Below are 115,343 nucleotides of genomic sequence, written 5' to 3'. Positions count from 1 at the left end.
CCGGCGTCGGCCCGAGGGCGCGCAGGAACGCGAGCTTCGCCTCGAGCCAGGCGGTCGCCGCGGGGACGTCTCCGAGGTCCGGGACGCCGCCCAGGAGCGTGCTGTCTGTCGAGCCCATCTCACTGCTCCCGGCCGGCGCTGCTGCAGAGGATCTCCACGCACGCCCGGACGCTCGCGCCGAGCGACGCGAGATCGTACCCGCCCTCGAGCACGAGGCCAACGCGGCCTCCCGCGGTCGGCGCGGCGATGCTGCAGACCGTCGCGCACAGCGCCGCGAACCCTTCCGTGGTCACCCGCTGCGCTGCCATGGGATCGTCCACGTGCGCGTCGAAGCCCGCCGAGACCAGCACCAGATCGGGGCGGAACCACGCCGCGAGCGGCGCGAGCTCGCGCTCGAAGGCGCGCTTCGTCTCGTCGTCGCCGGCGCCGGGCGGCAAGGGGACGTTCCGCGTGTACCCGGCGCCGGGGCCCGCGCCGACCTCGTCGCTGCCGCCCGAGTCGGGGTAGAGCCGGTCCTGGTGGACCGAGAACAAGAGCACGTCGTCGCGCCGCTCGAAGATCGCCTGTGTCCCGTTCCCGTGGTGCACGTCCCAGTCGACGATGAGCACCCGGCCGGCGCCGCAGGCGAGCGCGTGCGCGGCGGCGATGGCGACGTTGTTGAAGACGCAATACCCCATGCCGCGGCTGGGCGTCGCGTGGTGCCCGGGCGGGCGCACGAGCGCGAAGCCGTTCTTCACCCGCCCTTCCAGGAGCGCCTCGACCAGCGCGACGCACGCCCCGGCGGCCAGCAGCGCCGCCTCCACGGATCCCTCGGACAGGCGCGTCTCCTCGTCGATCGCTCCGGCCCTCCCCCGCTGCCCGAGCACCTCGTCGACGTACGCCGCCGAGTGCACGCGGCGGAGCTGCGCCGGGGAAGCCTCGCGGACCGCGCGCTGCAGGACCGCGCCGGCCGGGAGCGGATCGAGGGCGCGGAGGACGCTCGCGAGACGGGAGGGGCTCTCGGGGTGCTCGGGGCCCGGATCGTGCGCGAGGAGCCGAGGATCCGTGAGCAACAGGGTGGACATGGGGTATCCCGGAGAGGCCAGCGGCGAGCTCTCCAGCTCGGCAGCCCGAGCCCGATGCCGTGTGCCAGCACGGAGGGAGATCGAGCCCGGGCGTCAGCGCCCTCACTCTCCCACGGAACGCGCGGACCTTCCAGGAATGGACGTCGACCATGATGAAGCTCAAACGGCGCGGCGGGTCCGCGCAAGTGATCGGGGTCGCCGGTCTCGGCGTGGCCGCCGCGAGCGCGTTGCTCGCCGCGTGCGCGCCGCTGCCCGCGCCGCGCGCTTTCGCTGGGAGCCTCGATGTGCCGCTGCCGCCCACGAGCGGCCGCATCGCCGTCATCGCCGATCTGCAGCGCACCTCGACCCTGGAGTTCTGGCGCGAGTCGAACGATCCCGAGCGCGCGGCGCTGGTGCGGGCGCTCGCCGCCGCTCGCCCGGACGCCGTGTTCGTGGTCGGCGACCTCGTGTTCGACGGCGGCTCGGCGCGGCACTGGGCCGATCTCGACGCCCTGCTGGCGCCGGTGCGCGACGCCGGGATCCCGGCGTTCGCGGCGCTCGGCAACCACGAAACCTGGGGCTGCCGCGGCGGTGAGCGCCATTTCTTCGCGCGCTTCCCGCACCTCGGCGGGCGCCGCTGGTACGAGGTCGCCTATGGCCCTATCCGCGTCGTGGTCCTCGACAGCAACATCGACGAGCTCACCCCCGCGGCGTGGGACGCCCAGATCCGCTGGTACGAGGGCGCGCTCCGCCGCATCGACGCCGATCCTTCAGCGCGCGCGGCGCTGGTGCTCGCGCACCACCCGCCCTACACGAACAGCACGGTGACGGGCGACGAGCCCCACGTGCAGCGCCACATCGTCCCGCCCCTCCTCCGCTCCCGGAAGGCGCTGGCGCTGATCAGCGGCCACGTGCACAACCACGAGCGCTTCCGGCGCGGCGGAAAGCTCTTCATCGTGGCCGGCGGCGGCGGCGGCCCCCGGGCCGCGCTCGCCCAGGGCGCGGCCCGCCGCCACCCCGACGACCTCGCCCGCGGCCCGGCGCTCCGCCCATTCCATTTCCTGCTGATCGCGCCCGCCCCCGAGGGCCTCGCCGTCGAGGTCCGCGGGCTCCCCAAGGGCGGCAGCGAGGCCGCCCCCCTCGACCGCTTCGTGATTCCCTGGCCGGCGCCCTGAGGAGCGGCGGCCCCCGCGCGTGAGCTGACGTGGCCAGTCGAGGCGGTCGACCGGCTCCGCCGGACCCCGCGCGTCGCGGCCCTGGTCGGCGCCGCGAGGGCCTCGTTCGCGCGCCTGCGGCCGCTGATCACGGCGGGCTCTCAGCTCCAGTGCGCGGTCAGCTCGAGGTGCTCGTCGTGGTCGCCGCCCCCGGCGATGACGCGCTGGCGCACGTGGCTGGCGCCGCCGATCTCGAGGAGCTGCTCACAGGATCCGATGACCTCGGTCCACATGTTCTCGTCGAAGCCGGAGCAGCCGATCCAGCGAGCGCGGGTGAAGCCGCGGCGGGACTGGAGGACCTGGACGCGGCCGACAGAGTAGTAGTTGGCGAAGACGCGCTGGCCGAGGGAGAAGAGGGCGGAGGGGGAGATGAGGGCCGCGATGACCTTGTAGATGCCGCTCATGTCGTCGCGGGTGCACTGGCGGCCAATCTGGTGGATGAGGTCTTTGCCTTCACCGCTGGTGCGCCGGATGGCCTGGAACAGGTCCTTGTACCAGGCGATCGGGTACCAGCCGGTGGAGACGATGCTGCCGTAGCGGAGGCCGTGGCGCAGCGGCTCGCACATCTCGTCCAGGCTGAGCTTCTGGACGGGCTCTCCGCGCAGCTTGCCAAAGCTCACGTACGCGGAGCGGAACGCCACTCCCTTGACCCTGGGTTCGTCGGTCATCCAGTCGCGCCAGCGCCCTCGGCGACGAGGGTACCGCGCGCGTCGCGAGCAGGCCAGAGCGGAGCCGCCGCCCCACGTGGGGCCAGGGCCCTGGGCGGGCAGCGACGCGCCTCCGGCAGGGCGCTCTCACCGCAGGACCGCCGGGCGGCGCGGCAGGCGGGGCGCTCGATCCGGACGATCGGCCGTGGCTCGGGGATGTAGGTCGTGCGGAGCCATCGTGTCCGGCACGCCAGCGGGGTTCCGCCATGTCGAGGCCCCCGTGGTCGCGCTCGCCGCGGCCCCACGCCGGCGCCCCGGCGGTCCGAGGAGACGGGCGGCATCGAAGACCGCGCGTCCAGCCCGATAGGCCGCGTTCTCCGATTCAATCAAAGCATAATAGAGCAGGGTGACAGGCTGGATCTATCGGGCTCGACGTCACGGGAATTGCCAGCAGCGCCAGGGTCGCATATGAATGGTAAATGCTATTTACCATGAACACCCGGATCCCTTTCCTCGCGACCACCGGCGCGCTGCTCCTCGCGCTGGCGGCGTGCGGCGACGACGACTCGAACTCGAGCTCGACGAGCACCACCTCCACCTCCAGCACCACGACGAGCAGCGCGGGCGGCGGTGACGGCGGCGCGGGCGGCGGTGACGGCGGCGCGGGCGGCGGTGACGGCGGCGCGGGCGGCAGTGACGGCGGCGCGGGTGGCGGTGACGGCGGCGCGGGCGGCGGTGACGGCGGCGCGGGCGGCGGTGACGGCGGCGCGGGCGGCGCTGGCGGCGCGCCCGCGGAAGCCGCGGCGTGGGCGGACGTGGAGCCCATCCTCACGGCGCGCTGCGGGCCCTGCCACACCACGAGCCCGACGCCCGCCGGCGATTTCGAGGTCGACTACGCGTCCTCGCAGCTCGACGCGGAGCACGCGGCGTGCGCGAGAGCGGGGCTCTCGAAGGGCGCGTGCGCCCTCATGCGCGTCCTCGAGGGCTCCATGCCGGCCGTGGCGCAGGGCCAGGCCAGGTGCACCGGCGACCCGGCGCGGGACGCCGGCAACGCCAAGTGCCTGACCGCCGAAGAGCAGGCGACGCTCACCAGCTGGGTCGAGGGCGGCGAGGCCGATTGACCAGCCAGGCGCGGCCCCCGGCTCGACCTGCGCGCGCCGCAGCAGCCGATCACCAGCCCGCTGCTGCTGAGGCAGCAGCGGGGCTCCCCGCCGCTCGTCCCCGCTGACCCCCCCCTGGCCCGATTGGTGCTTGGGCCCGCCGCGGCGGACCCACGATGAGCACCCCTGCAACGCAGTCTCCTCCCCTCGCCTCCGGCACCGACGACCTCGCCGACGTGCTGGTGATCGGCGGCGGCCCCGCCGGCGCGTGGGCCGCGCTCGGCGCCACGGCGAGCTCCGGCGCCGGCGCTCTCCCCCGCGCGGGGCGAAGGCCGCTGGAGAGCACGACCGCCATCTCATGAGGGCGCGCACGGCGCCCAGGACATCTCGGTGGAACCCAAGACCTCTCTGCAGCGCGCCCCTGGCGCTCCGTCGCTCCCGGACACGCCGTTCCGCTTCATCGTCCACTTCATCGCTCATTACCGCCCGTGGTATCTGGCGATGTTCGTGTTCGAGTCGGCGCACGCCACCTTCGGGATCATGATCCCGTACGCCGTCGGTGAGGTCATCAAGGGGGTGACGCGCGAGTCGAGCGCCGGCCGCGCCGCGCTGACGGGCGAGCTCCGCGGCGCGCTGACGCTGTTCGTCGCGCTCATCGCGGGCGAGTTCCTGTTCAGCCGCATCGCCGGCCTCTGCCAGATCCTCGTCGGGCCGTGGCAGCGCCAGAACGTGACCCGCAATCTCTACGCGTACCTCCAGCACCACTCCCATCGTTACCTCAGCAACAACTTCGCCGGGGCGCTCGCCCACCGGATCAGCGAGACGTCGATGGGCGTCTCGCAGACGCTGTGGGCGATCCTGTTCGACTTCTGGCCCATCGCCATCGTCTTCTCTGTCTCGATCGGCCTGCTCTACCGCGCTCACCCGGAGCTCGCGGCGTTCGTCTCGGCCTGGGCCGTCCTGTTCGTCGGCATCTCCTACTGGCTCGCGACCCGCTGTCAGCCGCACGCGGTGCGCGCCGCCTCCGCGCGGAGCGAGACGACGGGCAAGCTCGTCGACTCGGTCTCGAACCTCACGAGCGCGCGGCTCTTCGCCCGGTTCGGCTTCGAGCGCGAGTACCTGGACGAGCAGCTCGTGCGGGAGCTCCGCGCCGTGCGCAGGTCGAACTGGTACTCCGAGCGCGTCCGCTGGTTCCAGTTCGCGTCGGCCGCGCTCCTCAAGGTCGGGACGCTCTACCAGGCGCTCACGCTCTGGCAGCGCGGCGCCATCGGCGTCGCCGAGTTCGTCATGGCCACGAGCCTTTCGCTCCTCATCATCAACGAGGCGCGCAACCTCAGCCGTCGCTTCCTCGAGTTCTTCGAGTTCGTCGGCAACGTCGCGAACGGCGTGAACACCATCATCCGCTCCCACGAGCTCGTCGACCGGCCCGCCGCCGTCGCGCCGCGCCTCGAGCGCGGCCAGATCGAGCTCCGGAGCGTGTCCTTCGGCTACACGCCCGATCAGCCGATCTTCGAGCGGCTCGACCTGACGATCCCGCGCGGCCAGCGGGTCGGGCTGGTGGGGTTCTCGGGCTCGGGCAAGTCCACCTTCGTCAGCCTCATCCTCCGGCTCTATGACATCAACGCCGGTCAGATCCTGATCGACGGCGTGGACATCCGCGACATGACGCAGGACGCGCTGCACGCGCAGCTCAGCCTGATCCCTCAGGATCCCAGCCTGTTCCACCGGACGCTCCTCGAGAACATCCGCTATGGCCGCCTGGACGCGACCGACGAGGAGGTCGTCGAGGCCGCGCGCAAGGCGCACGCGCACGAGTTCATCGCGCAGATGAAGGACGGGTATCGCTCCATGGTCGGCGAGCGCGGGGTCAAGCTCTCTGGCGGCCAGCGCCAGCGCATCGCCATCGCGCGGGTCATCCTGAAGGACGCGCCGGTCCTGATCCTCGACGAGGCGACCTCGAGCCTCGACTCGATCACCGAGAAGGCGATCCAGGACACGCTGGACGGGGTGATGAAGGGCAAGACGGTGCTCGTCGTGGCCCACCGCCTGTCGACGGTCGTCCACCTCGACCGCATCCTCGTGTTCGACAAGGGCCGGATCATCGAGGACGGCACCCACGCCGAGCTGCTCGCCCGGGGCGGAGCGTACCAGCGGCTCTGGAGCAAGCAGTCCGACGGCTTCCTGGCGGACGGCGCCGCCGCGGAGCCGCCGGTCGAAGCGCCGCCGGTCCGCGTCCTCGAGGCGCCGCGGCTGCAGCCGGTGGCCGACGGCGCCGACGGGCGCGCGCTGGCCACGCCGCTGAAGGCCTGGGAGGCGCCGCTCGCCTGAGCGGCGTCGGCTCGAGCAGCCCGGGAGCAGCGGGCGCCTCGGACGTCGCCGCGCGCCGCACCCGGGCTCGACGCTACCGCCGCCGCGCGGAGGTGTGATAGGTGGGTCGCAGCGGCGAGATAGAGAAGGGGGTCCGATGAAAATGGGGAGCTGGCCAGGGCCTGCGCTCGGCACGCCGGCGCTGATTGTCTCGATGTGCGTCGCCGCGTCCTGCCATGACGGGCTCACGGAAAGGAATGTAGCGGCGCCTCGGCCGCAGGCCTCGTCCTCGTCCTCATCGCTCGAGGAAGTGACGTCAATGGCCGTCGCCCGCGCGACGGGCGCCGTCCCGGCGGCGAGCCCGCCGCGGGCCGGCGTTTCGCCGATCTCCTCGGGCAAGGACGGATTCCTCACGGTCGCCGTCGAGGGGTACACCGCGTGGGAGCGGAAGTTCAATCCGCTGCTGGCGCCAGCCCGCTCTCGCTGGCCCACGGTGGCAGGCGTCTACGAGCCGCTGATCGTCTTCAACACGATGACGGGAGAGTACGTCCCGTGGCTCGCGACCGGTTACGCGTGGAGCGCCGGGAACAGCACGCTCGCGTTCACCCTGCGCTCCGGGGTGACCTGGTCCGACGGCCGGCCCTTCACCGCGCGGGACGTGGCGTTCACGTTCGAGCTGCTCAGGAAGCACCCTGCGCTCGATGCGCACGAGGTCTGGAAGTTCGTCGCCTCCGTTCGTGCGCCGAACGAGGGCACGGTAGAATTCGCGCTCCAGCGCCCCTTCGTCCCCGGGCTCGCCGGCATCGGCCACCAGCCGATCGTACCGGAGCACATCTGGAAGGACGTCGCTGATCCGGTGAGCTTCAACAACGAGGATCCGGTGGCGACAGGCCCCTTCACCGAGGTGCGGGTCTTCAACGACAAGCTGTACGAGCTCGGCCGGAATCCGAGGTACTGGCAGCCGGGCAAGCCGGCGATCAAGGGCCTTCGATTCCCGGCCTACCCGGACACGAGCACGGCGGCGAGCGCGATCATCAGGGGAGAGGTGGACTGGGCCGACAGGTTCCTCGCGGACGTCGAGAGGGCGTTCGTGGACAGGGACCCGCAGCATCACCGCTACTGGTCTCCGCCCGTCATGGGCGCGGTGATGCTCTACCCGAACGCCACGAGGAAGCCCCTCGACGACGTGCGCGTGCGCAAGGCGATGAGCATGGCGCTCGACCGCGACCGGATCGTGGAGGAGGCGATGCTCGGCTACACCCGCCCCGCGGACGCCACGGGGCTGAGCGACCTGCACGCTCGATGGCGCAGCCCGCAGGCCGTCGCGGCCGGCGACTGGGCGAAGCTCGACGTGGCGAAGGCCAGCGCGCTGCTCGACCAGGCGGGCTATGCGGTCGGGAAGGACGGGTTCCGGGCGAAGGACGGGGTTCCGCTTCGCTTCCGCCTCAACCTCATCGACGGGTGGGACGACTGGGCGCGCGCCGGCGAGCTGATCGCGCAGCAGCTGAGGCGGGTGGGCATCGAGGCGACGCTCAAGCGCATGTCGTTCTGGTATTTCGTCGACGCGCTCCAGCAAGGCACGTTCGATCTGGCGCTGGGCTGGGCAGACGCGAGCCCTGATATCTACTACACATACGCTGCGCTCATGGGCTCCGGGAGCGTCAAGCCCGTCGGCGCGCTGGCGCGCGAGAACTGGCATCGCCACGGCAGCAAGGCGGCCGACAGGCTCCTCGGCGCGCTCGCGTCGACCTCGGATCCGGCCCAGCGGAGGCGCATCGCGAACGACCTTCAGATGCTCTTCGTTCAGACGGCGCCGGTGATCCCGCTCTTCCTCAACCCGGCGTGGGGCGCGTGCAACACCCGCCGCTTCATCGGTTTTCCTGGACCGGAGAACCCTTACGCCCAGCTGTCGCCCAGCAACGGACCGGATTACCTGCTCGTGCTCACCGAGCTCAAGCCGAGGCCGGCTCCCTAGACCTCTCCCGCGGCGGCGGGACACACAGGGGCGGAGCGCGCCGGCGCGGGAGCGCCGCGCTCACCGGAAGGTCCACGGGAGCGGCTGGCCCATGCGGGTGCGGAAGGCTTCTTCCCAGCGGACGACCCGCGGCGTGAGCCACGCCGCGCCCGAGGCCAGCGCGACGCCGGCCACCACGTCCACCGCGTAGTGCCAGCGGAGGAGCATGGTGGAGATGATGATGTTCATGGAGAAGAACGCGGCCACCACGGCCAGCCAGAAGAGGCGGCGGTCGGTGCGCGCGCGGTGGAAGGTGTACAGCGCGAACCAGAGCGGCGCCGCCGTGTGCAGGGAGGGAAAGACGTCCTTCATCGCGCCGCCGGCCTGCACGACGCTGCTCACGGCGCCCCAGAAGAAGCCGCCGTCGAGCGGCCCCTCGTAGAGGTGGCGCAGCGCCTGGATCGGACCGTAGGCGGGGACCGCCATGTAGCCGAGCTGGCCAAGGCAGTAGACGAGCGAGGTGCCGACCGCGTACTCGGTCGTCCCGCGGCCGGGGCGAGCCACCCAGACCGCCAGCACCATCGACATGAAGCAGATGAGGAAGTAGCTGAAGTAGAAGAACGAGAACCACTCCACGATCGGGCGCGTGTTGAACCGCTCCATCCAGAGCGCCGGCTCCACCTTGAAGAGGAGGAGATCGAGGTGCAGGAGCTCCGCGTCGAGGCTGTCGCTGCGCACCGTCGGCAGCATGGTCCGCAGCGACAGGTAGTTGAGGAGGAAGGCCCCGACGAGCGAGAGCCGGTAAACCACGCTCCGGAGCAGGGGAGCCACGAAGGTCGCGCGGCGCACGAACACGCACAGGGACATCAGGGCGGCGATGCCGACCAGATTGCGCTGCACGCACTCGGCTCGCACCTCGCTCGCCGGCGCGAAGGCCAGCGCGATCGTGGTCGCCACGAGGTAGCCGATGAGGATCACGTCCTGCAGGGCGAACACGCCGACCAGGCCGCGCAGCGCGTCCCTCCAGAGCGCTCCGGCGCGCTCGACGTCGACCACGCCGCGGGAGCCGGCCACCTTACCGCAGTCCGTTGTAAGCCTCTCGTGCATGTGGGGTTGTTCCAGGGATGGCGTGGTGCGCGCGTGGGCGGCTCGAGCCTGGCCGCTCTGTACCACGTGTGGCCTCGCCGTGACACGGCCGCCGTCACGCCGTCACCGTCTCAGCAACCCGGAGGCCACGGGGTCGTCGACTTTTTGACGGGCTGCTCCGCCATGCTCGACCGCAGCAGGCGCCGCCCCGCGACCGAGATCGGGCGAGATCGACCTCCGCCGAGACGCCTCGTCCGGGCCATGCGTCGCCATGCGCGCGAGGCCAAGCGCGCGCAATCTCGCTTCGCGCGCCTGCGAACGTGGCGACGCAGCGGCGCAGGCGCTACGCGTCCCCCTCGCCTCTGGATCGCGCCCGCCGGGCATCGTGGCGACCGGACCGACGAGCTGCTGGATGCGCAGAATCTGCGCGCTCAGCGCCGTCGCAATTTCTGCGTGCTCGCTGTACCCACCGCGGGCGCCTGCGGCTGGAGGGGCGGAGACCGCGAACAGCACGTCGTCAAGCGCGATGACACAGGAGCTGGGGTATTCGCGCTCGATAGCATCGCTGCGCGGACGCGGCGCGGCGGTGCGGTGGTGCGGAACGGAGCGCGTGGGCGAGCGGGACATCGCGCGACGAAGTCGCCTCGCCGCCGACGTCGTCCCTTGACGGCGCGCGCCGGAGTCGCCGAGGCCCCTGCCACGGCGCTCCCCTCCGAACCGGTCGCCAGCACGGCCCTGCCGCGGCGCTGGCGGCCCCTGAGGAAGCCGCTCGAGCTCGGCAGTGGGGCAGCCCGGTCGCTCCGCGTGCCGGCGCCCCCCTGCGGCGCGCCGTCGGCCTGAGCCCGACCGAAGGGGCGCTGCCCACCGCCGGGCACGCGCCGGGCGCCCGGCCAGCCGCCCTCGCTGAACCACATCACCCCATGCGGCCCCAGAGCACGCGACCTCGCCGGCTGCGGGGCCCTCTTGACCTGCCTCTCGGCGCCCGAGCCAAGGCCACCGGCGCGCGCTGCGCAGCTGACGCTGGACAGCGACAAACGATCATCATGGTTCAGCCCGTCAAGGGCCTTGACACAACTTCGCGCAGCGAGCGCCTGCAAAGCCCCGTCAGCGACGTTGCGACGGCTGAAGGTCAGACGAAAGAGCGTTGATGTCCCGGGCTCGACCGCATCCGCTCGCCGCGGATCACGGCCCCTCCCGCGAGCGGACGGGGCGCGATGGCCCGTGCGCTCACGCGTGGTGGGGCAGTCTGCCGCGCGCAGCGGATCCTTGGCTGGAAAATCAGTATCAGCCAGGCTGAACAGCGCAGAGCGGCGGATCCTCAGCCAGGCTGAGCAGCGCAGGGCGGATCCATCGCGCGCTCCTGTTCGCCGGGGCACGCCACGCGCGCGGCGCGGCGCGCGCGGCGCGGCGCGCGCGGCGCGGCGTGGATCGACCGCCGCGCGCCGCGTCCTGGACGCTCGGAAGCACCGCCGAGAGCCACGGATCTCGCGCCGGATCCCCGCTCGTGAAGGCCGGTGTCCATGATCTCTTCACCATGGCATCCACGTTGCAGTCTCCGTCGATGCCGACATCGTTCAACGAAGAGCCACGTGGCGCTGCACCTGGGCTGACCCGTGCGTATGTTGAGCGATGCGCCCAGACACCACCAAGGAGACATCTCATGGCACAGCAACAAAACCAGAGCAGCAGTCGTGGGTTCGCGGCGATGGACGAGAAGCAGCAGCGCGCGATTGCGAGCATGGGCGGGAAGGCCGCGCATCAGAAGGGCACGGCCCACGAGTTCAGCTCCGAGGAGGCCCGCGCGGCGGGCCGCAAGGGCGGCGCGACCGTGAGCCAGAACCGCGAGCACATGGCCGCAATTGGCCGCAAGGGCGGCGCGGCCGTGAGCCAGAACCGCAGCCACATGGCCCAGATCGGCCGCAAGGGCGGCGAGGCCCGTGGCGACGGCTCGAACGGCGCGCAGGGCAACAGCGGCCGCGAGGAGGAGCACACGGAGCACGCCAGCAGCCACGAGCAGCACGCCAGCGCTGGCCAGCAGAGCCACTGATCCCGGTGCAGCGCTGCTGTAAGCGTCCCCCGCCCGGGGGACCGTGAAGCATGGGAGAGCCACGGGGCTGCCGCGATCGGCGCCCCGCGGCGCCGTGCGCCGAGCGCAGCAGATGCGCCGGAGCGACCGCGAGGACGCGCACCGCAAGCCGGAGCGCCGGCCCTCTCGCCCTCCGGCCTGTTGTGCCCGGCCAGCCCCTCGCGCCTCGCGCGAGCGCCCTCTCCGGGGGGCTCGCGCGAGGACGAGGAGGACGGCCAGGGACGCGAGGAACGCCACGGAGGACCAGCTCTCTGGTCCCCCTGGCCTTCCTGGCGTCCTCGGCGCTTTGTCGTTCGGGGATCGCCGGGCCAGGCGCGGCCGAGCGCCGCGCCGGCTACCGCGTCACGGCGAGAGGGTCACGACGAAGACGTCGCCGTTGTCGTAATCGCGCGCGGGCGCGGTGTGCTCGAGCGGGGGGAGGCCACCGCCGAGCTCGATCCGCTCGCCGAAGAAGAGGCCCGCGGCGACGGTGTTGCCGCTGGCGGTGACCGCCTGGGCCGTGACGAACGAGTAGAACTGATCCCGGTAGACGTCGGACCAGAGCTCCTCGGAGAAGTCCGGGCTGAGCTTCGCGACGAACGCGTCGCCCGACGCCGGCGCCCCGACCGCGATGGGCGCCCCGCCGAGCGCCAGCGACCTGGTGAAGTAGCCGCTCAGCACGTGGTTGCCCCAGGGGTCCTGGGAGAGCCCCCAGATGAACTCGTCGCCCGCGGACGGGAACCCGCGCGCGGCGAGCGGCTCGCCCGCCTCGGCGTCGAGCCGGGCAAGGTAGAGGTCGTATTCTCCCGCCACGGGGTGCTCGATCTCGGTGGACCCGATCTGGAACCCTGCCGCGTAGTTGCCGAGGACGACGGGATGGCCGTCGATCCCGAGGCTCACGAGCTTGGCGTACTGCTCGCCGGCGGCCCCCAGCGGGCGCGCCCACACGAGGCTGCCCGAGGCGAGGTCGAACCTGACGACGAGCCCGTCGATGCCGTAGATCGGCTCCCCGCCGCCGCCGGAGCCCCCCGCGCCGGAGGTCTCGCCGTCGATGGAGCTCTCCACGACGTGGCCGTCGATCTCCAGGATGCCGCCGAACGCGCCGGCGGCGTAGAGGGCCGACTCGCTGACAGCGATGCTGCGGAAGCGCTGCCAGCTGTCCACGGATCCGAAGCGCTTGCTCCAGAGATGACCGCCGGCGGCGTCGAGCTTGGCGACGACGACGTTCGCGTCGCCGGTGCCCGTGAGCGCTGTCCCGGGCTCCTCGCCGAAGTTGATGGCGCCGTTGGCGACGCCGAGGACCACGATCTCGTCCGCTCCGGTGACGGCGACGGCCGTGGCGTACTGGTCGAGCGCGTCGCCGAAGCGCCTGCTGAAGAGGTGATTGCCGTCGGCGTCGAGCTTGGCGACGAAGAGGTCCTTCCGGCCGGCGCTCACGAGGGCCGTGCTCGGGTCGGCGCCGAAGTTGAGGGTCCCCTCGAACTCGCCGGCGATAACCACGTTGCCGCTCGAGTCCGTCGCGACAGCGAACGGGTACTGCTCCGCGGCGTCGCCGAATCGCCTGCTCCAGACGTGCTCACCCGCCGCGTCGAGCTTCACCACGAAGATGTCGTGACGGCCCTCGCTCAGCAGCTCATCGGCCTCGCCGCCGAAGTTGATCGCCGCCTCGAAGCCGCCGACCAGGAGGATGTTCTCGTCCTGATCCGCCGCGATCGCCTCGATCCGGTCGCTCTTCTCGTCGCCGGCGCCGAGCCCCCAGAGGGCTTCTCCCAGGAACGCGGGCGGCTCGCCGCCGCCGCTGCCGCCAGCGCCGCCGCCCCCGACTCCACCGCCGCCGGCGCCACCCACGCCACCGCCGGCGCCTCCGACTCCACCGCCGCCGACGCCGCCGGCGCCGCCGGCGCCGCCCACGCCACCGCCGGCGCCTCCAACGCCAGCGCCTCCGACTCCACCTTGCCCCCCAGCACCGCCGACTCCACCGCCGGCGCCTCCGACTCCGCCTTGCCCCCCGGCGCCTCCGACTCCGCCTTGCCCCCCGGCGCCTCCGACTCCGCCTTGCCCCCCGGCGCCGCCCTCACCGCCGAATCCCCCGGCGCCGCCCTCACCGCCGAATCCCCCGGCGCCCCCGGCGCCCCCGACGCCGCCCTCGCCTCCGGCGCTGCTCGAGGAAGGTGAGCCGCCCCCTGGCTCCGAGTCGCAGCCGCCGCAACCCAGGGGCAGCCCCATGCTCGTCAGAAGAGCGATATGGGCGACTTTCGTGATGAAGTGCTCTTTCATTGTTCCTCCATGTATCGACGAAGAGCCCGCGCCGCCGGGTGTTCGGTGGAGGCAAGGAGGGCCCGGTACCCGTCGTTGTGGGTTATCCAACGTCCTCATTCGCCGTGCCGTGGAGCTGGAGTACGCGTGTGCGCGGATCGAATCAAGAAGCTGCCCTGGCGAAATGGGGGACGACATCCTGCTACCTTTACGTCCCTCCCGCTCGCCCTCGCCCCGACAGCGCCGCGCGCCGCTGCGCGGCGGCCGGCGCGCGTCACGCCTCATCGGCTCGCTCGCGCGGTGCACGTTTGTCTCAATGTGGCGGAATGCCTCACCCGGAGCTCCTGGCGGGCGGGGACTTCAGCCGTCCTGGCCGCGCCGCGCGGCGGCTGGTCGCGGTACGCCACCTGCATAGTCCAGCAGCCTGATGCGGACGGCCTGGCTCCGGAGCGCAAAGCTCCTCTGCGCGCTCGCGCTCCTCGCGTGCAGCGGCGACAAGAGCCGCGCGCGGGAGAGCACCAGCGCGCCGGAGGGCGGCGTCGCGCCGCAGGCCGAGGCGCCAGTGGAGGCGCGCGAGAGCGCCGAGCCGAAGCCGGCAGCGCCATTTCGCGTCGCCACCTACAACGGCGGGCTCGCGATGGGCGTGCTGAAGTACGTCGACGAGCGGGCAGAGCCGCTCATCAACGCGCTCGCCGAGCAGCCCGTCGACCTGCTCTGCGTGCAGGAGTTCTGGCTCGAGGAGCACTGGCAGAAGCTCGTCGCCGCCACGTCCGGCAACCTGCCCAGGACGTTCCGGCTGCCGCCCGGCCACGAGGACGGCGGGTGCACGAGGCAGGAGACCGATCCGCTCGTGGCGTGCGCCGCGCAGAGCTGCGCGGGCTTGACCCAGCACGCATTGCTCCCATGTCTCCTCCAGAGCTGCGCATCGAAGCTCACCAGCCTGTCGCCCGATTGTTTCAACTGCCTCTCTGCGAACCCGCGGAAGGGGCCTGACGAGCTTGCCCGAGCGTGCCTTCGCGCGCAAACGAAGAGCGCCGCCGGCGCGCGTCCCCCCGCGCGCGCCGGCGGCGCGGCGGCCGTGGAGGTCTACTCCGGGGCCTCCGGCACGGCCGTCCTGACGAACGCCGAGATCCTCGAGCGGGACTCGCTGATCCTCCCCTCCGCCATCGATCGCCGCGCGGTGCTCTACACCAGGCTCTCGCCGCCTTCCGTCGGCGAGCTCCACGTCTTCTGCACCCACCTCACGGCGAACATGGAGGGCGTCCCGCACCCCCGCAACACGTCGTGGCAGAAGGACCAGTCGGCCCAGATCGACGCGCTCCTCGCCTACGTGGACCAGAAGACGGACGGCCGCGGCGCGACCCTCCTCCTCGGCGATCTGAACACCGGCCCCGCGATCGCGCCCTCGATCTCGGCGCGCCTGCCCGCACACTACAACCGGCTGCTCGCGCGCGGCTTCGTGAACCCCTACGCGTCCCAGGAGGACGCGAAGTGTACGTATTGCTTCGACAACCCCCTCGACGGGGGCAAGGGCACCCGCGGGCTCCTCATCGATCACGTGCTCCTGCGCGGCTTCGAGGGCGACGCGTCCGGCGCCCAGATCATGCGGTCCAACCTCACGTTCGAGGCGGGCAAGAAGAAGGTGAAGAGCGGCTTCTCCGACCATTACGGGCTGCTCGTCACCCTGTCGAGGCGCGACTCATGAAGCGCCCGGCGCGCCGCGCTGGGTCTCTTCCTCTTCACCACGCCTCCCCGGAGGCGACCGACGTTGACTGAAGTGAGCGACGCGACGAACCGACACGACAGACACGACAGGCACGACGGACACGGCTGACGCAGATCACGCGACTGACACGATCGATCACCGAGCGCCGGGATGCAGCCTTGGCGTCCACCCGCGGAGAGAGCATGACGGAGCGAGCTTACGACAAGAACACCGCCTGGACCCACGCCGTTATCCCTCCCATGGCTCCCTTCGCGACCGACCACGGCGCGGACGTGTGCGTGGTGGGCGCCGGGATCGCCGGGCTGACGACAGCGTATCTGCTCGCCAAGGCCGGCAAGAGCGTCATCGTCCTCGACAACGGGGCCGTCGGCGGGGGCGAGTCGGGGTTCACCACCGCGCACATCACCCACGCGCTCGACAGGCGCTGGGCCTCGCTCGCGAAGCTCCACAGCCCGGGCGACCTCCGCCGCGCGGCGAGGAGCCACACGCTGGCGATCGACACCATCGAGCGGATCGTCAAGGAAGAGGAGATCGACTGCGATTTCCGGCGCGTCCACGGCTATCTCTTCGTCGCCCCGGGGTCGCACCCGAGCACCCTGCGCGACGAGATCGAGGCCGCGCACCGCGCCGGGCTCGGCTCGGTCCATTACGTCGACCGGGCGCCGCTCCTCGATTTCGACACGGGGCCCGCCGTCCGCTTCCCCGACCAGGCGCAGTTCCATATCCGCCGGTACCTCGCGGGCCTCTCGCGGGCGATCGAGCGCGACGGGGGCAAGCTCTACACGCTGGCGCACGTGACCGACGTCGACGAGGACTCGGTGCCTCACAAGGTCGTCGTCAAGACGGCCCGGGGGCGCCAGGTCGTCGCCGGCGAGGCCGTGCTCGCCACGAACTCCCCCTTCATTCCCCGCATCAGCGTGCACACGAAGCAGGCCGGCTACAGGACCTACGTCATCGGCCTGCGCATCCCGCGGGACGCCGTCCCGCCGGGCCTCTACTGGGACACGGCCGATCCGTTCCATTACGTGCGCGTGGCCAACGTCGACGGCGCGGACGGCCCCGACGAGGTGCTCATCGTGGGCGGCGAGGACCACAAGACGGGCCAGGCCAGCGACGCCGACCAGCGCCACGCGCGGCTCGAGGCGTGGGCGAGGGAGCGCTTCACCCAGGCCGGCGAGGTGCTGCACCGCTGGTCCGGCGAGGTGATGGAGACCGTCGACGGGCTCGGGTACATCGGCCGCGTCAAGAGGGACTCGCGGATCCTGATCTCCACGGGCGACTGCGGCAACGGGATGACCCACGGGACGATCGCCGGGCTCTTGATCTCGGATCTCGTGCAGGGTCGCGAGAGCTGGATGGCGTCGCTCTTCGATCCCACCCGCGTCAACCTGAGCGTGGGCGCGGTCTCCGAGTACGTGAAGGAGAACCTCAATGTGGCGTGCCAGTACGCCTCATGGCTCGGCAAGGGCGACGTCGACGACGCGGCGCAGATCGCGCCGGGCTCCGGCGCTGTCGTGCGCAGGGGCCTGAAGAAGCTGGCCGTCTACCGCGATCCGCAGGGGCAGATCCACGCGATGTCGGCCATGTGCTCTCACCTCGGGGGCATCGTGTCCTGGAACCCCGCGGAGCGCAGCTGGGACTGCCGCTGTCACGGCGCCCGCTTCGACGCCATGGGCCGCGTCCTCCACGGGCCGGCGACGAGCGATCTGGCGCCGGCCGCGCCGGTCGAGGCGCCCGCGGGGGCCGGAGAGCCCGCGCCGCGGCCGGGTGCGCCGGAGGTCGTCGCCGTCCCTGTGTCGGCCGTCGCCGTGCCCCAGAGTCGCCCGGCCACGTGATCTGAATCGCGCGCGAATCGCGCGCGATTCAATTTCCCGCTGAAAAGGGATGCATAACGAGGGAATTCCTCAGGTGAACGCGACCAGCGCTGCGGGCGCGATGGGCCCACCCGCGCGATGCGCGGGCGCTGGCGCAGTTGACCCCTGCGCAAGCGGCGTGCGATCATGACCAGGTAGTCCGGGAAGGTCCCGGCAGCTTGGTGATGACATGAGTTTGCTGCGCCCCCGTGCCTCCCGCGCCGCAGGCATAGCCCTGGCCATCGTCTCGATGGCCGGAGCTCTCCCGGCGCGGGCCGAGCCCTCGGCGGCCGATCGTCAGACCGCGCGGACGCTCCTCATCGAGGGGCGCAAGAAGCGCGACGCGGGGGACGTCGCGGGCGCTCGAGAGGATTTCCAGGCCGCCCACGCGCTCGTGCGCGCCCCCACGACGGGGCTCGACCTCGCGCGCGCCGACGAGGCGCTCGGCCGCCTCATCGAGGCCCGGGAGACGGCATACGAGGTCGTCCACCTGCCCCTCGGGAAGGACGAGCCCCCGGCGTTCACCCAGGCGCGGGCGGCGGCCGCCGCCATGGTCGAGCAGCTCGAGGCGCGCATTCCGTCCCTGCTGCTGCGCGTCGAGGGCGCCGCGCTGGACCAGATCGAGGCGCGGGTGGACGGCCAGCCGATCCCCCGCGCGGCGCTCCCCTACCCGCGCAAGCTCAACCCGGGTCGCCACGAGGTGGCGGTGAAGGCGCCCGGCTTCCAGACGGAGCGGCGCGAGGTCGCGCTGAAGGAGGCGGAGCGCGCGCCGGTCGAGGTCCGCATCACCCTCGTCCCGGGGGTCTCGACGGAGCCCGAGGCGGACGCGGGCGGCGGTCCGCCGCCGGCGTCCGGTGACGCACCGCCGGAGCCGCGCGCGCCGGTGCCGCTGTGGGCGTGGGCGGCGGGCGGGGTGGGGCTCGCGGCGCTCGCCGGCAGCGCGGCGTTCGCGATCGATCACGCGGCCGCGCGCGATCAGGTCGAGAAGGACTGCCCCGGGTCCGTTTGCGACCGGCGCACCCACGATTTCGAGAGCATGGAGGCGCTCCGGGCGCGGTGGAACCGGAGCCTCGGCCTGTCGGTGACCCTCGGCGCGATCGGGCTCGCCGGCGTGGGCGTGGCGGTGGGCGGCATCCTGCTGCGGCCCAGGACGGGCACCGAGCGGGCGGCGCTGGTTCCGCTCGTGACGCCCACGGCGCAGGGCGTCCTGTGGCAGGGGGCATTCTGATGAGAACGCAAAAATCCTGCCCTGGTGCAGTAGGCGCGGCGCCCGACAGGAGGGCGGTCGGGGGCCTGGCGTTCGGCGGCGCGGCGCTTGGCCTCGCCCTCCGCGGCGCGGCCGCCGGCCTGGCGGCGCTCGGCGGCGCGGCGCTCGGCTGCGCGCCGGATCTCAGCCTGTCGGACCCGGCGGGCTCTGGCGCCGGGGGCGAGGGAGGCCGCGCGCCGCAGTCGGGCGGCGAGGTGCAGTGGGCGCGCGCGCTCGAAGGCGACGGGGAGCAGGCGGGGGCGAGCGTGGCCGTGGCCGACGACCGCACCGCGGCGCTCCTCGGCAGGCTCACGGAGGCGGAGAGCGTGGCGCTCGACGGCAAGAGCGTGTCCCCGATCGGCGCGGAGAACGTGTTCTGGGCGCGGCTCGCGGCCAACGACGGGTCGGGGCTCGATCTGAAGCGCTTCGGCGCGTTCGATCCGCAGATCGTGAACGCGCTCGCGACGGACGGGAACGAGGGCCTCCTCGTCGCGGGGGAGTTCTCCGGGACGCTGGAGTTCGGCGGCGAGCCGCGGACGAGCGCCGGCGGGCGGGACGGCTACATCGCGCGCCTCGACGCCGAGGGGCGCGAGCTGTGGCTGCAGCCGCTCGGCGGCCTCGGCTTCCAGGCCGCGACGAGCGTGGCCGCGAGCGCGACCGGGCGCATCGTCGTGGCGGGCCGCTTCTCGGGCGCGCTCGTGATCGGCAAGGACCGGCTCGAGAGCGCCGGCGGCAGCGACGTGTTCGTGGCGAGCTTCGACGCCGACGGGACGCCGCTCTGGAGCAAGCGCTTCGGCGACGGCTTCGACCAGCAGCCCCGCGCGGTGGCGATGGACGAGCGCGGCAACGCGGTCGTCGTCGGCGATTTCGCCGGGACGATCGACCTCGGCGGCGAGCCGCTGCGGAGCGCCGGGGATCTCGACGTGTTCGTGGCGAGCCTCGACGCGCTCGGCGAGCACCGCTGGAGCAAGCGCTTCGGCGACGCGGGGCTGCAGCGGGCCAGGGCCGTGGCGATCGACGGGGCGAACAACGTCATCGTGGGCGGGGAGTTCGCCGGGACCCTCGATCTCGGCGGGGGTCCCCGGACGGCCGGAGAGCGAGAGGCGGTGTTCGTGGCGAAGCTCGATCCGAAGGGCGAGCACCGCTACAGCCGGGTCATCGGCGAGCACGGCGCGTCGCTGGGCCAGCTGCTCGTCGACGGGACGGGCGACGTGCTCGTGGTCGGCGGGTTCCGCGGGGAGGCCGCGCTCGCGGGCGAGCCGGTGACGAGCGCGGGGGAAGACGACGTGTTCGTGGCCAAGCTCGATCCGGAGGGCGGCTATCGGTGGAGCCACCGCTTCGGCGGAGCGGGCCCGGACCGGGCGACCGGCGTGGCCGTCGATCGGGACAGGCAGGCGTTCGTGACCGGGGCGTTCACCGGCGACGTGCAGTTCGGTGAGAAGCAGCTCGAGGGCGGCGAGGGCACGGACGTTTTCGTGACGAAGCTGTCGCCATGAAGGTGGAGGCGCGATGAAGCGTACGGGGACAAGGGGCGTGGGGTCGCGCGGGCGACGGTGGATGGTGGGGCTCACGGCGAGCCTGGTCGCGCTGAGCTTGCCGGCCGCGGCGTGGGCGGAGCCGATCGACAGCGACGGGGATGGGCTCGAGGACGGGGCGGACAACTGCCCGGAGGTGCCCAACCCAGACCAGGTGGACCTCGACGGCGACGGGACCGGGGACGCCTGCGACGACGACTTCGACGGCGACGGCATCGCCAACGACGCCGACAACTGCGAGAGCCTGGTCAACCCCGATCAGGCGGACTCCGATGGAGATGGCGTCGGAGATCCTTGTGACGACAACACCGACGTCACTGACACCGACAGCGACGGTATCTTCGACGACACCGACAACTGCCCCGAGGTGGCGAACCCGCTCCAGCAGGACACGGACGACGACAAGCACGGTGACGTCTGCGACAACTGCCCCATCACGCGCAATCCGAACCAGGAGGACAGCGACGCCGACGGCATCGGCGACTTCTGCGAGCCGGACATCGACGCCGACGGCGACGGGCTCACGAACGCAGAGGACAACTGCCCGGCGGACGTGAACCCGGACCAGGCGAACGCGGACGGGGACGACCTCGGGGACGCCTGCGATCCGGACGGCGACGACGACGGGCTGGTCGACTGGGAAGACAACTGCCCCCTCGTGCCCAACCTCTTCCAGGAAGACACGGACCGCGACGGCGTCGGCGACGCCTGCGAGGACGACGACGACAACGACGGCATCCCGGACGCGAGCGACGACTGCCCGCACGTGCAGGATCAGGATCAGGCCGACAGCGACGGCGACGGCCGCGGCGACGCGTGCGACCTCGACGCCGAGGTCGACCGCGACGGCGACGGCATCTCGAACGAGAGCGACAACTGCCCTGACGTGCCGAACCCCGATCAGACGGACTCCAACGAGAACGGCGCGGGCAACGCGTGCGACGACGCCGACGGCGACGGCCTGACCGACGCGGCGGACAACTGCGACGAGGAGCAGAACCCCGATCAGGCCGACAGCGACGGAGATGGGCAGGGCGACGCGTGCGACGACGACGCCGACGGCGACGGGGTGGCGGACGACGAAGACAACTGCGACGCGGTCGCCAACCCCGATCAGGCCGACAGCGACGACGACGATCAGGGCGACGCGTGCGACGCCGATGACGAGGACGACGACGACGACGGCGTGCCGGACGACGAAGACAACTGCCCGCGCGTGGCCAATCCGGATCAGGGCGACGGCGACGCCGACGGGCTCGGGGACGCCTGCGACGGGAGCGGCGCGGGCGGCGCCGAGACGACGACGGAGCCGGAGGTCTCGTCCGGGCTTGTCTGCGCGGTGCAGCGAGGCGAAGGCAGCGGCGCGCGCGTCGGCCTCGTGGCGCTCCTCGCGGGCGCGCTGGGCCTCGGGTCTCGCCGCCGGCGCCGGCGCGCGGGGTGATCGTCGCGGCGAGCGCCCGTCAGCGCCCGTTCACGGGGCGCGGCACGGGCGCTGGCCGCGTTGAAGAGAGACGCGCGAGCACGTCGGGTGCGGCGGACGACACCAGGACCTGCGCGAAGCGCGTGGGCCTCGCGTGATCGACCCGTCTGTCTCTCCAGATCGGTGTTCCCCACATCTGTCTCCAGGCTCGCTGGCGGTCGCCGCAGGCACAAGGTGGGTTGTTACCCCACGAGCGCACGCCGCGCCCGAGCGGGCTCTGCCACGTCTCGTGGTCCCTGCATTTTCCTGAGCCGTGACCTTGCGCTGGTGTAACTGCTCTCCCTGAACGCGCCGGGGGACACCGCGCTGCAGCCGCGCTGCGGGCGGGAGCGCTGGCGCCACCTTTGGAGACACCATGCGCCTCGCTCTGCCGCTCTCTCTCTCGTTGCTGACCACGCTGTTCGGACTCACCCTGGGCGCCGGCTGTAGCGACAGCGCCGTGGATGGCGCCGCCCCATCGGGCGGCGCGGGCGCTGGCGACAGCGGCACGGGCGCCGGAGACAGCGGCGGCGGCAGCGCGAGCGGCGGCGGCAGCGCGAGCGGCGGCGGCAGCGCGAGCGGCGGCGGCAGCGCGAGCGGCGGCGGCGGAGCCGGCGCTGGCACCGGCAGCGCGGGCGGCGGGGGGATCCCGACCCCGACGACCATCGTGATGTGCCGGGGGAAGACGTACCAGTGCGGGGATCTCATCGACAACGACGACGATGGGCTCCTCGACGCGCAGGATCCGGACTGCCTCGGCGCGTGCGACAACACCGAGGATAGCTACTACGGCGGGATACCCGGCCAGGCAGGGCCGGCGTGTACCGTGGATTGCTACTTCGACCAGGACTCCGGGTCCGGCAACGACGATTGTCACTGGAACCACCAGTGCGATCCGCACGAGGTCGCGCCCGGGTATCACCCCGAGTCCATCAACGGGACGATGTGCGCCTACGACCCTCGCGCCTCGACGCCGGGCGCCCAGGACCAGAGCTGCAGCGAGCTCAAGGCCGAGCAGTCCGATGTCTGCCACAGCGTGTGCGATCCGCTCACGCCGAACGGCTGCGACTGCTTCGGCTGCTGCGAGCTGCCCGCGGGCAGCGGCATGTATGTCTGGCTCGGCTCGGACGCGGACGGCACCGGCCAAGGCTCCTGCTCGCGCGACGGCATCGCCGACCCGAGCCGCTGCGAGCCCTGCACCCCCGTCGACGCCTGCCTCAACGACTGCGGCCGCTGTGAGCTTTGCCTCGGCAAGGACACGCTCCCCGCCGACTGCTTCGAGACCGGCAGCGGCACCGGCGGCGGCGGGGCCGGCGGCAGCGGCACCGGCGGCAGCGGCACCGGCGGCAGCGGCGCCGGCGGCGGCGAGACCGGGACCGGCGGCAGCGGCACCGGTGGAGGCTCAGGAGGCCAGTGCGCGCCGGGCGTCCAGCCGTGCGGGCTCGCCGGCCAGGAGCCCTGTGCCGCCGATTACTACTGTATCACCGGCTGCTGCCAGCCCGTCGTGAAGTAGCAGCGCGATAGCCCTGGTTCTCCCTGGATTCGAGTCCAGGGCGCGAACCACGAAGAACGCGAAAACACAGAGGTTGCGTTTCAATGCTCCTCTGTGTCCGCCGCGGTCCGTGGTGTATTGCCTCCGCTCCGAGCCGGGGACGAGCTCGGGGGACGCAGCGCGGGCCGCCCGCGAGCCGAGACGCTGTGCCTGCGGCGACGAGATTGGGTTTGAAAGGAGACGAGTTCATGGTGATGCGCTCGATGGCTGTTGGGGTGCTCTGCGCCCTGGTAGGGGTGGGGTGTGGCGGCGATGACGAGGAGGAGACGAAGAGCTGCTCGGTGGCCGAGCAGACCGGGTGCGCCGCGACGCAGGTGTGCGAGGAGGTCGAAGGCGCGGAGCCCGCTTGCTTCGAGCCGGTGACGCTGAAGGGTCGCGTCTACAACTCGCTCGATGACAAGGCGATCGCGGGCGCCCGGGTGCTCGCCCGCGACGCGAACGACGCGGTGATCTCCCGGGTGGCGGTGACGAAGGCGGACGGGACCTACGAGCTCGCCGTGCCTGCCCGGCGCGACGCGAACGGCGCCCCGGTCGCGGCCGATGTCACGCTGCGCGCCGACGCGCTCGCGTACGAGACCTTCCCCAGGGCGCCGCGGGTGGCGCTGCCCATCGACCTCTCGACCGCGGCGGGCAAGCCGCTCTCCATCGCCTCGGCGGCGACCGAGATCGCGCTGCTGCCGCTCTCGGACAGCGAGGGGCTCGGCGCCGTCTCTGGCGTGGTGCACGCCGACCAGCCGGGCGGGACGCTGCTCGTCGCGGGCGGCGCCACGGGCGCGGCCGATCTCGACGGCAGCTACACGATCTTCAACGTGGCCGCGGGCGAGGTCACGGTGAAGGGCTATGCCGCCGGCCTCGCGCTCGACACGGCGAGCGCGACCGTCAGCGCGGGCAAGGAGACGACGGGCGTGGATCTTCACGCGACCGGGGACGCCACGGCGGTCGTGAGCGGCAAGGTCGAGATCGTGAATGCGTCCGGCGGGAGCGCGACTTCGGTCATCCTCGTCGTGGCCGACACCTTCAACGAGGCGACCGCTCGCGGCGAGACCCCGCGGGGGCTCCGTCAGGGCAACGTCACCGGCGAGTTCTCGATCGCCGGGGTGCCTGACGGCGAGTACGTGATCCTCGCCGCGTTCGAGAACGACGCGCTCGTGCGGGATCCGGACACGTCGATCGGCGGGACCGAGATCGTGCGCATCACGGTCTCCGGCGCTGATCAGCCCGTCGACGAGTCGTTCAAGGTGACGGGCGCGCTCGCCGTCGTCTCGCCCGGCGCGACCGCGATGGACGAGGTGAGCGGGACACCGACGTTCGTCTTCGAGGACGACTCCAGCGAAGATCTTTACGAGGTGATGCTGTTCGACGCGCTCGGGGCAAAGGTGTGGGAGAACATGGATGTGCCCAGGGTGTCAGGGAGCGAGGACGTCACGGTCGAGTACGACGGTCCCGCGCTGGTCTCGGGGATGATCTACCAGTTCCGGGCCACCTCGAAGAAGGACGGTACGCCCATCTCGCAGACCGAGGACCTGAAGGGGGTTTTCCTCTACAAGTGACCTCGGGGCGGGCGCGCGGCGCGCCGACGCCGCCGTCAGCGCCGACGGCGGCGCGCGCGCCAGGCGCGGCCGAGCGCCGCGAGGAGGATGCCGATCATCGCGAGCGCGCGGGCCGCGGCCTGGACGCGGCCGGTCCTGCGACCCGCCGGGGCGTGCGAGCAGCTGAAGCTGACGCAGCAGCACGGCTCCGGCGGCGCTCCTTCCCCGGCGTGGCCGCCTTGACCTTCCCCGCCCGCCGCGCCTCGGCCACCGCCGGCACCTCCGCCGCCCGCTCCGCTGGCCTCGGTGCCGCAGGGGCCGCTGGCGCCGTCGCCTCCGGTTCCGGCCGCGCTGGCGCCACCGCTGCCCGCGCCGGCGCCGCCGCTGCCCGCGCCGGCGCCGCCGCTGCCCGCGCTGGCGCCACCGCTGCCCGCGCTGGCGCCACCGCTGCCCGCGCTGGCGCCACCGCTGCCCGCGCTGGCGCCACCGCTGCCCGCGCTGGCGCCACCGCTGCCCGCGCTGGCGCCGCCGCTGCCCGCGCTGGCGCCGCCGCTGCCCGCGCCACCGCCGCTGCCGACCGCACCTCCTGCTGTCCCGCCAGCACCGCTGCCGCTGCTACCCGCGTCTCGGCCACCCTCGCCGCCTCCACCCTCGCCGCCTCCGCCCTCGTCGCGACCCCCGCCAGCGCCCCCGTCGCCCGCACTGCCGCCACCCGGGTCTGCGCCCGACCCGCCTCCAACGCCGATGTCCGCGCTCCCTCCGGTCCCTTCCGCGGGCGTCGTGCTCGGCGTGTTACGGCAGCCGAAGAGATAGTGGCACTCGTCGGTGGTCGTCGGATCCCCATCGTCGCAGTCGAGGGGGATGTCAGGCACGCAAGTCCCCTCGAAGCAGCTCTCGATTCCATCGCAGACGTCGAAGTCGTCGCAGAGGGAGCCGTCGGGCAGGATCACGTTGGCCGGGCATCTCCCGGCGCCGTCGCAGTACTCCGCGGGATCGCAGAGCGAGCCCGGACGGCAGAGCACCGTGGCTGGCTCGGCGGCGCACAGGTCGGAGCAGCAATCCCCGTTGAACCGGTTGCCGTCGTCGCACTCCTCCCCTCGCCCGAGCACGCCGTCTCCGCAGATCGGCGGCCGGACCGTGAACACGGTCGGATCGGCCGCGCCGCCGAGCACCGGCTCGTCCGTGGACACGCTCGACTCGTTGACGCCGTCCGAGTCGGCGTCGAAGGAGACCGTTCCCTGGTTCGACAGGACCAGCCCCTCGGTGAACGGCGTGATCCTCGCGTCGATGGTGATGAGCACCCATTCCCCGGGCTCGATCACCCCGTCCCAGCCGATCGTGTTGGTCGTGCGGTCGGACGAGACAACACCCTTCTCCACGACCGCGCCGTTCAGCGCGAGCTCCGGCGGGAGCACGTCCACGAACTCGAACCCCGCGTTGTCGGGCTGCTCGCGCCCGCCCAGGTTGTTGATGAGCACCGAATAGACCGCGTTGTCGCCGGCCTCGCGATCGCTGAGGACCGTCATGAACCCGCGCAGGCGGACCGGAAGGGAGACGGAGGTGCGCTCGGTTCTCTCGTTGTTCTCCGGGTCCGGATCGTGCTCGGCCGCGGTGACCGTGGCCTTGCTCTCGATGGCCTCGGCAACCTCGGACGGGGCGAGCGCGGGCGCAACCAAGGTGACCGCTATCGACGAGCTCGCCCCGGCGGCGAGCGACGCGCGCCGGCACACGAGCCCGTCGGCACCCAGGTTGCACGTCCAGTCGGCCCCGGAGGCGCTGACGAGGCTCGCCCCGGCCGGCAGGACGGACGTCACCACGACGTCGCTCGCGTCGCCGGGTCCCTCGTTGGCGACGCTGATCGTCGTGGTGAGCTGCGCGCCGGGCGCCACTGGATCCGGCGCGTCCGCCAAGGAGATGGCCAGATCCGCCCCGCAGGCCCCGGAAACGACCGGCACCGCCGCGAGCACGACGTTGTCGATCGCGACGCCGCACGGCCCGGGATGCCCGGCGTCCGTGCAGATCTTGCTGTCGTCCTGCGTGTAGTCGAAGCGGAGCTGGACGGTCCGGCCGCGCAGCCCCTCGCCCGGGAAGCGGATCGACACGCGCTTGCTGCCGCCGGAGCTGCCGGACCAGACCGACTGGTCAGCGAGGTACTCCGGATCGTCCAGCGCGGGGAGGTGCTTCGGAAAATGGTGGAGCGCGCCGGTCACGATCCGCTCGGCGAACGCCTCCGCCAGGACCGCGCGCGGCGTGGCGCCGGCCGTGAGGTCCTCGACGCGCAGGGTCAGGCCGTCGAACGCCTGGACGAGCTTCTGCGGGTCGTCTTCCAGCGCGTAGGTGAGATCGAAGTCCAGCGTGATATGGGAATTTTCGGAGCTCTCTGGAATCGTCACAGCGGGCGACACCAGCGCGACATGCACCGTGGTTGGCTGCTCGTCGTGGAACGCGGCGTTGTCGCCGGGCGTCAGCGTCTGCGAGACGACCCAGGTTGAGGCGGATGCCGATCCGCCGGCGCGTACCGACTGCCAGCCGGCGGGCAGCGCGGGGGCGCTCGCGGCTTCGAAATCCTCGCGCAGGAGGACGTCGGCAGTGCCCGGGGTGCCCGTCTCGAGCTGGACGGGCAGCTCGATGATGCCCTGGTCGGATTTGACCGTGAGCGTCAGGTCGATCGGGGCTCCCGGGTTGAAGTCCCGCGCCGTGCTGAGGAGGAACGGGGCGTCGCTCGCGGCGACGCGGAGCGGATCGAGCTCCGGGTAGGTCGCGCTCGGCCTCACGATGGTCACCGAGGGCGTCTCCGTGGCGAGCGTGGCCGTGATCCCCGACACCGTCGTCCTGCCGGAGACCGGGTTGGCGAGATAGTTCTCGAGGTACACGCCGACCTCGACGAGCTCCCCTGGATCGATGTGCTCGTTCGCGAGGTCGCCGCACGCCGGATCCGCGACCCGGGCGCCCGCGGCGCGCAGCGGGGGGACGCGCACGAACTCGTCGAGGGCGTCGAGCTGGATGTTCGACGCGCTCATGGAGGTCGACGCCGGCTGCCCCTCGTCGAACCTGGGTGCGGGACCCGTCACGCTGAAGACGCTGTAGAGCTCGCCAGCCAGCGCCACGCCGCCGATGCGCTCGCCGAGGTTCTGCCGGGAGATGTCGTTGCCGTGGCCCGCGTGGAAGGGACGATCCGAGATGGGCACGGGCGGGCTCCAGGTGGCGCCCTGGTCGGTCGACGAGGTGTGCACGACCTCGGTCATGTCGCCCGAGCTCGCTACGTCCTGGTCGTAGTAGACGACGTGCGCGGTGCCGGTCGATCGGTCGACGGCGACGAAGGGGAAGAACTGGGCTCGATCTCGCCCCGGGTCGCTGTTGAGCAGGACGGCGCGGCCGGGGGCGCACTGCTCCGTGAAGGAACGGAGGGCGATATCCCCCGTCCCTCGGTCGCCGCTCCGCTGGTAGACGACGTAGACCTGCCGCGTGGCGTGGTCGACGTCGATGGACGGAGAGAGCCTGGCGTGGTCCACGCCGGGGACCTGATCTTCGGGCGGGTAGCCGGTATCGTCGAGGAGGACGAGCGGCTCCCAGGTGATGCCTCCGTCGGTCGACCGGCGGCAGCCGATGTTGCGCCCGAGCGTCCCCGGCTCGATGGAGCGGAAGACGGCGTAGACGACCGAATCCCGGTCGGTCGTCCCGGGGAGGATGCGCGCGCTCGGCCCGTCGAGGTCGCCGCCGGCCGGCGCCTGCGCGATCACCTCCGCTGACGACCAGGTCTGCCCGAGGTCGTCGGAGTGGCTGTAGAGGATGCTCGGAGATGCCCCGCCGCGCTGAACCCAGGTGACGGCGAGCCGCCCGGTCGCCGTGTTGACGTCGACGGAGGCCTGCTCGGCGCGCTCCCCCGCGACGAACGCCGGGGCCACCTCCACGGGTGCGGACCAGGAGGTCCCGGCCGCGCTGCCGGGGTTCGATCCGTGAATGCAGAGGCCCTGCACGCCGTCGGTGGGGCGGACATAGGTGGAGGAGCTCACGAACACGTCGCGCCGCGGGTCGTGGACGACGCGGGGCTCACCGATCACCTCGCCGCCGGCGGCCGAGGGCAGCGCGGGCTCGCCGCCGGGGCCGAGCACCTCGGCGAAAGTCCTGCCTCCGTCGGCGGAGCGCGCGACGCCGGACAGGCTGATCGGGCTCGCGAGCGCGCCACGCGGATCGGTGTACGTGACGACGAGGATGCTCGCGTCTGCGTTCGCGGCAATCGCGGCGTCGTTCTGGGCCCCGAGCGCCTCAGGAGAGTGCACGGCCCGATCGGCGCCCGCGGTCGCCGCGAGCTGAGCTGCGCCGAGCATCCCGGGTTCGCCGAGCATCCCGGGTTCGTCGCTGCCACATCCCGCGCTGGCCGTGAGCAGCTCCCCGCTGAGCAACCAAGCCATCCTGCATCGCGCGCGCATAAGCACCTCCGAACAGAGATAGATGCCGCGAGCTCGCAGGACGTGCCGATTGCCCCCACATGCACCGGCCGGTCCAACAGCGAGGCGCGATGTGCTGCGGTCGTTTCGAGCGACTCCGACGCGCGCCGTGCGCTCGGCGCGAGCGGTGCGCCCGGCGTGGAGGATCGCCTCGACAGGCTTTCCCGTTCCTCCTGGCGGCGACGCCCGGGGGGCCCTGCGTGTCGCGCTTGGACGGCCGCGCGGCCGATGGCTGGCCCGGCTCAGGTGCTGCGGCGGGGTCCGAGGTCGTCGTGGCTTGCCTGCGGGGCAGGAGGTGCCGGAGGACGGCCCGGGAGGACGAGCTCGGCGAGGCGGCGCGCGGCGGCGAAGGCCACCTCCTCATCTGGGGTGGCGAGATCTTCATCATCTGGGGTGGCGAGATCTTCATCCACGGCGAAATTCTCACCCAGGTTGGCGCCAGCGGCGGCGGGCCCTCCGGCGGCGGGCCCTCCCAGGTTGGCGCCAGCAGCGGCGGGCCCTCCCAGGTTGGCGGCGGCGGGTCCTCCCAGGTTGGCGGCGCTGGCCGCGTCCTCACCCAGGTTGGCGCGCCCGCTCAGGGTGAGCATCGCGATGCCGTGCAGGCCCGCGAAGAGAACATGGGTGTCCTCCGCCGGCCGTGTGCTGCCGTAACGGCGCAACAGTTCCACGAACGCGCCCCAGAGAGGGCGCGCGAGCCGCAGGCGCCCCTGCTCACGCAGGCGAGCCCGGTCGAAGCGGCGCTCGGCCATGAGCCAGTACAGATCCGGATGGCGCAGCGCGAACTCGACGTAGCCCACCGCGAGCGACCGCAAGTCAGCGCCAGCGCGCGCACGCCCCTCCAGAAGGTCCGCGAGCCGCCGCCACCCGGCGCCGTCGACGCGGATGAGGAATCCGTCGAGCGAGCCGAAGTGGTGGTACAGCACCATCGTCGTCTGGCCCAGGAACGCGGCGATCTTGCGCGCGGTCAGATCGTCGCGCGTCAGACGGCCCTCGCAGAGCGCCTGGAACACGCGCGCGACCGGCTCATCGGCGTCCGTCACACCCATGCCCACAATCCTCTCACGTCCACGGCTCCCCTGTTGACACCTCGTACATAACATTGTTATCCTGATCCGGTATGAGATTGCTTCGCCACGATCGGGCGCGGCTCGGAGCCCACGGCGCCGGGCGCGTCCGGTTGCTGCGCCTCGCGCTCGCCGCGGGCGCGCTCGCTGGAGCGTGCACGTCGCGGCCACCTGCAAAGGACGACGCGCCCTCGGGCCCCTACGAGGTGGTGGACGGCTGGCCACGCATCCCTGAGGGGATTGTGTTTGGCCCAGCGCTCGACGTCGCGGTCGACGCGCGTGGGCGCGTGCTGGTCAGCCACGCGGCCGGGCGTACGTCAGGGAATGACGCGCCGATCACCGAGCCGACCGTCCTGGTCTTCGATCCGGAGACCGGGGAGCTGCTCGACGCGTGGGGAGAAGGGCTGTTCATGTACCCCCATGGAATCGAGGTCGATCGAAACGACTTCGTGTGGGTGACGGACTCCGAGCAGAACCGGGTGTTCAAGCTGACGGCGGAGGGGGACCTGGTCATGACCCTCGGCGAGGCGCCATGATGCGCGTTGGCGCGTGGCTCCTCGTGCCGCTCGTGGGGATCGGGTGCGCGACGAGCCCGGAGCAGCTCGACCGACCCACGAACGTCGCCTTCGGCCTGGACGGAGACGTCTACGTGGCGGACGGCTACAACCACGCGCGCATCGCGCGCTTCTCCGAGAGCGGCGAGTTCCTGATGGAGTGGGGCGAGAAGGGCTTCGGGCGAGGGCAATTCGACACGCCCCACGGCATCGTCACGGACGACGAGGAACGGGTTTACGTGGCAGACCGGGAGAACGCGCGCGTCCAGGTCTTCGATGCGGACGGCCGCTACCTTGCGCAGTGGAAGAGCGCCGCACTGGGGCGGCCGTGGGCGATCACGTTCGGGCCTGACCGGCATGTATACGTGGTCGACGGGGGGGACCAGGATCCGGAGCGGCCGCAAGGGCATGTGCTGCGGCTCAACCTCGATGGGGAGATCGTGGACCGCTGGAGCACGTCCGGAGACGGCCCCGGGGAGCTCGACTGGGGGCACGGGATCGCGGTGGGGCAGGACGGAAGCGTGTACGTGACCAGCCTGAGGGGCCGCGGCGTGCAGAAGTTCCGGAGGACGAAGTGAGCGGAAGAGCGCGCGCACTCGCGTTCGCCGCGGTCGCCGCCGGTGGAGCGCTCGCGCCGGCGCCAACCTGGGCGCAGGGGACAGGCGACATGCCGATGCGACCTGCGGACCGGGGTTATGTTGCGATATACGGCATCTTTTCAGCCTCGCCGCAGAGCAGGGAGCTGGCGACGACCCATATCGCTCCCCAGGTCGCGGCGGGCGTTCGCCTGACCCGCTGGCTGAGCGCAACCACGGACGTGACCTCGGCCTGGACCACGTTTCAGGTGGAGGGCGAGGCGCGGCGCTCGTCATTTCGCTTCGGGAATCCGTTCGTGACCGTACAGGCGGCGCTGCTCGAGGAGCGAAAGCGCTCGATCTACGCCGGGTTGGGGGTTGCGCCGCCGGTGACGACGTTTCCTGGAACGATCCCGGAGAACACGGACGTCGAGTACAATTATGCGGTCGCAACGGCCGCGCGCGGGTTCGCGGATTGCTGGATGTGGGCGCCGAACGCGATCCCGATCACGCTGTTGCTCCGCAGCCGGACGGAGCTGTGGAAGCCTGTGGTCGTTGGCGCCGAGCTGGATCCCGCCGTGCTCGTTTCTGTGAACTCCAATCCGTCGCGGCTGGCGGTCGCGGCCGCTGCACACGCTGGTGTAAGGATGGGGCCACTGACGCCCGGGCTGCGGCTGCAGTTGTTCGCGCAATCGTCGCCGCTCGCCGGGCGAGATTTCTCGCAATGGGCGGCGATCTTGTATGCGAACGCGGACTTCGAACCGGCGTTCGTTCGCTCCCAGGTTGCCATCAATCTGGACGCGCCGTTCGGCCTCGCGGGACAACGCGGTGCGACCGTCTGGGGGGCATCGCTGGGGGGCGGAGTCCACCTGTAGGAGAGCACCAGCTACCCGACCCACGTCACGTCAAGTCATGACCACGGCAACGACGGCAGCAGCACGCGAACTATGCCCGCAACCTGACCCAGGTTGGCAACGGCAGCAACCTGATCCAGCAACCTGACCCAGGTTTGACCCAGGTTGAGGTTTGACCCAGGTTGCTAACGGCGGCAGAAACCTGCCCCACCGACACACCTCGCGCGAGCGACAACCAATGCTCAACAGTGGCGACGCGACGACACGCCCGACCTGCGTGGCGCAACAAGCCTTGGTTGGCGAAGGTGGCGGAGAGGGTGGCGGCCGCCACCGATGCGGACGCTATGCGGACGTCGAGATCCACGAAACTCAGCTTCCTTTAGTCTGGCACGGCGCTTGATGTCTCCCGTCCGACCATGAGCCAGCCCCGCGCAATCGTCCCCGGTGCGACCTATCTCCTCACGCGCCGCGTCCTGCGAAGGCATTTCCTCTTGCGTCCCGATTCAGCCATCACACGGCTCGTGATTTACACTTTGGCTGTATCAGCTCGCCGCCATGGTATCCTCGTGCACGCGCTCTGCGTGATGTCCACACACCTTCATCTCGTCGTTACCGATACCCAAGGCCAGCTCCCACGCTTTCTTCAACAGTTTCATCGCCTTGTCGCGCTCGGAACCAAGGTTCTGCGCGCTTGGGAGGGTCCGATGTGGTCCCCTGGGGCAGCCAGCGTGGTGCATCTGGCGACACGAGATGCTCTGGTGGAAAAGATAGCTTATACCCTTGCGAATCCAGTAACCGCTGGACTCGTACAGCATGCGCACGAATGGCCGGGAGCAAAGACGCGCGCGGACGATCTCGGCAGCGGCGAGCTGCACGCGAAGCGACCTGATGCATATTTCGACCCCAAAAACCCTCAATGGCCCGAAGAGGCCGCACTTCCGATCACACTTCCACCGTCTGTGCCGGATATCGACGCCGACAATTTTCGCCGCCAGATAACAGATAAGCTCGAGCAGTACGAGCAGCAAGCTCGCGCAACCGCACAAATGAATAGATTTGACTTCCTCGGCGCCGCTCGCGCGTGCGAGGTTTCACCCTACGAACGTGCGACGAGCATCGAGCCGCTTCGCGAGTTCAATCCGACGTTTGCGGTGGGTCGAGGGCATACGGAGGAGCGAAAGGCTGCTATTGCTGTCAGGCACGCATTTCGAATCGCCTATCGGCAATCACTGCAGCAATGGCGAGACGGCGCACGCAGCGCAGTATTTCCTGCAGGAACATGGTGGATGCATGTATTTCACGGAGCTGCCGTCAACGACCGGGAGCTCGTAGCAGCGTAGACGCATCACGAGAACCAGTTCCCGTGAGACGATGAGGTACACGAGCCAGGTCAGGCTGACGTCTGGTTGAAAGCTGAAGCTTGGCATAACCACGGTCGGGGCCGGAGCGGAGGGCCGTGGCGCGGCGGCCCGGCTGGACCCGGACGGGGTCGCGGCGGTCGTCGGGTCGGCTTCCGCTCGGAGCAACCACGGTCCGGTCTGGCCCCTGGCGGGAAACGCGGAATCGCGAGGAACGTACCGTGGACGGCTGGTACCGGCTGAAAGAACAAGCCTGTCAAGCAGAAGAAGCCGCGGCCACATCTCGGTCGACCGAACGCCTATGACGTCGGCGATCCAGGGTGTTGGCTCCCGAGCCTGTGGCGACAGGGCCTTCTGAAGATGTGAGCGGCGGGCTCCGAACCTGCACCGGTGCGACCTCCACCTGCCCACCGGCATGGTCGGCGAGGGGCGCCTCAATGATTGACCAAGCGAGTACCCGCGCATCGCCGACGCTGAGGTCGGGCGTCCGCATCGCTATAGTTACGCCATCAATGTCTCCTGGGTGCGAGCGGCGGACCAGAGTGCGAGCTACAAGTACGACCTGCGCCACGGAGCAACTTGGCCTCGCCACCGCTTCCCGGCGGGATACACATGCGGCGAGCCGATATTCGTGCACCGAAGTCATGGCGGCACGGCTGACACCGGGGACGATGGTTACCTGATGACGTTCGCGCACGATTGCGGTCGCGGCACGAGCTATCTCTCGATCCTTGACGCCGCCAACCTCGAGGCCAGCCCGGCCGCCCCCGTCCGCGTCCCCCGGGGTTCCACGGCAAACTGGGTCCCAAGCTCGTAGACCAGCCTCCTCGTGACCCGCGGCCCACGCACGCGGCCCATTCACCAGGCGGGGCGGCCCGCAACCTGGGCGGGACGGCGCAACCTCGGTCGGTCGAAGCCGGTCGCAACCTCGGTCAGCTCGAGGAGATCGAGGATCGCGCCACGCCGAGCGGGCCGGGTCGACGGGGCTGGGTCGGGGGTTGGGGTCGACGTCCCTCGGCGGCGGTCCGGTGGTCTCCCAGGTTCACGCGCCCAAGGTTCACGCGCCCAAGGTTCACGCGCCCAGGTTAGGTTCAGGCGCCCAGCACGGTCGGCTCACGCCTCACGACCCCCCTCCCCATGCTAGACCGCGCTGCGTCGATGCCCCCCGAGCGCCCCCTCTTCGCCGCCTCGAGCCCCCCGCTGACCGCCACCATGGGCGAGCTAGCACGCAACCTTGACGAGCTCGCCTCGAACGACACCGACGGGAGCGGCGCCCCCGCTTCCGCACCGACCGACCACGAGCCGCTCCCGTCGTTCGACCTCCCCGCGGACCGCCGCGTCGTCACGCCCCGTGACATCGCCGCAGAGCTCGCCGCTGCCCCGCCTGGCACGCTCCACATCACGGGCGCCGCCGGCTCGGCCGGCGCCCTCGTCATCCGTCGCCTCCTTGCTGCCGCGCCCGGCCGCCGGGTCGTCGCCTTCACCCCCGATGTCGACAGCGCCCGGGCTCTCGCCGCCGACGCCTCGTTCCTGCTCGCCGATCGGGACGCCGACGCCGCCGAGGCCGCCGGTGCCAGCGCCTTCGGCAGCGTCCTTCTCTACGTGCCGAACGAGGCCAGCCCGTACGCGGACGTCAACCCGGATCGACGCGGCGCGCAGACTCGCCTGGCCACGCTCTTCCACCTCGGCATGGACCTACCGTGGTTGGTCCTCGTCTGCCCCATCACCGCGCTCGCTCGCAAGGTCGTCCCCAAGGACGAGATCACCGAGCATGCCGAGCTCGTCATCGCCGAGCAGGAGATGGATCGCGACGCGCTCTCCGCCCGCCTCGGCGCCTCCGGCTACGTCCGCAGCCCGCTCGTCGAAGACCCCGGCTCGTTCGCCGTGCGCGGCGCTCTGCTCGACGTCTGGGCCCCGTCCGCCGAGCTGCCGGTGCGCATCGACTTCTACGGCGACATCATCGCGTCGATCAAGACCTTCAACCCCGACGACCAGCGCACGGTCGCCGACGTGAAGGAGGTCTGGCTCCCGCCGGCGCGCGAGGCAATCCTCACGCCTGAAAACGTCGAGCGCGCTCGCCAGCGCGTCCGTGCTGCGTGCGACGCCATCGATTTCCCCTCGACGAAGGCGCGGGCCCTCGTCGACGACGTCGCCAGCGGCCGCGCCTTCTTCGGGGCCGAGGGCTACCTGCCCGGCTACGTCGACCTCGCCTCCTTTGCCTCGTACCTGCCAGGCGACGCGCTCGTCCTCCTCGAGGACCCGGCCTCCCTCACCGCCGCCCTCCGTGACGAGCTCGGTCGCGCCGCCGCCGACCGGAGCCACAAGGATCGCGAGCCGCACTTCCCGCTCGGCGCCTTCTACGATGACGAGGCGCACGTCGCCTCCTGGCTCGGCGTGCGCACCGTGGTTGCGCTGCACCGCACCGGGGTTGAGGGCGCCACGGAGGACCCGGGTTCGCTGGAGCGCTTCGAGGTCGTCCCCGAGGACGCACCCTCGCTCGCCACGCGCGACCAGTCGGATCTGGAGCGCGCCATCAAGGCGGCCCGTACCTCACGGGGCAAGCACGGTGCCCTCGATCCCCTCGTCCGCCGCGTGGTTGCCTGGCAGGAAGCGGGCCTGCGAGTGCTCATCGCGGCGCGCGCCCAGACCCAGGTTGAGCGGCTGGTCACCCTGCTCCGCCACCGCGACGTGCGCGTGAAGGCCAACCTGGGTCCGTTCGACCCCTCCTACCTCGACGGCAGCAGCTCGGCGGCGCCGCGCGACACGGCCCTCGTTGTGGTGGGCTTCCTCGCGCGCGGCGTCATCGCTCCGGCGGAGGGGATCGCGCTCGTCACCGAGGAGGAGATCTTCGGTGCTCGCGCCCACCGCCGCGCCGCCCGCGCCGCTGCGTCCTCGACGAAGCCGTCCCAGGCGTTCCTCGAGGACCTCCGGAACCTCGGCGTCGGGGACTACGTCGTCCACGTCGATCACGGCATCGGCCGGTATCTCGGCCTCGTCCACAAGCAGGTCGGCTCAACCACGGTCGATCTCATCGCCGTGGAGTACGCCGGGGGCGACAAGCTCTACCTGCCGGTCTACCGCCTGAACCAGATCCAGAAATTCAGCGGAGGCGAGGGCACCCCGAAGCTCGACCGGCTCGGCGGGCAGACGTTCGCCAAGACCAAGGCGCGGGTCGAGAAGAGCGTCCGCAAGATGGCCGACGAGCTCCTGCGCCTCTACGCCGAGCGCCGCGCCGCCACCGCGGAGCCCATCTCGCCGCCGGACGACGACTACCGCGCCTTCGAGGCGACCTTCCCGTTCGACGAGACGCCCGACCAGGCCCGGGCGATCACCGAGGTCGCGGCCGACCTCGAGTCCGGCCGTCCCATGGACCGCCTCGTCTGCGGCGACGTCGGGTTCGGAAAGACCGAGGTTGCCATCCGCGCCGCCTTCCGCGCCGCCAACGCGGGCAGGCAGGTCGCCGTGCTCTGCCCAACCACGGTGCTCGCGCAGCAGCACTACCTCAGCTTCAAGTCCCGCATGGCCTCCTACCCCATCGAGGTCCGCGCCATGTCCCGCTTCCAGACCAAGCAGGAGCAGGACGAGGTGTCCCGCGGCCTCCGGGACGGCAGCGTCGACGTCGTGATCGGCACGCACCGCCTGCTCTCGAAGGACATCCACTTCAAGCGGCTCGGCCTGCTCGTCGTCGACGAGGAGCAGCGCTTCGGCGTCACCCACAAGGAGCGCATCAAGGCCCTCAAGACCAACGTCGACGTCCTCACGCTCTCGGCCACCCCCATTCCCCGCACCCTCCAGATGGCGGTCTCCGGCCTCCGCGACATGTCGATCATCACCACCCCCCCGGTCGACCGGCGCGCCATCCGCACCGTTGTCACGCGCCACGACGAGGCCGTCATCCGCGAGGCGGTGCTCCGCGAGCTCGGCCGCGGCGGCCAGGTCTTCTACGTCTACAACCGCGTCGAGGGCCTCTACGAGCGCGCCGCACGCCTCGCCGAGCTCGTCCCGAGCGCCCGCATCTGCGTCGCGCACGGCCAGATGAGCGAGCAGAACCTCGAGCAGGCCATGCTCGACTTCGTCGAGGGGCGCTACGACGTCCTCTGCGCCACCGCCATCATCGAGAGCGGCCTCGACATCCCCCGCGCCAACACCATCCTCATCGACCGCGCCGACATGTTCGGCCTCTCGCAGCTCTACCAGCTCCGCGGCCGCGTCGGCCGCGCCAAGGAGCGGGCCTACTGCTACCTCATCGTCCCGCCCCCGAACGCCATGACCGACGAGGCTCGCGCCCGCATCGAGGCCCTCGAGCGCCATACCGAGCTCGGCTCCGGCTTCCAGATCGCCTCGCTCGACCTGGAGCTGCGCGGCTCCGGCGACCTCCTCGGCGCCGAGCAGAGCGGAACCGTCGCCCAGGTTGGCTTCGAGCTCTTCTGCCAGATGCTCGACGAGGCCGTGCACGAGCTGCGCGGCGAGCCCGTGGTTCACGACGTCGACACCGAGCTCTCGTTCGACGCCGACGCGCTTCTGCCAGAGGAGTACATTTCCGACGTTGGCGTACGCCTCTCGCTATACAAGCGGTTCGCTGGCGCTGGCGGGGCCGAGGACGTGCAGGACCTCGCCGTGGAGATGGAGGACCGCTTCGGCCCGCCGCCGATCGAGGCGCGCCGGTTCGTCCACCTCATGCGGCTCAAGACCGAGCTGCGGCGGCTGAAGGCGCTCGCTTGCGAGGCGAGCGCGAAGGGGGTCACGCTGCACCTGCGCGAGGACACGCCGCTCGATCATGCCAAGGTGCTCAGGCTGGTCCAGCCGAAGGGCTCGCCTTATCGGCTCTCGCCCGATATGAGGCTGTCCCGTCGCGCCAGGGATGGTGAGGTCTTCACGAGCGGTCTGGAGGCGACCGACAAGCTCCTCAGCGAGCTTGCTGGCTGCCTCAAGGACGGCGCCTGAGCGCCGATTCCGTCGGTAGCGTGAAGCCGCACCGTGGTTCGGTCCGCCGACCCGCACCGTGGTTCGGTCCGCCGCACCGTGGTTCGGTCCGCCGACCCGCACCGTGGTTCGGTCCGGACCCGCCGACCCGCACCGTGGTTCGGTCCGCCGCACGCCGACCCGCACCGTGGTTCGGTCCGGACCCGCCGACCCGCACCGTGGTTCGGTCCGGACCCGCCGACCCGCACCGTGGTTCGGTCCGCCGCACGCCGACCCGCACCGTGGTTCGGTCCGCCGCACCGTGGTTCGGTCCGCCGCACCGTGGTTCGGTCCGCCGACCCCCCACCCACGCGGCTCCCGGGGTGCACCGCCCCGACCGCGGCCTTCCTCAGGGGCCGGCCGTGATCACCACCGATGCCGCCGACCGCTGCGACGGCCCGTGGTGGACGGCCTCGATGTTGTTCCCGTCCGGATCGAGCACGAAGGCCCCGTAATACCCCGGGTGGTAATGCCGCTCCCCGGGAGCACCGTTGTCACGGCCTCCCGCCGCGAGCGCCGCCTCGTGGAAGCGGTGCACCTGCTCCCGGTCCGCCGTCTGGAAGGCCAGGTGCACGCGCGACACCGGCCCGCCGTCGCTCGGCGAGACGAACAGCTCGTCCGCGGTGAAGTAGCCCGGCCCCTCCCGAGCCGGATCGCGCCCGAGCGCCTGCAGCACCGCACTGTAGAAGCGCTTGCTCTGCTCCAGGTCGGCGACGCGGAGATGAACATGGTCGATCAGCCTACCCACGTGGAATTGCATGGCGTCAGTGCCTACTACGGCGCCGCGCGCGCTGGAAGCGCGCGACGCGAAGGCGACGTGGCGCTCCCCTGGTGATAATCTCCCGTGATGGGAGGGAATGGATGACCGATCGCCCGGATCGCCAGCGGCTCGAGGCGCTCCAGCGGAGCGTCATGACAAGCTGGTACAGCCCGTTCCAGCTCGCCCGCTCCGCGCTCGACATGATCGTCTCCCGCCTGATGGGCGCGCGCGGCGACTTCCGGCTTATCGAGGCGATCGCGGGGCCCCAGCCGCCCTTCGACTATGCCGTCCGAAACGGCGCCACGCGCGACGAGCTCTGGGTCGACTACGTGGCGGACACGGGCGATGGCTTCAACCCGACATACGCGATCGCGAGCCTGCTCGCCCGGCCGTCGCTCTCGCTGGGCGCGCGGGAGACGAAGCGCGGAGAGGTGCTGATCATGGGCGGGGACCAGGTGTACCCCTCGGCCACGCGGCAGGCGTACTGGACGCGCCTCGTCGAGCCCTACGCGGCCGCGCTCCCGAAGGCCGACGTCAAGGAGCCGCCGCACCTGTTCGCGATCCCGGGCAACCACGACTGGTACGACGGGCTGATGAGCTTCATGCGCCTCTTCGGCCAGAAGCGCACGCTCGGCGCGTGGAAGACGCTCCAGTCCCGGAGCTACTTCGCGCTGAAGTTACCTCACGGCTTCTGGCTGCTCGGCGTGGACATCCAGCTCGAGGCCGACATCGACCAGCCGCAGATCGAGTATTTCTGCCGTCTGGCGAGGCACGAGATGCGCGACGGCGACCGCGTGGTCCTCTGCACCGCCGAGCCGGACTGGGTGAAGGGCGCCATCTACAACCCCGATCTCCAGAGCAACCTCGCGTTCTTCGAGAAGCAGCTCGCCGACGCGCGGCCCGGGGTCGAGGTCGTCGCCCGCATCGCCGGCGATCTTCACCACTACCGCCGTCACGAGTCCGCGGACGGCCGGCAGAACATCATCGCCGGGGGCGGCGGCGCGTTCCTCCACCCGACCCACGGCGAGCCGGTCACGGAGGTCCGCTCCGGCGCGGGCGCGGACCAGCGCATCTACACCCTGAAGACCTCGTTTCCATCAGAGTCGGAGTCGCGACGGCTCACCTGGCGCAACGTCCTGTTCGCTCGATACAACCTCGGCTTCTGGCCCGCCGCCGCCTTCGTCTACATGCTCTCTTCCCTCACGCTGCCGCGCCCCGGGCCGGGCGCCGTGGCGTGGGTCCTCATCGTCCTGCTGCTGTTCATCATCTTCACCGACACGCACCGGGTCTGGTATCGCCGGCTCGCCGGCTCGCTCCACGCCTGCGCGCACCTCGGGGCCGCGCTGGGGCTCACCTACCTCGGCGGCGCGCTTCTCCGCGTCGATGTCCGGAACCTCCATTGTCTGTGGAGCATCCTCGGCGTGACGCTCTTCGTCGGCCTGACCGGCGCCGCGGTCGGCTCGACGCTCATGGGTGTCTATCTCCTGATCTCGCTCAACGTCGCGCGGCGGCACGGCAACGAGGCGTTCTCGGCGCTCCGCATCGAGGACTACAAGAACTTCCTGCGCATCCACGTCCACCCCGCGGGGCTCACCATCTACCCGATCGGGCTGAGGAGGGTGCCGCGCGCGTGGAAGGTGGCCGAGGATCGCGGGCCCGGCGAGCCGTACTTCGCCCCCGCCCGCGGCGCGCTCACGCCGGAGCTCATCGAGGAGCCGATCACGATCCCGATCGCGCCGCAGCCTCGCCGGAGCGGCCGGCTCACGACCGACTCCACCGCCGCAGCGCCCTGCGAGCGCGCCGTCAACGAGCCGCATGAGCCGCGCGAGCCGCGGAGCCGCCCCTCTGGAGCAGGCGCGACGTCGGAAGCCGGCGCGCTCGATCGGTGAGGGCTGGCGCGCCGGTCGTGGCGCGCGCAGGCGGCATCGTCGCTCGTGGCGAGCGCAGGCGGCAGCGTCGCTCGTGGCGAGCGCGCAGGCGGCATCGTCGCTCGCGGCGCGCGCAGGCGGCAGCCAGGGGGACGACGCCCGCCGCATGAGGCAGATCGCCTCATGTCGGGACATTCTGCCGTTCTCGTGAGGGCACATCCGCACCGGCCGGGGCGATCGAGCAGGGCCTCTCTCTGGACTGCCCTGCTCGCGGGGGCTTCGTGGCCCTGTCTGCGCGCGTGTCCGGCGGCCGTGCGGCGAGCCGCGCCGTCAGGGTGAGGCGGCGAGGTTGGGGAGCGTCGGCGCGGCGGGGGGCGGGCAGATGGCGCGTTGTTCCCCGGGGGGCGCGAGCGGATCCTGGCCTTCCCTCGGGCACGAGCGCGGGCCGTTGGCGATGGCGTCCTGCTCGCGATCCTCCGGGGTCCATTCGCGGTTGATGCTGGGCGCGTTCGCGAGCCCCTCGGCGCACGCCGTGGAAGCGGCGACGAGGAGCAGCGCGAGCGCGGAGCGAATCAAGGGGCAAAGAGATCGTTCCATGGGCACATCCCATCTCCCCGTGGCGCCGGCGCTGGTGGCGCCGGTGCACGGAAGTCGTCAGGGTTTCCCGACGAGGGTTCACGGTCCGTGCCAGGCCGAGGTTGTCGGGCCGTCCGGGCTGCCGGACGGCCCATCGCCGCCGGCCTCCGCCTCTGGAGGCGGCCGAGCCGAGCGCGGAGACGGGCGGCTGCAAGCTCGACCTGAAGCGCCGCGTGTGGCTTGCGTCCACGCCGCGCTGCCCAAGGTGGTGGGCGCGGGGGTCTGTGCGGAGCGCGACCCCGGAAGGAGTGTCGATATGGCGAGGGACGTCATCGAGGTGCTCAACGACCTCATCCAGCTCGATCGCGACGCGATCGCCGCGTACGACCAGGCCATCGGGGCGTGCGAGCACGCTCGTATCAAGGAGATGCTCGCGCGGTTCAGGGATGACCACGCGCGCCATGTGGTGGATCTGAGCGGCCAGGTGACATCGCTCGGCGGCATCCCCGCGCAGACCCGCGACCTCAAGGGCAAGCTCATCGAGGGGTTCACGGCGATCACGAGCATGGGGGACCAGAGCGCGCTCCTCGCGATGCGCGGCAACGAGGAGCTCTCGAACCGGCTGTACCAGGCGGCGTTGAACGAGGGCCTCACGACCGAGGCGCGGGTCATCGTGGAGCGCAACTACGACGATGAGCAGCGGCACCTCGCGTGGATCAAGGACGCGCTGTCGCGGAAATTCTGGGAGCAGGCCGCCTAGTCGGGCGCTCGGCCCGGGGCGGCGGAGAACACGACCTGAAGCAGGTTCTACGGTGGGGGTAGTATGAAGTTGAATCGGTCCATCCATCTCGCGCTCGCCATGGGCGCGCTCGCGGCCGTGCCGGCGCTCGCGGCCGCTCAGACGGGCAGCACGAGCCCGCCGCAGCAACGCGAATCGGGCACCCCGGGCGCGGCGCAAGGCGGCGGCGCGCAGCAGGGCGGCAGCGCGCAGGGCGGCAACGCACAGCAGCAGGGCAACCCGCCTGGCGCGAGCGGCGGGCAGCGCGCACAGCAGCAGGGACAGGGGCAGAAGAAGCAGGCCATGAAGCTCCAGGAGCAGATCTCGTTTCAGGTCGAGGACGGGTGCACGTACACGGCATCCGTGAACGGCCGGATCGAGCAGGCAGCGGCCGGCAAGTCGCAGCCGCTTCCGGGCAGCCCGGGCGGCCAGCCTGGCGGCGGCAGCCAGGGGCGAGGCGGCGCCGGCGCGCAGGGCCAGACCGGAGGCGCGGCGCAGGGGCCGGCTGGCGGCAGCCAGGCTCAGGCCGGCGGCGCCCAGGATCGCGGCCACGACACCGGCGGCAGCCAGGCGCGCGCCGGCGCCGCTCAGGGTCGCGGCCAGGATACCGGCGGCAGCCAGACACAGGCCGGCGCCGCTCAGGGTGGCAGTCACGCTCAAGCCGGCGCCGCTCAGGGTCGCGGCCAGGATACCGGCGGCAGCCAGACACAGGCCGGCGGCGCTCAGGGTGGCAGCCACGCTCAAGCTGGCGCCGCTCAGGGTGGCAGCCAGGCCAGAGCAGGCACCGGCGACCAGGAGAAGGTGAAGCCCAACCTCACGGTCTCCGCCTCCATGAGCTGCCCGAACGCGCCCGCCGTGCGCATCACGGACACGCTGAAGACGGACACCGCCGTGTCCCGCTCGGAGCTCGAGGAGATGATCTCGAAGCGCGCGAGCATCGCGACCGAGAAGAGCGGGCGCTTCTGCATGTACGTGCCGCAGTTCGAGCTGACGCGCGAGCGGCTGAGCGGAAAGGGCATCGCCCAGCTCTGTCGCGTGCCCGCGCCAGATCAGAAGCAGGGTATGCGTTAGTTGCAGAAGGGGGGAGAGGGCGATCCTGGAGGCGCGCGCCTCCAGGATCGTTCGCGGATAGAGCCGCCGCACGCGTGGGCGCGGCGGCTCACGCGCACGAGGAACCGATCAGATCGGAGGGCAGGGCGTCAGCCGGCCGATCACGTAGGGCCGCGCCGTGGGCGTGTAATAAGTAGCGCCAGAGGTGACACTCCAGGTGAAGCCGTAGCCCACCAGGCTGTCCGAGAGATCGCTGTAGAGGCGCAAGAAGGCCGTCCCCTCCCCCGCGGTGAAGACGCCACCGACGCACCGGCTGTCGGGAAAGCTCGCGCTGCAGCCATGGCTCGTGGTGGTGGAATCAGCGATCGGCACTGCCCACTGCTTCGTGCCCGCGTAGACCGGGTTCAACGCCGAGATCGGGGTCGCCGAGCCCGTGATGATCGCGGTGTGCGCGGAGGAGGAGGACGTCCCCGTGCCGATAACGAGCACGTCGCCCGCTGCGATGCCGCTGGCAGTCGTGATCTTCGTGATGTGGTTCCCGGCGTCGAAGTTCGTGTAGTACTGCGACGAGTTCGGGCTGGTCGATCCCCAGAGGACGGCGATATCGGTGGGCGTGTAGCCGAACGCCGACTTCTGGACCGCTGTGAAGAACACGGCGCCGCTCGACACCGACGGAGTGACCGTATCAGCGACAAAATCGAGCGCGGTATCGGAGATATCGGAGCACGCATCCGCGGGGGCGGAGCCGAACGCAACGAGAGAAACAGCAGCAGACGCCATCAGGAGACGAGCCACATTGCTGAGCATGAATTACCTCGGTTGACGGTTACTACGTTGCAGTTCCGCAGGCCGAGCAGATTCGGTAGAGGTGGTCGATCGGTCGTAGCCAGAGAATCGCACCTGGTCGGGTCGAGCCTAGCATCCAACGTTTACTTCCCAAACACGGCTCCCGTCAACACACTTCTGGCAGGACCCGAGTCAAAGACTCATTTTGATAGGCTCATGTAGGACACAAGAGCTTTTCGGAGGTCACTGCCGGACAGTGTCCACCGTTTGAACGAAGCCTCGACTCACCGTCTCGGCCATCACGCCGCTGACGCCGTGCGCCAACATCTCCGGAGGGAGCGGCTCATCGATCGGGCGATCCCGGAGATTGGTTCTGCTGGAATCCAGCAGCACGCCACACGCTGAGGGCCGGAGCCGCATTGCGCGGCCGTGACGGTGGCGGCCAGGACGTCCCGGCGACCGGGCGCGGTTGACGGTGGCGCGCGGGGCTCCAGGTGACGGTGCGATCGACAGGAGGTCCACGATGACGAAGCGACCGAGCCGTCCTTACGAAAAGGATTCGCGCTGCTGGCCCGGCTACGAGCCGGTGCCCGGCAAGCAACCGCACGAGCAGGGAAGCTGCCGCAAGAAGCCCGCGAGCAGGAACGGAGGGGTCGAGGTCGACCGAGAGGAGGCCCGCCGCAAGGCCGAGCAGGCGGCCGGAGGGCCGGAGGAGCGAGCCGCCATCAAGAAGAAGAGCAGCTCACCCGAGGTGCGCGCCGAGGGACGGCGGACGGCGAGGCGCGCGGGCAGCGCGACGGCGCGCACGAAGGGCGCGGCCGCGAGGAGTGCGCCCAGCAAGCGCGCCGCCTCCAAGAGCACGCCCCGCAGGCGCCCCGCCTCCAAGAGCACACCCAGCAAGCGCGCCGCCTCCAAGAGCACGCCCAGCAAGCGCGCCGCCTCCAAGAGCACGCCCAGCAAGCGCGCCTCCTCCAAGGGCACGCCCCGCAGGCGCCCCGCCTCCAAGAGCACATCCAGCAAGCGCGCCACCTCCAAGAGCACATCCAGCAAGCGCGCCGCCTCCAAGAGCACGCCCAGCAAGCGCGCCGCCTCCAAGAGCACGCCCAAGGGCAGCCCGCGCTCCCGCTCATCGGCGCGCTCCGGGTGAGCGGCAGTGAGGGACGGGCGCGCCCGGGCTGACCGTGGGACGGGCACCGAGCGCGGTGTGGGGCTGCCACTGGACCGGAGGGACTCCACACGACGGCGAGAAACGGGCAGAGGTCTGCGGTCGTATCCTCCCGCCTCCCCACCTTGATGCTCGCATCGGGGCACTGCCGAGCGACGCGAGGCGGCTTCAGGCGGCCGCCTCGCTCCGATGCCTCGCGCCCGTCACGGCAGTTCATCCGGCACCGGCACCCGCGACGGCCGCCACCGGGCGCCGTTCGTCCCGGGTCGCGCTGGTCGGCACCCGGCCCCGGGCCACGTCGGCGCGCTATCGTCGTCTGGCCACGGCAGCGGCCGCTGTCCTGGATGTGTGAGCTATCGAGAGCGCCCGGGAGCGGTGGGCACGCGCCGACGCGCAGCGACCCACGCCCCGGTGTGTGGTGATGGAGAAGGGGTCACTCCGAGAACGGCAAGCAGGACGTCAGCTTGCCGATGGCGTAGGGGCGCGTGGTGGGCGAATAGTAGGTAGCGCCCGAGGTGACGCTCCAGCTGTAGCCCAAGAGGTTTCCTGAGAGATCGGTGTAGAGGCGCATATACGCCGTCCCCGTCCCCGCCGTGAACGTGCCTCCGGTGCACGCCCCCGACCAGCGGCTGTCCGGGTAGCTGACGCTGCAGCCGTGGGACGAGGAGGTCGCGTCGGCGATCGGCACGGCGTACTGCTTCGTGTTGGCATACACCGGGCTGATGGCCGGCGAGATCTGCGTCGCCGGCCCCGTGATGACCGCTGCATGGCCGCTGTACGTGACGGTACCCGACGAGTTGAGCACGTGGTTGATGGCCAGGAGGTCGCCAGCGGCGATATCGACGACGTTCGTGACCTGTGTGAAATAGTGCTCCGCGATGATGTTGTCGTAGTAGATATGGGAATTCGGGCTGGTCGAGCCCCAGAGCACGGCGATGTCGGTGGCCGTGTATCCCGATTGATCCCTCATGGCGCGCGTGAAGAACGGAGCGCCGTTGGACACCGGTGTTCCAGCCGTGATGAGAGCGAGCGCCGCGTCCGCGACATCACTGCACGCCTCGGCCGGAGCGGAGCCGAGCGCCACGAGAGAAGCAGCAGCGGAGACCATCAGAAAACGAGCGACGTTGCTGAGCATCAGTTACCTCGGTTGACGGTTATGAGGTTGCCGTTCCGCAGGCCGAGCAGATTCGGTCCAGGAGGTCGATCGGTCACAACCAGAAAGTGGCACCTGGTCGGGTCGAGCCTAGCATCCAACATCTACTGCCTATACCGGGCCACCGTCAACCCGCTTCGCCCCCATTATTCAGTCCGTGCATCGTTTTTCTGGGTTCATGTCGCACATATCAGCCATATCAGCCATATCAGCTCCCCGGTCCCCGGCAGCATGGCCGGGTGATGTCGACCGATGCATAAATGCCACACTCCATTGATTCGAGCGTCCATGCGGCAGACGCCACGCGCTGGCGCCTCAAGGAAACGGCCGGGAGGAAGCTCGGATCCGGATACTGAATCTCTGGATTCCAGCGACACTCCATGTATTTTACCATTCACACTGCAATCGCTCTGCGATAGGAGCGCCGGGCCAGCGCGCGCGTGGTGAGGGGCGAGGGGAGGAGCAAGAGAGAGGCACGCCTGGCGAGGCGCGCGCTCCTGCTCAGCTGACGTGGTCCGCGATGGCGCGGAGCGCCGCGAGGCGGCTCCTGGCTGCCGCCTCGCTCCCGCTCCCCTCCCCGCCTGAGCGCCTCAGTACGGCAGCTCATCCAGCACGGGCGCCTCGGGCGGCCGCCCCCGCGCGCCGTTCTTCCCATTCCCGAGCCGCGCCGTGTTCGGCACCCCCACGCCGGGCTGCGTCGCCTCGCCGTCGTCCTCCAGCCCCGGCAGCGGCTGCGCCATGGGCCGCCGCCCGGTGAAGCGGAGGTCCCGCGCGATCACCTCCGTGCGGTAGCGCCTGACCCCGTCCTTCTCGTAGCTCGACGTGCGCAGCCCGCCCTCGATCAGCACGCCGTCTCCCTTGGTCAGGACCTTCGCGAGCGCCTCGGCGCGCGGGCCCCAGAACACGATGTTGTGCCACTCGGTGCGCTCCTTGGGCTCCTTGTTCTTGTCGACGAACGACTCGTTCGTCGCCATGCGCAGCTGGAGCACCGGCGTGCCGTTGCCGGTGTAACGCAGCTCCGGATCCGAGCCGAGATTGCCCATGAGAATCACCTTGTTCAGACCTTCATTCATGATGTGCTCCCTTCGACCGAGTGTCGTCATCTGTCGTCGTTCGCTGTCGTCTCGTCGTCTGTACCGTCTGCTGTCGCTCGTGTTCTTCTCTATGTTCGCCTGTCGTGGCGCGTCGCTCCTCGTGAGGCGCCATGTCGTCGTGGATGGCGAGGAGCGGGTCCGGCGGCGCCCCGTCACCGGACTCGCCCTCTCCGGGTCTCGCTCAGGAGTCCATCGCCGCGCTTCCTCCGGGCCGCGCCGGCGTCGCCGCGTCGACGGCGGCGCGAAGCGACGTCGCCAGGGTCGGTTTACCAACAAGCGCCTCGCGGGCGCGCTCCCTCCCCTGCCCGATGTGCTCGCCCGCGAACGACAGGTGCGCGCCGCTCTTCTCCACCACGCCGAGCTGGCAGGCGAAGTCGATGAGGTCCGCCGCGCCGTCGATGCCCGACCCCCAGCGGATGTCGAACTCGGCTTCTCGGAACGGCGGCGCCAGCTTGTTCTTCACCACCTTGACGCGCGTCCTCGATCCTATGGCCTCGTCGCTCACCTTGACCGGGCCCACCCGCCGCACGTCGAGCCGCACGCTCGCGTAGAACTTGAGCGCGTTGCCGCCGGTGGTCACCTCGGGGTTGCCGAAGACGACGCCGATCTTCTGCCGGAGCTGGTTGATGAAGATGAGCGTCGTGTCCGTGCGGTGGCATATGCCCGTGAGCTTGCGGAGCGCCTGGCTCATCAGCCGCGCCTGGAGCCCCATGTGCGAATCGCCCATGTCCCCCTCGATCTCGGCCTTGGGCGTCAGCGCGGCCACCGAGTCGACGACGATCACGTCGACGGCGCTCGAGCGCGCGAGCATCTCGACGATCTCGAGCGCCTGCTCGCCGTTGTCCGGCTGCGAGACGAGCAGCCGGTCGATGTCGACGCCGATCGAGCGCGCGTACGTGACGTCGAACGCGTGCTCGGCGTCGATGAACGCGGCGACGCCGCCGGCGCGCTGCGCCTCCCGCATCGCGTGGAGCGTCAGGGTCGTCTTGCCCGACGACTCCGGGCCGTAGATCTCCACGATGCGCCCGCGCGGGTAGCCGCCGATGCCGAGCGCCGCGTCGAGCGACAGCGAGCCGCTCCGGATCAGGCCGATGTCCCTGGTCTCACTCTCGTCGCTCAAGGCCATGATCGCCCCTTTCCCGAACTGCTTCTCGATGGTGCCAACAACGGTCTTCACGGTGCGGAGCTTCTCGGCGATCTCGGTCATCATCTTGGTTTCTCCTTTATCGAACGTGTCTGTCTTGCGTGTCTGTCTTGCGTGACGTGTCTGTCTTGCGTGTCTGTCTTGCGTGACGTGTCTGTCTTGCGTGTCTGTCTTGCGTGCGCGCCCCCGAGCGCGCGAGCTGCCGATACGGCGCGGCCGTCGGGGCGGCCGCGATCGCGCCCGCGTCGCCGGGGCGCAATGGTCCTTGGTCGCGTGGCGCGCTCAGGCGCCCGCTGCCGCGGCGGCGGGCGGCGGCCCGGAGGCGGCCTCGCGGTCGAAGAGCCGCGCGCCGATCGCCTCGGCCACGTGCGCCGCCCGCACGGCGCCGCTCCTGTCCATGTCGGCGATCGTCCGGGCGACCCGCAGCACCTTGGTGTACGCCCGCGCCGAGAGGCCGAGCCGCTCCACGGCCGACGCGAGCATGCGCGCCCCCGCGGCGTCCGGCATGGCGACGCGCGCGAGATCGCGCGGGCCCAGGCCGGCGTTGTGCGTCGCGACGACCTCGCCCGCCTCGAACCGCCCGCGCTGCGCGGCCCGCGCCTCGACCACGCGCGCCCGCACCGCCGCGGAGCTCTCGGCGGCGTGGAGCGACGGCCGGCCGTCGCCCTCGGCCGCGCGGAGCGGCGCGCACAGGTGCGCGACATCGACGGGGGGCAAGGCGATGTGCAGATCGATGCGATCGAGCAGCGGCCCGCTCAGCCGGGCGCGGTACGCGCGGACGCGGTCGAGGGCGCAGACGCAGCGATTGCCACGGTCGCCGTGGAAGCCGCACGGACAGGGGTTGATGGCGGCGACCAGGATCGGGTGCGCGGGGAAGACGACGCGGGCGCGGGCGCGGCAGAGGGCCACAGTGCCCTCTTCGAGGGGCTCTCGGAGGGCCTCGAGGACGCCGCGGCGGAACTCGAGCAGCTCGTCGAGGAACAGGCAGCCGTGGTGGGCCAGCGAGACCTCGCCGGGGCGGATCGGGTCGCCGCCGCCGACGAGCCCCGCGGCGCTCACCGTGTGGTGCGGCGCGCGGAAGGGGCGAGTCGCGACAAGGCCCCTGTCTGGCGAGAGCAGGCCAGCGACCGAGTGGATCGCGGTGATGTCGAGCGCCTCGTCATAGGACATCGGCGGCAAGATGGTGGGCAGTCGGCGGGCGAGCATGGTTTTGCCGCTGCCCGGGGGGCCCATCATGATGAGGTTATGTCCGCCGGCAGCCGCGATCTCGAGGGCGCGTCGCGCCCCGTGCTGACCGCGGACCTCGGCGAGGTCCACCGACGCGCCGCTCGGCTCGGCGGCGGCGGTGGCGATCGAGCCGGCGCCGGGAAGCGGCCTGCTCCCGCGGAGGTGCGCGACGACATGGCTCAGGTGCTCCGCGATGAAGACGTCGACGCCGGCCACGCTCGCGGCCTCGCGCGCGTTGCCCTGCGGAACGATCGCGCGCGGGATCCCCTGCTCCGCCGCGCCGCGCAGCGCCGGCAGGACGCCGCGCACCGGGCGCACGGCGCCGCTCAGGGAGAGCTCGCCGAGCAGGCCGATCCGGTCGAGGCCCTCGGAGGGGACCTTGCCGAGCGCCGCGAGCGCGGCGATCGCGATCGCGAGGTCGTAGGCGCCGCCGCTCTTCTTGAGGTCCGCCGGGGCGAGGTTCACGGTGATCACGTATTCGTCGAGCTCGACGCCGAGCTGCTGGAGCGCCGCGCGGACGCGCACGCGGCTCTCGCGCACGCTCGCCTCGGCGAGGCCCACCATCTGGAAGAACGACGGGCCGCGGCCCGAGTCGACCTCCACGCGGATGGGATGCGCGTCGAGCCCGAGCAGAGAGAACGTGAGCGCCGTGGCCTGCATGCCGGAGCCTCTTCGCGAACGGCGTGCCAGGCGGATAGGGCGGCAAATTCAGGGAACTGGCGGGCTGCAGGGGTGGCGGATGCGACAAAAGGGGTGGCGGCCGCCAGGGGGGCGGCGGCATCGCGACCTCACGAAGGGCGTGCCGACGCGGCAGCCATGGAGTCCCGCATCGGACGACGAAATAGCCAGTGTTCACTCCCCACCTCCCCTCTCTTGAGGTACATCCGCCCAGGTGCCGGGAACTGCTCACGAGGTCCTCATCGTCGCGCTGCGCGACCGTCCAGCCCTGCTCTCCGACCTCGTCGAGCGGCTCACCGGTCGCTCGCTGATCTCCTCGACCCGGCGCGGCCCGAGCTCGCCCTCTTCGCTGCCTGGGCGATGCACCACCGCCACGGGCCGGCGGCGCGCCGGATCGTCCTGCGCGCTTTGGAGCTGACGGAGCAGCACCACGACGAGCCGTTGCGAGAGGCCCAGGCGCGTGCGATCATCGCCGTGCTGAGCGACGCCATGCTCGCCACGCTCAGAGAGATGGCCATGGACCCCGACAAGATCCCCGAAACCGCGGCGTCTCGCCGCTTCCGGCTCTTCTTCGAGAAAAGGGGCAGGATCGAAGGAAAGGTCGAGGGCAAGGTCGAGGGCAAGCAGGAGGCCCTGCTCGCGGTCCTCACCGCGCGCGGCCTGCCGCCGACCAACCAGGAGCGGCTCCAGATCGCCTCCTGCAGCAGCGGCGCTGAGCTCGATCGGTGGATCGCGCGCGCGGCGACGGCAGCGTCCACGCGCGAAGTGTTCGCGCCCGCGCCGTCCAGGCCGGCGCGCCGATCCTCCGCCGCGACGCGTTCGCGCACTTCGGACCGTGAGCCGAGGGCGCGGAAGGCGACAAGACCCCAGAAGCCGGCGCGCTAGCTGGCGCTTCGCAGCGCCGCCCTCGCTGCCGCCGCGCAGCGCCGCCCTCGCTGCCGCCGCGCAGCGCCACGCTCGCTGCCGCCGCGCAGCGCCACACCAACGATAGCCCCCCTCAGCTCCGCCCCGTCGCCGTCCCCCGCGGCGGGAACCTCCTCACCCAGCGCCGAACGCGCTCGCCATGCGCACGTGGCTACCCGGGCGCGCGGTATCTCGCCACGACGATCGTGATGTCGTCGTCCGGGCTCGGACACCAGCCCTCGACCTCCTCCAGGATGCGGTCGCGGATCGCGCTGACCGGCGCCGCCTGGAAAGCCTCGATGACGGCGCAGAGCCGCTCCAGCCCGAACTGCTCGTTCTGCGCGCTGCGCGCCTCCGTCACCCCATCGCTGTAGAGCACGAGCACGTCCCCGTCCTCCAGGACGAACTCGGCATCTCTCGTCATGCCGCCGATCTCGGGCAACGCCCCGATCCAGACGCCGGAGCTCGGGATGCAGGCGCAGCGACGCGCTCGCGCGGAGCACACGATGACGTCATCGTGCGCGCCGGCGAACGTCACGCGCCCGCCGCGCTCGTACCGGAGCAACAGGAGCGTCGCGTGCTCGTCGCGCTCCAGGCGGTCGCGGACGTTCTTGTAGATCGCCCTGTTCAGCGCGGCGATGACCCTCGCCGGGCTCGCAGCCGGGTCATTGCACGTCAGCGCCGACACCATGCTCTGGATCATCAGCATGATGAGGCCCGCCGCGAGGCCGTGCCCGGCGACATCTCCGATCCCGAGCCACCCGCCCCCGCCGGAGGTCGGAATGACATCGTAGTAATCGCCGCCCACCTCGGCGGCCGGCTTCATGATCGCGGAGAGCTCGAGCCCCTCGATCGAGAGCCGCTTCGGCACGAGTGTCGTCTGGATCCGCGCCGCGACGCGGCTCTCCTGGCGGATCCTCTCCTGCTCCAGCCGCTCGCGCAGCTCCACCTCCCGCACGACCTGCCGGTGAAGCGACGCGGCCTTGACCGCGGAGCCGAGGTGGAGGCGCAGGACGTCATAGATCATCTCGTTGGCCTGCGCGTCGAGCACCGCGACCCCGAACTTCTCCACGTCGCCGAAAGCGACCGGCAGCACGACGACGCTCCTCCGCTCCGCGGCGTCCAGGAACCCAGGGGGCGCGAGGCGCTGGGACGGGAAGCTCACCGGCGGCACCTCCACCTCGCGGCCATGCTCCATCAGGAACAGAGGCCGCATCGTGGCGCGCTGGGCGTCGTCGTAGAGCGACACGGCGACGCGCGAGAACTGCATCCGCGGCAGCTCCGACGCCAGCAGGCCCTTGAGCACCGGCAGGCTCAAGCACGCCGCGAAGCCCTTCGCGCCGTAGGTCACGTCGAGCGCGGCGAGCTCCACGTTCAGCCGCTGCTGCCCCTCGACGTGCACCGACGCGCTCCCGATCAGGATGCGCGACGCGTGCCAGAGCTGCTCCAGCGCGTCCGTCATGGCCGCCTCGTCGCCGTCCTCGGGCGGCGGGTGGACGCGCGCGCGCAGCAGCGAGATCACGCCCTGGAACTGGTCGAGCAGCACGCCCTCGCGCCTCGCCTCGTCGAGCAGATCCTGGAGCGCGCGCAGGAAGCGGCCCTTCAGGCCGGCGAGCTCCGCCTCCAGCGCGGCGAGCAGATCGCCCGCCCAGCCGTCGAGCGCGCCGGCCGGGACCACCACCGCCCTCATGAGCGCACGCTCCAGCAGCACCCGCTGATCAGAGAGCGGGAGCGGGCGACCCCGCGCCGATGGAGGCGGCGGCGCGAGCGACTCGACCGAGTGATAACCGCAGCCGCACGACTCGCGGTGCGTGAGCTCCACCCGCACGAGCTGCAGCGCCGGCGCCGCCTCGCCATCCATCATCCGCAGGACCGCGTTCACGGCGAGCCCGCCGAGCCGCTTGACGGGCTGACGAACGGTGGTCAGCGACGGCTTCGTGAACCGCGCGATCCCGGCGTCGTCGAAGCCGCACACGATGACGTCCTCCGGGATGCGGCGCCCCTCCTCCTTGAGCGCCTCGATCGCCCCGAGCGCCATCCGATCGTTCGCGGAGACGACCGCGTCGAAGTCGACCCCCCGATCCAGGATCGACCGCATCGCCTCGCGCCCGGTCGGGATCGTGAACGCGCCGCGCGCGAAGAGGCGCGGGTCATGAGGCATGGACCGCGCCGCGAGCGCGCTCCGGTACCCTCCCGCGCGCAGCTCCGCCTCCTCGTGGCCAGCTGGCCCGCCGATGTACACGACACGCCGGCACCCGTGGTCGTCGACCATGTGCGCGACCGAGATCTCGGTCCCGAGGGCGTTGTCGATCATGAAGCTCGGCACGCCCGGGACCGCCATCCCGATGCTGCACACCGGCAGCGGCGCGAACGACGCGCAGAACGCCTGCATGCCCTCAACCCCGGCGAGGTAGCAGAGGGTCGACGACGCGACGATGAGGCCGTCGACCCTGCCCGCGCCGACGAGGTGATAGAAGCTGCTCCGGTCCACCTCCCCCGGCCCGCGCGCGGTGATCGGCTCACCGAAGGCGGTCAGGAGGTTGACGTCGTGCGCCTCGGCGGCCCGCTCGACCCCGGCGCGCAGCTCGGACTGATAGTCGCCGACGACATTGTCGACCAGAAACGCGATCGTCCGGCGCTTCGGCGTCATGGCCGCAGCCTGTCACATCATCCGTCAGCGATCGAGACGAGCTCCGGGCACATCCGATCCAGGGGCCGGAGGCTCCGCCGCTGCCACGTCAGGCTCGGGTCCGTGACGAACCGAATCCTGCACTTCATCCCGTGGCCGACGAGCCCGCAGATGAAGCCGATGAACGCCTTGAGGCAGCTCGAGCTCATGAAGACCAGGCCGCGCACGTCGAACTCGACGGTGCCGACCGAGAGCCTCGGCACCTCGGCCTCCAGCGCCTTGACATACGCCTTGAGCGGCGTGGCCGCCGCCATGTCGCCCCTCCCCGTGAGCTTGACGCTCAGGGTGCCCTCCTTCAAGGCAGGCTCGATCCAGAAGCTGTCGGTGACGACAGGATCAACGCTCAAGCTACTCATCACTCCTCCATCTCTGCCGGCCCGCAATGGTCGCCAGATCGTCCCCCCTCGACGGGCGGTCGATGGCTGCCCCGGTGGTCGATACGAGCCCTCCAGGCTACGGCCTCCTCCGGCGGGATCCAACGCCTTCGTGCACGCCGCCCGCGCGCCCCGGCGCTCATGTGGGTGAGCAGGGACCGGACTCTCGACTCGGCTCGCCGGGCAGGACCTGGAAGAGCCGCTGTCAGGTCAGCAGAGCGTCAGCAGGGCCACATCGGAAAAATTACGCTGCCATGGTCCACCCAGCCGGTGCCGTGACAGCCCCATCGCGCCGCGCGTCCGCGGGCGACCATCGCCCCTCAGCTGATCGGAGCGCGCCGACGGGCGGCCTCACCTCGTCTCCGCCTCGGCGCGCACATCCCTCCACGTGTCGATTCCTGTCCTCCGCGCGGTCGAGCTCATGTGTCAGCGAGCCAACCGTAAGACTGCCATTGGAACGAGCGGCCACGCGGGCGCGATGGCGCGTGACGGCGCGAGATGGCTGATGCGCGTCCCGCCGCGCGCGTAAACCCGCGATGACGCGCCGTACCGAGCAACATCTCTATCGAGCCTACATCAGCGACCCAGCCGTGGATTCGTGACCTTAGAAAAAATAAGGTCCTCCCTCATTGCATGCTTGAACAATCGTTCGACCTGGACTTACAGTTCTGGATTGTGCGTTGTGTGGCCGCGGAGCTGCGCGACGCCTACGGAGGCATTTATGAATCGATTGCCCGGTTCACGGTGGGCGACGTTGGGCGCGCTCGTCGCATCCCTGACTGCAATATCGCTCTCCAGCGCTCCGGCGCTGGCGGCCCCCTCGTTCACGGCCTTCGAGAGCGGGCAGGTCCGCCCGCTGGCCATCTCGCCTGACAAAAAGCTGCTCTTCGCCGTCAACACGCCCGATAACCGCCTCGAGGTGTTCCGCATCGGCACGAGCGGCCTGGAGCACCGCGCGTCGATATCCGTCGGCCTCGAGCCGGTGGCCGTGGCCGCGCGCAGCAACAACGAAGTCTGGGTCGTGAACCACCTGTCGGACAGCGTGAGCGTCGTCCAGCTCGGCCTCGGCGGGAACACCGGACGCGTCGTGCGCACGCTCCTCGTGGGCGATGAGCCGCGCGATATCGTGTTCGCCGGCCCGGGACGCGACCGCGCCTTCATCACGACGGCACACCGCGGCCAGAACAGCCCGATCGACCCCCAGCTCACGACCCCCGGCGTCGGCCGCGCCGACGTCTGGGTCTTCAACGCGAACAACCTCGGCTCGTCCCTCGGGGGTAATCCGCTCAACATCATCACCCTCTTCAGCGACACCCCCCGCGCCCTGGCCGTGACCCCGGACGGCACCCGCGTTTACGCGGCGGCGTTCCACTCCGGCAACCGCACGGCCACCGTGAACGAGGCGCTGGTTCCCGACGGCTTCGGGCCAAACGGCGTGCCCGGCCCCAGCACCAACTTCGAAGGAGTGCCGGCGCCCGAGACCGCCATCATCGTGAAGTACGACGGCGGACACTGGTACGACGAGCGGGGCGGGATCTGGGACGACCAGATGAGGTTCTCGCTGCCCGACAAGGACGTCTTCGTCATCGACGCCACGGCGAACCCGCCCGCGTGGATCAGCGGCGCCCAGGGCTTCTTCTCCGGCGTCGGGACGGTCCTCTTCAACATGACCGTCAACCCGGTGAACGGGAAGGTCTACGTCGCGAACACCGAGGCCTTCAGCCAGCAGAGCTTCGAGGGGCCCGGGATCTACGCCGGCGAGACCGCGCGCGGCCACCTGCATGAGAGCCGGATCACCGTCCTCAGCCCGGGGAGCGTCGCGCCGCGGCACCTCAACAAGCACATCGACTACAGCACCTGCTGCGCCCCGGTCCCCAACGCGGAGAACGCGAAGAGCCTCGCCTTCCCCCAGGAGATGGTCGTCACGAGCAACGGCGCCACGCTGTACGTCGCGGCGCTCGGGTCGAGCAAGATCGGCGTCTTCAGCACCGCCGCGCTCGAGAACAACACCTTCGTGCCGAGCACCACGAACCAGATCCCGGTGAGCGGCGGCGGCCCGACCGGGCTCGTCCTCGACGAGGCCAAGAACCGCCTTTACGTGCTGACGCGCTTCGACAACTCCATCTCGATCATCAACACCACGACGAAGACCGAGGTGGGACACGTCCCCATGTACAACCCCGAGCCGGACAGCATCGTGAACGGCCGCCGCTTCCTCTACGACGCCTCCCTCACGTCGAGCCACGGAGACTCGGCCTGCGCGAGCTGCCACGTCTTCGGCGATCAAGACGACCTGGCCTGGAACCTCGGCAATCCGGACGGCTCCGTCGTGGCGGACCCGGGGCCCTTCCCGTTCGGCCTGCAGGACGTCATCATCAACCAGCCCATCACGAACCCGATCTTCCACCCGATGAAGGGGCCGATGATGACGCAGAGCCTGCGCGGCCTCGCCAACCACGGCCCGATGCACTGGCGCGGCGACCGGACCGGGGGCTACAGCGAGCCGAGCGCCCAGCCGGACGAGGGGTCGTTCGACGAGCGGGCCGCGTTCGAGCAGTTCCAGGTGGCGTTCCCCGACCTGCTCGGACGCAGCGCGCCCATCCCCGCCCAGGACATGGAGGCCTTCACCGACTTCATGCTCCAGGTCACGTACCCGCCCAACCCGATCAGGAACCTGGACAACTCGCTCACGCCCGATCAGCAGGCGGGGAAGGACTTCTTCAACGGCGACATCGTCAACTCGATCGCGAGCTGCGGCGGGTGCCACGTGGTCGACCCCGACGCGAACCCGGGCGCCGACTTCCCCGGCCTCTTCGGGACGAGCGGCGGCTCCGTCTTCGACTTCCAGACGCAGCTCTTCAAGATACCCCAGCTCCGCAACGTTTATACAAAGGTTGGCGCCTTCGGCCTCCCGGATATCCCGTTCGTCTTCCTCGCGCGCGACAACGACCACATGGGGGACCAGATCCGCGGATTCGGTATCCTGAACAACGGCACCGTCGACACGATGTTCCGGTTCTTCTCCGCGTTCGGGTTCTCCGACCAGTTCCCGAACAACGAGGACGCCATCCCCTTCACCCCGGCTGGCGACGTGATCCGCCGGCAGCTCGAGGCCTACGTGCTCGCCATCGAGAGCAACATGGCGCCCATCGTCGGCCAGCAGGTGACGCTCAACCATAACAACGGGACGGTCGCCGGTCCGCGCATCGACCTGCTCATGGATCGCGCCGACCTCGGGGAGTGCGATCTCGTGGCGAAGACCCAGGGCTTCTTGCACGAGGTCGGGTTCCTCTACGTCGGCGGCGGCCAGTTCCTCACCGACCGGCAGATCCTCCCGCCCATCAGCGACGGGGTGCTCCGGCTGCTGGCCACCCAGACACACCACGATCTGACGTACACGTGCGCGCCGCCCGGCTCGGGCGCGCGCGCCGGCATCGACCGCGACAGCGACGGCTTCCTCGACGGGGATGAGCTGGACTGCGGCAGCGATCCCGCCGATCCGAGCAGCACGCCCTGACCCGGGCCGCGCCCGCGCTGCTGCGCTCGACGCGCAGCAGCGCGGCGCGCTTCACCCCGGCCGCCGCCCGCGCTGCTGCGCTCGACGCGCAGCAGCGCGGCGCGCTTCACCCCGGCCGCGCCGCGCCCGGACGCCGCCCGAACGCCCCCGAGAGACCGCCCGGCCCCAGCGCATAGGCGATGCTGCTTTGCAGCGTCCCCATCGTCACGATGGACCCGAGGTAGACGTTCTGCTCGACGAGCGCGCGGGCCACCTCCGGCCGCATCCCCGAGAGCACCGCCTTCGCCCCGAGGAGCTGCAGCGCCTTGGCCGTCTTGATCAGCGCCTGGGCCACCGCACAGTCGACCTCCGCCACGCCGGTGATGTCCAGGATCACCACCTTGGCCTGCCGCGCCTGGGACCCGGCCAGCGCCGTCTCGAGCACCTGCTGCGCCCGCGCCCCATCCATCGCCCCGACGATCGGCATCACCAGCACGTCGTCGGTGATCGGGATCAGCGGCGTCTGCCGGCGCAGCATCTCCTGCTGGAGCAGCTCCCGCTCCGCCTCGGACGCCACGCGCAGCTCGAGCTCCCGCTGCAGCTGCTCGTTCGAGCGCTGCAGCGCCTCGGTGCCGCCGCGGATGTCCGCGATGAGCAGCGCGTTCTCCAGCGCGATGGCCGCCTGCGAGGCGAGCAGCCCGCACACCTCGACCCGACCCGGCGTGAACGCGCGCGGCGCCGCGTTGTTCTCCAGGTAGAGGATGCCCGCCGAGCGCCCCTGGTGCGTCATCGCCAGGCACAGGATCGAGCGCGGCTTGTGCTCGACGATGTACGGATCGCCGGCGAAGCGGCTGTCCTGCCGCGCGTCGTTCAGCACGACCGGCTCCCGCGTCCGCGCGACGAGCTGGACGACGCTCGTCGCGACCTCCTTGCTCTCGAGCGCCGGGATCGACAGCCCCGTCTCCACCACGTCGGGATCGACGCGCATGGAGGCCACGATCGCGAGCTTGGCGTCGCGCTCCAGGATGAGCGAGCCCCGCTGCGCCCCCGCGTTCGCCACGACGCTCCGCATCAGCCGGTCGAGGAGCCGGTCGAGCACGTTCTCGCTCGCGACCGCCTGCATGGCCCGGACGACCGTCGCCACGTCGAACGACTCGGTGCTCCCCCGGCGCGTGCTCGTCGTGCCGAGCACCCTGCTCCGCTGCGTCTCGCCGATGGCGATCGCGTCGAGCAGCCGCTCGTGCTCCTGCGCGAGCTGCTCTGCCTTGGCCGTCGCTCCCCACCGGATGTACGCCCGGTACGCGTCGGCCAGGTGCCACCGCGCGATCTTCTCCCGCCCGCGCTGCAGGTAGAACCGCCCGCACAGCTCGTTGGCGAGCGCCTCGTGGTGCGTGAACAGGCTCTCCCGCGCCCCCTCGATCGCCTGGTCGTAGAGCTCCGCCGCCTCCGCTTCCTTGCCGAGGACGCGCGCCATCTCGGCCCCGATGAGCCGCTCCTTGTGCGCGTAGTTCTCCGGGGCGTGCTGCGCCCAGCCCGCGATCTTCGCCCGGTGCTCCGCCGCCGCCGCGAGGCGCCGCTCCCGCTCCTCCCCCGTCGCCGTCGCGCTCAGGGCGACGAGCGCGAGGCCCGTGTAGAAGGGGATGTCGTTGAGGAGGAACAGGCTCATCGCGCTCGCGCTGTGCCGCTCCGCCCGCGCCGCCATCAGCAGCGCGTCCTCGTGGTCCCCGTACAGCACCGCCAGCACGAGCCTGCACACGAAGTACCAGCACCGCGGCAGCTCCTGCGCCGCCACGAGCCCCGCGAGGAAGTCGCCCTCGTCGAACCCGGCGTCGCTCAGGCTCTGCCGCCCCTTCGTCCTCCCCTCCAGGCACGCGACCATCTGCTGCGCGACGGCGAGCACCGGCGTGCCGAGCGGGTCCTTGGTCCGCTGCAAGAACCGCATGAAGCCCGCGAGCTCCTCCCGGAGCGGACCGAGCTCATGGCCCGACGAGAGCATGATCGTCCCGATGTTCAGGCAGGCGTACGCCCCGAAGCTGAAGTCCCCCGAGCTCAGCCCGGCCTGGTAGGCCTTCGAGAGGCACGCGACCGAGCTGCGGGTCGGCTCGAAGAAGTGCGACGGCGCGCCGCACACGACGTACGCCTTGCACTGCAGCTCCACCCCGTCGGGCCGCTCGCTGAGCTCGAGCGAGACCTTCTGGAACTGCCGCGCCTCCTCGTACCGCCCCATCCCCCCCGCGAGCAGCAGGCAGTAGATGCCGTAGGCGCAGGCCGCCGCGGGCGAGTTGCCGTACTTCAGCGAGAGGTTCACCTGCGTGACGGCGATGAGCGCGAGCAGCGTCGGATCGAGCGTGTAAGCGCCCGGGATCATCGCCGCCAGGAGGCGCAGGGCCGCGAGGTGCTCGGCGTCGCCGACCCACGGCGCGTCCGCGAGCTCCTCGACGCGGCGCCCGGCCAGGTGGACCGGCACCTCCCCGAGCGCGGCCCCGAACGCGGCGCCGATCGCCTCCTGCCCCTCCGGCAGCTCGATCCCGAAGAGCGCCACGCCCTCGCGGCCGACGCGCAGCACCTCCGCGAACTCCCCGCGCATCGTGTGCACGAGGATCCGGAGGTTGTACACCTCCGCGCGCTCCAGCCGCGAGCGCGCGTGCCCGAGCAGCTCGCGGATCAAGGCCTCCGCCTGCCCCTCGTTCCCGCTCAGCCACTCGCTCTCCGCCCGCTCCCGGTGCAGCGCGAAGCAGAGCGCGTAGTCCTCCTCCCACCCCCTCGGCCCGAGCAGCGACATCCCGACCTTGAAGTGCTCGGCCGCCGTCCCGTGGGCCATGGCTGCCTTGGCCCGCTTCCCGACGCTCAGGTTGAGCCGCGCGAGCTCCAGCTGCTCCGCGCGGTCCTTGATCAGCGCCACCCCGCGGTTGCTGTGGCTCACAACCTTGAACAGATCCTCATCGCGCGGCTCCCCGTTGAGCTGCGCCCGGAAGAGCCGGCCGATCCGGAGGTGCACCTCCTGCCGCTGCGCGTCCTCGATGAGGCTGTAGGCCGCCTGCTGCCCCCGATCGTGCAAGAACCTGTATCGCACCTCCAGCGGCTGCTCCGCGGTCATGCCGCCGGCCGTGTGGAGCAACCGGTAGTCGGGGTCGAGCGGCAGGACGATGCCCTCGCGCAGCGCCTCCCAGAGATCCGCCGCGATGTCCGCGGGCGGCTTCTCGCGCACGGTCGACAGCGTCTTCAGGTCGAACTGGTGGCCGATGCACGCGGCGAGCTGCAGCACGCGCTGCGCCTCCGGCGAGAGCCGCTGCATCTTGTCCACGAGCAGGTCGTGGACGTTCACGGCGCCCCACCGCTGCCGGATCTGCGCGAGGTCCCACGTCCACCGGCCGGCCGTCGCGTCGAAGGAGACGAGACCCGCCGCGTACAGCTCCTTGAGCAGCTGGCTGAGGAAGAACGGGTTGCCCTGGCTCGTCGTGTAGAGCACCTCGGCGAGCGCCTGCACCTGCTCTCCGCGCGCGCTCAGCGCGTCGGCGATGAGCTGGCGCACGTCGTCCGTCGAGAGCGGCGGGAGCAGGATCTCGCGCCGCTCGACGCCCGCCGTCCGCAGCTCGCCGAGCCATACCGTGAGCGGCTGCCCGGCGATCGCCTCCTGGTCCCGGTACGCGCCGATGATGAGCAGGTAGGCCCCGCTCGGATCGGTCAGCACGAGCTGCAGCAGCCTGAGCGAGGCGGCGTCGGCCCACTGGAGGTCGTCCAGGAAGAGCACCACCGGGTTCTCGGCCGTCGTGATGACGCGCAGGAAGTCCTGGAACACCAGGTTGAACCGGTTCTGCGACTCGCTCGGCCCGAGCTCCGGCAGCGCGGGCTGCGGCCCGATGACGAGCTCGATCTCCGGGATGAGGTCCACGAGGATCTGCGCGTTCTTCCCCGCGGCGCCGAGGAGCTTGTCCCTCCACTGCTCGAGCGACTCCGCCGGCTCGGTGAGGATCTGCCGGACGCGCTGGCGCAGCGCGCCTGCCACGGGGGCGTGCGGCATGCTCCGGCTCAGCTGATCGAACTTCCCCTCGACGAAGTGCCCGCGCCGCTGCGTGACCTCCTTGTGGATCTCGCTCACGAGCGCCGACTTGCCGATCCCCGCGCCGCCCGCGATGAGGAACAGCTCGCACTTGCCCCCCCGCGCGCGCTCGAAGGCGGCGAGCAGCTCCGCCATCTGCCTGTCGCGTCCATACAGCTTCTGCGGGATCCTGAGCTCGCTCGGGACGTCGTGCGAGCCCAGCGCGAACGGCGCGATCCGGCCGGTCGACTCGAGCGCTGACAGGCACGCATCCAGATCGGCCTTGAGCCCGGTCCCGCTCTGGTATCGCTCCTCGGCGACCTTCGACATCAGCTTTTGCACGATGTCGGACACCACCCTCGGGACCTCCGGCGAGCGCTCGCAGAGCGGCGTCGCGGTCCGCGCGATGTGGCTGTGCATGAGGTCCACGGGGTCGGTCGCCTGGAACGGGAGCACCCCGGCGAAGAGCTCGTACAGCGTCACACCCAGCGAGTAGAGATCGGTCCGGTAATCGATGACCCGGTTCATCCTGCCGGTCTGCTCCGGAGACATGTACGCGAGAGTCCCTTCCAGGCGCTCCGGGCTCTCCACGGAGAGCGTCTCCTCCGAGAGCCGCGTCGAGCTCCCGAAATCCGTCAGCTTGACCTGCCTCGTCTCCGGGTTGACGAGGATATTCTGCGGCTTCACGTCCTTGTGGATGACGTGCTTGCCGTGCACCGCCGCGATCGTCCCTGCCAGCGACGAGGCGATACGCAGCTTCGCCTTGAGATCGAGCCTCGTGGCGCGGGCGAGCGCGTCCAGCGTGATCCCTCCGAAGTCCTCCATCACGAGCGCCGCGCCGCCCGGGATCTTCTCCAGGCCGTAGGCCCGGATCACGCCGTCAATCTGGAGGTGGCGTGTGGTCTCGAGCTCATGCCGGAGCTGCGCGACGTGCCGCTGATCGAGACGCTCCCCCTTCAGCACCTTGAGCGTCACCGGGGCACCATCACCATCGCGCTGCGCGCGATAGAGGAGGGTGTCCGCGGTCTCGTACATCAGCTCAACCAGTGTGAAAGGGAGATCTCCGATCCTGGTCTTGCGCATGGTTCGTCGATGGTTGCATACGGCGAATACCTGGGGCAAGCCCTCAACGCGGAGCGGCGCGGTGGGTGATGTACGCTGCGGTGCGGTCCTGCGCGTCTCGGTCTCACGGCGCCGCGGGAGCGCGCGGCGCGCGGAACGAAGCTCGATGGGCCGCTGTGCGACTGGGCGGCGCCGGAGTTGTCGTCCATCTTGGGTGGCGGGCTCTCAGCGGCGCTCGAAACAGGCCAGTGGCGGGGCGCCGTGGACTCCGGATCTCCGCGGCTCATGGCGAACGGAGGAGCGAGCTCAGCGACGCCGCTGCCGCGGAATGCCGTGCAGTGCCGTGAGAGTGGAATGGGAGTGAACGTGAACGTGGAGAGCTCGACTCGGCTTTACCAGGGAGAGCTGCCCCGGGGCGCCATCTGCTCTGCGGCGCACCCAGGCGCTAGGCGATCCGCTCTCGACGGCCGACACCCCTCACCGCGCGGTAGTCGGTCAGCATCGATCCGAGGATCGTGGCCGCCCCGGTGGCGACGTGGATGAGCGCGGCGAGCGGCGAGCGCTTCGCGTAGCCGAAGACGAACGGCGCCGCGATCGCCGACGCGCTCCACGCGTAGTCGATGGCCTCGTGTACCTCGATCGGAATCAGCTTCGCCAGGCTCAGCCGGTAGTCCGTGAGCATGGAGACGGACACGACCGAAGCGCCGAGGACGACGCCGGCGATCTTCGCCGAGCTCTTGCGCGCCGAGAGGCCGGCGAGGGCGACGATGAGGCCGTTCGAGTAATCGAGAACGGAGTGGACGTCCTGCGGGACGACGCGCGCGACGGGCAGCGCGCCGAGGAGCGGTCGCGCGGGGATCGTCGCCCGCCGCCGCGTCGCCTGCGCGATCGCGCCGGGCCGGGCCCGCTCCGCCGGCATGTAGGTCGCCGGCAGGTCGTCCGCGCCCACCGAGATGTCGGAGTGTGTCATGAGTACCTCCCGCTCCCCGGCAGAGGCAATCTGCAGACCGGATCGGAGCACGCGCGCGCGAGCGGGCGCGCTGCCCCGCGCGAGCCCGGCAGCCACCCGGCGTGAGCCAGCCAGCCGAGGGGCGCGACGCCGCCCCTGTCCGCGCGATCAGCGATGCTAGGCTGCGCGCGCATGGGAGTCCGGATCATTCCTCTCGGCGGCCTCGGCGAGGTCGGCATGAACGCGTTGCTCGTCGAGGAGGAAGGCCGCCGCGTGCTCGTAGACTGCGGCGTCATGTTCCCCAACGACCAGGTGCTCGGCGTCGAGGTCGCGATCCCCGACCTCAGCTACGTGCGCGAGGCGGGCGGGATCGACGCCGTGCTGGTGACGCACGGCCACGAGGACCACATCGGCGGGCTGCCGTCGCTCCTGCGCGAGTTCCCCGTCCCCGTGTACGGCACGCGCTTCACCCTCCGGCTCGTGCGCGAGCGCCTCGCCGAGCACCGCATCGACGTGCCGCTGCGCGAGGTCGAGCCGCAGCAGCACTTCCAGGCGGGCCCGTTCCGCGCCGAGCCGCTCCGCGTGACCCACTCCATCCCCGACGCGGTCGGCTTCGCGATCGAGACGGGCGAGGGCATCCTCATCCACACCGGCGACTACAAGGTCGACCTCACCCCCGTGGGCGGCGAGCGGCTCGACCTCGGCCGCTTCGCCGAGTACGGCCGCGCCGGCGTGGCGGCGCTCCTGTCGGACTCGACCAACTCCGAGCGCGACGGCTGGTCGGTCAGCGAGACCGCGGTGGCCGAGGGGTTCCTCCGGCCCTTCCGCGAGGCGAAGGGGCGCATCCTCGTCGCGCTCTTCGCCTCCAACGTCCACCGGGTCCAGAGCGTCCTCAACATCGCCGCCCAGCTCGGCCGCAAGGTCGTGCTCGCCGGGCGCAGCCTGGCCACCAACACGCGGATCGCCGAGGAGATCGGCATCCTGACCATCCCGCCCGGCGTGATCGTCGACGACGCCACGGCGGCGTCGCTCCCGCCCGGGCGCCTCATCGTGCTCGCCTCGGGCGCGCAGGGCGAGCCGAACAGCGCGCTCGCGCGCATGGCGGTGGGCGACCACCACCGGCTCCGGGTCGACCCGGGCGACACGGTGATCTTCTCGTCGCGCGCGATCCCGGGCAACGAGATCGCCGTGAGCCAGCTCGCGAACCGCCTGGCGAAGCGCGGCGCCGTGGTGCTCGACCGCGGCCTCGACCCGATCCACGCGAGCGGCCACGCGCAGGCCGAGGAGCAGAAGATCCTCCTCGACGCGGTGCGGCCGGAGCACTTCGTCCCGATCCACGGCGAGTACCGGATGCTGCTCGCCCACGCGCGCACGGCGCTCCGGATGGGCGTGCCGGCGTCGGGGGTGTTCGTGGTCGAGGACGGCGACTCGCTGGTCATCGAGAACGGCCAGATGCGCCTCGGCGATCCGGTGAAGAGCGGGCGGGTGTGGCTCGACGCGCGCGGCGGGCTCGACGTCTCCGAGATGGTGCTGCGCGAGCGCGAGCAGATCTCGGATCAGGGCCTCGTGATGGCGCTCGTGGTGGCCGATCGCAAGACGGGCGAGATCCTGCGCGGCCCCGAGCTCCTCGGGCGCGGCGTGGCGCACTTCGAGGAGGGCGGCCCGCTGTTCGCGGCCGCGCTCTCGAGCGCGCGCGACGCGCTCGCGGCGCTGTCGCCGGCGGCGCGCACGCTGGCCCCCGCGCTGGAGGACGCGCTCAGCCGCGGCGTGCGGCGGGTGTTCCACCGCGAAGCCTCGCGTCGCCCCGCCGTGCTCCCCCTGGCGGTGCTGCTCTGACGGCAGCTCCGCGGGGACCGCTGGCGGCCGATCCGAGCGCGCGGCTGCTGACGGCCGCGCGCGCGGCTGACGCGGCTGGCGCGGCTGGCGCGCCGCTGAAGCCGACCGCCGGCGCGAGCGCGCTCGACTGCGCCCCTTTCCTGAGCGCCGCGAGTGATTAAGGTGCAGGGACCGGCGGAGCCCCTTTGCTCTGCCGTGGCGTGGCCGACGTGGCTCGTGGTCCATGCTGGGGGCTGTCCCCGCGCCTCGTGCTCCCGCGAGCACGAGCGGATCACCCGCGACTCGGCACCATGGTGGAGCAAGCGAAATGAAGGAGAAGCCCATGAGCTCGCTCCTGGCGGGCGAGACCGAAAGAACATTCATCGATGTGGGGGACGCGCGCGCCGAGGAGCGGTTCGACATCGACCTCAGCCATGTCGCGCTGCCGCGGCAGGAAACGTCTGCTGGCGGGCGGGCCGCGCCCTCGGCGGGGCCGAACGAGGACGTGACCGACATCTATCTCCAGGAGATCTCGCGCAACCCGCCGTTGAGCCGCGATCTCGAGGTGGAGCTCGGCCGGCGGATCGAGGCAGCGGAGCGCGCGGCGATCGAGGCCTGGGCGGCGTCGCCCGTGGCGCTGCGGGAGCTCGCGGCGATCGCGGACGACCTGCAGGCGGGGCGGGTCGCCATCGGCGACCTGCTGCTGAACGCGGACGCGGACGAGGCGGCGCGCGACGCGGCGTCCGTCCGCCTGGCGCGGCTGCTCGGGCTCGCGCGGTCGATGCTGGCCGCCGGGCAGACCGGGGCCAGCGCGCTGCGCGCCCGGACCGACCTCTCGGCCGGGCTCACGGACGCGCGTCTGGGGCCCGTGGTCGAGCAGCGGATCGAGCGGGCGCTGGGTCAGGCGCGGGCCGAGGCCGCCGGGCCGGAGCGGCGGGCGATCGAGGGGGCGCTGGCGGCGATGCGTGGCGCCCGCCGCGAGACGGCGGAGGCGCGGGCCGAGATCGTCCGGGCGAACCTGCGGCTCGTGGCGTCGGCCGCCCGGCAGCTGAAGCACCGGGGCGTGCCGCTGCTCGACCTCATCCAGGAGGGCAACCTCGGGCTGATGCGCGCGGCGGAGAAGTTCGACTACCGGCGTGGTTACCGGTTCAGCACGTACGCCACGTGGTGGATCAAGCAGGCGCTGGCGCGCGCGCTGCTGTACCAGGGCCAGGTCATCAAGGTGCCGGTCCACCTCGCCGAGACGCGGCGCCGCGCGCTGCAGGCCCGCAAGGAGCTGGAGCAGGAGAACGCGCGCGAGGCGGCGCCGGAGGAGGTCGCGGAGCGGAGCGGGCTCTCGCTGGAGAAGCTCCAGACCTTGCGGGAGATGGCGCTCCCGCCCGTGTACCTCGACGCGCCGGTCGGCGACGACGAGGGCGCTCGCCAGGGCGATTTCTTCGCGAGCGAGGAGGCGGCGCCGGACGAGCTCCTGGTCCACCGCCGGATGCACACGCAGGTCCGCTCGCTGCTCGAGTCGCTGACGCCGCGCGAGCGCGAGGTGCTCCGCCTCCGGTTCGGGCTCGACGGCGGGCAGACGCACACGCTCGCCGAGATCGGGGGCATGTTCTCGGTGAGCCGCGAGCGCATCCGGCAGATCGAGGAGAACGCGCTGAGCAAGCTCCGGACGCTGTCGCGGAGGCAGGCGCTCGAGACGCCGCTCGGGGGCTGAGGGCGCCTCGCCCGCTCAGCGCGGCGCGTCGCCGCGGCGGTACTCGGCGGTCGCCTCGTCGAGCCGGGCCTTGAGCTCGGGATCGAGCGCGAGCTCGCCCGCGGCGAGCGTGGCGTCCAGCTGATCCGGCCGGCTGGCGCCGATGATCGCCGACGTGATCGCCGGGTTGGCGAGCACCCACGCGACGGCCACCGTCGTGAGGGACTGGCCCGCTTCGGCGACGAGGCCCTGCAGCTTCTCCACCGTCGCGAAAGCGCGCTCGTTCCAGTAGCGCTGCTGGTAGTTGGACGCCGCCGTGCCGAGCGTGAAGCGCGTGCCCGGCGTGGGGTCGCCGCGGCGGTGCTTGCCCGTCAGGAAGCCGCCCGCGAGCGGGTTGTACGGGATGACCCCGAGGCCCTCCTCCTGCGCCAGCGGGAGCAGCTCGCGCTCGATCTCGCGGAACAGCAGCGCGTAGCGCGGCTGCACGGAGACGAAGCGCGTCAGCCCCCGCACCTCGGCGCGGCCGAGCGCGCGCGCCAGGCGATACGCGAGGTAGTTGGAGACGCCGATGTACCGCGCCTTGCCGGAGCGCACCACGACGTCGAGCGCCTCCAGCGTCTCGTCGATCGGCGTGTCGCGGTCGTCCGAGTGCAGCTGGTAGAGATCCACGTAGTCGGTGCCGAGCCGGCGCAGCGAGGCGTCGATGGCGTCCAGGATGTGCTTGCGCGAGGCGCCCTGATCCCACTCGTTCGGGCCGACGCGGCCGACGCACTTCGTGGCCACGATGAACCGGTCGCGCTTGCCCTTGAGCCAGCGGCCGACGATCTCCTCGGTGCGGCCGGCGGTCGGCAGGCCGCCGCCGAGCGGGTACACGTCCGCCGTGTCGAGGAAGTTGACGCCGGCGGCCGCGGCCTTGTCGAGGATGACGCGCGAGGTCTCCTCGTCCGTCTGGAAGCCGAACGTCATCGTGCCGAGGCACAGGCGGGAAACGGTGAGGCCGGTACGGCCGAGGCGGGTAGTCGAGATGGTCATGCTCTTCCGTTGGGTTCTGTACGAGATACGGATCAGTAGTAGATCGGCCCGACGCTGCCACCGCCGGCGACGACGGCGTCGCCGTTGATGGCGACGCTCCTCGGCGAGGCGAGGAACGCGACCACATACGCCACCTCGCGGGCGTCCACGATGCGGCCGATGCTCACCGAGGCGGCCAGGTCCTTCTCGGACTCCGACCGGGTGCGCTCGGTGCGCGTCGCGCCGGGGTGCACGACGGTCACGTTGATCCCCTTCGGACCCAGCTCATCCGCGAGGTTCTTCGTGATCGCCGCCACACCGACGTTGCGCAGCGTGGCGACCGGGCGGCCCGTCTTGCGCACCGCCAGCCCGCCGATGTTGATGATGCGGCCCCAGCCGTTCGCCACGAGGTGCGGCGCGACGGCGCGCGCGGTCCGCAGATACCCCACCACCTTGATATTGATGTCCTCGATCACCTGCTCGTCGAGGATCTGATCGAGGCGGGTGGCCGGCGAGATCCCGCCCGGCAGGGCGGCGTTGTTGACCAGGATGTCCACGCCGCCCAGCGCGGCGACGGCGCGCTCGACGAGCGCGTTGACCGACGTCTCGTTGCCTGTGTCGACCACCAGCGGGACGACGCGGCGGCCGGTCTCCGCCGAGAGCTCGGCCGCGGTCGCCTCCAGCTTGTCCTTGCCGCGCGCGGCGATCACGACGTCGGCGCCCTCGCGCGCCAGCTCCCGCGCGATGGCCTTGCCGATGCCGCGGCTGCCGCCCGTGACGATGGCGCGTTTTCCGGTGAGTTCGAGGTCCAAGAGCGGCTCCCTTCCATCAGCAGACACGAGGTCTGGGTTACTTGCGCCGAGGCGCGGCAAAGGCTCGGCCGATCGCGCCAGACAGCGCTCCTTGCGGCGGCCGCGCGCGGCAAGTCCGGTGAGGAGAGCGGACATGGCTGCTCCCCGCGCCGATGAGCGGAATCGGACGGCGAGCCGCGCGCAGCACGTTTCGTTCCAGCCGGCGCTCACACGCCATTCTCGTGCAACGGCGCGCGCCCGCCGGGCGCGACGCCGCCCCGTCATTCACCTGGCGGCCGTGCGCGCCAGGCGGATGGAAGCGCGGCGTCGCGCCGAGCCGGCGCGCCGGGCGGCAGTTCGCCTGTTGCGTCCGCAGCAACCTGCTGGAGCGGTGCTGCCGGCGAGGCAGCCCATGCGCCGGCCACACCGAGCCGGTCGAGGAGCGCGAGCACGCCCGCCGCGAGCGCGAGGATCGGCGCGACGATCACGCCGCCGAACCACGCGAGCGCGTAGGCGACGCCGAGCGTGGCGTCGCCCGCGCTGCCGGGCGGCGCCGTGCCGCTCAGCACGGAGACGTGCTCGCGCAGGCCGAGCAGGTGGCAGGCGACGAAGGCGGCGGCAAGCAGCGCGGCGCCGAGGGCGAGCGCGCGGGTCACGGGGCACCTCCCGCGGCGGAGATCCGCTCCCAGAGCGGGCCGAAGCTCAGCGCGTAGAGCAGCGCCGCGTCGCCAACCTGGTTGCTCGCGGCGTAGCGCAGCCGGTCGCCCTCGCGGATCGGAAACGCGGCGAAGTCGACCGAGGTGAGCAGCGCCCCGAGGTACGGCGCGTCGCCGAAGGCCGCCGCGCCGAGGATCGCGAGGCCGCTCGATCCGGCGCTCGCGCCCACGAGGGGCACGATCGGGCCCGAGTCCACGTCCTCCGGGCCGGACCAGGAGCGCGGCCACTCGCGCGCCCAGCCGAAGCCGAGGAAATCCGCGCCGAGCTCGCGGCGCGCCCGCGCGTACTGATCGCGCGCGAAACCGGGGTCGATCAGGAGCAGCGCGTGCGCGACCAGCCACAGGGACGACCCCTCGGGACCGTCGAGGACCCTGCCGTCGTGCGTGTAGCTCGACACGAGCAGCCCGGTCTTCGGGTCCACCAGCCTGGCGCGCGCGGCCGCGAGCCAGCGGCGGCCGAGGTCCAGCCCGCGGCGCTCGCCGTGCAGCGCGTCGGCCATGCGCATGGCGGCGAGGGCGAACGTGTTGCAGAAGGTCCAGCACTCGTCGGGGTAGCTCTCGGCCGACAGCACGGGGCTCCGCTCCATGCGGGCCTGCATCTCGGCGACGCGCGCGTCGAGCTCGGCTTCGTACGCGGGGCGGCGCGCGACCAGCGCTCGGGCGCCCAGCATGAGCGCGATCTCGCCGTCCACGAAGAGGCTGCGCGCGGGCTGCTGCACGAACGGCCTCCCCCTGGCGTAGGGCATCATGAAGTGCAGCATCCCGCGCTCGCGCTCGAGCGCGAGGGTCTCTTCGACGACCCGATCCATCACGGCGAGGTGGCGCGCCTCGGCCCCTGGCTCCCGCAGCGCGGCGCTGGCGAGGCCGAGGACGAGAAAGGTCCGACCCATGAAGTCCCACTCGGCGTTCGTGGCCCGCATCCGCGCGAGCGTCGCGTCCTTCGCGGCCGTGTCCTCCCACAGAGAGAGCTGGTGCGCGAGCAGCGCCCGGCCGCGCGGCGAGAGCTCCCCGGAAGGGCGGTGCTCGGCGGCGTCATGCCGGAAGAACACGTGCAGGCAAGGGAGCCAGACCGCCGCGGCGATCAGCAGCGACAGCGCGACGGCGCCGAGCCGGCGCAGGCGCCCGGCGGCCCCGGGGCGGCGCGCGACGCCGGCGGAAGAGAGGTCGGTCATGGGCTGGACCATGGTAAGGCGCCGTGGCCGGGCCGCGCGCGAGATGTGGCGGTTCCGAGGAGGCCCCGGGGATTTTCTCGGCGGAAGCCCATCCAGGAGACGGTCCTGCCGGTGCTGGCCCCGGGTACCGCGCGTGCCCCCGAGGGGCGAGGATCCGAGAGTTCCCCTCCTCAGGTGTTCATTCGCACCGCGGAGACTGACAGGGTGGCGGGGATATGGGTGTTCTCCGGCGATGTCGCTCCCGCCCTTTCGCAGCGCCGATCACAGAACTCATCGATTCACCACGTCGTCCGGGTCAGGCACGTGAGCAGGCGGGATCCGTCGTTCTCCTCACCTCATATGCCGTCAGGAAGTTGCTCTCGCCGCTATGTCACGTTCGCGTATGGCAGGATATTTACCTTCTCGACAGGGAGATCATTCATCTATGTACACACGGACATCGAGGGCGGGTATCGCCGCCTGGATCATCGTATCAGCGTTCGCGAGCGGCGGAGTGCTCGGCTGCGACTCCGGCGGTGAGCCGACATCGAGCGCGACGGGCACAGGGGGCGGAGGCGGAAGCGGCGGCGGCGACGGGGGCGGCGGGAACGGCGGCGACGGCGGCGACGGCGGCGACGGCGGCGACGGGGGCTCGGGGGCCTCCACGGGCGCGGGCGGGGAAGACCCGTATACGTGGCTGGAGGACGCGACCTCCCCGGAGTCGCTCGAGTGGGTGCAGGAGACCAACCAGGCGACGCGCGATGCCCTGACCGAGGGCGAGCCGTTCACGTCGCTCTACGACGATCACTACCGCGAGAGGACGAAGGAGCCGCCGCTCCGGTGCATCCCGGAGCCGGACGGCTTCGTCTACCAGTTCAAGCAGGACGCGACCAACCCGCGCGGCGTCTGGCGCCGGACGCCGGCGGAGGCCTGCCTGGCCGAGGCGCCCGCCTGGCACGTGCTGCTCGACGTCGACCAGCTCGCGACCGAGGAGGACGAGGACTGGGTCTACGCGGGGTCGGACTGCTACTACAACGATACCGACCTGTGCCTCATCTCGCTCTCGCGGGGGGGCAAGGACGCCATCGTCATCCGCGAGTTCGACAAGGCGACGCGCTCGTTCGTCGCCGACGGCTTCGTCCTCCCCGAGGCGAAGTCCTATATCGCGTGGAGCGACGAGGACACCCTGCTCCTCGCGTATGGCACGGACGAGGATTCGCTCACGACCTCGGGCTACCCGCGGCAGGTGAAGATCTGGCGCCGCGGCACCCCGCTCTCCGAGGCGAAGCTCGTCTTCGAGGCCGAGAAGGACACGGTCCTCTCCGCCGGCGCGACCGTTCATGACGTCGACGGATCGAGCCTCAGGATCATCACGAGCTACGTCGACTTCTATCACGCGGACAACTACGTGCTCGGGAGCGACGATGTGCCGGTGAAGATCGAGGTGCCCCAGGACGCCACGATCTGGGATCTCTTCCAGGGCAAGCTGCTGGTCCGGCTCGCCTCGGACTGGAGCGTCTCCGGCGCGACGCTGAAGTCCGGCTCGCTCGCCGCCGTCTCGCCAGGCGACGCGGCGTCGACCGCGGAGCTCGTGTACGCGCCCGACGAGCGGAGCGCCTTCGTCGGGCTCACGAAGTCGAGGGAAGGCATCCTCGTGACGCAGCTCCACGACGTCGCCGCCGAGGTCCTCTCCTTCACCTCCACGGACAGCGGGTGGACCTCGAAGGCGGTCCCCATCCCGCCGCTCGGGGACGCCGACGTCACCGCGGATCCGCGCATGGATGACGCGTATGTCACGTTCAGGAGCTTCCTTCAGCCCACGACGGTCTACCAGGTGCGGCCCGAGGGCGACACGTACGAGGTGACGGAGATCAGCGCTTCACCCGCGCTGTTCGACGCGTCGCCGTTCGAGGTCTCGCAGGACACCGCGACGAGCAAGGACGGCACCAAGGTGCCTTATTTCGTCGTCAAGCGCGCGGGGACGGCGGCGGACGGCAAGAGCCCGACCCTCCTCTACGGCTACGGCGGGTTCGAGTACACGCTGCCGCCGTTTTACCTGGGGCTCACCGGCAAGCACTGGCTCGAGAAGGGCGGCGTCTACGTGCTCGCCAACATCCGCGGCGGCGGCGAGTTCGGGCCCGCGTGGCATCAGGCTGCGATCCTGGAGAACAAGCAGCGGTCGTACGACGACTTCATCGCCATCGCCGAGGACCTGATCGCGAAGGGCATCACCTCCCCCGCTCACCTGGCGATCCAGGGCGGGAGCAACGGCGGCCTCCTGGTCGGTGCCGTCACCATGCAGCGGCCCGATCTCTTCGGCGCCGTCTCCTGCCAGGTCCCCCTGCTCGACATGCTGCGTTACCACGAGATCGGCGCAGGGGCGAGCTGGATGGGCGAGTACGGCGACCCCGAGGATCCCGAGATGGCCGAGATCATCCGGGCCTACTCGCCGTACCACAACATCAAGGCCGGCGTGGAGTACCCGCCGATCCTGTTCACGACGACCACCACCGACGATCGCGTCCACCCCGCGCACGCGCGCAAGATGGCCGCGCGCCTGAAGGAGATGAACATCCCCTTCTACTTCTACGAGGGTGAGAAGGGTGGACACGCTGGCTCCGCAGATCCAGAGACCTACGCGTTCCTCCAGGCGCTGAACACGACGTACCTCTATCGCGTCTTCGAGACCCAGTAGGGAAGCCCCCCGCGCTCGAACCGCCAGGGCGCTCCCCCTCACAAGCTATCGATAGCCAGGCGGCAGCTCAACGAGGGGCGGCCGGGCGAAAGAGCTTGGTCGCGATCGCGCGCGTCGTGGCGAGGACGTTATCGCGCGTGAAGCGGAACCAGAAGCCGGCGTAGCATCCGTTCGTGCGGAAGCCGGGGTTCACCGCGGCGTAGCGCCGCGCGGCCGGGCGGTCGAAGTAGCGCGGCGGATAGCGGCTCTGCGTCTCCTCGGTCATGAAGATGTTGACGAAGAAGAGGCCGGTCTCTTCGTCCACATGGAAGTCGCTCTCCCTTGCGAGCGCGAGGAACGCCGCGCGCACGGCCTCGTCCTCCTCCCCGCCGCGACGCCCCGGATCGAAGATCTGGTAATGCGCGAGCGCCTCGGTGATGGAAACGAAGCCGAAGAGGCTGGCGATGGAGAGGCGGTACAGGCGGGTCCGCGGGGCGCGGCGCTTCGTGTCGAGCAGGAACACGAGGCCAGAGACGAGGTGCAGCCCGCGCGTCCGGAACGCGGGTGCGATCCTCAGCTTCCCGCCCACGATGGCCAGGCTGCGCGGCAGGGCCAGGGGCGCGGTCTTCCAGAACTGGAAGCCGACGATCTCGTCCGTGTCGGCGCGGCGGAAGACGTGGACGACATCGTTGGTCTCGGCGTGGACGCGGAAGTGCTCGAAATCCTCGGCCATGAGCGCGGCCGAGAGGGCGTGGAGCTCGCGCAGGCGCGGCCCGGTGAAGTCGCGTCGCCGGAGGACCTCGAGGCGGACGGCGGGGCGGAGCGGGGAGAGACCGAGAAGGAGGTTCAGCATGGGGGTCCGTGGGGTCGAGCAGCCGCGCGGGGCGCGCGGCGCCCCCGTGGCTCCTCTTGTCGAGCGGCTCGGAGCTCTTGTACCGCGTCTCGACGCCGGATGGCGGCGCGCGCGCCCGAAGCCGCGCCACAGGCCCACTCCGAGCGCGGCGCCGGACTCGGCAGCGCCGCCTCGGCCATCGCGGCGCCGACGCTCGCCGCGACTGCCAGCGCGGCCATCGAGCCGTCGGGAGCCCCCGGGCCCGTGCGCTCCGGCGCCAGCGCTGCGCAAGGTGACCAGGGACCAGGTGACCCGGGCGATGTCCCGCGCGGGCGCGGGCGCTGCGACGGTGGCGACGACGGCAACGAGGAGCGCGGCGCCGCAACGCGCCAACTGGTCGCAACGGCCCTCGGCAGCGAGTGAACTGTGCCTTGCATTGCACCGGTGCCGCAAAATACCGCACCTGGTATCGCTGCTCACGTCATGTTTTCTTGCGGATTGGACCGAAGTGTGGTTCGTTTATCGTAGATGTCCTATGCACTGTAGGGAGATTGGATTGCTCGTGGGACTCGCGTCCCTACCCTTGGTATCCTGCTCGCCGACAGCGCCCGTTCACCCCGAGAATGCGGTCGTCATCGGGGCCATCCTCCCGTTCTCGGGGAGCGAGTCGGCGATCGGCCGCAACCTCGAGCAGGCGATGTTGCTCGCGATCGAGGACGTGAACGCCGCAGGTGGGCTTGACAGCAAACCGTTCGACATCGTGAGCCGAGACAGTCACTCGAGCGTGGACCGTGGGTTGGATCAGCTGCTCGCCCTGCTTTACCTCGATGAGGTCCGATACCTGATCGGGCCCGAGGAGAACGATCTCGCCCGTGCGATCTCGCCGGACGTGAAGGCGCTCGATCGGTTCCAGATGTTGCCGGGCTATGCCGCCCCCGCCGCGGCGCGCAGCGAGGCGATGGGGGGCTGGATGCGGCTCGCCCCCTCCCCGTTCGCCGTCGGCTGCGCGCTGGCGAAACATGCCGTTCACGAGGGCATCGATACAGCGAACACCCTCGCGGCGCGGGACGACTACAACGGCAGCGTCAGCAGCGAGTTCGCGAGCCATTTCGTGGCGCTCAGGGGCAGGGTCCTCCCCTCGGTGACGTTCAAGTCGGGCGAGCTGACGTACACGAGCAAGATCGAGTCCGCCTTCGAGCCGAAAGCCGGCCGGACGCTCCTGGCCGCCTATCCCGCCACCGCCTCGACCATCGTGACCGAGTGGGCCGTCTCCGGACGGCCGGGCACCTGGCTCCTCGGCCCCGCGCTGCGCGCCGAGGCGCTCCTCGCCAACATCCCCGCTGGCTCCCTCGACGGGTACTTCGGGGTCTCGCCTTCACTCAGCCTGCGGAGCGAGTGCCAGCTCGTGGATGAAGCCCAGGAGACGGTCAACTGTACGACCGATAACGCCTCGGCCTTCATCGAGCGCTTCTCCAGCCGCTGGAACGGCGAAGCGCCGTTCCCCGCGGCGCACTTCTATTACGACGGCGTCGTCCTCATCGCGATGGGCATCGTGTACGCCCAGGCGACGGGCAAGCCGCTCCCTTTGTCCGGACGTGCGCTGCAGACGATCATCACCGACCTCAACAAGCCCGAAAACGACGTGGCCTCATGGCGGGATCTGAGATCGGCGATGGCCAGCCTGCGCGCGGGGATCCCCCTCCGCTACGCCGGGGCGGCCGCTGAATACGAGTTCGACCGGTACGGGGCGAACAAGCATTATTTCATGCAGAAGTGGACCATCGAAAGCGAGACGTTCGTCGATCGCGCCCCGGTCCCCGTCACGTGCGCGACCGACGGGTGATCCCGCGGCGAGCTCGCCTGTCGCTCTCCCGGAGGTGAGCTCACCGCCGCAGCCCTCGTCGGTCGCGCCCGCGCCGCTGCGCTAGCCCTACTTTCGCGAAGCCGACAGGGGTTGGATGTGTAGACGCACGGCGCGCACCGAAAATCGTGCACGTCCCCTGGATGCGGCGACCTGTCGTCGCTACATGAACGAAAAATGCACATCTTCGAGCGGGAGGTGGACGGTCGCCGCTACCGGATCGCGGCGCAGTCGGTGTGGGACGCGGTAGCGGGGCGCTCGGTCGCGAGGCAGGTTGTCCTCGGGCCGGCGGACCCGCCGCCGACGGTCGACCTCGGGCGAACTCGGACGGTCGGAACGAGGGCGGTGGGGGACGTCGGCGCGCTCGTTTGGGTTGCCGAGCAGCTCGACTTGGTGAGGCTGATCAACGAGGCGTGCGGTGACTACGGCTCGAAGAACGGGCCGTCCGTGGGCGAGATGGCTGTCGCCGTCGCGCTTCAGCGCGCTTGCGCGCCGGGCCCGAAGTGTGACCTGGGGGATTTCCTCGACGGCGCATTGCCGCGGGTCTCGTGCCTGCCCGGGTCAGCATTCACGGGGCAGGCGTTCCACCGCATCGCGCAGCAGGTCACCGATCAGGAGCTGGAGGCCGCCCAGGTGGCGATCGCTCGGGCGGCGATCGGTCGGTTTGCTCTGTCAGCCGACGTGCTGGCGTTCGACACGACCAACTTCGACACGCACATCGCCACAACGACCCCCGGCGAGCTGGCGCGTCGCGGACACGCCAAGAGCAAACGAAGCGACCTGCGGGTGGTGGGACTCGGCCTGCTCGTGAGCGAGACCGGGCACGTGCCGCTCTTGTACCGGGCCTTCGGCGGCAACAGCTCGGATCAAGCCGTGCTCGAGGAGTGCCTGCAAGGGCTGAGCGAGCTGCACAGCGCGCTCGACGCCGGGGAGCAACGAACCAGCCCAGGTCATCGGACACTCGTACGCGACGGTGGTTTCTGGAGCCCTCAGCTGGAGCTTCATCTGGAAGTCACCGGCTACTACAGCCTCATCTCGTTGCCTCTGGGACACAGCGCGGCCGAATGGGCGCTGCAGCAAGCTGCGCAGAAAGGCGCGATGCGGCACCTGACCGGACAGTACGAGGACGTACGCGCTGCCCGCGTCCGGACCCAGGTCGGCGACCTTGACCGCACGCTCGTCGTTATCGAGAGCATCACGCTGCTCGAGGGGCAGAAGCGCGGCATCGAGGCGCGGCTGACCAAGGCCAAGGAGGAGCTGGGCAGGCTTGAGGCGCTGGTGGAGGCCGGCCGCATTCGACGCGCGTCCCTCGAGCAGCGCGTACGCAAGGCGCTCGCGCGCGAGCACTTGGCCAGCTTCGTCTTGGTCGAGATCGACGGCCAAGAGCAGACCCCGACGCTGAGCTGGCGGGTCGACGCCGCTCGCCGGCGAGAGCTCGAGGCAACGCGTCTGGGCAAGCGTGTGCTCTGCACCGACCACCACACCTGGAGCACCGAACGCATCGTCCATGCCTTTCGCGGCCAGTGGAACGTCGAAGAGCTCTTCCGTCGCTCGAAGAAGGGAGGCGTTGTGCCCTGGGGTCCCTCACATCAGTGGGCCGACGGCTCGCTGCGGCTCCACACCTTCGCCACGGTGCTCGGGCTGATGCTCGTCAGCCTGGCACGCATCGCCCTTGGCACAGACGCCTCCGCCCGCGCCATGATGGACAGCCTCGGCGACATCCGCGCCACGCTGGTCCGGACCGCAACGGGCGCCCAGGGACGGCGCCCCACGATCCCGCTCGCGCCCGAACTGAATGCAGAACAGCGCCGCGCTGCGCGCATCTTCGAGCTCGACCGTTGGCTTCCAGGTCTTTCTTCATCTAGACGCCGACAGAGCGCAGCATCTGGAAAGCAAGCGCCTTCCTAAACCTCAGGAACGCGCGTTGCGAAAGTAGGGCTAGGCCACCGCGAAAGCGGCGCTCAACAGGTCCTGCGGCCGGGACGAGGCGCCGATGTGGACGCGGAACTCTCCCGGCTCCACCACGCGGCGCCCCTCGGCGTCGAGGATGGAGAGCTCCGAGGCGGGGACGTCGAAGCGCACCGTGCGCGCCTCGCCGGCCGCGAGGCTCAGGCGGCGGAACGCCTTGAGCTCCTTCAGCGCCCACGTGGACGACGTCACCAGATCCTCGATGTACAGCTGGACGATCTCCACGCCGTCGCGCCCTCCGGCGTTGGTGACCGTCACCTCGAAGGAGGCCGCGCCCTCCCTGCCCACGCTGGGTGTCAGGACCTTCAGATCGGCATAGGCAAAGCGCGTGTAGCTCAGGCCAAAGCCGAAGGCGAACGCCGGCTCCTGCGTGAGATCGGCGTAACGCGCCCCGTGCTGGCCGCGGGCCTGGTTGTAGAACACCGGCTGCTGGCCCACGTGGTACGGGAACGAGATCGTCAGCTTCCCCGAGGGGTTGATCCGCCCGAAGATCGCCTCGGCGACCGCCCGCCCGCCCATCATCCCCGGGTTGAACGCCTCGACGATGGCGGCCGCGCCGAGCACCGATCGCGGCAGCACCAGCGGCTTGCTGTTGACGAGGACCACGGCCGTGGGCACGCCGGTGCGGGCGATCTCGTCGGCCAGCGCCCGCTGCCCGCCCATCAGCTCGAGGGTCGCCGTGCTCCTCGTCTCGCCGATGAACTCGATCCGATCCCCCACGACGAGGACCACCGCGTCGGCGCCCCGGGCCAGCAGGGCCGCCGCGGCGATGCCCGACTCGTCCTCGCTCACCACCGAGCAGCCCGCGGCGTACACCACCTCGCACCCCGGCGGCGCGAGCTCCCGTATCCCGTCCACGATCGTGACGATGCTCGAGCGCGGGTGCTGAGGACCGTTGCCGCCGCTCATCTGGCCGGACCCGAGCGACCAGTCGCCCAGCTGCGCGATCGGGTCGTCCGCGTTGGGGCCGATCACCGCGATCCGCCGCAGCGGCGCCGGCCCGGCGGCGCTCGCCCCGTCGGCGAGCGGCAACAGGCCGTCGTTCTTCAGCAGCACCAGCGACGCCCGCGCGACCTCCAGGTTGAGGTCCCGGTGGGCCGCGCACCCGATGACCTCCTTGATCCGCTGCTCGCTGCTGTACCCGGGGTCCTCGAAGAGCCCCAGGGAGAACTTGAGCGCAAGGACGCGCCGAACCACCGCGTCGATCTCGGCCTCGGCGAGGAGCCCGCGGCGCACCGCCTCCTGGGCGCCCTCGTAGAACTGCGGTGTCTGCATCATGAGATCGTTGCCGCTGCGGATCGCGAGCGAGGCCGCCTCGGCCATGTCCTTGCAGACCTTCTGATCGAGCACGAGGTTACCGACGTTGTTCCAGTCGGTCACGACGATCCCCTGGAAGCCCCACTCCTCCTTGAGGACCTCCGTCAGGAGCCAGCGATTGGCGGTGGCCGGAATCCCGTCCATCGACTGGTATCCTGTCATGAACGCCATGCAGCCGCTCTGCGCGGCCCTCTCGAAGGGCGGCAAGAAATACGAGCGCAGGTAGCGCCGGGAGATGTTCGCCTCCGACGCGTCGCGCCCGCCCAGCGTCTCCGAGTACCCCGCGTAGTGCTTCGCCGTCGCCAGCACCGCGTCCGGGTCGTCGAGGCCCTTGCCCTGATAGCCCTTCACCATCGCGCAGGCGAGCTCGCCGATGAGATAGGGGTCCTCGCCGAACGTCTCCCCCACCCTCCCCCAGCGGAGATCGCGCGTGAGGCACAGGACGGGCGAGAACGTCCACTTGAGCCCGGTGGCCCGCATCTCGGCGGCGGTGACCCGCGCCACCTTCTCCAGGAGCCCTGGCTCCCAGCTGCACGCCATGCCCAGCTGCGTCGGGAAGATCGTGGCGCCCGCCCAGAAGGAATGGCCGTGGATCCCGTCGTCGGCCATCAGGACCGGAATCCCGAGGCGGGTGCCGAGCGCGCGCCGGATCGCCGCGTCCGCGTCCTTCCCGTTGCAGTGCAGGAGGCTGCCGACCTTCATGCGCCCGATCGCGTCCTCGAGATCTCCCTGGGCGTCCAGCTGCATGAGCTGCCCGACCTTCTCGTCCAGGGTCATCCGACTCAGGAGGTCTTCCACCCGCTTGCCCACGGGTTGGCTGGCATCTTTGTAGAGGGGAGCGTCGTTCATGGGTTCTCCTGGTCGAGGTGGGGGCGCACGATAACAGGTCCGCCCCGCGGGGCAAGAGCGGGTCTTCTACCGGTTTTCTACCGTGCACCGTGCGTGCTTGGGAGATCCAGACTGACGCTCACGCCGGCGCGAGGCGGCGTGTCGCCGCGCACACGCCCTCACCTCCACTGAGAGGCACTGCCGAGGGGCGGCGCCGGCGTCGCGCGCCGCGCGCCGGCGTGCGCCACGGGCCTCAGGCCACCAGGCGGAAGCTGGAGAGCGGCATGCCGTACACCCGCTGCGAGCCCTGCACGTCGAGCTCGGTGATCTTGAGATCGCGGCTCCCCACGCCGCCGCAGAAATAGTGCATCACCGACCTGGGATCGTAGGCCGTGAGGTCGATGGTCTGCGACGTGTCCTCCGCGGGGCACCTGGGCGCAGCGCCGCTCCGGATGTGCTCGTGGCGGAAGCCGATGACGTGACCCAGCTCGTGCCGGAGCACGCCGACGGGGTCGAACCCGGGCGAGAAATAGGAGGGATCGATCAGCAAGTGCCGCCTCTCGATCGGATCATTCGGGAAGAAGGCCGCCGCGATGAACTGCCCGCTGGCGTTCACGAGCTGCACCGGGAACACGACCTCCTGGGGGCGGGTCCTGCTCCCGTCGAGCTCGGCCATGTGGCGGAACGAAACGCCGCAGGTCTCCTCCCAGTCGCGCGTGGCCGCCATCATGTTGGTGCGCACCGTCGCGTACTCGCGCTCGCTCCGGAAGGTCGCCCTGAGCACGCAGTAGCTGATCACGAAGCCTGGCGGCCAGCGCAGCAGCTTGCCGTTCTGCAGGATGCCGACCAGCCCCTCTCCGCCGGGGCCGGCAGGGAGGTTCGGCGGCTCGACGTTCGCCGCGTGAGTCACATAGTCGGCGAGCTGCTCCTCTTCGAGCAAGAGGTCGCCCTCGGCGACATACATCAGCTTTCCATCGAGCTCGAACGTCCGGAGCTTCGTCTTCAGCTCCTCGACCTTGCGCTCGATGACCGGATCCGTGATGGCCATGGCGATTTCTCCTTTGCCCGGTGCGCCCGGGCGGTTGGATGGTTGTTCCTGGTCAGACCGCGTGACGCCGCGGATCACCTCCTGGAGGTGCCCGGGCAACTCAAGGAAGAGCGCGCGGCTGAGCGGGTCGGCGCCCTCGGGCACGGAGCCGCGGACGAGCGCGTCGACGAGCAGATCCTCGCGCGAGCCGAGCGTGTCTCCCCGCACGAGGTAGAGCGCTCGACCGCTGATCTCGATGCGATACCGCTCCTCGACGCGGCGGAAGGTCTCCGACCGGTCGAGCAACGCCAGCAGCTCCGGGTGAGCCTCCAGCACCGCGGGCCGCGGCTCCTCCGGCCCGATCGCTTCCATATCGACCTCTGCGCGGCCTCACGGCAGCGGCACCACGATCGCATTATTCCAGCCGCACAAAAACAATTTCGGTTCGGACGCGAGCGCGTCAACCCGTAGCTCGTAGACCGCGGGGAACATGCCGGGCAGAGCCAGATCGACCTCGAACAGGGGGCCAGCGCCGAGCGTCACCGGCTCTCCGCGGGCGCCGGACGCGACGAACCGCACCTCGCCCGGCTGATCGAGCGCGAAGAACGCGCGCAGCCCAGCGTCCTTGAGCGCCGGCCCCGGCCGGGCCGCCTGCACCCGGATCGCCTCGGCGAACGACAGGCGGCCTTCCAGGCGCGACACGGAGAGCGAGCCCAGGTGGTGTACGGCCACCTGCACGGGCTGGCCGGGCCGCGCCTCGACCCGATCGGGCCACACGAGCGAGGCGCCCCGCTGCCTCCGGCGATCGAGGAACGTCGACTCCACCGTGTCGAGCAGGATGCTCGAGAAATGACGGGTCTCCGGGGGCAGCGTGGCGGGCAGCTCGCTCCGCGCCTTCCAGACCTTCTCCCGCAGCTCCTGGTCGTGCTCGTCGAGCGGATCGTACGTCGTCGGCGCGGTGCACAGGAAGTCGAACAGCGGCTCCGTGCTCGCCGCGCGGAAGATGACGGGCGCCGACCAGCTGGGCGGATACGGCTTCTGCGCGAACATCTCCTCGCGCCCCGCCCGCACGGCGCGCTCGACGTCGCCCGGGCTCTGCTTGAGCAGGCTGAGGACGAACGCCTGCAGGAAGCGCTCGGCGTCCGCCGTCTCCAGCCGGTGGCGCATCCCGATCGCGCACTGGACGCCGGACTCCCCGTGGATCAGCGCGTGCGCCACGCTCTGGCTGCCGCGCATCCACTGCGGCATCCGCTCGCGCTGCACCTCGCCCGCGGCCGTCAGGCAGCCCGCGAGCACCACGACCGGCACGGGCCGGTTCAGGAGCTCGCTCCGGAGCTGGTCGGCGCGGATCGGGTTGGCGAAGGCGCTGCCGTCGAGCTCGAACAGGAGGACGCCGATCGGCGGGAACCCCTCGAAGCCGACCTCCTGGAGATCGCCGTGGCCGAGGTAGACGAGGAGGTTGTAGCTCGCGTTGCGCAGCTCGGCGCGGACGGCGTCGTAGGTGACCGGCCCGCCCGCGCCCGCCTCGCTGCTCAGCACCGAGACCTCCACCACGTCGGCGAGCCCGCACGCGCGCGCGATCGAGAGGACGCGATCGCGGATCGGCAGCACGGGCGGCACGCTCCCGCCGAGGTCCTTCGGGTTCGTGCGGACGAGCAGCACGCGGAACGGCCACCCCCAGCGCAGCCTCGACGGCGTCGCGGCCGGGCGGTAGCGCTTCTGCGAGTGGACGATGCCTCGCACCCAGGGGTGCAGCGCCAGGGGGTCGGCGCCGAGCTTGAGCAGCTCGAACGGGACGTCTTGCAGGAACGGGAGCACCGCCGGGTGCGGCCGGAAGACGATCCGGAAGGGCTGGGTCGCCGCGTTCACCGCCGTGCCCAGGTGGCCGCGGAGGTCGTTCTGGAGGAGCCAGGCGGTGACCTGCTCGGCCAGGGCCTCGGTCATCTGCTCCGACCCGTAGCCGCTCCGCAGCTCGTCGATCTCCGCGGGCGGGAGGCTCGGGAAGGGCCGCTCGAGCTCGTCCTCGATCGGGGCGAGGTTGGAGGCGTGGACGCACAGCCGCAGGCGCGAGACAGCGCCAGGCTCGATGTCGACCACGAACTCGGGGCTCCTCATGGCTCCGCGTCCTCGGGCAGGGACCTGTCGATCGCCTCGTCGAGGTCGGCCTGCCGCCGGGTCTCCCGCTCGATGAGGCCCTTGCCCGGGAACTCGCGCCCGAGCGACGCGTAGCGGGCCTCCAGCGCCCTCGCCGCGTCGAGCAGGCTGCGGGAGCACGAGAGATCGGCGGTCACCTGCGCTGGCGTGAGCGGCACGCCGTCCGCCGGGGTCTGCCCCGTGCCGAGCGTCGGCCACGAGGGAGAGCGCCGCGTCTCCTCGCCTTCCCTGGCGAACTGCCGGCTCAGGCGGTGCCGGAGGAACAGCACGACGGGCGTCACGAGGGGGCGCTGCGACGCGCTCATCATCGCGTCCTCCACGTCGAGCGCCGCCGCGAGCCGCGGGTAGAACGCGCTCCAGAACTCGCGGACCACGCGGGGGTGCATGGGGCCGAGCTGGGCCACGATCGAGGGACCGCCGCCGCTGTCGTGGCCGAAGCGCGCGAAGGCGTGGTACACCGTGGGCATGCCGCCGTGGCCGACGCGGGGGATCTCCGGCGGGGTGAGCGAGAGGATCGTGACGCTCGATCCCCGCAGCATGGCGGCGACCTCGAGGGCCGAGAGGGTGTCCCCCTCGTCCTCCGAGAACTCGAGGAGTCCCTCCAGGCCGAGCGGCACCACGCCGTCGGCCACCACGTGGAGCACCTCGACGCCGGCGCCGATCGCGGCGGAGAGGGCCCGGCGCGGATCGTCCTCCTCGATCCAGACGACCTCCACGCCGGGGCCGACGTCGTTCAGCGCCTCGACGAGCGCGGCGGGCGCGCCGCCGGTCGGGTCGACCACGGCGACGCGCAGCGGCTGCTCTTGCGGTAACGCGAGGGGCGGCACGACCCGGCCCGGGCTGCCGCGCACGAGCGAGAGGCAAGGCGGGCGGCGCGCGCCGAGGAAGAGGATTTCCCAGGGGAGGTCCTCGAGCTCGGGCGTCTCGGCCGACCACCAGATGCGCAGCCGCTGGGGCACGCGCGGCCGGAGCCGCAAGATCGCCCGGAGGCCGCGGGACATCGATCTGCCGATGCGGTGCCGCAGATCGAGGAGGGCGCCCTCGCCCCCGTAGAAGATGCTCAGGTACTCGGCGTAGCCGAGCCAGGTGATGGAGAGCTCCTCGTGTCCGAGGAGCGGCAGTCCCCCGATCTCCGGCGGTGGCGCGCCGGTCGACCCGGCCGCGCCCCGGTCTCCGAGCGCCAGCGAGGAGAGCGCGAGCTTCGTGTAGACCCACGCGTGGTAGCGGCACACGCGGGCTCCCGTAGCGCGCGCGGCCGTCCTCCCGGACGCGCAGAACGGGACGACGCGGACGAGGATCTCGGGATCTCTCGGGCGCTGCGCGCTCGGCTCCGTGCTCATCCGCCCGCTCCGGCGAGGTCGACCGACCGCGCGATCCGGGCGAGCGACGAGGCGCGCTGGGGAGACAGGGGCGCCGCGCCCGCGAGCAGCGGCGGCCGCGGGATCGCCGCGAAGAACTCCATCGATCGCCGCTGGACGGCGCCGAGATCGACCGACGGCGGCGCCGAGGCGACCGCGAGCTGCGCCGCGACCGGCACGAGGCGGTACGGGAAGTACGAGGGCCGATCCGGCGCCGGGCGGAGCTCACCGCTCTCGAGGAAGCGCGCGAGCGGCCCCGCCCGCCGCACGTCGGCGGCGACGTCCGGGTGCAGCTCCAGGAGCGCATGGCCGCCGAGCGCGTCCAGCCTGGCTTCCAGGAACGTCCCGGCGATCGCGCCGAGGTCGTCGAGGAACGGCGCGACCCACGCGGGCGCGCACAGCGCCCGCCAGTCCTGCTCGATGCGGTCGGCCGCGTCGGCGAGCGGCGCGACCCCGAGCCGCCGCAGCAGCGCGCCGAGCAGCGGCAGGCGGACCATCGGGGGCGGGTGGGGATCGAGCCTGTCGAGCTCCGCTTGCTGGTTCCCGGGCGCGACCACGAGGAGGAAGGACGCGAGCGCCAGCGCGAAGCCGGCGTTGCCGAGGAGGACGCCGATCGCGTCGGCGAGGATCTCCCGGGTCCAGCCGAACCAGATCTGCTGTCGATCGGACGGGATCACGCCGTCCGTGCCGAGGAGCAGCGCCTTGGTCAGCTCGCTCGAGAGCGCGAGGTCCTGATCGACGTTGTGGCCGACCTCGTGGCAGAGCATGGGCAGGAGCCAGGCGCACTCGGTATGATCGGCGGGCAGGAGCACGATCGGGATCGGCAGCCGGAGATCGCGGTAGCTCCGGAGCGAGCTGCGGAGGACGCGGAGCGGGTTCTGGCGGCTCACGGCGACCGGCCCGTAGTGCGCCTCGAGGCAGACCAGCGGCGGCTCGCGCATGTCGTCCTTCTGGATGAGCCCCCAGTTGCGCGCCCTGTTCATGCACGCCTGGTAGCAGTCGGCGGCCAGGAGATCGGCCGCGTCGAGCGGGGGGGCGAGCGCCGGCTGCGCGCGCTGCGCGAGCGTCTGGGAGAAGATGTTCCACACCCCGTGGGCGCCCGCGATCTCGATGAGGAGCCTGCCGAAGCCGTCCGCGAAATCCGCGTCGGACAGGTCCTCCCCGAGCCGGTCGAGGATCCCTCGCTGGCGCTGGACCAGCTCGTCCATGAGGATCTTCAGCGCCAGCACCTGGCTCGCGTGGATCCCGAAGCCGCGCGCGTTCGCCGCGGCGTCCGCCTCGAACCGCTCGACGTCGCGCGGGAGCACGTCGATCCGGCGCTGGAGCTCGGCGGTCGCCCTGGCACGCAGAGTGGACACGACCCCCTCCTCTCCCGCTCTGCATAACGGCGCCCGCCCCGATGTAAAGCCGGCGCTGTCCTCCTCGCGAGCTCGCGCGAGCCTGACAGCGCCGCGGCGTGGATGAGGGCGCTCGAGGCGGCCGGCGCTCGCTCGGGCAGGCCGAAGAGGCCCGCGAAGAGGCTCGGCCCCGAGTAGGCGATCAGGAACCCGACCGCGACGCCGCCCCAGAAGTCCTCGATCGCGAGGATGGGCTGCGCGTCCCGCTTCCGCGCGAGCAGGACGGCCGCCATCGCGACCAGCACGAGCGACACGGCCAGGCTGAGGACCGCCTCCGCGTCGAGCCGCGCGACGCCGCCGCGCGCGGCGAACCAGCCCGCGACGCCGCCGGCGAGGGCGCCGCAGATCACGCTCGCCAGCGACGCGCTCACCTTGAGGACGTGCTCGATGGTGTCGAGGTTGGTCGCGCCGTCGATCTCGTACTCGACCTCGATGAGCAGCCGGTACGAGGCCGTGCGGAACCACAGCGTGCGCCGCGATCGCACGGAGAAGCTGCGCGCCGTCGAGTTCCCGGCCTGGAGCACCGCGGGAGGATCCGGGGCGCGCAGCGACGCGATGGCTCTGCGGAAGGCGCTGGCGTCGTCGCCGGAGCTCCCCTCGGCCGCCGCGCTCTGCGACGCGCAGGCCGCGCGCCGCGCGCCCGCCGCCGGACCGGAGGGCAGCTCGATCGCCGCGGAGGCCGCCTCGCCGCCCGCGCCGCGCAGGTCCCGCGCGATCGACGGCGCTCCCGGCGCCGCGCCGCCGCCCGGGAGGCGCCGCCCGAGCAGCCGCCGGACGAGGCGGCGCAGGCGGCGGCCGGGGGAGGCGCCGCCCGGCGCGAGCGCCCGCGAGGCGCCGTCGATCCGGGCGAGCCGGTCCTCGAGCTGCCGGACCTGCTGCTCGGTCCATCGCCGGTCGACGTCGATGAGCTCGGCGGGGAACGTCGTGCTCACCCGGCGCAGCGAGAGCGGCGCCTCGAACGGGTTCTGCACCGTGATGAAGAGGGAGAAGACGTGTCCTGCGACAAGCCCATCCGTCGATGTCGACACCGACGTCCGGATGGCGCCCCTGAACGGCTTCGCTGGCTCCGGTCCTGCCATGCTCCGTTGGATGAGCGCACCCCGCGCTGCGTCCCGCGCGCCACGCTTTGCGGCGCGGCGGGGCGGCCTGGCACCGCGGGGAGCGGCCTAGCGCGGCGGGGCGCGGCGGCCTGGCACCGCGGGGAGCGGCGGGGCGCGGCGGCCTGGCACCGCGGGGAGCGGCCGCAGGCGTGGCCCGCCCGCGAGGGGCCCGCGGGGCGGTCAGCAGGAGGGACCGCCCCGCGGGCGTGCGCCGGTCAGCCGAGCCGCCGATCGACCGACCACGCGCCGCTCCCGCGCACCACGATCGCCGCCGCGATGGCGATGGCGAGCGCGTGGTACTCCCACCCCTCCCCCGCCTGGTTCCCGAGCCAGTTCATGAAGAACCCGTTCTGGAGGTGGGTCGTCGCCGCGACCAGCAGGAGCGCGCCGAGCCCGGCCGCCGCGAGCCGCCCGAAGGCGCCGGCGAGCAGCGCGAGCGGCGCGAGGAGCTCCGTCACGATCGCGAGGGTCGCGAGCGGGCCGGGGATCCCGATCGACACCATCCAGCCGTGGGTGCCGGCGTAACCGAAGCCGCCGAACCAGCCGAGCAGGTGCTGCGCCCCGTGCGGGAACATCACTGCCGCGAGCACGACGCGGAGCCCGAGCGCCACGCTGTCGTCCTCGGTCCGCGCGATCCGCGCGACCATCGCGGCGGCCGCGCCCGCCCTCTCCCGCTGCCGCTGCCCGGAGGCGATCGCCATCGCGCTCATCGCTGCACCTCCACCGCCGCCGCCGAGGGCCGCTCGAGCGCGAGCCCGGCGTCGCGCCACGCCGCCTTGCCGCCCGCGAACACCCGGACCGCGCCGTAGCCGAGCGCGGCGAGCCGCGCCGCGGCCGCGTGGGAGTTCCGGCACGTCGGCCCCGAGCAATAAACGACGATCGCCGTCTCCCGGCTCGGCGCGAGCCGCGCGATGTTCCGCTCGAGCCCGTCCAGCGGCAGGTTCACCGCCCCCGGCAGGTGCCCCGCCTCGTAATACGCCGCCGGCAGCACCTCCGCGACGACGAGGCCGTCACCCCGGCCGATCCGCTCTGACAGCTCCTCCAACCCGATCTCGTTCGACATGAGCCCTCCTTGGCTGACGGCCCGAGCCGCTCGGCGCCGTCGACGAGGGGAATCTGCGCGCTCCCGCGTCCGTCATCCAACGAATGATCCTGATGAGGTATCATCACGAACGTGAATCTCGCGACCGTGAACCTGAACCTCCTCGTCGCGCTCGACGCCCTCCTCGCGGAGCGCCACGTCACGCGCGCCGCCGCGCGGGTCGGGGTCACGCAGAGCGCGATGAGCAACGCCCTCCGCCAGCTCCGGGCGCTCTTCGACGATCCGCTCTTCGTCCGCGGCCCGCGCGGGGTGACGCCGACCCCGCGCGCGCTCTCGCTCGCCGAGCCGGTGCGCCGCGGCCTCGCCACGCTCTCCGAGGCGTTCGCCGAGCCGAGGTTCGACCCGGCGTCCGCCGAGCGCACGGTCGTCCTCGCCGCGAGCGACTACGTCGAGCTGGTCCTCCTGCCGCCGCTCCTCGCCCGCATCGCGCGCGAGGCGCCGGGCGTCCGCCTCGAGGTCCGGCCGTGGGGGCTGCACGAGGTCCCGGACGCCCTCGCGCGCGGGGAGCTCGACCTCGTCCTCGGCTACTTCGATCGCTTGCCGCCGCGGCACCGCCGCGAGCGCCTCTTCGAGGAGCGGTTCGTCTGCCTCGCGCGCCGCGGCCACCCGAGGATCCGCGCCCGGCTCACGCTGAAGGCCTGGGTCGAGACCCCGCACGTCGTCGTCTCGGAGCGGGACGACGGCCCCACGAGCGTCGATCGCGCCCTCGCCGCCCGCGGCCTGCGCCGGACCATCGGCGTGCGCGTCTCGCACTTCCTCCTCGTGCCCTCGCTCGTCGCGAAGACCGACCTCGTGGCGGCGGTCAGCCGCCGGGTCGCCGAGCCCTTCGCTGCCCCGTTCGGCCTGCGCATCTTCCCGCCGCCGATCGAGCTGCCCGCGGGGCGCGTCGGGATGGTCTGGCACGAGCGGCTCGACGCCGATCCGGGGCACGCGTGGCTCCGCGGCGTCATCTCGGACGTCGCGGCGCACGTGTGATGACGGCGCGCCCTCGTCGCATCACGCGCGGAGCACGGCGCTGCCCCACGTGAGCCCGCCGCCGAGCGCGCACAGCAGCACGTGCTGCCCGGGCTGGATCCGGCCGTCGCGGAGCGCCTCGTCGAGCGCCATGGCGACCGAGCCGGCGCTCGCGCCCGCCGGGCTGCCCCCGTCGAACGCGCCGAGGACGCGCTGCCTCGGGCACCCGAGGCGCTCGGCGAGGAGCGCGGTGATCTGGGCGTCCGCGTGGTGCGGGATCACCCAGTCGAGATCGGCGGGCGCGAGCCCTGCTGTCACGAGCGCCGCGAGGGCCTGCGTGGCGAGGCGCTCCTCCGCCGCCTGCCGCAGCTCGATCTGGTTCACGCGCAGGTAGTGCCGCCGGTCGGCGAGCCGCTCCTGGGTGAGCGGCTCCGCGGAGCCGCCGCCAGGCACCTGGAGGACGTCGGCCTTCCTCCCGTCGGCGCGGAGGCTGACGCTCAGGATCCCGCGCCCCTCGTCGCCGGCGGGCCCGACGACGACCGCGCCGGCGCCGTCGCCGAAGAGCGCGGCCGACGCGCGGTCGCGCGGATCCAGGCGATGGGAGAGCAGGTCTGCGCCGATCACGAGGACGTGCTTCATGGTCCCCGCCGTGACGAACTGGTTGGCCACCGAGAGCCCGTAAAGGAAGCCCGTGAGCGAGGCGGAGAGGTCGAACGACGGGATGAGCTCTGCGCCGAGCTTCTGCTGCACGTACACGGCGGTCGCGGGCATCGGCGCGTCGCCGCTCGAGGTGGCGAGGATGATCATCTCGAGGTCGCGCGGCCCGATGCCGGCCGCGTCGAGGGCCGCCCTGCCCGCGCGCGCCGCCAGATCGCTCGTCGTCTCGCGGGGCGCGGCGCGGCGCCGCTCGTTGCCCGCGCTCGCGTCGCCCGGGACGCCGTCCGCCGGCGGCGCTTCGGAGGAGGCCGCGCTCTCCGGGGCGGCGGGCAGGGAGCGGCCTGTGCCGAGGATGCGCGCGCGAGGATTTCTGGCGTCGGACGTCATTGGGAGCGCAGCCTACATCATGGGCTGCGCGTTGAGACGGCCGATCGCGCGCGGCGGGTCGGTCCACGGAATGCTTGAGTCGGGAACGCGCTCCGGTACATAAAGCGCCGCGATGGCTACGAGCTCCGAAGACAAAGACCGCCCCGACGAGGACGCGCCTTCCGAAGAGGCCGGCGCGAAGGACACCAGCACGGAGGAGGACGGCGGGAGCCGGGCCGCTTCCTCTGCAGAAGCCGCGGCGCCCGCGAGGGCTTCGCGGCCTGCGAAGCAGGCGGGCGCCGCCCGGCGCCCCGCGGGCAAGAAGCCCGGCGCGCGGCCTCGCGCGGCCGCCCAGCCGCAAGGCGGGTCGCTCGGCAAGAGCATGATCTTGTTCCTCATCATCATTGGCGGCCTCGCCGCGGCGTTCGCCTACTTCGGGCGTGAGCCCGCGGCCGGCACCGCCGGCCCCAAGTGGAAGACCGGGGACAAGGCCCAGGTCGAGGTCACCCTCGTGTCCTCGGACATCAAGGATCTCGCCTGCTGGTCGGCCGACGAGGTCAACGGACGGCATTGCGCGTTCGAGTCCCCCAGCAAGGGGTGGTCGAAGGGCGATGCGGACGACAAGAAGCTGCTCCGCCCATACACCACCACCGATCGCGTCCAGTTCCTCGCGGCCGGTCTCTGGAGCGAGCCCGCCCTCACTGGCAAGCTCCCGTCCGCGCGGTTCGCGCTGAAGTGCACCTACACCGTCGAAGGCCGGATGAAGAGGCCGGGCATCCGCTGGTCCAGCGAGGGCGCATGGCTCGACAGGACCGATGACTGGTACACGGGGCTCCTGTCGGACTGCAAGCTCATCACACCCTGATGTCGCAGGCGCGCCGCGACGCCGCGGCCATCGAGGGATACGTCATCGCGCCGAGGACGCGCCGCACCGCTGCGACGGACGCGACGGGCGCGACAGCGCGATGGCGCGCGCAGCGCGATGGCGGACGCTGCGGCATGACGCGGCAGCACGCGCTGCGTCGTGAGCCATGGCCCTCGTAGGAACGTGATCCTCCGTGGTAGTGTTATTCTTGGTTTGGAGGTGCTCATGCCCTGTCATCGGGTGATCGCGTTGGCGTCGCTGGCTGCATTGTTCGCCGTTGCTGGATGTGAAGCTGACCCGGGCACCGTCAACCTTCTGCCGAACTACATCACCGTATCGAGCTCCTCCTCCGGCGGCGGTGCGGGCGGGGACGTCGGGACGACCACCAGCGTCAGCGTCACGACGACCAGCGCCGGGGGCGAGGGAGGCGCGGGCGGCGTGGCGTGCACGTGCGAGGAGGGGCTCTCGTGCTGTGGCCCGACCTGCGTGAACCTGGCCAACGATCCGCACAACTGCGGCATGTGCGGCACCACCTGTGCAGCGGAGCAGGCGTGCATCCAGGGCGAGTGCAAGGATCCCTGCGCTCCCGAGTTCGGGTGCGAAGAGGGCATCTGCTGCGGCGAGGCGTGCTGCACCGACGGCACGCTCTGCTGCGACTACGGCACCAGCGCCGACACGCCGAGCCTGAGCTGCCAGCTGCCGGTGAACGGCACCTGCCCGGTGGCCTGCAGCGGCTGCGAGAACTGACGGCTGAAGGGCATCGATAGCGGAGCGGCGGCGCGCGGCGCGCCCGGACTGACCGGGAGCACCGCGCGTCGGCGCATTGGGCGCGGCGCGCTTTCCAGAGCGCCGCGCGGCTCATCGCGCACCGCGCGGCTCATCGCGCGCCCGCACACGCCGCGCGGGGCCGCCTCGTCCGCGCGCGCGGCTCACGCCTTCTGGAAGGTCTTGCCCGGGTACTTCCGCTCGAAGTGCCCGACGATGCCGTGGCCGATCGCCGCGATGGTCAGCCCCGCGATGGTCATCTTGATGGCCGGCCCGACCACGGGGACGAAGCCGACAGCCCGGGTGGCGAGGAATTTGAGGCCTTGCCCGAGGATCGCGAAGCTCCCGCCGGCGGCGGTCGTCACCACGGATCCCACGCTCTCGCCGTAGATCTCGCCGACCATCGACATCATGTGGGTCTCGATCGCGACGAGCCCGGCCGAGGTGGAGATCGGGAGCGGAAGGGCGGCGAAAGCGGCCCCGCCGATGGCGTAGCGGTGAACCCAGCGGAGAGCTTCATCCCTGCACGTCGTCATCCTTCGAGGTTGCCGCAAGTCGCGCCGTCCGTCCATCGAGCATCGCGCCGGCGGCGCGGCCGCGGCAATCAGCCTGGGCGCACCCGCGTCTTCTGTGCGCTGCCTTCCCGCGCGTCGGGAACCGCGCGTGCATGGCCCTCGCCCGGCTCGACCTCCGCGCTCACGCCGGACGGCGGTGCCCAAGGCAAAGCGACCCCGCGAGGGGATGTTGAACCGTCGGAGCCCGCGGATCGGAGCTCCAGCGAGGTGCCCATGACAGCTCGACGCGCGCTCTTCAGCCTGCCCCTCCTCTGGTCCTGCGCCGCGCTCGCGGCGTGCGGCGCGGAGCCGCGCCCCGCCTCGCCCGGAGCGGAGCCGGGCCCGGGCGCCGCGGACGCGCCTGACGCGGAGGTCGTCCCCCTGTTCGCGGATATCGGCTCTCTTCATCACCCCGTGACGACCTCATCGCAGCTCGCGCAACGCTATTTCGATCAGGGGCTGAGGCTCATCTACGCCTTCAACCACGACGAGGCGAGGAGGGCGTTTCAGGAGGCCGCGCGGCTCGATCCCGGCCTGGCCATGGCGCGCTGGGGCGTCGCGCTCGCGCTCGGCCCCAACATCAACCAGCCGGCCGATCCGGCGCGGGAGCAGGCCGCCCTCGAGGCGATCGAGGAGGCGCGCGCGCTCGCCGCCTCCGCGAGCGAGCCGGAGCGCGCGTACATCGAGGCGCTCGCGAGCCGCCACGCGACCGCGCCGGGCGTCGATCGGGCCGCCCTCGACCGCGCGTACGCGGGGGCGATGCGCGAGCTCGCCCGCCGCTTCCCCGACGACCTCGACGCGAGCGTCCTCTTCGCCGAGGCGCTCATGGACCTGCGCCCGTGGGACCTCTGGACGCTGGACGGCCGACCGCAGCCCGGGACCGAGGAGATCGTCGCCACGCTGGAGGGCGTCCTGCGGCGCGAGCCCGGGCACATGGGCGCGAACCACTATTACATCCATGCGGTCGAAGCGTCGCGCGCGCCGGAGCGGGCGCTGCCGAGCGCCGAGCGGCTCGGCGGCCTGGCCCCGGGCGCCGGGCACCTCGTGCACATGCCGTCGCACATCTTCTTGCGCGTCGGTCGCTACGCGGACGCCTCCGACGCGAACGAGCGCGCAGTCGAGGTCGATCGCCGGTACATCCGCGAGCGGCGACCGGAGGGCATCTATCCGATGATGTACTTCCCTCACAACCTCCACTTCCTCTCCGTCTCCGCGAGCATGGAGGGCCGCGGCGCCGTCGCCCTGCGCGCCGCCCGGGAGGCCGTCGCCGCGGTGCCCGACCACGACGTGCGCCACATGCCGATGCTCGAGATGTTCCGGCCAGCGCCGCTGTTCGCGCTCGTCCGGTTCGGCCGGTGGGATGACGTCCTCGCGGAGCCGGCGCCGCCGCCCGAGCAGCGCTACACGACGGGGATATGGCGCTATGCGCGCGGGCGCGCGCTCGCGTCGAAGGGGCGCCCCGACGGCGCCGCGCGCGAGGCGGCGGCGCTCCGGGCGACGTCGTCCGAGGTCCACGGCGACGCGAAGATCGGCATGAACCGCGCGCAGGACCTGCTCGAGATCGCCTCGCTCGTGCTCGAGAGCCAGATCGCGTCGGAGCGCGGCGAGACGGGGGCCTCGGTCCGCATGCTGGAGGCGGCCGCGCGCGTCGAGGACACACTGCGCTATTTCGAGCCGCCGGCCTGGCCCGAGCCCGTCCGCCACACGCTCGGCGCGGCGCTCCTCAAGGCCGGTCGCGCGCGCGACGCGGAGGCCGTCTACCGGGAGGATCTGCGGCGGAACCCACAGAATGGCTGGTCTCTCCGCGGGCTCGAGCAGAGCCTGCGCGCACAGGGCAGGGAAGAGGAGGCAGACGCCGCACAGGAGCGCTTCGAGCGCGCCTGGGCTCGAGCCGACGTACGGCTGTCCGGGTCACGCCCCTGAATGTCCGGCCTCGAGGGGCGAGGGACGGCGCGGAAAAGCGCGTATTGCCGGCATGTGCATGGAGCGCATCTGCTACGTTGTGGGGGTGTTGCGCGCGAAGCTTGGACTCACGACGTTCCAGTACCTCTTCTCTTTGACGACGAGCCTGTGTGCGGCCTCGCTCCTCGGGTGCGACAGCACCGAGCTCCCGCCGTACAGCCCCCCTCCGGGCGAGGGCGGTGGACCGGGGTGTGCGCCGGGGCAACTCGGCAGCTCGGGCGGCTGTGTGCCGGTGGGAATCCAGGGCTGCGCCGACGAGTTCATCGACGAGGACGGCCTGTGCCGCCCCGCGCTCGACAGGTGCTCGCCCGGGACAGTGCCGAAGCACGACGAGGGCTGCATTGAAGTCGGGATCCCCGGCTGTGCGATGGAGTTCGTCGATGGCGGCGCCTGTCATCCCACGATGGCCAGGTGCCCGGAAGGGACGTTCGCGGTCCCGCAGCGAGGGTGTGTATCCATCGACGGGCCGGACGGCTGCGGCTCGGCGCCCTGGGGCGAAGTCGTCGAGATACCCGGCGATGTTCATGTCGATCCGGCGTACGGCGGTGAGGACGGCGCCGGTTCGCGGGAGCGGCCGTTCACGACGCTCGCGGCGGCGCTGGCGACGGTGCAGGCGGGCGGGCGGGTCGTCCTGGCGGAGGGCGAGTACGACGAGCCTCTCGAGATCACGAGGCCCATGGAGATCGTCGGGCGCTGCGCCTCGAGGGTCGTGCTCCGGGGCGAGCAGAGCGATCAGAGCGGCAACGTCAGCGCGGTCTGGTTCCACGACGTCGAGGGCGCCGGGATCCGCGGCGTCAGCGTGACCAGCCCCTCCATCGGCCTGTTCATCGAGGCGGCGACGGTGTCCGCGCGCGACGTCCGCGTGACGGGCGCGAGCGGCAGCGGTGTCGTGGTGGCGCTCCCGGGCGCGAGCCTCGAGATGTCCCGTAGCCTCGTCGCGCGGGCGGGCGAGGGCGACGGCGACGGCTGGACGAACGTGCTCGTCGTCTCGGGGGCGCGGGCGCAGCTCACCGAGAACGCGCTGGTCGACGGCACCGTCAACCTGCGGATCAGCTCCGACGCGCAGGAGGTGATCGCGGAGGGCAATCTGCTGGAGGACACGGCCCCGCAGGCGGAGGCGGGCGGGAGCGTCGGTGTGCACCTCGAGGCGGGCACGCTCCGGCTCGGCGCGAGCGCCCTCGTCCATCACCGCGCCGGCGTGCTGGTGACAGGCGCCGGCGCGGCGCTCGTGGCGGCGAGCAGCCTGGTCGCGGCCCCGGCCGAGGGTGCGCCGGAGGCGCGCGACGTGACCGTCGAGCAGGGCGCCCGCGCGACGCTCGACTCCAGCGTGCTGTCCGGCGCGTGCGACGCGCAGCTCGTTGTCGCGGGCGCGGGCACGGAGGTCGAGGCCTCCGGCAACCTCTTCCAGGGCGAGGCGGCCGCGGCGCACGATCACCTCGGTTTTGCGGTCGAGCAGCGGGGCGGCAAGCTCTCGCTGTCGTCGAGCCTCGTGCGCGACGCCGGCGACGTCGGGCTGCTCGTGTCGGGAGGGGAGTTCTCGTCGAGGGGCGTGGTCGTCCAGGGCACCCGCGCGAGCCCGCTCCACCGGGACCGCGCCGCCGGCGTGCTCGTGCAGGGCGCGCGCGCCGCGCTGGCGTCGACCTATGTCCTGGAGGCCCACGTCGCCGGCGTGGCCGCCTTCCAGGGCGCTGACCTGGAGCTCACGGACAGCCTCGTCGAGCGCGCGCGGCCGGAGGAGCGCGACGGCATGGGCGGCGTCGGCCTGCTGAGCGGCGGCGCGGCGGGCATCGTCGTGCAGCGGTCGGCGGTGCTGGAGAGCCGCGTGGCGGGCCTGCTGCTGCTGTCCTCGCCGAGCACGGTGGAGGAGACGCTCGTCCGGGGCGTCGAGGCCGGGACGTTCGCCACGCTGGGCGGCGAGGGGCAGGTGCCGTCGTCGCCGGACCTGGGCGACGGCCTCCTCGTCCTCGATTCGACGGCGCAGGTGAGCTCGGTGCAGGTGGAGGGCTGCGCGCGCGCCGGGCTGCTCTTCAGCGACAGCGACGGCGCGCTCGCACGCTCGCGCTCCACCGGCAACCGTTTCGGCCTGGTCGTGCAGGGCGCGCACGCGCCGACGGTGGCGCAGGACAACGTCTTCGACGACAACGAGGAGAGCGACCGCGTGACGTCGGGCGACCTCCCCGTCCCGGCAAGCGCCACGCCCGCGCCGTAGCGAGCCCCCACCGGGTAACTACAGCGAGAAGAATTGTCGGATCTTTCCGAGCAGCGCGGTCGTCTTGGCCTCCTCCGCGCCGGCGCGGGCGCGGCGCACGGAGACGTTCTCGTCGAGCGCCGACTGGCGCGCGACAAGGACCTCCGTGATCTTCTCGGCGATGCCGGGCGCCGCCGCCAGGATCTCCTGGAACGCCGCCTTGTCGACCTTCACGAGCTCGCAATCGCTCACCGCCTGGATGGTCGCGCTGCGCGGCTCCCCGGTCATCAGCGACATCTCGCCGAAGAACTTGCCGGGGCCGAGCCGCGCGACCTCGGCCGTGCTGCCGCCCTCGCGCCCGACGATGACCGACACCTCGCCCGACTGCACGATGAAGAGCTCGTGCCCCGCGGCCCCCTGCCGGATCACGACCTCGCCGACCATGTAGAGGCAGGTCTTCGACAGCGTCGCGAGCCGGTCGAGGAGCGGCGGCGGCAGCGCGGCCAGGAAGTCGACGACGCGCAGCGACTGCAGGCGGCGCTGCCGCTCGTCGGCCTCGCTGCGCTCCCGGGACTCGGGCGACACCTCGGCCATCCGGACGGTGTGGATGGGGAACGGGATGGAGATGCCCGCGCGGCGGAACGCGAACCAGATCCGCTGGCGCACGGCCGAGTCGATGCGGTCGCGGCGGGCGAAGTCGTCGATGAAGAAGCAGAGGTGGTAGGTGATGCCGCTGTCGTCGAACCTCGCGGTGAGCACGAAGGGCGGCGGCGCGAGCAGCACCCCTGGCACGGACGCGACGGCGCCGAGCAGCGCCTGCTCGACGACCGGCGGCGGCGCCTCGTAGGGGCCCTGCACCTCGATCGTCCGCCGCGCGGTCACGGTCGGCTTCGTGAAGTTCCGGATCGTGCTCTTCGCGAGCGTGCCGTTCGGGATCGTGAGCTCGACCTGGTCGTTCGTGAGCACCTTCGTGGCGCGCCAGTTGATCTCGATGATCTGCCCGATGAGCCTTGGATCCGGCTCGATCTGGATCCAGTCCCCCACCTCGAACGGCCGCTGCGCCTGGATCGCGAGGCCGGCGAAGAGGTTGCCGAGCGTCTCCTGGAGCGACAGACCGATCACCGCGGTGAGCAGCGCGGAGGTGGTGAGCAGCGATCCCGGCTCGACCCCCGCCGCGCGGAGCGTGATGAGCACGACGCCCGCGTAGACGAGCCCCTGGATGATGTCGTGGATGATCCGGGGCAGCGGCCGTCCGAGGCGCACGCCGAGGATCAGGTCGACGACGAGGAGAAAGGCGGCGCGACCGAGCGCGGTCAGCAGGAAGAAGAGCGAGACGACCGAGAGCGTCCGGTGGAGCGACGACGTCGGAGCGAGCGGCAGCCGCGCGAGCAGCGCCGCCACATGGAAGCAGAGCAGCACGACCGGCAGGCGCAGCTTCCCGCGCTGGGCTGGCGGCGCCAGCATCCGCACCGCGATGAGCAGCGCCGCGGCGATGCCGATGCCGATGGCGCCCGACGACGCGATGCGCACGAGAACGTCCGTGATGTGAGCGGCACCCCGCATGGCGGCCAATGGTAGAGCGCGCCGGCTGCCCCTGTCACAACCGCGTCGCGAGCGCGGCCTCGGGGCGTCACATCGCGCCTCCTTGGCCGCTCAGGGAGGACGGGTGTCCGGTCGAGATAGCGCCTCTCGGAGGGGCGGATTACGTCGCCGAGAGCTTGCGTCGATGTCGCGGGATCGACGTGGGTCAGATGTCACGATGTTGTTGATGACGACGATCGCGCACCTCACGGACTTTCATCTCCTCGAGGCGGATCACGACCGGCGCCGGGGCGCCGCGCGGTGGCGGCTTCGTTACCTGAGCTTCGGCCGCCCGATCGAAGCAGCGCCGCGCCGCCGTCGCGCGCTGGCTGCGCTCATCGAGGCGCGGCGGAGCGGGGCGGACCACCTGGTGCTCACGGGCGACCTCACGGAGGACGGGACTCCCGCGCAGTTCGAGGTGCTCGCCGCCGTGCTGGCGGAGAGCGGCTGGGACCCGGCGCGCGTCACCCTGGTTCCTGGCAATCACGACGCGTATACATCCGGCGACGCGTGGGAGCGCGCCCTCCTCGGCTGTCTCCGCCCCTTCGCGGCGACGAGCGGTCGAGGGGCGACCGTCGCCCTCCCTGGGGCCGTCGTGACCGCGGTGTCGACGGCCATGGCGCAGCCGGTGACCCGCTCGGCGGGCGCGATCGCGGCGCGCGAGCTCTCGCGCGTCGCCTCGCTGGCGGCCGGGACGCGGCGCTCGGGCGACGCGCTCGTGCTCGCGCAGCACCATCCGCCGCTCCGGCACCCGATCGGCGCGATGCAATGGCTGGATGGGCTCATCAACAGCGGCGAGCTCATGGCCCTGCTCCACGAGCACGACCACCTCCACGTGATCCACGGCCATACACACCGCGAAAATGACGCGCCCGTGCGCGCTGGCGCGCCCCCTCGCATCTTCTGCGCTCAGGCGCTCGTGGACGGGCCATCCCCGCTGCGCGTTTACCGCGTGCGTCATGGGCGAGTCCTCTCCGAGCGGACGAGCGTCTGGAGCGGCGCGTCGGCGCTGGCGATGGCGTAGAATCTCTCACAGGCACTGGAGCGGCGTGCGCCCCTCAACGCCCTCTTTCCGCCAAAGACGTGGCTCGTATAGAGTCGCCGTCGGATCATGAAATTCACTCGCTTGCTCAGGGGCTCCCTCACCCTCGTTGCTGTCTCGGCGCTCGCGCCCGTCCTGGGCTGTGGCGGCGCCGCTCCCACGCCGGCGGAGCCGGAGATGCTCGACGCCGAGCCAGTCCAGACGTCGCGCCCGTCGATGAGCTCGCGGTCCGAGATCGGCGGGATGAACGAGGAGAAGGTCCAGGCGGCGTTCCAGCGCGCCTCGCCGCGGCTCTCGCGCTGCTACGAGAAGGGCGTCGAGCGGATCCCCTACCTCGGCGGCGAGATCCGCTTCAAGGTCCGGGTGGCCGAGGACGGCACGGCGCGCTGGGCGTTCGTGAAGGACTCGACCCTGGGCGATCGCGACACCGAGGCGTGCATGCTCAAGGTCCTGAAGGCGGCGCGGTGGCCGAAGCCGGTCGGAGGCGAGGGCCTGGCGGAGAACAGCTTCACGTTCGAGCCGAGCAGCGACGAGCGCCCGCCCGTGCCGTGGACGCCCGACCAGCTCGGGACGCCGTACAAGAAGGCGCGGCCGGCGCTCGAGTCCTGCCGCAGCCAGGCGGGCGCCAGCCAGCTCAAGGCGACGCTCTACATCGACACCGACGGCAAGCCGCTCAGCGTGGGCGTGTCCAGCGCCGACGAACGGGGCGAGGACGCGGCCGAGTGCGTCGCCGGCGCGCTCCGCGAGATCACCTTCCCCTCCCCCGGCAGCTACGCCTCGAAGGTGAGCGTGGACATCGACTGACGACCGCTCACCGCCCGCTACCGGTCGCCCGTGCGCCGGTCGAGCGCTGGCGGGGCGGCGGGTGGACTGCCGCTCCTGTCGCTCCTGTGTCCCGGCCCCGTCCGGCGTGGCGGCCGTGCCGGGCCCCTCCCAGCGAGCGTCGAATCTCCCGTCCTTGCTGGGGGCGCGCGCCAGGGGACTGCGCTACGCTCTCCTCGTGGGCAAGGTCCTCTGGCAGATCCTGGCGCTCTTGTGGAAGGTGGTTCGCCTCGTCCTGTGGCGGTGGCTGAAGGCGCGGCTGGCGAAGCTCATGGTGATCACCGCGGCGCTCGTCGGGGTGATCCTGCTCGTGGTGGCCGTGCTCGGCAGGCTGTAAAGCGAGCCTGGGCAGCCGGCGCCGGCGCCGTTCGCTTGTCCGCGGCGGTGCCCGGCAAGTAGTCTCCCACGCTTGCATGGCTAGCTCACCGTCCTCCTTGCTCCTCGCCGCCCTGGCGTGCGCGATCGCGTCGGGGGGTACCGCCGCTTGCTCCGAAGAGAGCCCCTCCGTACCGTCGGCGGCGCCCGTCGAGGCGGACGCCCCCGAGGCGCCTCCCGAGGCAAACGCACCGCGCGCCCCATCGGAAGCGGACGCTCAGCGCCCTGCGGTCGTCGAGGCAGCGGTCGTCGAGAGGGCGCCGGCCCCGGCGGAGGCCGAGGTGGCGCCGCCCGCGAGCGCGGCGAAGGAGGGCGCGCGCATCTATTCGAGGGCGCGGTTCGCCTGGATCAGCCCCGGCCCGTACCCGACGCGGGGCTGGAGCGGCTACCTGGGGCTCGGCGGCTCCGTCGCGCTGCGCGGCGGCAGCCTCGAGGCCGCGCGGACGCCGGGCGAGGGCTGCGACGCGTGGTACGCCATCGAGCCGCGGGGCTACGTCTGCGCCGGCGCCAGCGCCACGGTCGACCCGAACGACCCTGTCGTTGTCGCGCTGCGGCCGCACGCGCCCCGGACCGACTCCCCGTGGCCCTACAACTACGCCGAGTCGACCGGCGCGCCGCGCTACCGCGCGCTCCCGAGCGCGAAGGAGCAGCGGCGCGCGGAGTGGGATCTGGAAGAGCACCTCGCGAACGTCGCGAAGGTGCGCGCCGAAGGCGGCGCGAGCGAGCAAGCCATCCGGGAGATCGACGAGGCCCTCGTCGGCGTCGATCTGAAGCCGTCGGGCGTCGCCGCCCCGGCGCTGTTCCCCTTCGGCGATCTCGTGCGCGAGGGCCGCGACAGGATCGTGAACGGCTCGACGGTGGCGTTCACCGAGGTGTTCGACGCGCAGGATCGGACCTGGGTGGTGACCTCGGACCAGACGTTCATGCCGAAGGACCGGCTGAAGCCCTACCCGCGCTCGAGCTTCCAGGGCGTGTGGCTGAAGGACGGTAGCTCGCTCCCGCTCGCGTTCTTCCGCAAGACCGACCGACCGAAGTACCAGCGGGGCGCCGGCGGCCGCTTCGCGCCGACCGGCGCGTCGTTCGCCCGGCTCGCCTCCGTCGGGCTCACGGGCCGCGCCGAGGTCGAGGACGGCGAGCGGTTCCTCGAGACACAGGAGCCCGGGATCTACGTGCTCGCGGACGACGCGGTGGTGATCGAGGCGGCGAAGCGCTCGCCGCTCGAGGGCGAGAACGACCCCTCCTCGCCGCCGCGCAAGTGGATCGAGGTGAGCGTGCTCGGCGGCTGGTTCGTCGCCTACGAGGAGCTCACGCCGGTCTTCGCCACGCTCATCTCGCCCGGGCGCGGCGGCGTCCCGCAGAAGGACATCCCCGCGATCGAGACAGCGGCCACGCCGACCGGGCGCTTCCGCATCGACGGGAAGTTCGTGACGGCGACGATGGTGTCGAGCTCGAACGACAACATCGTCCACTCCGAGGTGCAGTTCGTGCAGAACTTCCACGGCCCGCACGCGCTGCACGGCGCGTACTGGCACGACGCCTGGGGTGAGCTGAAGAGCGGCGGCTGCGTCAACCTCTCCCCCATCGACGCGAAGCAGATGTTCGCCTGGACCGACCCGCCGGTGCCGGAGGGGTGGCACGGCCTGCGCGCCGCTCGCGACGCCGGCCGCTCCACGGTGGTGCTCATCCACCGTTGATCGCGCGCGCCATCCGGTCGACGAGCCGCAGCGCGGCCTCCTCGAACACGCCTGGATCGAGCAGCAGGCTGACCACGAGGAAGCCGTCGCGCGGCATGTCGAAGAAGTAGCCGGGGTGGACGACGATGCCCTCGTCGCGCACGAGGAGCTCGACCCAGCCGTCCTCGTCGAGCACGCGCGGCACCTCGAGCGTCGCGTACCAGCCGCCGTCGACCGGGAGCCGCCGGAGCGCGCCCCCGGCGCGCGCCGCGATCGCCGCGTCCAGGGCCGTGAGGTTCGCCTGCACGCGCGACAGGATCGCGCGCTGGACCGGCGCGCGCGCGGCGAGGATCTCGGGCAGCGCGAGCTGCACCGGGGTGCCGACCGAGAGGTAGGTGTCGGCGATCATCTCGAGCCGCTCCACGGCCGCGGCGGCGAGCTCCGGCGGTCCCGAGACCGCGATCCAGCCGAGCTTGAGCTGCGGCAGCGCCATCACCTTGGAGAGCCCGCTCAGGACGAAGGTAAGCGCCTGCCGCCGGCCCGCGAAGCTCGGCAGGCGGTCCGGGGGGAGCTCTCCGTGCGCGTAGTCGCCGAAGACCTCGTCGACGATCAGGGCGAGGCCGCGCTCCGCTGCGCGCGCCTCGACCGCCGCGGCGTCGTCGCGGCGCACGAACGAGCCGGTGGGGTTGTTCGGATGCACGAGCACCACCGCGCGCGTCCGTTCGCCGGCGGCGCGGTCCAGCGCGCCCAGGTCGATGCGCCACCCTTCTTCTTTGAGGAGCGGGTACGGCGTGAGCGCGACGTCTTCCAGGCACGCGAGGTACTCGAGCAGCGGATAGGACGGCACCGGGACGAGCACGTCGTCCCCGCGCTCGGCGAGCAGCTTGAGCAGCCAGCCGTACGCCTCGCTGGTGCTCGCTGTCAGCACGACGCCCGCCGGGTCCACGTCGAGACCGCGCTCCTGGTAGTAGCGCGACACCGCGGCGCGCGCGGCGGGATCGCCGAGCGGCAGCGGCGCGTACCTGGAGCCGCGCGGCTCGCCCAGCCGCGCGACCAGGGGAGCTGCCTCGACGATCCCGCAGCGCGTCGGGTTCGACTCGGTGAAGTCGACGAGCGCGCGGCCTGCGCGGCGGGCCTCGGCGAGGACGGACGCGAGCCGGTTCTCCGAGAGGTCCCAGCCGGTGCGCGCCGCGAAGCGCAGCGGCCTCGCCGCGGCCGTTCGCCCCGCGTCCGTCTCTGCAGTGGGAGGTCGATCTGCGCTCACCTGTCTCTCCATCGCGTCCCTGATCTGCCGCGGTCGTGGCCTGTCCCGACCTGTCGCTCGGCCACGGTGACATGGACGCCGCCGGATGGCAGCCGGGCGCGAGCCTCACGCTGGCGCCGAGGTCGAGCGCGTGACCTCGGCGGTCGCCGCGGCCGCGCTCAGCCGCGCCGGCGCCGGCGCGCGGCAAGGGCCGCCGCGAGGACGCTCGCCAGCCCGCCGGCGGCGCGGCCCGGCGATGACCCCTGATCCGAGCCAGCCGCAGCGCAGGAGCACGCGCTGCTCGCGACCTCGAGCTCCCCGTTCGCCATCCACACATCGCTCCCCACCGGGAGCTCGCGCGCGCCGAGCGACATCCCGTCGTAGAGCACGTCGACGGTCAGCGTGGAGCCGCCGGAGCCGCGCGGCGCGGCGACCGCGAACCGCCACAGCCCGCGGCGCACCTGCCTGAGCGGCGTGTGCATCACCCCGCCGCGGAGCGCGACCGTGAGCTTGTGGTCGAGGCCGCCCAGCGGGGAGCCGTCCGGGCGCCGCATCTCGATCGTCCCCCAGACAGGCCAGGACGGGTCGGGTCTGGCGTAGGCGCTCGACAGCACATACCAGCTCCGATCGAGCGCCGGCTCGTCGCCCGCCGCCTCGACCGCCTCGAGCGCGAGCCGCGCCCCCTCGAGGTCGAGCACGCCGGCGCCGAGCTGCGCGTCCATCGGCACCTCGCCCTTCGGGTACCGCGCGCCAGCCTGGAGCACCTCGGTGACCTCTGCCTGGCTCAGGTTCGGGTTGATCTGGAAGAGGAGCGCGATCGCGCCGGCGACCTGCGGCGCCGACATCGAAGAGCCCGACGCGATCGCGTGGTAGTCGTCGACGACGAAGCAGGGCTTGTCGTCGGGGCAGCCGGGCATGTCGAACAGCCCTCCGTGCCCGTCGCGCGGGTCCACCCCGCGCCCCATGGCCGCCGCGACGAGGCCGCCGGGCGCGCTGATCTCGGGCTTGGCCACCCCGAACGGCGTGGGACCGGCCGCGCTGAAGTCGCAGGCGCTGTCCTCCTGGAGGTCCTTGCCGTCGAGGCTCATGAGGCGCACGGTCGCGGTGCTCCCCTGCGGCTTCCAGCTGACGCGGTTGATCGTGCACCCCACGGCGAGCAGCTCAGGGTGGCTCGCGGGCACGTTGATCGTGCCCTGCTTGATGCCGCGCGTGAACAGGAGCCCGAGGTCGTGCGACGGCGAGACATCGCCGAGCCCCGTCACCCAGAGCTGCGCGTCGCCGCGACCTTGCAGGCGGACGGCGAACTCGCCTGCTTTCCACGCCCCGCTGAACGCCACGACGGCGCTGTTCGTGGCGGCGGTGATGGGCGACTTTCCGTTCGCGAGCCGGTTGATCACGGCGCCGGTCGTCTCGTCGTCGTCGCCGGTGTAGCCCGCGTCGCTTCCAGGCTCGACCAGGCCGATCCACTCCTCGCCGCCTGGCCCCTCGAGGCCGACCGACACCTCGTCTCCAGGCCGGAAGGTGATCCAGACGTATCCCTGCCCTCTCGACGCGCTCGGCGTGCGGATGGGCAGGCGCGTCTCGGCGTGCGGCGAGACGTGCGCCTCGGTGTGGATCCCCATCGGTCCTGCGCCGTCGATCTCGTACAGCGCGCCGCTGTTGCCGGCGGCGACGACGATCGCGCGCCCCCGGTGCTCGCCGCCGACCATCCCGGCGAGCCCTACCTCGAGCGGGCTCGTCCCGTCGTGGGGCCCGAAGTCGCTCCCGACGCTCAGGTTGACGACCGCCGGCATGTTCAGCTCGTCGGCGCGGTCGAAGATGAACCGCACCGCCTTGAGGATGTCCAGGTCGTCGAAGCCCTCGCCGGGCCGCGAGGGAGCGGCGACGATCAGCGTCGCCGCGGGCGCTACCCCGACGTAGCGCGGCCGCTCGGAGACCATCGGCCCGCCGTTGCCTGCCGCGATGGATGCCACGTGGGTGCCGTGTCCCGTGATGTCGCGGAGGATGCTCGGCTCGCCCTTCGCGAGCATCGCGTCGATGTCGACGTCCGAGAAGATCGCGCACGAGGACTGGTCCTGGTCATCGCACCCGTATTCGTGCTCGAGCGACGGTTGCAGCCCTCTGGGGCCATTGGCCTGCAGCATCCACTTGATGCGCGTCTTGCCGTTCTCGTCCCGGAAGTCCGGGTGGGTCACGTCGATGCCCGTGTCGACGACGCCGACGATCACCCCTCTCCCGTCCGCGCCGGTGGCCTTCCGGTACTGCTCGACCCGGATCCACCCCTTGGACCGATCCAGGAGCGGCTGCCGTGGCGGTCCCGTGAGCAGCGACAGCTCCGGGTGCGCGGCGGAGAACGCGCCGACATCGCCGGGCGCGAGCCGGACGGCCCCGAAGCCCGGCGCGACCGGGAGCAGCCCGAGCGACCGCGCATCGGCGTCGGCGGGCAGCGGCACCAGCACGGCGATGCGCCCGCGCGGATCGGCGAGCGGATGTCGTCCCGCGCGCGAGCCGAGCAGGCGCGCCATCGCCGGGGCGGGGGCGTCGGCGCGCGCTTCCCCCGCCGCGAGAGCGAGGCCGAGCAGCGAGAGAGAGAGCGAAAGCCTGCGGGCTAGCACGCCACGAGTCTACACCACCTTCACGCGCAGCCGGTCCGGCGGAGCACGTCGCCCTCGCCGCCCGCCCCTCGCTCTCGCTGGCCACGCGCGCGGCGCGGCGTGGGAGGGCGCCGCGCGCCGCTCACACGGGCGGCACGAGGTGCTTCTTGCGCGGACGCTCTTCGACCTTGCCGGCGTACCGCTCGAAGCGGCGCGCCACCTCACGACGGAGGTTCCCGGTCGGGACGATCGCGTCGATCACGAGCTCGCTCGCGAGCTTCTCCAGGTCGACGTCGGCCCGGTACTCGTCGCGCAGCTTCTGGACGAGCGCCTCGCGCTCGGGCCCCGCCGGGATCGCCTGGATCTTGTTGTAGTACACGGCGTTCACCGCGGCGCTCGGCCCCATCACCGCGATCGACGCCGAGGGCAGGGCGATGCACTCGTCCGGAGCGAACGCCGGTCCGCACATCGCGTAGAGCCCGGCGCCGTACGCCTTGCGCACGATGACGGACAGCTTCGGCACGCTCGCCTCGCTCACGGCGGCGATCATCTTCGCGCCGGCGCGGATGATCCCTTGCCGCTCGACGACGGTCCCGATCATGAAGCCTGGCACGTCCGCGAGGTACAGGAGCGGGATGTTGAAGGCGTCGCAGAGCCAGATGAACCGCGCCGCCTTGTCGGCCGAGTCCACGAACAGCACGCCGCCCTTGTACTTCGGCTGGTTCGCGACGATCCCGACCGCGCGCCCCTCGACGCGCGCGAGCCCCGTGATGATCTCCCTCGCGTAGAGCTTCTTGATCTCGACGAAGCTGCCCTCGTCGATGATGGCGTCGATCACGGCCATGATGTCGAACGGCTTGTTCTCGTCGGCGGGGATCACGTCCTCGAGCGGCCGCTGCCCCGGCTTCTCCGGCCTCGGCTCGACGCGGGGCGGAGCCTCCGCGGAGCTCTGGGGCATGAAAGCGACGTAGCGCTTCGCGAAGGCGATCGCCTCCTCCTCGGTCTTCACGAGCACGTCCCCGCACCCCGAGACCGAGCAGTGCATACGCGCGCCGCCGAGCTCCTCGAGCGTGACCTTCTCGCCGATCACCATCTCCGCCATCCGCGGCGAGCCCAGGTACATGCTCGCGTTGCTCTCGACCATGCACACGACGTCGCAGAACGCCGGGATGTACGCGCCGCCCGCCGCCGACGGACCGAACAGCAGGCAGATCTGCGGCACCAGGCCGCTCAGCTCGACCTGGTTGTAGAAGATCCGGCCCGCGCCGCGCCGCCCGGGGAACATCTCGATCTGGTCGGTGATCCGCGCGCCCGCGGAGTCGACGAGGTAGAGAAGCGGGCACCTGAGGCGCCGCGCGGTCTCCTGCACGCGCAGGATCTTCTCGACGGTGCGCCGGCCCCACGAGCCGGCCTTCACCGTCGAGTCGTTCGCCATCACGCACACGGAGCGCCCGCCCATCGTCCCGGTGCCGGTGATGACCCCGTCGGCCGGCAGCTCGGGATCCAGCGCGTTGGCGAGCGCCGCGTCCTCGAGGAAGCTCCCTTCGTCGAGGAGCAGCGCGACCCGCTGCCGCGCGAACAGCTTGCCCTGCTCCGCGTTCTTGTCGTGGTACTTCTGCGCGCCCCCCTGCTCGATGCGCGCCGTGAGCTCCCTCAGCTTCTGATCGAGCGACATGGCGCGACCCATAGCCCTAAGCGCGCCGGGCGACCACCTCCCGCGCCGCCGTTTCGAGCTCCCGCGCCGTCCGGGCTACCAGCACCTTGGTCGACGCCGCCGCGTAGCGCAGCATCGCGCTGTCGCCCGTCCCCCAGGCGCCAGGCCCCTCGGGGCAGAGCCAGAGCAGCGCCCGCGCCCGCTCCCGGAGCCTCCTGACGACCTCCGCCTGGTCCGCGAAGTAGTTCGTGCGTCCGTCGCCCAGGATCACGAGGGTCACCCGCCTGTCGACGTCGCGCCCGTAGCGCTGCTCGAAGGCGCTGAGGACGCGCCCGTAGTTCGAGTTGTGGGCGCGGCTCACCACCTCGCCGCGCTGGATGCGCTCGAGCGCTGAGCCCGCCGGCATCGCCGAGAAGAGCTCGGTCGTCTCGGCGAGCTCGCTCACGAAGACGAACGACCGCGTCCGGTCGAAGAGCTCCTGCGCCGCGCAGACGAACTCGAGCATGAACCTGGCGGCGACGCGGACCGAGTCCGACACGTCGCACAGGACCATCAGCCGCGGCTTGTCGCGCCGGCGCGCCCGCCGCGCCGGGTGGAACGGCACGCCGCCCGTCTGGAGGCTGCGCCGCAGGGTCCGGTGAGGGTCGATCCTGCCGCGCCGCGCGCGGCGCCTGCGGACCCGCTCGGCGCCGCGGAGCCGCTCGGACAGCGCCCTGACGGCGCGGCGCACCTCCTCCATCTCTCCTTCCCCGAGCGACGCGAACGGCACATCCATGCGGCCGGGGACCGCGGGCTCTTCGCCCTCGAGGCGCCGCAGCGACAGCGTCACGTGCTCGCGCACGCGGTGCCGCATCCGCTCCAGCTCCGCGCCGAGCGCCTCCGCGAGGGCCCTCCCCCGGTCCTCGCCGAGCGCCTCCTCCAGCGCGCTCCGGATCCGCCGGAGCGCGCTCGCGACCGCCGGCACCCCGAGCTGATCCATCACCCGCTGCGCGAAGAACCCGACCTGGAGCGAGCTCGTCATCGGCGCGAGGACGCGCGCGATCCCCGCCGACTGGAGCGCTCGGTCGAGCTCCCCCGCGGTCCCGGCGAGCGCCTGGAACCCGATCGCGTCGCCGGAGACGCCGCTCCGCTCCGCTGCGGCGGTCAGCAGATCGCGGAGGGCGGAGAGCTCGCCCTCCGAGAACCCGCGCTCCCGCAGCCGCGCCCAGAGATCCCCGACGTGCGCTCCCTCGGGCGCGAAGAAGCGGTCGAAGGCGGCGCGATACCGGCGGACGTCGGCCGCGCGGTCGACGACCACCGCGCCGATGGCGTCCCGCAGCGCCGCGCGGCGCTCGAACCCGACCAGGGCGCACGCGCGCGCGACGTCGATCGCCTGCGCCGTCGACACGGCGAAGCCGTCGCGGCGCAGCGCCCAGAGGAACTCGTCGATGGCGAGCAGCATGGGAGCTATCCGGCGGGCCTGCGCGGCCCCGCGGCCGTCACGGTGGCGGAGCCGGCTCTGCGAGCAGCGCCTGGAGGAGCTTCTCGACCTCGGCGTGGCGGGCGGGGTCGTACCCGATCAGCACATCGCGGATGACGCCCTTCTTGTCGATCACGAACATCGTGGGGAGCGCCTTGACGCCGTACGCCCCGGAGGTCGACTCCGCGGCGTCGGACGCGACCGCGTAGCGCATCGAGAGGGCCTGCGCGGTCTTCGTCGCGACGCCGACGCTGTCGCTCGTCACGCCGACGACCCGCAGCCCCTGCGCGGCGTACGTCGCGTGCCACTTCGAGAGCTGCGGGGCCATCAACCGGCACGGCGCGCACCAGGTGGCCCAGAAATCGAGCAGGACCACGTTTCCACGCAGGGCCCCGACGTTCGCCGGGACGGTCCCTGCGACGGTGGCGAGCGACTTCCAGGCTGGCGCGAAGGTGCCGATCTTGTCGAGGCGCAGGATCTGATCGTGGCCCGGGAACGGCACGAGCGTCGGCGCGACGTCGCGCTCCCGGCCGCCGCGCCGGATCCGGAGGTTCACCACGTTGCCCGGTCCGGCGAGCGCGACGCGGGCGACCAGCTGCTTCGGATCCTCGAGCGGGACGCCATCCGCCGCGACGACATGGTCGCCGTCCACGATGCCCGCCTTGGCCGCCGGCGAGCTCGTGACGACGTGCCGCGCGACCACGCCTCCCGCCGGGCCGGGCTCCAGCTCCACGCCCAGCCAGGCGCGGCGTGACGCTTCCTCGGCCGCCGCGTGCGAGGCGCCTCCCATCAGCGCGGCGCCGGCCAGCGCGACCAGCGTTGCAGCGAAGAGGGCGCGCCACGCGCGGCCTCGCCTGGAAGAGGCCAGGTGCATCCCGGGCAGTGTAGCATCTCGCCCGGTGCGGTCCCGGTCCCGACCCCGCCTCTCTGCGCGGTTCGCGCTCGCCGCGCTCGCCGCGTTGTCCCTTGCCTCCCCGATGCTCGGGGCGGCGGCGCGACCTCCGTCGAGGTGGGCGCCCTTGCCGCTCGGCTGTGCGCCCTCGCGCCCGCGAGCTCCTGCCGCGGCTGCATCGGACTGGCTCGAGGAAGGCTCCAGCGCTGCCACCGAGCCGCGCGCGCCCGCCGCGCCGACCGCCGCCCCACCAGCCGCGGCGCCCGTCACGTGGGAGCTCTCCGCCCAGCTCGCGAGCTTCAAGCCCGCCACGGGTCGAGCTCGCTCTCAGCACTTCACCGGCGACATGGAGGGGGAGGTGCGGACCAACGCGGCTGCCACCCCGTACCCGCTGCTCGGCCCGGAGCGCGTCCTCCCGCCTGGCGCGGCCCTGGTCGAGTTTCACTATCCGGCGAGCTCGTCGGAACCGGTGACGCTCCTGGCCATGGTGAAGCGGCCGGCCGGCTATGACCCTGACGGCGGCGACTGGGAGTACGTCGTCCTCACGCCCCAGGGCACATCCACGCACCGTGGCGCCTTGCCCCTCTGCAAGCGCTGCCATGCGGACGCCCCGCACGATCATCTCTTCGGCGGGCCCCGGTAGCGCAGAGCGTCACAGGTTCCTGGCGGTCAGCAACCTCGGTCCGCAAAGATTGCGACGCACGGCTTCCGGCGCGACAGCGTTGCCCGAGGCATCGTCGTTCGGGAGCTCGGAACCCGCGGAGAAACCGTCATGAAACGTGCTTATTCCGCTGGAGGGCGCGCGCCGAGAGGTTGCCTCGGACGACACCGCGAGATGGCACAGAGGCTGCTCAAGGCGGAATTGACCGCGCTTTTTGCTGTGGGCTGCAGCATCTCGCGGCTCCTCCTCCTGATGCGCCTCATTGGCTTGCGCTTGGTCGCTCGGCTGACGCTTACTTTGCCTCGTCCATAGCTCAGCAGCTGCTTGGCTTACGATCTCTTCCGTTACTTCTGGCTTGGCCTGAGCTTCGCCTTGCGGATCGAGAGCGTGTGAAAGCGCGCGGCCATTCCTCGAGGGAATCGCCGCGCGCCGTGTTTTTCGTCCAGCAGCTGCCGCGGTGGCCGGCTCTGCTGTCCTCGCCGCCCCTGGGACTGCGCGGCTCGCTCGCCGGGGGTGGCAGACACGTCCTGGTCAGCCAGCAGGCTCATCCTCGCAGACGGGCGGAGGCCCCCGGACGCAGCGGACGAAATCGAGCGGCGTTCGAGGCGGAGAGCCGTGCGTCTGAGCGGGCGCGCACGGGCCCAATCACTTTTTCTTTGACAGCCAGCTCCGGGGCGTATAAACGCCGGCACTCACTTCGCGCAAACGAGCGCGACACGAGGAGTGTGGTGGCGTAGCCACGCCTTGCAGCTTGTCTTTACCAGAGCGCCCATAGCTCAGCTGGATAGAGCATCGGCCTACGAAGCCGGGGGTCGGAAGTTCGAATCTTCCTGGGCGCGCCTGATCGGTAGTGTGACAGTTCCTGAGATGCTCATGGACGATGGAGCAGAGGTGCTCCTCTCCGCCGCAGAAAAGGCGGAGGATGGTGCTGACGTGCTGTGGATGCGCGAGGCGCTCGCGGAGGCCGAGGCTGCGGCAGCCTCCGGTGACGTGCCCGTCGGGGCGCTCATCGTCGACGCGAACGGGTCCGTGCTGGCGCGAGGCCGGAACCGGCGCGAGGTGGATCAGGATCCGACCGGACACGCCGAGGTGGACGCGCTGCGAGCGGCGGCCAGGCAGCTTGGCCGGTGGCGGCTCGAGGGGGCGACGATCTACGCGACGCTGGAGCCGTGCCCCATGTGCGCGGGCGCGCTCGTGAATGCCCGGATCGCGCGGCTTGTCTACGGCTGCCCGGATCCGAAGGCGGGAGCGGTCGATACGCTCTTCACGATCGGGCGCGACAACCGGCTCAACCATCGCTTCACGGTCACGTCGGGTGTGCTCGCCGACGAGTGCGCCGCCCTGCTTCGCGCGTTCTTCGCGAAGCTGCGGACCGCTGCGCTCAAGCGCTGACTGCCCGAGCCGCTCGTGCGCGGCCCAGCCGCGGATCGCGCGTACAGGTGCCGCTCGTGCGCGGCTCAGCCGCGGGTCGCGCGCATCGAGCGGAATTCGACGTGGCCATGGCCGCGCGAGGCGGGGGTCACGGCGCGGTCCACCCGTCGCCCTGCTCCTCTTCCGGTCTTTCCTCGCCGCCTTCCCCGGCGGGCTGCCGCGGCGCAAGGTGAGGGGCTGGGGAGCCTCGCACGACCGTCTCCTGAAGCCCCTTCTCGAGCTCCTCGTCGGAGATCCTCTGGCGCCTGTGCGCGATCTGCATGAGCTTGCGCAGGTACCCGCTCCATGCGGGCGTCACCTCGCCGTTGGCGTCGAAGTGCTGCACGCTCGGGTTGGGCAGGATCGAGGCGATGTAGAGCGCCTGTCCGAGCGAGAGCTGCGCCGCCGACGCGTTGAAGTAGTGCCGCGCGGCGGCGCCGATGCCGTACACCAGCGGCCCGAACTCCACCACGTTCAGGTAGAGCTCCATGATCTGCTCCTTGGTGAGCTCCTGCTCGAGGTACATCGTGAGCAGCGTCTCCTGGAGCTTGCGCGCCACGCTCTTGGTCCGCTCGAGGTAGAGGTTCTTGGCGAGCTGCATGCTGACGGTGCTCGCCCCTCGCACGAACCTCCTCTTGCGGAGGTTCTCGCGGATCGAGTTCTTGATGGCTTCCTCGTCGAACCCGTGGTGCCGATGGAAGCCGCCGTCCTCCGTGGTCAGCACGGCGACCTCCATGAAACGGGAGATGTCTTCATAGGGGACCCACTCGGGGGTCCCTGGCCCGGACTCGACCTCGACGCGCTGACCGCCTGGCCCGTAGACCAGGCGCCTGAACGCGCGCTTGAAGTGATCGACGCTCAGCTCCGACGGCATCTCCGCCACGCGGCAGGTGTTGGAGACGCCCCAGTCGAGCAAGAACGTCCGATCCAGGTTTGCTGTATCGAAACGGAGCTTCCCCTCGATCCCGAACGAGCCGGCGAGCCGCATGCCATGGAGCTTCGCCACGACCCCTCTGGGCACCGAGTCCAGCATCGACTGGCACGCGGTGAGCGGCACCTCGAAGGTGCCGCGGACCCGATGCGAGGCCCCGGCGCGCTCGTACTCACCGCGCGCGATCAGCCTCAGCGCGCCGAGATCGACCTCGGCGTCCTCCGCGATGACCCTGGACCCGTCGAGCTTGCCGTTCGCTTTCGCGCGCCATGCCAGGTCCAGGCCGGCGATGGGCTCGTCTGCCAGCGCTGCGCTCCGCAGCGAGAGGTTCTTCAGCCTGCCCTCGCCGTCGATGCCCAGCGCCTGGCCGTCCGCCGACAGGACGACCCGCGCGCGGCTGACGATCGAGGTGCGCGCCACGTCGAACAGCCCCATGTCGCCCTCGTGAACGCCGAGGGTCGAGAGCCAGATGGGCCCGCCCCGCACGTCGGCGACGATCTCCTGCGGGGTATCGTTTGCCTCGCTGATCGGCACACGCAGCCGGAATGTGAGCGCCTGCTGGGCATCAGCGCCCACGGCCGCGATGGCCGCTTCTCCCGGCGAGAGCTCCACCACGAGGGAGCCCGCCTCCCGTCGCACGGCGAGGCTCCCGGGTCCCAGGTTGAGCATGTCGGCGTCCCGCTTCAGCCGCGCGGTCACGCCTGCCACGTCGACCTTTGCGCCCTCGCCGAGCGCCAGATCGATCCCTCGAGCCATGCGCAAGAGGGCTTCTCGAATCGCGGCCCCGCGGTTCTGGCCCGCGTCGTCCCCGGCGAGGCTTTCCGCTGCCGTCTTGACCTGTGCCGGACGGGTGCTGCCGCCTCGCTCTGGCGCCGGCTGGGGCTCCGGCACGGCCTCCGGGAGCGCCACCTCGGCGTCGATGGCCGCAGCCGAGAGCTCGCTGACCTGGTACCGCGCCTGCTCTCGGACGAGCACCAGTCGGCCCTCTCGGACCGAGAAGGCCGCGCGACCCAGGGACAACCTCGCCTCCCGAGCGGAGATGGCCGTCTGCCCCTCGGCGCGCGACAGGTGTACCCCGGCCGCGGCCAGGCTCTCGCTGGGGGAGTCGGCCCGGTCGTTCCAGACCAGCCTCAGCCCCTCCAACTCGGTGCTCCCGCCCCCGCCTGGCGTGCCGGCGCTCGGGCGACCTGGAGGTAGCCCGGCACGCCACGTCTCCAGTTCGTGGAGGATCACCTCCCGCGGACCGACGGCGGCGACCGTTCCCCCGTGCATCACCACCCTGCGCCCTGAGAAGCCGAGCGCCACGTCCACATCTTCCAGCCGGACGGACACGCTCGGGGCGCCCCGCAGCCGGAGGTCCACGCCCTTCAGCGAGACGCCGCCCCATGTGGGCCGGACCTGCTCGATCTCCAGCGACGCGCCGTATCCGTCGGCCGCCTGCTCGGCCCGGTAGCGCACAAAGGGCGCAAACCCGATGATGAGCCCGCAACCGAGGGCACCACCAACGCCCGCCGCGACTTTCCAGCGCTTGGATCCCAAGGTTCCCCTAGGGTAGCAACGCCTGGCTGCCGGGAGAAACTCGCAGAATCATCTCGCGCAGCTGCCTCGCCGAATTACTTCGCGGCCGCCTCGCGGAGCTGCCTCGTGGTCGAGCAGAGCCCCTTCAGCTCCGGGGTTCGTCTGGAGGACGGGCCTCCCTCGGCACACGCAGCTGAATGACGCCTGCAA

General features: G+C 71.6%; 79 protein-coding genes, 1 tRNA gene and 1 pseudogene (1 of these 81 only partly in view). 41 read left to right on the top strand and 40 right to left on the bottom strand.

The features are described from left to right. Both WME85_RS15995 and WME85_RS15990 read right to left on the bottom strand, forming a co-directional pair. Positions 1–118, bottom strand: partial view of a hypothetical protein gene (locus tag WME85_RS15995; protein WP_437839178.1) — the 5' end (the start) only. Its footprint begins 599 nt before the window's first position; only the first 118 of its 717 coding nucleotides appear in the window; it begins with the start codon at positions 116–118; its stop codon lies off the left edge, out of view. 1 nt (position 119) lies between these two features. Next, positions 120–1,064 (bottom strand): histone deacetylase family protein, encoded by a 945-nt coding sequence (locus WME85_RS15990; protein WP_437839176.1) that lies wholly within the window; start codon positions 1,062–1,064, stop codon positions 120–122. A 149-nt stretch (positions 1,065–1,213) separates the two neighbouring features. On the opposite strand from WME85_RS15990, the gene WME85_RS15985 reads away from it, so the two are divergent. After that, the gene (locus tag WME85_RS15985; RefSeq protein ID WP_437839174.1) at positions 1,214–2,218 is read left to right on the top strand and encodes a metallophosphoesterase family protein; all 1,005 of its coding nucleotides are present in this window, start codon (positions 1,214–1,216) and stop codon (positions 2,216–2,218) included. A gap of 140 nt (positions 2,219–2,358) precedes the next feature. On the opposite strand, the gene WME85_RS15980 is transcribed toward WME85_RS15985, so the two are convergent. After that, the gene (locus tag WME85_RS15980) at positions 2,359–2,925 is read right to left on the bottom strand and encodes a hypothetical protein (RefSeq protein ID WP_437839173.1); all 567 of its coding nucleotides are present in this window, start codon (positions 2,923–2,925) and stop codon (positions 2,359–2,361) included. Between the two features lie 470 nt (positions 2,926–3,395). Between WME85_RS15980 and WME85_RS15975 the strand changes: the two genes are divergently transcribed. The 4 genes from WME85_RS15975 to WME85_RS15960 all read left to right on the top strand — a co-directional run bounded on the left by WME85_RS15975 (position 3,396) and on the right by WME85_RS15960 (position 8,286). Next, positions 3,396–4,025: a hypothetical protein gene (locus WME85_RS15975; protein ID WP_437839171.1), complete on the top strand. Its 630-nt coding sequence runs from the start codon at positions 3,396–3,398 to the stop codon at positions 4,023–4,025. 155 nt (positions 4,026–4,180) lie between these two features. Continuing rightward, positions 4,181–4,366, top strand: coding sequence for a hypothetical protein (locus WME85_RS15970; RefSeq protein WP_437839169.1), 186 nt, complete (start codon positions 4,181–4,183; stop codon positions 4,364–4,366). A 139-nt stretch (positions 4,367–4,505) separates the two neighbouring features. Further along, complete coding sequence (locus WME85_RS15965; protein ID WP_437842313.1) at positions 4,506–6,332, top strand: ABC transporter ATP-binding protein; 1,827 nt, start codon at positions 4,506–4,508, stop codon at positions 6,330–6,332. Between the two features lie 298 nt (positions 6,333–6,630). Next, positions 6,631–8,286: an ABC transporter substrate-binding protein gene (locus tag WME85_RS15960; RefSeq protein ID WP_437839167.1), complete on the top strand. Its 1,656-nt coding sequence runs from the start codon at positions 6,631–6,633 to the stop codon at positions 8,284–8,286. A 60-nt stretch (positions 8,287–8,346) separates the two neighbouring features. Here the strand turns inward: WME85_RS15960 and WME85_RS15955 are convergent, their stop codons facing one another. Further along, positions 8,347–9,372 carry a phosphatase PAP2 family protein gene (locus WME85_RS15955; RefSeq protein WP_437839165.1) on the bottom strand — a complete coding sequence of 342 codons (1,026 nt, stop codon included), beginning with the start codon at positions 9,370–9,372 and terminating at the stop codon, positions 8,347–8,349. 1,639 nt (positions 9,373–11,011) lie between these two features. Between WME85_RS15955 and WME85_RS15950 the strand changes: the two genes are divergently transcribed. Further along, complete coding sequence (locus tag WME85_RS15950; protein ID WP_437839163.1) at positions 11,012–11,398, top strand: KGG domain-containing protein; 387 nt, start codon at positions 11,012–11,014, stop codon at positions 11,396–11,398. A 381-nt stretch (positions 11,399–11,779) separates the two neighbouring features. Here the strand turns inward: WME85_RS15950 and WME85_RS15945 are convergent, their stop codons facing one another. Next, a complete protein-coding gene (locus tag WME85_RS15945; RefSeq protein WP_437842311.1) occupies positions 11,780–13,642 on the bottom strand; it encodes a PE-PGRS family protein in 1,863 nt (620 codons plus the stop codon). A 457-nt stretch (positions 13,643–14,099) separates the two neighbouring features. Between WME85_RS15945 and WME85_RS15940 the strand changes: the two genes are divergently transcribed. From WME85_RS15940 to WME85_RS15910, 7 genes are all read left to right on the top strand, one after another. After that, entirely contained in the window at positions 14,100–15,377 is a 1,278-nt protein-coding gene (locus tag WME85_RS15940) for an endonuclease/exonuclease/phosphatase family protein (RefSeq protein ID WP_437839161.1), read from the top strand. A 203-nt stretch (positions 15,378–15,580) separates the two neighbouring features. Beyond that, complete coding sequence (locus WME85_RS15935; RefSeq protein ID WP_437839159.1) at positions 15,581–17,233, top strand: FAD-dependent oxidoreductase; 1,653 nt, start codon at positions 15,581–15,583, stop codon at positions 17,231–17,233. 268 nt (positions 17,234–17,501) lie between these two features. Next, entirely contained in the window at positions 17,502–18,479 is a 978-nt protein-coding gene (locus WME85_RS15930; RefSeq protein WP_437839157.1) for a hypothetical protein, read from the top strand. Beyond that, on the top strand, positions 18,479–19,993 hold the full coding sequence (locus WME85_RS15925; protein WP_437839156.1) for a hypothetical protein: 1,515 nt from the start codon (positions 18,479–18,481) through the stop codon (positions 19,991–19,993). Before WME85_RS15930 ends, WME85_RS15925 begins: the two co-directional genes overlap by 1 nt. Positions 19,994–20,006: 13 nt before the next feature. Next, complete coding sequence (locus WME85_RS15920; RefSeq protein WP_437839154.1) at positions 20,007–21,473, top strand: thrombospondin type 3 repeat-containing protein; 1,467 nt, start codon at positions 20,007–20,009, stop codon at positions 21,471–21,473. 394 nt (positions 21,474–21,867) lie between these two features. Next, positions 21,868–23,004, top strand: coding sequence for a hypothetical protein (locus WME85_RS15915; protein ID WP_437839152.1), 1,137 nt, complete (start codon positions 21,868–21,870; stop codon positions 23,002–23,004). Between the two features lie 227 nt (positions 23,005–23,231). After that, the gene (locus WME85_RS15910; RefSeq protein WP_437839150.1) at positions 23,232–24,593 is read left to right on the top strand and encodes a hypothetical protein; all 1,362 of its coding nucleotides are present in this window, start codon (positions 23,232–23,234) and stop codon (positions 24,591–24,593) included. A gap of 35 nt (positions 24,594–24,628) precedes the next feature. Here the strand turns inward: WME85_RS15910 and WME85_RS15905 are convergent, their stop codons facing one another. Beyond that, positions 24,629–28,918, bottom strand: a complete 4,290-nt coding sequence (locus WME85_RS15905) for a hypothetical protein (protein WP_437839148.1) — start codon at positions 28,916–28,918, stop codon at positions 24,629–24,631. 344 nt (positions 28,919–29,262) lie between these two features. Continuing rightward, a complete protein-coding gene (locus WME85_RS15900) occupies positions 29,263–30,066 on the bottom strand; it encodes a TetR/AcrR family transcriptional regulator (RefSeq protein WP_437839147.1) in 804 nt (267 codons plus the stop codon). 71 nt (positions 30,067–30,137) lie between these two features. On the opposite strand from WME85_RS15900, the gene WME85_RS15895 reads away from it, so the two are divergent. The 6 genes and pseudogenes from WME85_RS15895 (at position 30,138) to mfd (ending at position 38,369) form a co-directional block, all read left to right on the top strand. Next, positions 30,138–30,620, top strand: a complete 483-nt coding sequence (locus tag WME85_RS15895; protein ID WP_437839145.1) for a hypothetical protein — start codon at positions 30,138–30,140, stop codon at positions 30,618–30,620. Further along, on the top strand, positions 30,617–31,216 hold the full coding sequence (locus WME85_RS15890) for a 6-bladed beta-propeller (protein WP_437839143.1): 600 nt from the start codon (positions 30,617–30,619) through the stop codon (positions 31,214–31,216). The genes WME85_RS15895 and WME85_RS15890 overlap by 4 nt, the downstream gene beginning before the upstream one ends. A gap of 89 nt (positions 31,217–31,305) precedes the next feature. After that, the gene (locus tag WME85_RS15885) at positions 31,306–32,088 is read left to right on the top strand and encodes a hypothetical protein (RefSeq protein ID WP_437839141.1); all 783 of its coding nucleotides are present in this window, start codon (positions 31,306–31,308) and stop codon (positions 32,086–32,088) included. Positions 32,089–32,483: 395 nt separating this feature from the next. After that, positions 32,484–33,407, top strand: coding sequence for a transposase (locus WME85_RS15880; RefSeq protein WP_437839139.1), 924 nt, complete (start codon positions 32,484–32,486; stop codon positions 33,405–33,407). A 478-nt stretch (positions 33,408–33,885) separates the two neighbouring features. Beyond that, positions 33,886–34,242 (top strand): annotated as a pseudogene (locus WME85_RS15875) (carotenoid oxygenase family protein); the annotation flags it as partial. 320 nt (positions 34,243–34,562) lie between these two features. Next, on the top strand, positions 34,563–38,369 hold the full coding sequence (gene mfd, locus WME85_RS15870) for a transcription-repair coupling factor (protein WP_437839137.1): 3,807 nt from the start codon (positions 34,563–34,565) through the stop codon (positions 38,367–38,369). Between the two features lie 367 nt (positions 38,370–38,736). Here mfd and WME85_RS15865 read toward each other — a convergent pair whose 3' ends face one another. Continuing rightward, on the bottom strand, positions 38,737–39,147 hold the full coding sequence (locus tag WME85_RS15865; RefSeq protein ID WP_437839135.1) for a VOC family protein: 411 nt from the start codon (positions 39,145–39,147) through the stop codon (positions 38,737–38,739). A gap of 101 nt (positions 39,148–39,248) precedes the next feature. Between WME85_RS15865 and WME85_RS15860 the strand changes: the two genes are divergently transcribed. After that, complete coding sequence (locus WME85_RS15860; RefSeq protein WP_437839133.1) at positions 39,249–41,036, top strand: metallophosphoesterase; 1,788 nt, start codon at positions 39,249–39,251, stop codon at positions 41,034–41,036. A 309-nt stretch (positions 41,037–41,345) separates the two neighbouring features. Here the strand turns inward: WME85_RS15860 and WME85_RS15855 are convergent, their stop codons facing one another. Continuing rightward, positions 41,346–41,612, bottom strand: coding sequence for a hypothetical protein (locus WME85_RS15855; protein WP_437839131.1), 267 nt, complete (start codon positions 41,610–41,612; stop codon positions 41,346–41,348). Positions 41,613–41,907: 295 nt separating this feature from the next. On the opposite strand from WME85_RS15855, the gene WME85_RS15850 reads away from it, so the two are divergent. Both WME85_RS15850 and WME85_RS15845 read left to right on the top strand, forming a co-directional pair. Then, on the top strand, positions 41,908–42,351 hold the full coding sequence (locus WME85_RS15850; RefSeq protein WP_437310145.1) for a DUF2383 domain-containing protein: 444 nt from the start codon (positions 41,908–41,910) through the stop codon (positions 42,349–42,351). 63 nt (positions 42,352–42,414) lie between these two features. Continuing rightward, positions 42,415–43,440 carry a hypothetical protein gene (locus tag WME85_RS15845; protein WP_437839129.1) on the top strand — a complete coding sequence of 342 codons (1,026 nt, stop codon included), beginning with the start codon at positions 42,415–42,417 and terminating at the stop codon, positions 43,438–43,440. A 108-nt stretch (positions 43,441–43,548) separates the two neighbouring features. Here the strand turns inward: WME85_RS15845 and WME85_RS15840 are convergent, their stop codons facing one another. The 6 genes from WME85_RS15840 to WME85_RS15815 form a co-directional block, all read right to left on the bottom strand. Then, the gene (locus WME85_RS15840) at positions 43,549–44,073 is read right to left on the bottom strand and encodes a hypothetical protein (protein WP_437839127.1); all 525 of its coding nucleotides are present in this window, start codon (positions 44,071–44,073) and stop codon (positions 43,549–43,551) included. 708 nt (positions 44,074–44,781) lie between these two features. Beyond that, a complete protein-coding gene (locus WME85_RS15835) occupies positions 44,782–45,285 on the bottom strand; it encodes a hypothetical protein (protein WP_437839126.1) in 504 nt (167 codons plus the stop codon). Positions 45,286–45,803: 518 nt separating this feature from the next. Further along, on the bottom strand, positions 45,804–46,505 hold the full coding sequence (locus WME85_RS15830; protein WP_437839124.1) for a hypothetical protein: 702 nt from the start codon (positions 46,503–46,505) through the stop codon (positions 45,804–45,806). 608 nt (positions 46,506–47,113) lie between these two features. After that, entirely contained in the window at positions 47,114–47,596 is a 483-nt protein-coding gene (locus WME85_RS15825; protein WP_437839122.1) for a single-stranded DNA-binding protein, read from the bottom strand. Between the two features lie 202 nt (positions 47,597–47,798). Continuing rightward, complete coding sequence (gene recA, locus WME85_RS15820; protein ID WP_437842309.1) at positions 47,799–48,824, bottom strand: recombinase RecA; 1,026 nt, start codon at positions 48,822–48,824, stop codon at positions 47,799–47,801. A gap of 219 nt (positions 48,825–49,043) precedes the next feature. After that, positions 49,044–50,648: a YifB family Mg chelatase-like AAA ATPase gene (locus WME85_RS15815; RefSeq protein ID WP_437839120.1), complete on the bottom strand. Its 1,605-nt coding sequence runs from the start codon at positions 50,646–50,648 to the stop codon at positions 49,044–49,046. Between the two features lie 378 nt (positions 50,649–51,026). Between WME85_RS15815 and WME85_RS15810 the strand changes: the two genes are divergently transcribed. Further along, the gene (locus tag WME85_RS15810; RefSeq protein ID WP_437839118.1) at positions 51,027–51,551 is read left to right on the top strand and encodes a hypothetical protein; all 525 of its coding nucleotides are present in this window, start codon (positions 51,027–51,029) and stop codon (positions 51,549–51,551) included. A 190-nt stretch (positions 51,552–51,741) separates the two neighbouring features. On the opposite strand, the gene WME85_RS15805 is transcribed toward WME85_RS15810, so the two are convergent. Both WME85_RS15805 and WME85_RS15800 read right to left on the bottom strand, forming a co-directional pair. Continuing rightward, on the bottom strand, positions 51,742–54,219 hold the full coding sequence (locus tag WME85_RS15805) for a SpoIIE family protein phosphatase (protein ID WP_437839116.1): 2,478 nt from the start codon (positions 54,217–54,219) through the stop codon (positions 51,742–51,744). A 17-nt stretch (positions 54,220–54,236) separates the two neighbouring features. Continuing rightward, the gene (locus WME85_RS15800) at positions 54,237–54,614 is read right to left on the bottom strand and encodes a hypothetical protein (RefSeq protein ID WP_437839114.1); all 378 of its coding nucleotides are present in this window, start codon (positions 54,612–54,614) and stop codon (positions 54,237–54,239) included. Between the two features lie 739 nt (positions 54,615–55,353). Here WME85_RS15800 and WME85_RS15795 point away from each other — a divergent pair. After that, complete coding sequence (locus WME85_RS15795; protein ID WP_437839112.1) at positions 55,354–58,149, top strand: beta-propeller fold lactonase family protein; 2,796 nt, start codon at positions 55,354–55,356, stop codon at positions 58,147–58,149. A gap of 106 nt (positions 58,150–58,255) precedes the next feature. Here the strand turns inward: WME85_RS15795 and WME85_RS15790 are convergent, their stop codons facing one another. Together WME85_RS15790 and WME85_RS15785 are read right to left on the bottom strand one after the other, a co-directional pair. After that, positions 58,256–63,202: an AAA family ATPase gene (locus WME85_RS15790; RefSeq protein WP_437839110.1), complete on the bottom strand. Its 4,947-nt coding sequence runs from the start codon at positions 63,200–63,202 to the stop codon at positions 58,256–58,258. A gap of 472 nt (positions 63,203–63,674) precedes the next feature. After that, on the bottom strand, positions 63,675–64,199 hold the full coding sequence (locus WME85_RS15785) for an SPW repeat domain-containing protein (RefSeq protein ID WP_437839108.1): 525 nt from the start codon (positions 64,197–64,199) through the stop codon (positions 63,675–63,677). A gap of 171 nt (positions 64,200–64,370) precedes the next feature. Between WME85_RS15785 and WME85_RS15780 the strand changes: the two genes are divergently transcribed. After that, entirely contained in the window at positions 64,371–66,014 is a 1,644-nt protein-coding gene (locus WME85_RS15780) for a ribonuclease J (RefSeq protein ID WP_437839106.1), read from the top strand. A 322-nt stretch (positions 66,015–66,336) separates the two neighbouring features. Continuing rightward, positions 66,337–67,701, top strand: a complete 1,365-nt coding sequence (locus WME85_RS15775; protein WP_437839104.1) for a sigma-70 family RNA polymerase sigma factor — start codon at positions 66,337–66,339, stop codon at positions 67,699–67,701. Between the two features lie 15 nt (positions 67,702–67,716). On the opposite strand, the gene WME85_RS15770 is transcribed toward WME85_RS15775, so the two are convergent. The 4 genes from WME85_RS15770 to WME85_RS15755 all read right to left on the bottom strand — a co-directional run bounded on the left by WME85_RS15770 (position 67,717) and on the right by WME85_RS15755 (position 71,370). After that, entirely contained in the window at positions 67,717–68,712 is a 996-nt protein-coding gene (locus WME85_RS15770) for an aldo/keto reductase (protein WP_437839102.1), read from the bottom strand. A gap of 32 nt (positions 68,713–68,744) precedes the next feature. Continuing rightward, entirely contained in the window at positions 68,745–69,503 is a 759-nt protein-coding gene (locus tag WME85_RS15765; RefSeq protein ID WP_437309916.1) for an SDR family NAD(P)-dependent oxidoreductase, read from the bottom strand. 260 nt (positions 69,504–69,763) lie between these two features. Then, complete coding sequence (locus WME85_RS15760) at positions 69,764–70,138, bottom strand: hypothetical protein (protein ID WP_437839100.1); 375 nt, start codon at positions 70,136–70,138, stop codon at positions 69,764–69,766. Beyond that, positions 70,135–71,370 carry a hypothetical protein gene (locus WME85_RS15755; protein ID WP_437839098.1) on the bottom strand — a complete coding sequence of 412 codons (1,236 nt, stop codon included), beginning with the start codon at positions 71,368–71,370 and terminating at the stop codon, positions 70,135–70,137. The genes WME85_RS15760 and WME85_RS15755 overlap by 4 nt, the downstream gene beginning before the upstream one ends. 424 nt (positions 71,371–71,794) lie before the next feature. On the opposite strand from WME85_RS15755, the gene WME85_RS15750 reads away from it, so the two are divergent. Further along, positions 71,795–74,044, top strand: coding sequence for a prolyl oligopeptidase family serine peptidase (locus WME85_RS15750; protein ID WP_437839096.1), 2,250 nt, complete (start codon positions 71,795–71,797; stop codon positions 74,042–74,044). A gap of 67 nt (positions 74,045–74,111) precedes the next feature. On the opposite strand, the gene WME85_RS15745 is transcribed toward WME85_RS15750, so the two are convergent. Continuing rightward, complete coding sequence (locus WME85_RS15745) at positions 74,112–74,876, bottom strand: hypothetical protein (protein WP_437839094.1); 765 nt, start codon at positions 74,874–74,876, stop codon at positions 74,112–74,114. 541 nt (positions 74,877–75,417) lie between these two features. Here WME85_RS15745 and WME85_RS15740 point away from each other — a divergent pair. Then, on the top strand, positions 75,418–76,698 hold the full coding sequence (locus WME85_RS15740; RefSeq protein WP_437839092.1) for an ABC transporter substrate-binding protein: 1,281 nt from the start codon (positions 75,418–75,420) through the stop codon (positions 76,696–76,698). 195 nt (positions 76,699–76,893) lie between these two features. Beyond that, positions 76,894–78,624 carry an IS1634 family transposase gene (locus WME85_RS15735; protein ID WP_437839090.1) on the top strand — a complete coding sequence of 577 codons (1,731 nt, stop codon included), beginning with the start codon at positions 76,894–76,896 and terminating at the stop codon, positions 78,622–78,624. 30 nt (positions 78,625–78,654) lie between these two features. Here WME85_RS15735 and WME85_RS15730 read toward each other — a convergent pair whose 3' ends face one another. The 7 genes from WME85_RS15730 to WME85_RS15700 all read right to left on the bottom strand — a co-directional run bounded on the left by WME85_RS15730 (position 78,655) and on the right by WME85_RS15700 (position 88,928). Then, entirely contained in the window at positions 78,655–80,850 is a 2,196-nt protein-coding gene (locus WME85_RS15730; protein WP_437839088.1) for a glycoside hydrolase family 3 N-terminal domain-containing protein, read from the bottom strand. Between the two features lie 232 nt (positions 80,851–81,082). Then, positions 81,083–82,228, bottom strand: a complete 1,146-nt coding sequence (locus WME85_RS15725; RefSeq protein ID WP_437839086.1) for a hypothetical protein — start codon at positions 82,226–82,228, stop codon at positions 81,083–81,085. Positions 82,229–82,246: 18 nt separating this feature from the next. Continuing rightward, entirely contained in the window at positions 82,247–83,971 is a 1,725-nt protein-coding gene (locus WME85_RS15720; RefSeq protein ID WP_437839084.1) for a CHAT domain-containing protein, read from the bottom strand. Further along, entirely contained in the window at positions 83,968–85,350 is a 1,383-nt protein-coding gene (locus tag WME85_RS15715; RefSeq protein WP_437839082.1) for a hypothetical protein, read from the bottom strand. Before WME85_RS15715 ends, WME85_RS15720 begins: the two co-directional genes overlap by 4 nt. After that, positions 85,347–86,726, bottom strand: a complete 1,380-nt coding sequence (locus WME85_RS15710) for a hypothetical protein (RefSeq protein WP_437839080.1) — start codon at positions 86,724–86,726, stop codon at positions 85,347–85,349. Before WME85_RS15710 ends, WME85_RS15715 begins: the two co-directional genes overlap by 4 nt. A gap of 1,354 nt (positions 86,727–88,080) precedes the next feature. Next, positions 88,081–88,512, bottom strand: coding sequence for a DoxX family protein (locus WME85_RS15705; RefSeq protein WP_437842307.1), 432 nt, complete (start codon positions 88,510–88,512; stop codon positions 88,081–88,083). 59 nt (positions 88,513–88,571) lie between these two features. Then, on the bottom strand, positions 88,572–88,928 hold the full coding sequence (locus WME85_RS15700; RefSeq protein WP_437839078.1) for a rhodanese-like domain-containing protein: 357 nt from the start codon (positions 88,926–88,928) through the stop codon (positions 88,572–88,574). Between the two features lie 111 nt (positions 88,929–89,039). Between WME85_RS15700 and WME85_RS15695 the strand changes: the two genes are divergently transcribed. After that, positions 89,040–89,942: a LysR family transcriptional regulator gene (locus tag WME85_RS15695; protein WP_437666436.1), complete on the top strand. Its 903-nt coding sequence runs from the start codon at positions 89,040–89,042 to the stop codon at positions 89,940–89,942. A gap of 21 nt (positions 89,943–89,963) precedes the next feature. Here the strand turns inward: WME85_RS15695 and WME85_RS15690 are convergent, their stop codons facing one another. Further along, positions 89,964–90,965: a beta-ketoacyl-ACP synthase 3 gene (locus WME85_RS15690; RefSeq protein WP_437839076.1), complete on the bottom strand. Its 1,002-nt coding sequence runs from the start codon at positions 90,963–90,965 to the stop codon at positions 89,964–89,966. Between the two features lie 112 nt (positions 90,966–91,077). On the opposite strand from WME85_RS15690, the gene WME85_RS15685 reads away from it, so the two are divergent. Then, positions 91,078–91,809 (top strand): hypothetical protein, encoded by a 732-nt coding sequence (locus tag WME85_RS15685; protein WP_437839074.1) that lies wholly within the window; start codon positions 91,078–91,080, stop codon positions 91,807–91,809. 225 nt (positions 91,810–92,034) lie between these two features. Further along, complete coding sequence (locus tag WME85_RS15680) at positions 92,035–92,556, top strand: hypothetical protein (protein WP_437839072.1); 522 nt, start codon at positions 92,035–92,037, stop codon at positions 92,554–92,556. A gap of 182 nt (positions 92,557–92,738) precedes the next feature. On the opposite strand, the gene WME85_RS15675 is transcribed toward WME85_RS15680, so the two are convergent. Further along, positions 92,739–93,110 carry a hypothetical protein gene (locus tag WME85_RS15675; protein ID WP_437839071.1) on the bottom strand — a complete coding sequence of 124 codons (372 nt, stop codon included), beginning with the start codon at positions 93,108–93,110 and terminating at the stop codon, positions 92,739–92,741. Positions 93,111–93,362: 252 nt separating this feature from the next. On the opposite strand from WME85_RS15675, the gene WME85_RS15670 reads away from it, so the two are divergent. Both WME85_RS15670 and WME85_RS15665 read left to right on the top strand, forming a co-directional pair. Beyond that, a complete protein-coding gene (locus WME85_RS15670) occupies positions 93,363–95,051 on the top strand; it encodes a hypothetical protein (protein WP_437839069.1) in 1,689 nt (562 codons plus the stop codon). Between the two features lie 85 nt (positions 95,052–95,136). Continuing rightward, complete coding sequence (locus tag WME85_RS15665) at positions 95,137–97,299, top strand: DUF1565 domain-containing protein (RefSeq protein WP_437839067.1); 2,163 nt, start codon at positions 95,137–95,139, stop codon at positions 97,297–97,299. An 18-nt stretch (positions 97,300–97,317) separates the two neighbouring features. Here the strand turns inward: WME85_RS15665 and WME85_RS15660 are convergent, their stop codons facing one another. Then, a complete protein-coding gene (locus WME85_RS15660) occupies positions 97,318–98,841 on the bottom strand; it encodes a cyclic nucleotide-binding domain-containing protein (RefSeq protein WP_437839065.1) in 1,524 nt (507 codons plus the stop codon). A 205-nt stretch (positions 98,842–99,046) separates the two neighbouring features. Here WME85_RS15660 and WME85_RS15655 point away from each other — a divergent pair, with 205 nt between their 5' ends. The 4 genes from WME85_RS15655 to WME85_RS15640 all read left to right on the top strand — a co-directional run bounded on the left by WME85_RS15655 (position 99,047) and on the right by WME85_RS15640 (position 102,792). Beyond that, positions 99,047–99,883, top strand: coding sequence for a metallophosphoesterase family protein (locus tag WME85_RS15655; RefSeq protein ID WP_437839063.1), 837 nt, complete (start codon positions 99,047–99,049; stop codon positions 99,881–99,883). Between the two features lie 87 nt (positions 99,884–99,970). Further along, positions 99,971–100,705, top strand: coding sequence for an AgmX/PglI C-terminal domain-containing protein (locus tag WME85_RS15650; protein WP_437839061.1), 735 nt, complete (start codon positions 99,971–99,973; stop codon positions 100,703–100,705). A gap of 196 nt (positions 100,706–100,901) precedes the next feature. After that, positions 100,902–101,060: a hypothetical protein gene (locus WME85_RS15645; RefSeq protein ID WP_436617224.1), complete on the top strand. Its 159-nt coding sequence runs from the start codon at positions 100,902–100,904 to the stop codon at positions 101,058–101,060. A 76-nt stretch (positions 101,061–101,136) separates the two neighbouring features. Beyond that, positions 101,137–102,792 carry a L,D-transpeptidase family protein gene (locus WME85_RS15640; RefSeq protein WP_437839059.1) on the top strand — a complete coding sequence of 552 codons (1,656 nt, stop codon included), beginning with the start codon at positions 101,137–101,139 and terminating at the stop codon, positions 102,790–102,792. Here the strand turns inward: WME85_RS15640 and WME85_RS15635 are convergent. The 5 genes from WME85_RS15635 to WME85_RS15615 all read right to left on the bottom strand — a co-directional run bounded on the left by WME85_RS15635 (position 102,779) and on the right by WME85_RS15615 (position 110,595). Next, positions 102,779–104,035 (bottom strand): pyridoxal phosphate-dependent aminotransferase, encoded by a 1,257-nt coding sequence (locus WME85_RS15635; protein ID WP_437839057.1) that lies wholly within the window; start codon positions 104,033–104,035, stop codon positions 102,779–102,781. The genes WME85_RS15640 and WME85_RS15635 overlap by 14 nt on opposite strands. Positions 104,036–104,193: 158 nt before the next feature. Further along, positions 104,194–106,629 carry a S8 family serine peptidase gene (locus WME85_RS15630; protein ID WP_437839055.1) on the bottom strand — a complete coding sequence of 812 codons (2,436 nt, stop codon included), beginning with the start codon at positions 106,627–106,629 and terminating at the stop codon, positions 104,194–104,196. Positions 106,630–106,750: 121 nt separating this feature from the next. Next, positions 106,751–108,283 carry an acyl-CoA carboxylase subunit beta gene (locus tag WME85_RS15625; protein WP_437839054.1) on the bottom strand — a complete coding sequence of 511 codons (1,533 nt, stop codon included), beginning with the start codon at positions 108,281–108,283 and terminating at the stop codon, positions 106,751–106,753. 16 nt (positions 108,284–108,299) lie between these two features. After that, positions 108,300–109,703 (bottom strand): VWA domain-containing protein, encoded by a 1,404-nt coding sequence (locus WME85_RS15620; protein WP_437839052.1) that lies wholly within the window; start codon positions 109,701–109,703, stop codon positions 108,300–108,302. 37 nt (positions 109,704–109,740) lie between these two features. Then, positions 109,741–110,595 carry a redoxin domain-containing protein gene (locus WME85_RS15615; protein WP_437839050.1) on the bottom strand — a complete coding sequence of 285 codons (855 nt, stop codon included), beginning with the start codon at positions 110,593–110,595 and terminating at the stop codon, positions 109,741–109,743. A 145-nt stretch (positions 110,596–110,740) separates the two neighbouring features. On the opposite strand from WME85_RS15615, the gene WME85_RS15610 reads away from it, so the two are divergent. From WME85_RS15610 to tadA, 3 genes are all read left to right on the top strand, one after another. Then, entirely contained in the window at positions 110,741–111,256 is a 516-nt protein-coding gene (locus WME85_RS15610) for a hypothetical protein (RefSeq protein WP_437839048.1), read from the top strand. A 783-nt stretch (positions 111,257–112,039) separates the two neighbouring features. Further along, positions 112,040–112,113 (top strand) — tRNA-Arg (locus WME85_RS15605). A 34-nt stretch (positions 112,114–112,147) separates the two neighbouring features. After that, positions 112,148–112,666, top strand: a complete 519-nt coding sequence (tadA, locus tag WME85_RS15600) for a tRNA adenosine(34) deaminase TadA (RefSeq protein WP_437839047.1) — start codon at positions 112,148–112,150, stop codon at positions 112,664–112,666. 127 nt (positions 112,667–112,793) lie between these two features. Here tadA and WME85_RS15595 read toward each other — a convergent pair whose 3' ends face one another. Continuing rightward, positions 112,794–115,154 (bottom strand): biosynthetic peptidoglycan transglycosylase, encoded by a 2,361-nt coding sequence (locus tag WME85_RS15595; RefSeq protein WP_437839045.1) that lies wholly within the window; start codon positions 115,152–115,154, stop codon positions 112,794–112,796. Positions 115,155–115,343: the final 189 nt, after the last annotated feature.

This window comes from Sorangium sp. So ce1153, assembly GCF_051521595.1.
GTDB lineage: Bacteria > Myxococcota_A > Polyangia > Polyangiales > Polyangiaceae > Sorangium.
The sequence above is the reverse complement of the archived record's forward strand: the minus strand, read 5'-3'. Positions and strand labels throughout refer to the sequence as shown.

Bases quoted from the DNA above. Each gene is read 5' to 3' on its own strand.
- WME85_RS15990 (WP_437839176.1), bottom strand. From the start codon at position 1,064: ATGTCCACCCTGTTGCTCACGGATCCTCGGCTCCTCGCGCACGATCCG.
- WME85_RS15985 (WP_437839174.1), top strand. From the start codon at position 1,214: ATGATGAAGCTCAAACGGCGCGGCGGGTCCGCGCAAGTGATCGGGGTC.
- WME85_RS15980 (WP_437839173.1), bottom strand. From the start codon at position 2,925: ATGACCGACGAACCCAGGGTCAAGGGAGTGGCGTTCCGCTCCGCGTAC.
- WME85_RS15975 (WP_437839171.1), top strand. From the start codon at position 3,396: ATGAACACCCGGATCCCTTTCCTCGCGACCACCGGCGCGCTGCTCCTC.
- WME85_RS15970 (WP_437839169.1), top strand. From the start codon at position 4,181: ATGAGCACCCCTGCAACGCAGTCTCCTCCCCTCGCCTCCGGCACCGAC.
- WME85_RS15965 (WP_437842313.1), top strand. From the start codon at position 4,506: ATGTTCGTGTTCGAGTCGGCGCACGCCACCTTCGGGATCATGATCCCG.
- WME85_RS15960 (WP_437839167.1), top strand. From the start codon at position 6,631: ATGGCCGTCGCCCGCGCGACGGGCGCCGTCCCGGCGGCGAGCCCGCCG.
- WME85_RS15955 (WP_437839165.1), bottom strand. From the start codon at position 9,372: ATGCACGAGAGGCTTACAACGGACTGCGGTAAGGTGGCCGGCTCCCGC.
- WME85_RS15950 (WP_437839163.1), top strand. From the start codon at position 11,012: ATGGCACAGCAACAAAACCAGAGCAGCAGTCGTGGGTTCGCGGCGATG.
- WME85_RS15945 (WP_437842311.1), bottom strand. From the start codon at position 13,642: ATGGGGCTGCCCCTGGGTTGCGGCGGCTGCGACTCGGAGCCAGGGGGC.
- WME85_RS15940 (WP_437839161.1), top strand. From the start codon at position 14,100: ATGCGGACGGCCTGGCTCCGGAGCGCAAAGCTCCTCTGCGCGCTCGCG.
- WME85_RS15935 (WP_437839159.1), top strand. From the start codon at position 15,581: ATGACGGAGCGAGCTTACGACAAGAACACCGCCTGGACCCACGCCGTT.
- WME85_RS15930 (WP_437839157.1), top strand. From the start codon at position 17,502: ATGGCCGGAGCTCTCCCGGCGCGGGCCGAGCCCTCGGCGGCCGATCGT.
- WME85_RS15925 (WP_437839156.1), top strand. From the start codon at position 18,479: ATGAGAACGCAAAAATCCTGCCCTGGTGCAGTAGGCGCGGCGCCCGAC.
- WME85_RS15920 (WP_437839154.1), top strand. From the start codon at position 20,007: ATGAAGCGTACGGGGACAAGGGGCGTGGGGTCGCGCGGGCGACGGTGG.
- WME85_RS15915 (WP_437839152.1), top strand. From the start codon at position 21,868: ATGCGCCTCGCTCTGCCGCTCTCTCTCTCGTTGCTGACCACGCTGTTC.
- WME85_RS15910 (WP_437839150.1), top strand. From the start codon at position 23,232: ATGGTGATGCGCTCGATGGCTGTTGGGGTGCTCTGCGCCCTGGTAGGG.
- WME85_RS15905 (WP_437839148.1), bottom strand. From the start codon at position 28,918: ATGCTCGGCGAACCCGGGATGCTCGGCGCAGCTCAGCTCGCGGCGACC.
- WME85_RS15900 (WP_437839147.1), bottom strand. From the start codon at position 30,066: ATGGGTGTGACGGACGCCGATGAGCCGGTCGCGCGCGTGTTCCAGGCG.
- WME85_RS15895 (WP_437839145.1), top strand. From the start codon at position 30,138: ATGAGATTGCTTCGCCACGATCGGGCGCGGCTCGGAGCCCACGGCGCC.
- WME85_RS15890 (WP_437839143.1), top strand. From the start codon at position 30,617: ATGATGCGCGTTGGCGCGTGGCTCCTCGTGCCGCTCGTGGGGATCGGG.
- WME85_RS15885 (WP_437839141.1), top strand. From the start codon at position 31,306: ATGCCGATGCGACCTGCGGACCGGGGTTATGTTGCGATATACGGCATC.
- WME85_RS15880 (WP_437839139.1), top strand. From the start codon at position 32,484: ATGAGCCAGCCCCGCGCAATCGTCCCCGGTGCGACCTATCTCCTCACG.
- mfd (WP_437839137.1), top strand. From the start codon at position 34,563: ATGCTAGACCGCGCTGCGTCGATGCCCCCCGAGCGCCCCCTCTTCGCC.
- WME85_RS15865 (WP_437839135.1), bottom strand. From the start codon at position 39,147: ATGCAATTCCACGTGGGTAGGCTGATCGACCATGTTCATCTCCGCGTC.
- WME85_RS15860 (WP_437839133.1), top strand. From the start codon at position 39,249: ATGACCGATCGCCCGGATCGCCAGCGGCTCGAGGCGCTCCAGCGGAGC.
- WME85_RS15855 (WP_437839131.1), bottom strand. From the start codon at position 41,612: ATGGAACGATCTCTTTGCCCCTTGATTCGCTCCGCGCTCGCGCTGCTC.
- WME85_RS15850 (WP_437310145.1), top strand. From the start codon at position 41,908: ATGGCGAGGGACGTCATCGAGGTGCTCAACGACCTCATCCAGCTCGAT.
- WME85_RS15845 (WP_437839129.1), top strand. From the start codon at position 42,415: ATGAAGTTGAATCGGTCCATCCATCTCGCGCTCGCCATGGGCGCGCTC.
- WME85_RS15830 (WP_437839124.1), bottom strand. From the start codon at position 46,505: ATGCTCAGCAACGTCGCTCGTTTTCTGATGGTCTCCGCTGCTGCTTCT.
- WME85_RS15825 (WP_437839122.1), bottom strand. From the start codon at position 47,596: ATGAATGAAGGTCTGAACAAGGTGATTCTCATGGGCAATCTCGGCTCG.
- recA (WP_437842309.1), bottom strand. From the start codon at position 48,824: ATGACCGAGATCGCCGAGAAGCTCCGCACCGTGAAGACCGTTGTTGGC.
- WME85_RS15815 (WP_437839120.1), bottom strand. From the start codon at position 50,648: ATGCAGGCCACGGCGCTCACGTTCTCTCTGCTCGGGCTCGACGCGCAT.
- WME85_RS15810 (WP_437839118.1), top strand. From the start codon at position 51,027: ATGCACCACCGCCACGGGCCGGCGGCGCGCCGGATCGTCCTGCGCGCT.
- WME85_RS15805 (WP_437839116.1), bottom strand. From the start codon at position 54,219: ATGACGCCGAAGCGCCGGACGATCGCGTTTCTGGTCGACAATGTCGTC.
- WME85_RS15800 (WP_437839114.1), bottom strand. From the start codon at position 54,614: ATGAGTAGCTTGAGCGTTGATCCTGTCGTCACCGACAGCTTCTGGATC.
- WME85_RS15795 (WP_437839112.1), top strand. From the start codon at position 55,354: ATGAATCGATTGCCCGGTTCACGGTGGGCGACGTTGGGCGCGCTCGTC.
- WME85_RS15790 (WP_437839110.1), bottom strand. From the start codon at position 63,202: ATGTACGAGACCGCGGACACCCTCCTCTATCGCGCGCAGCGCGATGGT.
- WME85_RS15785 (WP_437839108.1), bottom strand. From the start codon at position 64,199: ATGACACACTCCGACATCTCGGTGGGCGCGGACGACCTGCCGGCGACC.
- WME85_RS15780 (WP_437839106.1), top strand. From the start codon at position 64,371: ATGGGAGTCCGGATCATTCCTCTCGGCGGCCTCGGCGAGGTCGGCATG.
- WME85_RS15775 (WP_437839104.1), top strand. From the start codon at position 66,337: ATGAGCTCGCTCCTGGCGGGCGAGACCGAAAGAACATTCATCGATGTG.
- WME85_RS15770 (WP_437839102.1), bottom strand. From the start codon at position 68,712: ATGACCATCTCGACTACCCGCCTCGGCCGTACCGGCCTCACCGTTTCC.
- WME85_RS15755 (WP_437839098.1), bottom strand. From the start codon at position 71,370: ATGACCGACCTCTCTTCCGCCGGCGTCGCGCGCCGCCCCGGGGCCGCC.
- WME85_RS15750 (WP_437839096.1), top strand. From the start codon at position 71,795: ATGTACACACGGACATCGAGGGCGGGTATCGCCGCCTGGATCATCGTA.
- WME85_RS15745 (WP_437839094.1), bottom strand. From the start codon at position 74,876: ATGCTGAACCTCCTTCTCGGTCTCTCCCCGCTCCGCCCCGCCGTCCGC.
- WME85_RS15735 (WP_437839090.1), top strand. From the start codon at position 76,894: ATGCACATCTTCGAGCGGGAGGTGGACGGTCGCCGCTACCGGATCGCG.
- WME85_RS15730 (WP_437839088.1), bottom strand. From the start codon at position 80,850: ATGAACGACGCTCCCCTCTACAAAGATGCCAGCCAACCCGTGGGCAAG.
- WME85_RS15725 (WP_437839086.1), bottom strand. From the start codon at position 82,228: ATGGAAGCGATCGGGCCGGAGGAGCCGCGGCCCGCGGTGCTGGAGGCT.
- WME85_RS15720 (WP_437839084.1), bottom strand. From the start codon at position 83,971: ATGAGGAGCCCCGAGTTCGTGGTCGACATCGAGCCTGGCGCTGTCTCG.
- WME85_RS15715 (WP_437839082.1), bottom strand. From the start codon at position 85,350: ATGAGCACGGAGCCGAGCGCGCAGCGCCCGAGAGATCCCGAGATCCTC.
- WME85_RS15705 (WP_437842307.1), bottom strand. From the start codon at position 88,512: ATGGTCGCGCGGATCGCGCGGACCGAGGACGACAGCGTGGCGCTCGGG.
- WME85_RS15700 (WP_437839078.1), bottom strand. From the start codon at position 88,928: ATGTCGAACGAGATCGGGTTGGAGGAGCTGTCAGAGCGGATCGGCCGG.
- WME85_RS15690 (WP_437839076.1), bottom strand. From the start codon at position 90,965: ATGACGTCCGACGCCAGAAATCCTCGCGCGCGCATCCTCGGCACAGGC.
- WME85_RS15685 (WP_437839074.1), top strand. From the start codon at position 91,078: ATGGCTACGAGCTCCGAAGACAAAGACCGCCCCGACGAGGACGCGCCT.
- WME85_RS15680 (WP_437839072.1), top strand. From the start codon at position 92,035: ATGCCCTGTCATCGGGTGATCGCGTTGGCGTCGCTGGCTGCATTGTTC.
- WME85_RS15675 (WP_437839071.1), bottom strand. From the start codon at position 93,110: ATGACGACGTGCAGGGATGAAGCTCTCCGCTGGGTTCACCGCTACGCC.
- WME85_RS15670 (WP_437839069.1), top strand. From the start codon at position 93,363: ATGACAGCTCGACGCGCGCTCTTCAGCCTGCCCCTCCTCTGGTCCTGC.
- WME85_RS15660 (WP_437839065.1), bottom strand. From the start codon at position 98,841: ATGCGGGGTGCCGCTCACATCACGGACGTTCTCGTGCGCATCGCGTCG.
- WME85_RS15655 (WP_437839063.1), top strand. From the start codon at position 99,047: ATGACGACGATCGCGCACCTCACGGACTTTCATCTCCTCGAGGCGGAT.
- WME85_RS15650 (WP_437839061.1), top strand. From the start codon at position 99,971: ATGAAATTCACTCGCTTGCTCAGGGGCTCCCTCACCCTCGTTGCTGTC.
- WME85_RS15640 (WP_437839059.1), top strand. From the start codon at position 101,137: ATGGCTAGCTCACCGTCCTCCTTGCTCCTCGCCGCCCTGGCGTGCGCG.
- WME85_RS15625 (WP_437839054.1), bottom strand. From the start codon at position 108,283: ATGTCGCTCGATCAGAAGCTGAGGGAGCTCACGGCGCGCATCGAGCAG.
- WME85_RS15620 (WP_437839052.1), bottom strand. From the start codon at position 109,703: ATGCTGCTCGCCATCGACGAGTTCCTCTGGGCGCTGCGCCGCGACGGC.
- WME85_RS15615 (WP_437839050.1), bottom strand. From the start codon at position 110,595: ATGCACCTGGCCTCTTCCAGGCGAGGCCGCGCGTGGCGCGCCCTCTTC.
- tadA (WP_437839047.1), top strand. From the start codon at position 112,148: ATGGACGATGGAGCAGAGGTGCTCCTCTCCGCCGCAGAAAAGGCGGAG.